This is a genomic window from Rhodococcus zopfii NBRC 100606 = JCM 9919 (assembly GCF_001895025.1).
In the GTDB taxonomy this organism is placed as follows: domain Bacteria; phylum Actinomycetota; class Actinomycetes; order Mycobacteriales; family Mycobacteriaceae; genus Rhodococcus; species Rhodococcus zopfii.
Window position 1 is genome coordinate 114,051 of record NZ_BCXI01000007.1, and the last position, 115,343, is coordinate 229,393.

Annotated in this window: 94 protein-coding genes, 1 tRNA gene and 1 riboswitch (1 of these 96 only partly in view); of the genes, 60 read left to right on the top strand and 35 right to left on the bottom strand. The window is 69.7% G+C overall.

The features are described from left to right. The 6 genes in view from RZ1_RS04515 to RZ1_RS04540 are tightly spaced (each overlapping or abutting the next) and all read left to right on the top strand, a layout consistent with a single transcriptional unit that may run on beyond the window. Positions 1–387, top strand: the final stretch of a protein-coding gene (locus tag RZ1_RS04515; protein ID WP_072809611.1) for an MCE family protein. Its footprint begins 672 nt before the window's first position; the window shows 387 of its 1,059 coding nt (coding positions 673–1,059); its start codon lies beyond the left edge, outside the window; its stop codon occupies positions 385–387. Next, positions 384–1,709 carry an MCE family protein gene (locus tag RZ1_RS04520; RefSeq protein WP_072809613.1) on the top strand — a complete coding sequence of 442 codons (1,326 nt, stop codon included), beginning with the start codon at positions 384–386 and terminating at the stop codon, positions 1,707–1,709. Before RZ1_RS04515 ends, RZ1_RS04520 begins: the two co-directional genes overlap by 4 nt. After that, positions 1,706–2,965 carry an MCE family protein gene (locus tag RZ1_RS04525; RefSeq protein ID WP_083583518.1) on the top strand — a complete coding sequence of 420 codons (1,260 nt, stop codon included), beginning with the start codon at positions 1,706–1,708 and terminating at the stop codon, positions 2,963–2,965. Before RZ1_RS04520 ends, RZ1_RS04525 begins: the two co-directional genes overlap by 4 nt. Continuing rightward, positions 2,962–4,377, top strand: coding sequence for an MCE family protein (locus RZ1_RS04530; protein WP_072809615.1), 1,416 nt, complete (start codon positions 2,962–2,964; stop codon positions 4,375–4,377). The genes RZ1_RS04525 and RZ1_RS04530 overlap by 4 nt, the downstream gene beginning before the upstream one ends. Then, positions 4,377–4,901 carry an Rv1363c family protein gene (locus RZ1_RS04535; RefSeq protein WP_072809617.1) on the top strand — a complete coding sequence of 175 codons (525 nt, stop codon included), beginning with the start codon at positions 4,377–4,379 and terminating at the stop codon, positions 4,899–4,901. The genes RZ1_RS04530 and RZ1_RS04535 overlap by 1 nt, the downstream gene beginning before the upstream one ends. Continuing rightward, a complete protein-coding gene (locus tag RZ1_RS04540; RefSeq protein ID WP_083583519.1) occupies positions 4,898–5,548 on the top strand; it encodes an Rv1363c family protein in 651 nt (216 codons plus the stop codon). The genes RZ1_RS04535 and RZ1_RS04540 overlap by 4 nt, the downstream gene beginning before the upstream one ends. Before the next feature lie 137 nt (positions 5,549–5,685). Here RZ1_RS04540 and RZ1_RS04545 read toward each other — a convergent pair whose 3' ends face one another. Both RZ1_RS04545 and RZ1_RS30415 read right to left on the bottom strand, forming a co-directional pair. Then, on the bottom strand, positions 5,686–7,185 hold the full coding sequence (locus tag RZ1_RS04545; RefSeq protein ID WP_072809619.1) for an alpha,alpha-trehalose-phosphate synthase (UDP-forming): 1,500 nt from the start codon (positions 7,183–7,185) through the stop codon (positions 5,686–5,688). Between the two features lie 42 nt (positions 7,186–7,227). Further along, positions 7,228–7,401: a hypothetical protein gene (locus RZ1_RS30415; RefSeq protein ID WP_169917856.1), complete on the bottom strand. Its 174-nt coding sequence runs from the start codon at positions 7,399–7,401 to the stop codon at positions 7,228–7,230. Positions 7,402–7,679: 278 nt separating this feature from the next. Here RZ1_RS30415 and RZ1_RS04550 point away from each other — a divergent pair, with 278 nt between their 5' ends. The 3 genes from RZ1_RS04550 (at position 7,680) to RZ1_RS04560 (ending at position 10,330) form a co-directional block, all read left to right on the top strand. After that, positions 7,680–8,480: an alpha/beta fold hydrolase gene (locus RZ1_RS04550; protein ID WP_072809621.1), complete on the top strand. Its 801-nt coding sequence runs from the start codon at positions 7,680–7,682 to the stop codon at positions 8,478–8,480. Between the two features lie 222 nt (positions 8,481–8,702). Then, positions 8,703–10,094, top strand: coding sequence for a lysine N(6)-hydroxylase/L-ornithine N(5)-oxygenase family protein (locus tag RZ1_RS04555; protein WP_072809623.1), 1,392 nt, complete (start codon positions 8,703–8,705; stop codon positions 10,092–10,094). After that, a complete protein-coding gene (locus RZ1_RS04560; protein WP_068155287.1) occupies positions 10,091–10,330 on the top strand; it encodes an MbtH family protein in 240 nt (79 codons plus the stop codon). The genes RZ1_RS04555 and RZ1_RS04560 overlap by 4 nt, the downstream gene beginning before the upstream one ends. 19 nt (positions 10,331–10,349) lie before the next feature. Here RZ1_RS04560 and RZ1_RS04565 read toward each other — a convergent pair whose 3' ends face one another. Further along, on the bottom strand, positions 10,350–11,837 hold the full coding sequence (locus RZ1_RS04565; RefSeq protein WP_083583528.1) for a threonine/serine exporter family protein: 1,488 nt from the start codon (positions 11,835–11,837) through the stop codon (positions 10,350–10,352). A 131-nt stretch (positions 11,838–11,968) separates the two neighbouring features. Between RZ1_RS04565 and RZ1_RS04570 the strand changes: the two genes are divergently transcribed. After that, positions 11,969–12,043 (top strand) — tRNA-Thr (locus RZ1_RS04570). Positions 12,044–12,138: 95 nt separating this feature from the next. Here RZ1_RS04570 and RZ1_RS04575 read toward each other — a convergent pair. The 3 genes from RZ1_RS04575 to RZ1_RS04585 all read right to left on the bottom strand — a co-directional run bounded on the left by RZ1_RS04575 (position 12,139) and on the right by RZ1_RS04585 (position 13,667). Continuing rightward, positions 12,139–12,981, bottom strand: a complete 843-nt coding sequence (locus RZ1_RS04575; RefSeq protein ID WP_072809625.1) for an ABC transporter — start codon at positions 12,979–12,981, stop codon at positions 12,139–12,141. 58 nt (positions 12,982–13,039) lie between these two features. Continuing rightward, on the bottom strand, positions 13,040–13,354 hold the full coding sequence (locus RZ1_RS04580; RefSeq protein WP_072809627.1) for a DMT family transporter: 315 nt from the start codon (positions 13,352–13,354) through the stop codon (positions 13,040–13,042). A gap of 10 nt (positions 13,355–13,364) precedes the next feature. Further along, positions 13,365–13,425, bottom strand: a riboswitch (guanidine-III (ykkC-III) riboswitch). Between the two features lie 35 nt (positions 13,426–13,460). Beyond that, a complete protein-coding gene (locus tag RZ1_RS04585; protein ID WP_072809629.1) occupies positions 13,461–13,667 on the bottom strand; it encodes a hypothetical protein in 207 nt (68 codons plus the stop codon). Positions 13,668–13,785: 118 nt separating this feature from the next. Here RZ1_RS04585 and RZ1_RS04590 point away from each other — a divergent pair, with 118 nt between their 5' ends. The 3 genes from RZ1_RS04590 (at position 13,786) to RZ1_RS04600 (ending at position 17,090) form a co-directional block, all read left to right on the top strand. Further along, the gene (locus tag RZ1_RS04590) at positions 13,786–14,484 is read left to right on the top strand and encodes a response regulator transcription factor (RefSeq protein WP_072809631.1); all 699 of its coding nucleotides are present in this window, start codon (positions 13,786–13,788) and stop codon (positions 14,482–14,484) included. After that, positions 14,485–15,891 (top strand): sensor histidine kinase, encoded by a 1,407-nt coding sequence (locus tag RZ1_RS04595; protein WP_072809632.1) that lies wholly within the window; start codon positions 14,485–14,487, stop codon positions 15,889–15,891. 68 nt (positions 15,892–15,959) lie between these two features. Then, positions 15,960–17,090 (top strand): alpha/beta fold hydrolase, encoded by a 1,131-nt coding sequence (locus RZ1_RS04600; RefSeq protein WP_238071725.1) that lies wholly within the window; start codon positions 15,960–15,962, stop codon positions 17,088–17,090. Here RZ1_RS04600 and RZ1_RS04605 read toward each other — a convergent pair. Further along, entirely contained in the window at positions 17,066–17,491 is a 426-nt protein-coding gene (locus RZ1_RS04605) for an HIT family protein (RefSeq protein WP_072809634.1), read from the bottom strand. The two genes, RZ1_RS04600 and RZ1_RS04605, sit on opposite strands and share 25 nt — an antisense overlap. A 145-nt stretch (positions 17,492–17,636) precedes the next feature. On the opposite strand from RZ1_RS04605, the gene purD reads away from it, so the two are divergent. The 8 genes from purD to RZ1_RS04645 all read left to right on the top strand — a co-directional run bounded on the left by purD (position 17,637) and on the right by RZ1_RS04645 (position 25,327). Then, entirely contained in the window at positions 17,637–18,890 is a 1,254-nt protein-coding gene (gene purD, locus RZ1_RS04610; protein ID WP_072809635.1) for a phosphoribosylamine--glycine ligase, read from the top strand. Between the two features lie 42 nt (positions 18,891–18,932). After that, a complete protein-coding gene (locus tag RZ1_RS04615) occupies positions 18,933–20,111 on the top strand; it encodes a pyridoxal phosphate-dependent aminotransferase (protein ID WP_072809637.1) in 1,179 nt (392 codons plus the stop codon). An 82-nt stretch (positions 20,112–20,193) separates the two neighbouring features. Then, entirely contained in the window at positions 20,194–20,826 is a 633-nt protein-coding gene (locus RZ1_RS04620; protein WP_072809639.1) for a TetR/AcrR family transcriptional regulator, read from the top strand. A gap of 11 nt (positions 20,827–20,837) precedes the next feature. Then, positions 20,838–22,259: an adenylosuccinate lyase gene (gene purB, locus RZ1_RS04625; protein WP_072809640.1), complete on the top strand. Its 1,422-nt coding sequence runs from the start codon at positions 20,838–20,840 to the stop codon at positions 22,257–22,259. A gap of 68 nt (positions 22,260–22,327) precedes the next feature. Next, complete coding sequence (locus RZ1_RS04630) at positions 22,328–22,951, top strand: TetR/AcrR family transcriptional regulator (RefSeq protein ID WP_238071724.1); 624 nt, start codon at positions 22,328–22,330, stop codon at positions 22,949–22,951. Between the two features lie 43 nt (positions 22,952–22,994). Continuing rightward, complete coding sequence (locus tag RZ1_RS04635; protein ID WP_072809642.1) at positions 22,995–23,414, top strand: HIT family protein; 420 nt, start codon at positions 22,995–22,997, stop codon at positions 23,412–23,414. Between the two features lie 102 nt (positions 23,415–23,516). Next, positions 23,517–24,530 carry a Dyp-type peroxidase gene (locus tag RZ1_RS04640; protein ID WP_072809765.1) on the top strand — a complete coding sequence of 338 codons (1,014 nt, stop codon included), beginning with the start codon at positions 23,517–23,519 and terminating at the stop codon, positions 24,528–24,530. Further along, complete coding sequence (locus tag RZ1_RS04645; protein ID WP_072809644.1) at positions 24,527–25,327, top strand: family 1 encapsulin nanocompartment shell protein; 801 nt, start codon at positions 24,527–24,529, stop codon at positions 25,325–25,327. The genes RZ1_RS04640 and RZ1_RS04645 overlap by 4 nt, the downstream gene beginning before the upstream one ends. A gap of 94 nt (positions 25,328–25,421) precedes the next feature. Here RZ1_RS04645 and RZ1_RS04650 read toward each other — a convergent pair whose 3' ends face one another. From RZ1_RS04650 to RZ1_RS04665, 4 genes are all read right to left on the bottom strand, one after another. Continuing rightward, positions 25,422–25,910: a MarR family winged helix-turn-helix transcriptional regulator gene (locus RZ1_RS04650; RefSeq protein ID WP_072809646.1), complete on the bottom strand. Its 489-nt coding sequence runs from the start codon at positions 25,908–25,910 to the stop codon at positions 25,422–25,424. A gap of 60 nt (positions 25,911–25,970) precedes the next feature. After that, positions 25,971–26,723: a PE-PPE domain-containing protein gene (locus RZ1_RS04655; RefSeq protein WP_083583520.1), complete on the bottom strand. Its 753-nt coding sequence runs from the start codon at positions 26,721–26,723 to the stop codon at positions 25,971–25,973. A gap of 115 nt (positions 26,724–26,838) precedes the next feature. Beyond that, positions 26,839–27,522, bottom strand: coding sequence for an alpha-ketoglutarate-dependent dioxygenase AlkB family protein (locus RZ1_RS04660; protein ID WP_072809648.1), 684 nt, complete (start codon positions 27,520–27,522; stop codon positions 26,839–26,841). Beyond that, positions 27,519–27,965 (bottom strand): MarR family winged helix-turn-helix transcriptional regulator, encoded by a 447-nt coding sequence (locus tag RZ1_RS04665; protein ID WP_072809650.1) that lies wholly within the window; start codon positions 27,963–27,965, stop codon positions 27,519–27,521. Before RZ1_RS04665 ends, RZ1_RS04660 begins: the two co-directional genes overlap by 4 nt. A gap of 86 nt (positions 27,966–28,051) precedes the next feature. On the opposite strand from RZ1_RS04665, the gene RZ1_RS04670 reads away from it, so the two are divergent. Further along, entirely contained in the window at positions 28,052–29,881 is a 1,830-nt protein-coding gene (locus tag RZ1_RS04670) for an ABC transporter ATP-binding protein (RefSeq protein WP_083583529.1), read from the top strand. Positions 29,882–29,908: 27 nt separating this feature from the next. On the opposite strand, the gene RZ1_RS04675 is transcribed toward RZ1_RS04670, so the two are convergent. From RZ1_RS04675 to RZ1_RS04690, 4 genes are read right to left on the bottom strand one after another with little or no spacing between them, the layout of a single operon-like run. Continuing rightward, complete coding sequence (locus tag RZ1_RS04675; protein WP_072809651.1) at positions 29,909–30,577, bottom strand: isochorismatase family protein; 669 nt, start codon at positions 30,575–30,577, stop codon at positions 29,909–29,911. Positions 30,578–30,605: 28 nt separating this feature from the next. After that, positions 30,606–32,288 (bottom strand): (2,3-dihydroxybenzoyl)adenylate synthase, encoded by a 1,683-nt coding sequence (locus tag RZ1_RS04680; protein WP_072809653.1) that lies wholly within the window; start codon positions 32,286–32,288, stop codon positions 30,606–30,608. A 21-nt stretch (positions 32,289–32,309) separates the two neighbouring features. Beyond that, positions 32,310–33,080: an SDR family oxidoreductase gene (locus tag RZ1_RS04685; RefSeq protein ID WP_072809654.1), complete on the bottom strand. Its 771-nt coding sequence runs from the start codon at positions 33,078–33,080 to the stop codon at positions 32,310–32,312. Beyond that, positions 33,077–34,225 (bottom strand): isochorismate synthase, encoded by a 1,149-nt coding sequence (locus RZ1_RS04690; protein WP_072809770.1) that lies wholly within the window; start codon positions 34,223–34,225, stop codon positions 33,077–33,079. The genes RZ1_RS04685 and RZ1_RS04690 overlap by 4 nt, the downstream gene beginning before the upstream one ends. Before the next feature lie 176 nt (positions 34,226–34,401). Between RZ1_RS04690 and RZ1_RS04695 the strand changes: the two genes are divergently transcribed. The 6 genes from RZ1_RS04695 (at position 34,402) to RZ1_RS04730 (ending at position 60,476) form a co-directional block, all read left to right on the top strand. After that, on the top strand, positions 34,402–42,189 hold the full coding sequence (locus tag RZ1_RS04695) for a non-ribosomal peptide synthetase (RefSeq protein WP_072809656.1): 7,788 nt from the start codon (positions 34,402–34,404) through the stop codon (positions 42,187–42,189). Positions 42,190–42,285: 96 nt separating this feature from the next. Beyond that, the gene (locus tag RZ1_RS04700; protein ID WP_072809658.1) at positions 42,286–43,302 is read left to right on the top strand and encodes an ABC transporter substrate-binding protein; all 1,017 of its coding nucleotides are present in this window, start codon (positions 42,286–42,288) and stop codon (positions 43,300–43,302) included. 107 nt (positions 43,303–43,409) lie between these two features. Then, on the top strand, positions 43,410–57,230 hold the full coding sequence (locus RZ1_RS04715; RefSeq protein ID WP_083583521.1) for a non-ribosomal peptide synthetase: 13,821 nt from the start codon (positions 43,410–43,412) through the stop codon (positions 57,228–57,230). A gap of 15 nt (positions 57,231–57,245) precedes the next feature. Next, entirely contained in the window at positions 57,246–57,467 is a 222-nt protein-coding gene (locus RZ1_RS04720; RefSeq protein ID WP_072809660.1) for a phosphopantetheine-binding protein, read from the top strand. A gap of 10 nt (positions 57,468–57,477) precedes the next feature. Further along, complete coding sequence (gene entS, locus RZ1_RS04725; RefSeq protein ID WP_072809774.1) at positions 57,478–58,731, top strand: enterobactin transporter EntS; 1,254 nt, start codon at positions 57,478–57,480, stop codon at positions 58,729–58,731. A gap of 176 nt (positions 58,732–58,907) precedes the next feature. After that, positions 58,908–60,476 (top strand): alpha/beta hydrolase, encoded by a 1,569-nt coding sequence (locus RZ1_RS04730; protein WP_238072091.1) that lies wholly within the window; start codon positions 58,908–58,910, stop codon positions 60,474–60,476. Positions 60,477–60,555: 79 nt separating this feature from the next. Here the strand turns inward: RZ1_RS04730 and RZ1_RS04735 are convergent, their stop codons facing one another. Both RZ1_RS04735 and RZ1_RS04740 read right to left on the bottom strand, forming a co-directional pair. Further along, positions 60,556–61,392, bottom strand: coding sequence for a siderophore-interacting protein (locus tag RZ1_RS04735; RefSeq protein WP_072809778.1), 837 nt, complete (start codon positions 61,390–61,392; stop codon positions 60,556–60,558). A 54-nt stretch (positions 61,393–61,446) separates the two neighbouring features. Then, the gene (locus RZ1_RS04740; RefSeq protein ID WP_072809662.1) at positions 61,447–62,868 is read right to left on the bottom strand and encodes an MDR family MFS transporter; all 1,422 of its coding nucleotides are present in this window, start codon (positions 62,866–62,868) and stop codon (positions 61,447–61,449) included. Between the two features lie 113 nt (positions 62,869–62,981). On the opposite strand from RZ1_RS04740, the gene RZ1_RS04745 reads away from it, so the two are divergent. Beyond that, complete coding sequence (locus tag RZ1_RS04745) at positions 62,982–63,872, top strand: phosphoribosylaminoimidazolesuccinocarboxamide synthase (RefSeq protein WP_072809664.1); 891 nt, start codon at positions 62,982–62,984, stop codon at positions 63,870–63,872. Continuing rightward, positions 63,872–66,013, top strand: coding sequence for a S9 family peptidase (locus tag RZ1_RS04750; RefSeq protein WP_072809666.1), 2,142 nt, complete (start codon positions 63,872–63,874; stop codon positions 66,011–66,013). The genes RZ1_RS04745 and RZ1_RS04750 overlap by 1 nt, the downstream gene beginning before the upstream one ends. A 368-nt stretch (positions 66,014–66,381) precedes the next feature. Here RZ1_RS04750 and RZ1_RS04755 read toward each other — a convergent pair whose 3' ends face one another. Both RZ1_RS04755 and RZ1_RS04760 read right to left on the bottom strand, forming a co-directional pair. After that, positions 66,382–67,110 (bottom strand): response regulator, encoded by a 729-nt coding sequence (locus RZ1_RS04755; protein ID WP_072809668.1) that lies wholly within the window; start codon positions 67,108–67,110, stop codon positions 66,382–66,384. Then, positions 67,107–68,657, bottom strand: a complete 1,551-nt coding sequence (locus RZ1_RS04760; protein WP_072809669.1) for a sensor histidine kinase — start codon at positions 68,655–68,657, stop codon at positions 67,107–67,109. Before RZ1_RS04760 ends, RZ1_RS04755 begins: the two co-directional genes overlap by 4 nt. 231 nt (positions 68,658–68,888) lie before the next feature. On the opposite strand from RZ1_RS04760, the gene RZ1_RS04765 reads away from it, so the two are divergent. From RZ1_RS04765 to bluB, 3 genes are all read left to right on the top strand, one after another. After that, complete coding sequence (locus RZ1_RS04765) at positions 68,889–70,268, top strand: cation:dicarboxylate symporter family transporter (RefSeq protein WP_072809671.1); 1,380 nt, start codon at positions 68,889–68,891, stop codon at positions 70,266–70,268. Positions 70,269–70,523: 255 nt separating this feature from the next. After that, complete coding sequence (locus RZ1_RS04770; protein WP_072809672.1) at positions 70,524–71,018, top strand: glutathione peroxidase; 495 nt, start codon at positions 70,524–70,526, stop codon at positions 71,016–71,018. Positions 71,019–71,027: 9 nt separating this feature from the next. Then, positions 71,028–71,699 carry a 5,6-dimethylbenzimidazole synthase gene (bluB, locus tag RZ1_RS04775; protein WP_072809674.1) on the top strand — a complete coding sequence of 224 codons (672 nt, stop codon included), beginning with the start codon at positions 71,028–71,030 and terminating at the stop codon, positions 71,697–71,699. 12 nt (positions 71,700–71,711) lie between these two features. Here bluB and RZ1_RS04780 read toward each other — a convergent pair whose 3' ends face one another. Beyond that, positions 71,712–73,829 carry an oxidoreductase gene (locus tag RZ1_RS04780; RefSeq protein WP_072809676.1) on the bottom strand — a complete coding sequence of 706 codons (2,118 nt, stop codon included), beginning with the start codon at positions 73,827–73,829 and terminating at the stop codon, positions 71,712–71,714. Between the two features lie 162 nt (positions 73,830–73,991). Here RZ1_RS04780 and RZ1_RS04785 point away from each other — a divergent pair, with 162 nt between their 5' ends. Beyond that, on the top strand, positions 73,992–74,693 hold the full coding sequence (locus RZ1_RS04785) for a DUF2334 domain-containing protein (RefSeq protein ID WP_072809677.1): 702 nt from the start codon (positions 73,992–73,994) through the stop codon (positions 74,691–74,693). Between the two features lie 52 nt (positions 74,694–74,745). Continuing rightward, positions 74,746–76,389, top strand: a complete 1,644-nt coding sequence (locus RZ1_RS04790) for an FAD-binding dehydrogenase (protein WP_072809678.1) — start codon at positions 74,746–74,748, stop codon at positions 76,387–76,389. Between the two features lie 15 nt (positions 76,390–76,404). Here RZ1_RS04790 and RZ1_RS31805 read toward each other — a convergent pair whose 3' ends face one another. The 3 genes from RZ1_RS31805 to RZ1_RS04805 are packed head-to-tail and all read right to left on the bottom strand — an operon-like array spanning position 76,405 to position 79,437. Further along, positions 76,405–76,563, bottom strand: a complete 159-nt coding sequence (locus RZ1_RS31805; protein ID WP_373863691.1) for a helix-turn-helix domain-containing protein — start codon at positions 76,561–76,563, stop codon at positions 76,405–76,407. Continuing rightward, positions 76,524–77,168 carry an MBL fold metallo-hydrolase gene (locus RZ1_RS04800; protein ID WP_072809679.1) on the bottom strand — a complete coding sequence of 215 codons (645 nt, stop codon included), beginning with the start codon at positions 77,166–77,168 and terminating at the stop codon, positions 76,524–76,526. Before RZ1_RS04800 ends, RZ1_RS31805 begins: the two co-directional genes overlap by 40 nt. A 31-nt stretch (positions 77,169–77,199) precedes the next feature. Further along, positions 77,200–79,437 (bottom strand): heavy metal translocating P-type ATPase, encoded by a 2,238-nt coding sequence (locus RZ1_RS04805; protein ID WP_072809681.1) that lies wholly within the window; start codon positions 79,435–79,437, stop codon positions 77,200–77,202. Positions 79,438–79,595: 158 nt separating this feature from the next. Between RZ1_RS04805 and purS the strand changes: the two genes are divergently transcribed. The 5 genes from purS (at position 79,596) to RZ1_RS04830 (ending at position 83,071) form a co-directional block, all read left to right on the top strand. Beyond that, a complete protein-coding gene (purS, locus tag RZ1_RS04810) occupies positions 79,596–79,841 on the top strand; it encodes a phosphoribosylformylglycinamidine synthase subunit PurS (protein WP_072809682.1) in 246 nt (81 codons plus the stop codon). Then, positions 79,838–80,512, top strand: a complete 675-nt coding sequence (gene purQ / locus RZ1_RS04815; protein WP_072809684.1) for a phosphoribosylformylglycinamidine synthase subunit PurQ — start codon at positions 79,838–79,840, stop codon at positions 80,510–80,512. The genes purS and purQ overlap by 4 nt, the downstream gene beginning before the upstream one ends. An 86-nt stretch (positions 80,513–80,598) precedes the next feature. Then, positions 80,599–81,051, top strand: coding sequence for a nuclear transport factor 2 family protein (locus RZ1_RS04820; protein ID WP_238071737.1), 453 nt, complete (start codon positions 80,599–80,601; stop codon positions 81,049–81,051). Positions 81,052–81,318: 267 nt separating this feature from the next. Next, positions 81,319–81,669, top strand: a complete 351-nt coding sequence (locus RZ1_RS04825) for a VOC family protein (protein ID WP_072809686.1) — start codon at positions 81,319–81,321, stop codon at positions 81,667–81,669. A 91-nt stretch (positions 81,670–81,760) separates the two neighbouring features. Further along, positions 81,761–83,071 (top strand): M18 family aminopeptidase, encoded by a 1,311-nt coding sequence (locus RZ1_RS04830; RefSeq protein ID WP_072809688.1) that lies wholly within the window; start codon positions 81,761–81,763, stop codon positions 83,069–83,071. Positions 83,072–83,113: 42 nt separating this feature from the next. Here the strand turns inward: RZ1_RS04830 and RZ1_RS04835 are convergent, their stop codons facing one another. Next, positions 83,114–83,536 (bottom strand): hypothetical protein, encoded by a 423-nt coding sequence (locus tag RZ1_RS04835; protein ID WP_072809690.1) that lies wholly within the window; start codon positions 83,534–83,536, stop codon positions 83,114–83,116. Positions 83,537–83,632: 96 nt separating this feature from the next. Between RZ1_RS04835 and RZ1_RS04840 the strand changes: the two genes are divergently transcribed. The 8 genes from RZ1_RS04840 (at position 83,633) to purM (ending at position 93,068) form a co-directional block, all read left to right on the top strand. Next, positions 83,633–84,313, top strand: a complete 681-nt coding sequence (locus tag RZ1_RS04840) for a helix-turn-helix transcriptional regulator (protein WP_072809691.1) — start codon at positions 83,633–83,635, stop codon at positions 84,311–84,313. 74 nt (positions 84,314–84,387) lie between these two features. After that, positions 84,388–85,011: a Uma2 family endonuclease gene (locus RZ1_RS04845; protein WP_072809693.1), complete on the top strand. Its 624-nt coding sequence runs from the start codon at positions 84,388–84,390 to the stop codon at positions 85,009–85,011. Between the two features lie 64 nt (positions 85,012–85,075). Beyond that, entirely contained in the window at positions 85,076–87,355 is a 2,280-nt protein-coding gene (gene purL / locus RZ1_RS04850) for a phosphoribosylformylglycinamidine synthase subunit PurL (protein WP_072809695.1), read from the top strand. Between the two features lie 3 nt (positions 87,356–87,358). Then, positions 87,359–89,131: an alpha/beta hydrolase gene (locus RZ1_RS04855; protein WP_072809697.1), complete on the top strand. Its 1,773-nt coding sequence runs from the start codon at positions 87,359–87,361 to the stop codon at positions 89,129–89,131. Further along, the gene (locus RZ1_RS04860) at positions 89,128–89,772 is read left to right on the top strand and encodes a CPBP family intramembrane glutamic endopeptidase (RefSeq protein WP_072809699.1); all 645 of its coding nucleotides are present in this window, start codon (positions 89,128–89,130) and stop codon (positions 89,770–89,772) included. Before RZ1_RS04855 ends, RZ1_RS04860 begins: the two co-directional genes overlap by 4 nt. Before the next feature lie 11 nt (positions 89,773–89,783). Further along, positions 89,784–90,173 carry a sterol carrier family protein gene (locus tag RZ1_RS04865; RefSeq protein ID WP_072809701.1) on the top strand — a complete coding sequence of 130 codons (390 nt, stop codon included), beginning with the start codon at positions 89,784–89,786 and terminating at the stop codon, positions 90,171–90,173. Between the two features lie 80 nt (positions 90,174–90,253). After that, on the top strand, positions 90,254–91,843 hold the full coding sequence (gene purF, locus RZ1_RS04870; RefSeq protein WP_072809703.1) for an amidophosphoribosyltransferase: 1,590 nt from the start codon (positions 90,254–90,256) through the stop codon (positions 91,841–91,843). 151 nt (positions 91,844–91,994) lie between these two features. Further along, positions 91,995–93,068: a phosphoribosylformylglycinamidine cyclo-ligase gene (purM, locus tag RZ1_RS04875; RefSeq protein ID WP_072809704.1), complete on the top strand. Its 1,074-nt coding sequence runs from the start codon at positions 91,995–91,997 to the stop codon at positions 93,066–93,068. Between the two features lie 220 nt (positions 93,069–93,288). On the opposite strand, the gene RZ1_RS04880 is transcribed toward purM, so the two are convergent. The 4 genes from RZ1_RS04880 to ygfZ form a co-directional block, all read right to left on the bottom strand. Next, positions 93,289–93,480 carry a DUF3073 domain-containing protein gene (locus RZ1_RS04880; protein WP_068165323.1) on the bottom strand — a complete coding sequence of 64 codons (192 nt, stop codon included), beginning with the start codon at positions 93,478–93,480 and terminating at the stop codon, positions 93,289–93,291. Positions 93,481–93,673: 193 nt separating this feature from the next. Then, a complete protein-coding gene (locus RZ1_RS04885; protein ID WP_072809706.1) occupies positions 93,674–94,630 on the bottom strand; it encodes an asparaginase in 957 nt (318 codons plus the stop codon). Then, entirely contained in the window at positions 94,627–95,298 is a 672-nt protein-coding gene (locus RZ1_RS04890) for an MOSC domain-containing protein (protein WP_072809707.1), read from the bottom strand. The genes RZ1_RS04885 and RZ1_RS04890 overlap by 4 nt, the downstream gene beginning before the upstream one ends. Further along, a complete protein-coding gene (ygfZ, locus tag RZ1_RS04895) occupies positions 95,295–96,425 on the bottom strand; it encodes a CAF17-like 4Fe-4S cluster assembly/insertion protein YgfZ (RefSeq protein WP_072809709.1) in 1,131 nt (376 codons plus the stop codon). Before ygfZ ends, RZ1_RS04890 begins: the two co-directional genes overlap by 4 nt. Before the next feature lie 55 nt (positions 96,426–96,480). Here ygfZ and RZ1_RS04900 point away from each other — a divergent pair, with 55 nt between their 5' ends. The 5 genes from RZ1_RS04900 to cydC all read left to right on the top strand — a co-directional run bounded on the left by RZ1_RS04900 (position 96,481) and on the right by cydC (position 103,616). Continuing rightward, on the top strand, positions 96,481–97,335 hold the full coding sequence (locus RZ1_RS04900) for an aminodeoxychorismate lyase (protein ID WP_072809711.1): 855 nt from the start codon (positions 96,481–96,483) through the stop codon (positions 97,333–97,335). Positions 97,336–97,561: 226 nt separating this feature from the next. Beyond that, a complete protein-coding gene (locus tag RZ1_RS04905) occupies positions 97,562–99,052 on the top strand; it encodes a cytochrome ubiquinol oxidase subunit I (protein ID WP_072809713.1) in 1,491 nt (496 codons plus the stop codon). Positions 99,053–99,064: 12 nt separating this feature from the next. After that, positions 99,065–100,108: a cytochrome d ubiquinol oxidase subunit II gene (gene cydB, locus RZ1_RS04910; protein WP_072809715.1), complete on the top strand. Its 1,044-nt coding sequence runs from the start codon at positions 99,065–99,067 to the stop codon at positions 100,106–100,108. Positions 100,109–100,134: 26 nt separating this feature from the next. Then, positions 100,135–101,814, top strand: coding sequence for a thiol reductant ABC exporter subunit CydD (gene cydD / locus RZ1_RS04915; protein ID WP_072809784.1), 1,680 nt, complete (start codon positions 100,135–100,137; stop codon positions 101,812–101,814). A gap of 155 nt (positions 101,815–101,969) precedes the next feature. Then, on the top strand, positions 101,970–103,616 hold the full coding sequence (cydC, locus tag RZ1_RS04920; RefSeq protein ID WP_072809716.1) for a thiol reductant ABC exporter subunit CydC: 1,647 nt from the start codon (positions 101,970–101,972) through the stop codon (positions 103,614–103,616). Positions 103,617–103,935: 319 nt separating this feature from the next. On the opposite strand, the gene RZ1_RS04925 is transcribed toward cydC, so the two are convergent. Further along, entirely contained in the window at positions 103,936–104,607 is a 672-nt protein-coding gene (locus RZ1_RS04925; RefSeq protein ID WP_072809718.1) for a heme-binding beta-barrel domain-containing protein, read from the bottom strand. Between the two features lie 229 nt (positions 104,608–104,836). On the opposite strand from RZ1_RS04925, the gene RZ1_RS04930 reads away from it, so the two are divergent. Then, positions 104,837–106,087 carry a cutinase family protein gene (locus RZ1_RS04930; RefSeq protein ID WP_072809786.1) on the top strand — a complete coding sequence of 417 codons (1,251 nt, stop codon included), beginning with the start codon at positions 104,837–104,839 and terminating at the stop codon, positions 106,085–106,087. A gap of 100 nt (positions 106,088–106,187) precedes the next feature. On the opposite strand, the gene RZ1_RS04935 is transcribed toward RZ1_RS04930, so the two are convergent. The 6 genes from RZ1_RS04935 to RZ1_RS04955 all read right to left on the bottom strand — a co-directional run bounded on the left by RZ1_RS04935 (position 106,188) and on the right by RZ1_RS04955 (position 109,343). Next, entirely contained in the window at positions 106,188–106,493 is a 306-nt protein-coding gene (locus RZ1_RS04935; protein ID WP_072809719.1) for a DUF1416 domain-containing protein, read from the bottom strand. A gap of 5 nt (positions 106,494–106,498) precedes the next feature. Beyond that, positions 106,499–107,332 carry a sulfurtransferase gene (locus tag RZ1_RS04940; RefSeq protein ID WP_072809721.1) on the bottom strand — a complete coding sequence of 278 codons (834 nt, stop codon included), beginning with the start codon at positions 107,330–107,332 and terminating at the stop codon, positions 106,499–106,501. Positions 107,333–107,390: 58 nt separating this feature from the next. Beyond that, the gene (locus tag RZ1_RS04945; RefSeq protein ID WP_072809722.1) at positions 107,391–107,858 is read right to left on the bottom strand and encodes a DUF4395 domain-containing protein; all 468 of its coding nucleotides are present in this window, start codon (positions 107,856–107,858) and stop codon (positions 107,391–107,393) included. A 138-nt stretch (positions 107,859–107,996) separates the two neighbouring features. Beyond that, positions 107,997–108,080 carry a putative leader peptide gene (locus tag RZ1_RS31810; RefSeq protein ID WP_371306501.1) on the bottom strand — a complete coding sequence of 28 codons (84 nt, stop codon included), beginning with the start codon at positions 108,078–108,080 and terminating at the stop codon, positions 107,997–107,999. A 22-nt stretch (positions 108,081–108,102) separates the two neighbouring features. Next, complete coding sequence (locus tag RZ1_RS04950; RefSeq protein WP_072809724.1) at positions 108,103–108,567, bottom strand: thioredoxin family protein; 465 nt, start codon at positions 108,565–108,567, stop codon at positions 108,103–108,105. Continuing rightward, on the bottom strand, positions 108,564–109,343 hold the full coding sequence (locus tag RZ1_RS04955; RefSeq protein WP_083583530.1) for an LmeA family phospholipid-binding protein: 780 nt from the start codon (positions 109,341–109,343) through the stop codon (positions 108,564–108,566). The genes RZ1_RS04950 and RZ1_RS04955 overlap by 4 nt, the downstream gene beginning before the upstream one ends. A 133-nt stretch (positions 109,344–109,476) precedes the next feature. On the opposite strand from RZ1_RS04955, the gene RZ1_RS04960 reads away from it, so the two are divergent. The 6 genes from RZ1_RS04960 to pstB all read left to right on the top strand — a co-directional run bounded on the left by RZ1_RS04960 (position 109,477) and on the right by pstB (position 115,340). Further along, the gene (locus RZ1_RS04960) at positions 109,477–110,211 is read left to right on the top strand and encodes a winged helix-turn-helix transcriptional regulator (RefSeq protein ID WP_072809726.1); all 735 of its coding nucleotides are present in this window, start codon (positions 109,477–109,479) and stop codon (positions 110,209–110,211) included. Between the two features lie 10 nt (positions 110,212–110,221). Then, positions 110,222–111,145, top strand: coding sequence for a mycothiol synthase (mshD, locus tag RZ1_RS04965; RefSeq protein ID WP_072809727.1), 924 nt, complete (start codon positions 110,222–110,224; stop codon positions 111,143–111,145). A 221-nt stretch (positions 111,146–111,366) separates the two neighbouring features. Next, entirely contained in the window at positions 111,367–112,485 is a 1,119-nt protein-coding gene (gene pstS / locus RZ1_RS04970; protein WP_072809729.1) for a phosphate ABC transporter substrate-binding protein PstS, read from the top strand. A 61-nt stretch (positions 112,486–112,546) separates the two neighbouring features. Continuing rightward, the gene (pstC, locus tag RZ1_RS04975; protein WP_072809731.1) at positions 112,547–113,599 is read left to right on the top strand and encodes a phosphate ABC transporter permease subunit PstC; all 1,053 of its coding nucleotides are present in this window, start codon (positions 112,547–112,549) and stop codon (positions 113,597–113,599) included. Between the two features lie 3 nt (positions 113,600–113,602). Next, positions 113,603–114,514: a phosphate ABC transporter permease PstA gene (gene pstA, locus RZ1_RS04980; RefSeq protein ID WP_072809732.1), complete on the top strand. Its 912-nt coding sequence runs from the start codon at positions 113,603–113,605 to the stop codon at positions 114,512–114,514. Positions 114,515–114,563: 49 nt separating this feature from the next. After that, positions 114,564–115,340 carry a phosphate ABC transporter ATP-binding protein PstB gene (gene pstB / locus RZ1_RS04985; protein ID WP_072809734.1) on the top strand — a complete coding sequence of 259 codons (777 nt, stop codon included), beginning with the start codon at positions 114,564–114,566 and terminating at the stop codon, positions 115,338–115,340. Positions 115,341–115,343 lie beyond the last annotated feature (3 nt).

Below are 115,343 nucleotides of genomic sequence, written 5' to 3' on the forward strand. Positions count from 1 at the left end.
CTGTTCGGTGAACTGAGCCTGCGTCGCGACGCCATCACCGCGCTCATCACGAACGTCTCCTCGGTGTCGCAGCAACTGACCGGTCTCGTGCAGGACAACCAGGCGCAGATGGCACCGACGCTCGAGGTGCTCAACAGGGTCACCGCGAATCTGCAAGCGAACAAGGACAACATCGCCGAGGCCCTCGACGGGCTCGGTCCCTACATCAGTTCCCTCGGCGAATCCGTCGGGAGCGGACCGTTCTTCAACGCGTACGTCTCGAACATCCTGCCCGCCCCGTGGTGGAAGGCGGTCGTCGACGGCATCGTCGCTCCCGAACTCCTGCCGCAGGACCTGGAGGACGTGATTCCGGACAACCCGCCGTCGATCAAGAAGGATGGCGAATGAGCGACACGACCATCGAGAACGGGAAGAAGCCGGGCCGCCCGCAGTGGCTGGTACCGGCGATCGCGATCGCGGTCGCCGCGGTGCTGATCGCCGGTGTCGCCGCACTCGTACTGCCGGGCTGGGGCAAGCGCACGATCCACGCCGAATTCGTGTCCACCACCGGGCTGTACGAAGGCGACGACGTGCGGGTCCTCGGCGTGCCGGTCGGGCGCATCACCACCATCGAGCCGGGCAACGACATGTCCCGGGTCACGATGCAGGTCGACGACTCGGTCGACGTCCCTGCCGATGCCCAGGCCGTGATCATCGCGCAGAGCCTGGTCTCCGCACGGTTCATTCAGTTGACGCCGGTGTACTCCGGTGGTGAGACGATCGACGACGATGCCACGATTCCGTTGTCGCGCACGGCCTCTCCCGTCGAATGGGACGAGATCAAGACCGAGCTGATGCGCTTGACCGAGGCGCTGGGCCCGGAAGATCTCGACCCGCAGGGATCACTGGGCCGGTTCATCGACACCGCGGCCGAGAACCTGGAGGGCAACGGCATCACGGTGCGTGAGGCACTGCGGGAACTGTCCGACACCATGCGGACCCTCTCCGACGGCCGTACCGACCTGTTCTCCACCGTCCGAAACCTGCAGGCCTTCGTCTCCGTCCTGTCGAAGAGCAACGAGCAGATCGTGCAGTTCGGCGGCCGCCTCGCCTCGGTGTCCGACGTACTCGCCTCCAGTTCCGACCAGCTCGGTGCCTCGCTCACCGACCTGAACATTGCGGTCGGCGACGTGCAGCGGTTCGTCCAGGACAACCGCGACGGCCTGACCGAATCCGTCGAACGACTCGCGGACGCCACCGAAGTCCTCGCCCGCAAGCGCCCCGAGATCGAACGGGTGCTGCACTCCGGTCCCACGGCACTGTCGAACTTCTACAACATCTACAAGCCGGCGCAGGGCTCGCTCACCGGTGCGCTCTCGATCAGCAACGGCCGCAACCCGATCGAATGGATGTGCGGGTCCGTGGGCGCCGCGGCCAACGCCACCTCCGCGCGAAGCGAGGAACTGTGCCGACAGCAGCTCGGACCCGTTCTCGCGTCGCTGTCGAGCAACTACCTTCCGTACCTGATCAACCCGATCGCCGGCGTGCAGGCATTCCCGGACCAGATCCACTACACCGAGCCGTGGCTCGAAGAGGCCACGGCCGGACGCGGACTCGCGCCCGAGCAAGCGCCCGCACCGAGCCCGGCCGAAGGACTGCTGTCGGGGCTGCCGACCGCCGACGTGCCCGGCGACCTGGGATCGTTGCTGCAGCCGGGAGGAGGCCGATGACCACGCGCACCGGGCGGCCCGCCGCTTCATTCCAGAGGCGGCCAGCCGCTCCATCTCCGAGGCGGCTCGCCGCCGTCACCGTCCTGGCGGTCGCCGCCGCGACATTGTCCGGCTGCGAATGGAACGGGCTGAACTCGGTCCCGATGCCGGGTACTGCCGGGCACGGGGACGGCGCCTACCGGGTGCAGGTCGAGATGCCGAACGTGACGACGCTGTCCCAGAACTCGCCGGTGCGCGTCGACGACGTCACCGTCGGGAGCATCGCGAACATCGAGGTCGTCGACTGGCACGCGCTGGTGACCGTGGCGCTCGACCGGGACGTCGAACTGCCCGCGAACGCCACTGCCCGCATCGGGCAGACGAGCCTGCTCGGGTCGCAGCACCTGGAGCTGGCCGAGCCGACCGACGAGCCTCCGCAGGGCCGGCTCGAGGACGGCGATGTCATCCCGCTGGAACGGGCCGGTGCCTACCCGACGACAGAGCAGACGCTGTCGTCGCTGTCGGTGGTGCTCAACGGCGGCGGACTCGCCCAGATCAACGACATCACCACCGAACTGAACGCGGCGCTCGTCGGACGCGAGGATTCGCTGCGCGACCTGATGCCGCGCCTCGACGAACTCGTCGGTACCCTCGACCGGCAGCGCACCGACATCATCTCCGCGATGGAGGGCATGGACCGGCTGGCGTCGACGGTCAACGACCAGACCGACACCCTCGAACGTGCCCTCGACGAACTGCCGGAGGCGATCGGCGTGCTCTCGGATCAGCGTGTCAACCTGACCGCGGCGCTGAGCTCGCTCGGTGAGATGAGCTCCGTTGCAAGCAGACTCGTCGAGAACGCCGGTGACGATCTGGACACGAACCTGCGGGCGCTGACCCCGACCCTGCGGGCGCTCGCGGATTCGGGCAACTCGCTCACCCAGGTACTCGGTGTGCTGCTCACCTATCCGTTCCCGCAGGCCGGTATCAACAATGCCATCCGGGGTGACTACGCGAACCTCGCCATGACCATCGACCTGACGGTGGACCGACTCGACCTGAACTTCCTGACCGGAACCCCGCTCGCCGGCCGGCTCGCCGGCCCCGAAGGCATCCTCGGGCAGGACGCGGGACTCGCGGGCCAGGCCGTCGACCCGTTCCTGGCCCCGCTGCAGCCGCCGGCTCCGCGGACCGCGCCCGGCCCGGCGACCGTAACCGTCCCGGGACTCGGCGAGTTCACGATTCCCGAACTGCCGCTGGGGGTGCCCGCACCATGATGCTCTCGAAGTTCGTCCGGATCCAGTTGGTGATCTTCGCGATCCTCACGGTGATCGGTCTGGTCGTCATGTCGGCGCAGTACGTGCGACTGCCGCAGCTGTTCGGGGTCGGGCGGTACACGGTCACCGCCGAACTGCCGTCGACCGGTGGTCTGTACCGGCATTCCAATGTCACCTACCGCGGCACGAACGTCGGTGTGGTCGAGTCGGTTTCGCTCACCCCCGCCGGTGTCGAGGCAGAGATGGCGATCGACAGCGACTACAAGATCCCCGCAGACGTCGACGTCGCCGTGCGCAGCGTGTCCGCGGTCGGCGAGCAGTTCATCGATCTGGTTCCCCACGAGAATGCCTCCGGAGACACGCATCTCGCCGACGGGGACGTTGTCCCCGTCGATCGGGCGAGCGTGCCGCAGGAGGTCGGGGCACTGCTCGACCAGGCGGACGTGCTGCTCGCGAGCATCAGCGACACGCGCCTCCAGACCGTCGTGGACGAGGCGTTCGACGCGTTCAACGGGTCCGGTCCCGACCTGCAGCGACTGATCGACTCGACGCGGCTGTTCGTGCAGGAGGCCAACGCCAACAGCGCTCCCACGCAGCAACTGCTCGACGAACTCGGCCCGCTGCTCGACACCCAGGTCGTCACCAGCGACGCGATCCGTTCCTGGACACGGGACATGGTGACCTTCACCGACCGGCTCCGCACCAGCGACCCGGATCTGCGAGCGCTGATGGAGAAGGGGCCCGACGCGGCGACCGAGGCCGAGCAACTGCTGCAGGGCCTGAAGCCCACACTGCCGCTGCTGCTCGCGAACCTCGTCAGCGTCGGCGAGGTCGGTGTCGTCTACAACGCCGGTATCGAACAGATTCTGGTGCTGTACCCGCCGATGACCACGGCGCTGATGACCGCTGCGGGCAGCGGGCCGGCCGAGGACGGCGCGCTCGTCGACTTCCACCTCCAACTGCACGATCCGCCGCCGTGCCTGTCCGGCTTTCTTCCGGCCGACCAGTGGCGCAGCCCCTCCGACGAGTCGATGATCGACTCACCCGGCGACCTGTTCTGCAAACTGCCGCAATCGGATCCGAACACGGTGCGCGGTGCCCGCAACATTCCCTGCATGGAGTTCCCGGGTCGTCGCGCCCCGACACCGGAGCAGTGCCGGACCGGTTACCAGCCCGAATACAGCGACAATCCGTGGATCGGCCCCCCGACCCCGGTGGAATCCGCGGACGATGTCCCCCAGCCCGCGTCGTACTCCGACGGTTCCGGCGCCGCCGCACCCGCGGGCGTGACCGCACGCCGGATCGATCCGGCGACCGGCACGTACATTGGTCCCGACGGCACCGTCTACCACCACGCGGACACCGGGGGAGAAACGAGTTTGGAGACGTACATGAAGGCACAGCAGGGCTGATGGCGGACACGAACAAGGCACCCGAAGACGCCTCGGCGCGGCGGACCTGGACTCTGCCGGTCTCGATCGGCGCGGCGGTCCTCATCGTCCTGCTGATCGTGTCCGGAATATGGCTGCTGATCGACCGGCAGTCGATCCGCGACCGCGACGAACGACGCGAGGCGTACCTGCAGGCCGCGCGGCAGACGGTGCTGAATCTGACCACGATCCACAGCGACACCGCCGACGCCGATGTCCAGCGCCTGCTCGATGGAGCCACCGGTGACTTCAAGGCCGAGTTCGAAGGTCGCGAGGGTCCGTTCGTGGAGGTGGTGCAGAAGGCCGGGGTCGACACCACCGGGGAAGTGGTGGAGGCGGGCATCCAGACCGAGGACGGCCCGTGCACGTCGTCGCTGGTCGCCTCGCGCATGATGGTGTCCAACGCCGGCCAGCCCGACGCCTCGCCGCGTGACTTCCGGTTGCGGGTGACGATCTGCGACGAGGACGGACGGCTGTTGGCATCGAAGGTGGAGTTCGTACCGTGAGCGACGAGAACCGGACCGAGAAGAACGACGGCAAGGACGAGACCGTGGTCCTCGAGAAGAGCAGTGAGACCCTCGACGAGGGCAACGAGCTCGACACCGCGTCGGACACGTCCGCCGATGACGCCGTGCCCCCTGCCGATGATGCTGTGACCGCCACCGGAACGGGGGGTGTTCCACGGGCGCTGGCCGGTGCGCTCGTGGCCGTCGCCGTCGTGCTCGCCGCGGTCGTCGGCTGGCTGGCCTACGGCAAGAGCCAGGACAACGCCGCCGAGGCGGCACGCACCGACGCGGTGCAGGCCGCCGAGGAGCAGGCCGTCGCCGTGCTCGCGTACAGCTACGACAAGGTCGACGAGCAGGTCGCCGCCGCCGCGGAGGGACTGACCGGCGACTTCCGCGAGGAATACCTGAACCTGATGAACAACGTGATCGCGCCGGGCGCCAAGGAGAAGTCGATCAGCGTTCAGGCCGTCGTGCAATCGTCGTCGATCGTGTCGGCCGAGGCCGACCACGCCGTCACCATGTTGTTCGTCAACACGATCAGCACCAACTCGGAGTACCCGGAGGCTGTCAGCAGCGCCAGCCGGGTACGAGTCGAACTGGAGAACGAGAACGGTCGCTGGCTGGTGAGCCGGCTGGCGCCGATCTGAATCTCGCCACCGATGAGCGTGTTCCGGCTGCACTGAGCGCTGACCCGCCGACGCGGGAGACATCCGCGCGTTGCCGGACGCCCGCGGCTGTCCGACGGGCTAGAGCATGACCGCCCGAGCGTCGATCGCCGGGCCGCTCACCGCTCGGTGAGCTCCGGTTCGGGTGTCTCCTCGGGTGCGATCAGCGCGGGACCCGCGGCGCCGCCGTGCGCGAGCGCGTCGAGGAACGCGCGTGCCCAGCGGTCCACGTCGTGGGTGAGAACCTGCCGCCGCAGTGCCCGCATGTGCCGCCGTCCGTCCTCACGGGGCTGCGACAGCGCGGCCTCCATCTGGTCCTTCACGTTCTCCAGATCGTGCGGATTGCAGAGGAAAGCCTGTCGCAATTCTGCTGCAGCGCCTGTGAATTCGCTCAACACCAGGGCACCGCCCAGGTCGCTGCGGCACGCCACGTACTCCTTGGCGACGAGGTTCATCCCGTCGCGCAGGGGAGTCACCAGCATCACGTCGGCCGCGACGAAGAACGCGATGAGTTCGTCGCGGGGGACCGGGCGGTGGATGTAGTGCACCACCGGCCGGCCGACCTCGGCGTACTCGCCGTTGATGCGGCTGACCATCTTCTCGATCTCGCCGCGCATGTGGATGTAGGACTCGACCCGTTCACGGCTCGGAGTCGCGAGCTGCACCATCACCGTCTGCGACGGGTCGACGCGACCCTCGGCGATCAGCTCGTGCAGGGCGTCGAGCCGGACGTCGATGCCCTTGGTGTAGTCGAGCCGGTCGACGCCGAGCATGATGTGCTTCGGATTGCCGAGTTCCTTGCGGATCTGCTTGGCGCGGTCGCGAATCGACTTGCGCCGGGACTGTTCGTCGAGCTCGCCGGACGCGATGGAGATGGGGAACGCGCCGACTCGGACGGTGCGGAAGCCGACCTGCACGACACCGAGCTTCGACCGGACACCGACGTTGCCGCGGGAGGTCTGGTGCCCGGCCAGCCGCCGCGCGAGGTACAGGAAGTTCTGGGCTCCGCCGGGCAGGTGGAAGCCGATCAGATCGGCGCCGAGCAGGCCGTCGACGATCTCGGTGCGCCACGGCATCTGCATGAACAGCTCGACCGGCGGGAACGGAATGTGGAGGAAGAAGCCGATAGTCAGGTCCGGGCGCAGCATCCGCAGCATCTTCGGCACGAGCTGGAGCTGGTAGTCCTGGATCCACACGGTCGCGCCCTGCGCGGCGGCCTTCGCTGCCGCTTCCGCGAACCGGCGGTTCACCTCGACGTAGGCGTTCCACCATTCGCGGTGATACTCGGGACGGACGATGACGTCGTGGTACAGCGGCCACAACGTGGCGTTCGAGAAACCTTCGTAGTAGTCGGCGATCTCCTGGGCGCTGAGCGGCACCGGGTGCATCACCAGGTCGTCGTCGACGAGCGGATCGACGTCGGCGTCTGCGATCCCGGCCCAGCCGACCCACGCACCGCGGTGGGTGCGCAGGATCGGCTCGAGCGCGGTCACGAGACCGCCGGGGCTGCGCTTCCATCGGGTCGTGCCGTCCGGAAGGCGTTCGAGGTCGACAGGCAGCCGGTTGGCGACCACAACGAAGTCGGATTCGGTGAAGGTCGTCGGATCGGCTACGGGCACGTCGTGTCCTCTTCTCTGGCTGCGTGGCTTCGGAGCGGACGGTCAGTTCGACTTGTCGGCGGGTCCGATACCGAGCATCGACAGCAGCATGCGGCACTCGTCGGCGTCCTCGGCGTAGGCCGCGACGACGCGCTGCGCCTGCCGTGCGGTCTCGTCGGCTACGGGCTCGAGATCCTCGTCGGCGATGTCGGTATCGGTGGTCACGTCGGCGGCCATGGTGTTTCCTCCCGGGAGTGCTGCTCGGCTCGAGCAGGTCATTCGTAACTCGACTCTAGGAGAATCGAACAGCCGCACGCCACCCGCGACCCGGGGCACCGCGTGCCGGGTGGGGTCTGTATCGATAAGGGGCCGACGCGCTGCTGCCGGTCTGTCCTCCGCTTGCGCGGCGTTCTGCGGTCCGTTCGGTGTGACCCGGCCGCGCGGTACGGTGGACCCGGCCCGTGCGCTCGTGTCGACGAGGCCGTCCCGCAGCGACATTTTCGAGGAAGGTCTTCATGCCCATCGCGACGATCAACGGCATCCCGCTGAATTACCAGGTCAAAGGGGCCGGCGACCTCGTTGTACTCATCATGGGAACCGGGAGCCCCGGGCGGGTGTGGGACCTGCATCAGGTGCCCGCGCTGGTCAAGGCCGGCTACCGGGTGGCCACGTTCGACAACCGCGGTATCGCTCCGTCGGGTGAGGGTCTCGACGGAATCACGATCGAGGATCTCGTCGCCGACACCGCGGGCCTGATCGAACTGCTCGGCGGGCCGGCCTACGTCGTCGGGACGTCGATGGGTGCCCGCGTCGCGCAGGAACTGGCGCTCGCGCGGCCGGATCTGGTCCGCAAGGCCGTCTTCCTTGCCGGACACGCGCGAATGGACCAGTTCCAGCTCACGTTGACCGAGGGTGAACGCCAATTGTTCGACAGCGGCGTGGAACTTCCGGCCAAGTACCGGGCTGCGGTCACCGCGGTGATGAACCTGTCTCCGGCGTCGCTCGTGGATGCGAACGCCGCGCGCGACTGGCTCGACGTCTTCGAGTTCACCGGCGGCAAGACGTCGCCGGGTGTGCGGGCGCAGCTTTCGATGGATCGCGAGTTCGATCGACGCTCGGCCTATCGTGCTGTGAGGGTGCCCTGCCTCGCGGTCGGATTCGCCGACGACCGGATGATCCCGGCGTACCTCTCGAAGGAGGTGGCCGACGTGATCCCGAACGCCGTCTACGAGGAGATCCCGGACGCCGGCCACTACGGATACCTCGAGCGGCCGGAGGCAGTGAACAAAGTGATTGTGGACTTCTTCGCCGGCTGAGGCGCAGCTTCGCGACGAACGGGCGCGGTGGGATCGAACGATCCCACCGCGCTCAATTCTTTTCGGGACTTTTGTCAGGTGCGATCGGTGGCCGTCGGAGGGCGAGCGCCGGTTGGGGAGCTGTTGATAGGCTCACCAAACAAAGGATAGCCTGAGCTACCTTCGACCCGAGTCGATCGAAACCCGGCTGCGGCTGTGGCCCCCGAGCGCGAGAGATGAGCAATGACCGATCGATCCAGCACACCCCCCGAGGACTCGGGGATTCCGGACTTCCCGCCGGGGGACATCCTCGACATCGTCGGTATCGGATTCGGGCCTGCCAACCTGGCGTTGAGCATCGCGATCGAGGAACACAACGCCGCCGAGCCGGGTTCACCGGTCCGGGCGCGATTCTTCGAGAAGCAGCAGTCGTTCTCCTGGCACCCGGGGATGCTCCTCGAAGGCGCCACGATGCAGATCGCCTTCCCGAAGGACCTGGTCACCTTCCGGAATCCGACCAGCAGCTACAGCTTCTTCTCCTACCTGCACACGCGCGGACGGCTCGTCGACTTCGTCAATCACCAGACCTTCTTCCCCACCCGCCACGAATTCCAGGACTACCTCCGGTGGGCGGCGGAGCGCGTCGACGCCGACGTCCGTTACGGCACCGAGGTCATCGGCGTCGACGCCGTGCGTGTCGGCACGGGCAACGCGGACCTGTTCGCGGTCCGCGCCGCCGACGGCGACGTCGTGCACGCCCGCAACATCGTGCTGGGCATCGGACTGCGGGCCCGGATCCCCGAGTGGGCCACCGAATCCGCGCGCTGCTTCCACAACCACCAGTTCCTGTTCCACCTCGCCGAGATGCCGGCGCCGGTGCACCAGCGCTTCGTCGTCGTAGGTGCCGGGCAGTCCGCCGCCGAGGTCGTGCGGTACCTGCACGGCAACTACCCCGGCGCCGAGGTGCACAACGTGTTCGGCCGGTTCGGGTACAGCCCCGCCGACGACAGCCCCTACGCGAATCGCATCTTCGATCCCGCCACGGTCGACGAGCTCCACAGTGCTCCCCGCGAGGAACGCGAACGGCTGCTCGAACTGCACCGCAGCACCAACTACTCGGTTGTCGATCCCGACCTGATCGCCGAGATCTACGCCACCGAATACCGTGAGCGCATCTCGGGCAAGCGGCGCCTCTTCATGCGCCGGGTCTCGGAGGTCACCGGCATCGACGAGACCGCGACCGGTATCGAGGTGCAGGTCCGCAGTGGACTCGACGGACTCACCGACACCCTGGTCTGCGACGCCGTCGTCCTCGCGACCGGGTTCGCGCCGGCGCCGCTGGCCCCGCTGCTCGGGTCCCTTGCGCCCGCCGACATGCCGTTGCATCACGTCGCCCGCGACTACCGATTGCCCACACCCACCGACGTGGAGGGCGGGATCTATCTGCAGGGCGGCACCGAGAAGACCCACGGCATCACCGCGTCGCTGTTGTCGAACACGGCGATCCGCGCCGGCGAGATCCTCGGTGCGGTGCTGGAACGGCGCAGGGCGAACCTGCCGGGCGCCCGTGGGGAGCTGCCGCTCCTTGGTAGGATTCCCGACCAGCACACCTACGCAACAAGTGAGGCGAGATGAGCACGAATCCATTTGACGACGAAGACGGCCGCTTCTACGTCCTCGTGAACGACGAGGAGCAGTATTCGCTGTGGCCGACCTTCGCTGAGGTCCCGCAGGGGTGGCGGGTCGTGTTCGGCGAGGAATCGCGCGCTGCGTGCGTCGAATACGTCGAGCAGAACTGGACCGACATGCGTCCGAAGAGCCTGCGCGACGCCATGGAAGCCGACGAGAAGGCTCGTCAGGGCAACGCCTGACCTTCAGCCCGCCTGACCTTCAGCTCCTCCGAAAGTCACGCCGCAAGCGAGCGACGCGCGGCGTGACTTTCGTCGTTTCCGGGGTGGGCGATGCCGTCCTGGCCCGCCGTGGCCTGGCCCGGCGCAGCGCCGGCCGACGCAGTGTCCCGGCTCGACGCATGCTGCGCGGGTACCGCGCGGTCCGGGCCATCCACTCGCCGAGCGTGACCCCGGCCGCCAGTCCGCACCCGATGCCGAACGCGGCGAACAGGGCGGTCAATCCGACCAGCAGTTCCGTCTGCAGGATTGCGTACAGACCCCGGTACAGCGCGAGGCCGGGCAGCAGCGGCGTGATCCCCGCGACCGCGACGACCAGCGGCGGAGTGTAGGCGCGGCGGGCCATCAGGCCACCGGCGAAGCCGACCACCGTCGCGGCGGTTGCCGACGCGATGATCGGACCCACGCTCAGCCCCAGAGCCAGCTGATACACCAGCGCACCCACCGCGCCGCCCAGGGCCGCCGCCGTCAGGGCCCGCCGCTCGGCGTAACAGGCCAGTGCGAAGAACAGCGACGCGGCAGCGCCGGCCGCGACCTTCGACGGCAACTGGGTCAGACCGGTGGTCACGACATAGTTGATGACCGGCAGGTCCGAACCCAGCACCGCGGCGATCCGCAGCGTCGTCGCGACGCCCGCGATGATGCCGCCGGTCATCATGACCAGCTCGAAGAAGCGGGCCGACGCCGTGATGGGCGCACCCGTGATCGCGTCCTGTACCGAACCGACCAACGACAGGCCCGACAGCAGCACCGTCACGCCGGCCGCGATGATCAGCCCCGGCGACACCGATATCCCCAACTGTTCCCGGAACGCGTACAGCGTGATCGCCGGGGCGGTCGCGATGATGCCACCGACCAGGTGCTGGAAGAAGAAGGGCAGACCCAGCCCGTTGAGGTACCGGTTCACCCGGTCGATCACCAGCGTCGACGCGAACGCAACGGCCGCGACGAGCAGCCCACCGCCGAGCAGTACCGCGATCGACGCGGCCATCGCCGACCACGCGAGGGTTGCCACCCACCGGTGGTAGGGGTGCGGAGCCGACGTGATCGCGAGCAGTTCCTCGCGGGCCTGGGCCGGGGAGATCGCGTCCCGGCGGATCCGGCGGGTCAGCCGGTCCACCGCCGCGAGCCGGGTGAAGTCCATCGACCGGTAGTGCACGATCCGCATCGTGCTCGCCGGTGGCATCGTCGGACCCCGATGTGCCGACAGCACGATCGAGTTGTACGTCACGTCCACGTCGCATCGGGCCAGGCCGTACGTCGCGGCGACGAACTGCACCTGGTCCGACGTGTCGATCGCGCCGGTACCGGCGGCGAGCAGCACCTCACCGACCCGCACCGCGACGTCGAGGGCTTCGGCGACCGTCGCGTCGTCGGTCAGATCGATCGGCTGCAGCGGCGCCGGTGCCTCGGTGACCGCGTCGACGGTCGCCCGGCGATCCAGGACGAGTTTTCCGAGAACCGCGCTCAGCACGTTCACCGTCGCGTGCCCCCGGGGGAGGGAACCTGGGTCTGCACCGGGAAAACCATGCACCCCACCGTAACCAAACCGGCCGGTGGCGCGTGGCACCTGGGGATGCCATATGATGAGCGCGCTTCACTGCCTCCTTAGCTCAGTGGTAGAGCACTCGCCTTGTAAGCGAAAGGTCGTCGGTTCAATCCCGACAGGGGGCTCCACGATCCTTCCGCGTGCCTATCCGCGCGCCGAGAAGTCAGCCGCATCTGTTTGTCCGCGCGCGGATGTCCGTTCGGGATGCGGCCCACGTCGTGCATCAGTCGGGCGGGGATAGTTCGCCTTTCCCGGCAACCCCACCGCTGCGCAGCCAGCGGCCCGGCAGCTTGCCCGCGAGGTCGCCGAGCGGACCCACCGCGCCGCGCAGCAGTTCGACGGTTTCCTGCAGCAGGTCGATGCTCAGGTGCATCTGCTGGACGCCCGGCGTCAGTTGCGCGAGGGTCTCGGACAGCGACACGATCTGGTCGAGCGGGCCACCTTCGGCGAGCAGGCGTTCGAGCGCCCCGCGTTCGGACAGCAGGATGTCGAGGACACCGCCCTCCGCGAGCGCGCGTTCGACGACACCGCCCGGCTTGATCGCGGTGTCGACGATGCCGCCGGGTGCGGTGAGCCGCTCGACCGCGCCGTCGTGGGCGAGCAGGCGTTCGAGCGGGCCGTCGGGTGTGGTGAGCCGATCGAGCAGACCGCCCTCCGAGAGCAGCCGGTCGAGCGCACCGTCGTCGGCCAGGATCCGGTCGAGCGGGCCGCCGGGTGCGGTGATCCGGTCGAGGGCCCCACCCGGCTCGAGCAGTCGTTCGAGGGGGCCGCCGGGTGCGGTGAGCCGGTCGACGGCGCCGGACGGGGCGAGCAGCCGGTCGAGGGGCCCGCCCGGGCGCAGCGCGTGCCCCAACGGGCGGTTGTCGGCCGCGAGTTCCGACACCTGCTGCAACAGCCCCAGCGTCCCGCGGGTGTCGGGGAGTCCGACCGCGCCGAGGGCCGAATACGTGGCGGGGGACACGGCCACGCGGACCGTGCCGATGACGGACTCCGCGAGCCCGAGGGCGGTGTCCGCCGCGGACAGGCCGACTCGGAGCGGGAATGCGAGCGCGGACGCCAGATTCATGCGCTCACTGTAATCGCACGACACACGAAAGCGGTCGACCGCGAACGCTCCGGAGGTACTAGTGGAGAACCTTCAACCCGATGACGCACCCGACGATTCCGAGGATGAGCAGGACCTTGGCCACCGAGACCGACTCGCTGCCGGTGGCCATCGCGAACCCGACGGTCAGGGCCGCACCGATTCCCACCCAGATCGCGTACGACGTGCCGACCGGCAGCGTGCGCATCGCATAGGCGAGGCCGGCCATGCTGATCAGCAGGGCGACGGCGAAGAGGACGGACGGTCCGAGGCGGGTGAATCCGGCCGAGCGGCTCAGCGCGGTGGCCCACACCGCTTCGAGGACACCGGACACGACGAGAACGATCCATGCCATGACGAGCTCCAGTGCACCGTCTTGTCGCTGGCCGGGTACGGTGCGCTCGTCCGGGTGTCGATCGACGGTCTGTAGTCTAGCGAACTTTTCCAGGGCGGGCCGCAGGTCAGGACGCTCGAAGTGCCATCGCGGACACCCGCAGTTCGGTGCAGCCGCAGCCGCCGGACAGTTCCGGGCAGTCGATCAGCAGGCTGTGGCGGACCGACGCGAGGTCGGTGCAGTCCGGGTCGGTGCATTCGATCTCGACGGCGGCATGCACCACGAGCGTTCCGTGGCAGTGGTCCAGTTCGGCGAGGCAGGCGGAGCACGACATGCCCCCATTGTTAGCACCGGGGCCCGACAGCTGCGTGAGGCGCGCCCGTCACGGCACTGCCAGCGTTCTCACAGGAAACCGTCAGCGACCGGACAGCCGCGCCCGAGACAATGAGCCTGTGACCGTTCCCGAAGCGCGAATCCTCATCGTCGACGACGAACCGAGCATCGTCGAACTGCTGGCGGTGAGCCTGAAGTTCCAGGGATTCGAGGTCCAGACCGCTTCCACCGGCGCCGAAGGCCTCGACCGGGCTCGCGTCTTCCGCCCGGACGCGGTGATCCTCGACGTGATGATGCCCGGCATGGACGGGTTCGGGTTGCTGCGTCGTCTGCGGGCCGACGGCTCCGAGGCACCCGTGCTGTTCCTCACCGCCAAGGACACCGTCGAGGACAAGGTGTCGGGTCTGACACTCGGTGCGGACGACTACGTCACCAAACCGTTCAGCCTCGAGGAGGTCATCGCGCGGCTGCGTACGATTCTGCGCCGCGCCGGGAAGGTGTCCGAGGCGGAGCGTTCGTCCCGCATCACCTTCGCCGACATCGAACTCGACGACGAGACCCACGAGGTGTGGAAGGCGGGGAAACCGGTCGCGCTCTCGCCCACCGAGTTCACGCTGCTGCGCTACTTCCTGGTCAACGCCGGCACGGTGCTCAGCAAACCGCGCATCCTCGACCACGTGTGGAACTACGACTTCGGTGGCGAGGTGGGGGTCGTCGAGTCGTACGTGTCGTATCTCCGGCGCAAGATCGACACCGGTGACCGGCCGCTCATCCACACGCTGCGCGGCGTCGGATACGTGATGCGCGAGCCGAAATAGATGCGCCGGCCGCCCGCCCTGCCGCTGCGATTCACCCTCGTCGCCGCGCTGCTCGTGCTTTCGGGACTCGGGCTGCTGGCGTCCGGGGTCGCGGTGACGACCTTCCTGCAGGGTTCGCTGCTGAGCCGGATCGACCGAGACCTGCACGACGCCGCGCACGGCTGGGCCAAGCCGCTCGGAGCCCGGCCGGAGCTCCCGCCTCCGGCGATCGGGCAGGACCGGCCGCCGAGCCCGTTCTACGTGCGGGTCGCGAACCCGGACGGCACGGTGCGGGTCATGATCAACGACCGGTCGGCCTCGCCGGCGCTGCCGGATACCGCGGTGCGGGAGCCGGTGACCGTCGGATCCGCCGACGGATCCGGCACCCGGTGGCGGGTGCTGGCGACCGTCGATCCGGACGGCGGCACCACCGTCGTCGCGATGAGCCTGGAGGAGACCGACGAGACCGTCGGGCGGCTTGTGGCCCTGCAGCTCGGGATCGGCGCCGCCGTCCTGGTCGCGCTCGGTGTCGCCGGGTACTTCGTGGTCCGGCGCAGCCTGCGCCCGCTTCGCGAGGTGGAACGCACCGCGGTCGCGATCGCGGGTGGCGACCTGCACGAACGTGTGCCGGAACGGGACCCGCGCACCGAGGTGGGACGGTTGTCGGTGGCTCTGAACACGATGCTTGCCCAGATCCAGTCGGCGTTCGCGGCGACCGCCGCGTCCGAGGAGTCGGCGCGTCGCTCGGAGGAGCGGATGCGCCGCTTCGTCGCCGACGCCGGGCACGAGCTGCGGACCCCCCTCACCACGATCCGCGGCTTCTCCGAGCTGTACCGGCAGGGCGCCGGTCGCGACACGGACCTGCTGATGACCCGAATCGAGAACGAGTCGCGCCGCATGGGAATCCTCGTCGAAGATCTGCTCTTGCTGGCCCGGCTCGACGCCCAGCGGCCCCTCGAACAGAAGGCGGTGGATCTGCTCGCGCTCGCCTCCGATGCCGTGCACGGTGCCCGCGCCGTCGCCGCGGATCGCACGATCGGGCTCGAGATCATCGACGGTCCGGGCATCCCCGAGGTGCTCGGCGACGCGGTGCGCCTGCGGCAGGTCCTCGACAATCTCGTCACCAACGCGCTCACGCACACTCCGGCCGACGCGTCGGTCACCGTGCGGGTCGGCACCGTCGGCGACCGGGTCGTCCTCGAGGTCGCCGATGCCGGGCCGGGGCTGGCCGAACCGGACCGGGAGCGGGTGTTCGAACGTTTCTACCGGGCCGACAGCTCGCGGACCCGCGCGTCCGGCGGCAGCGGCCTGGGGCTGTCGATCGTCGCGGCGCTGGTCGCCGCGCACGGCGGCACCGTCGAGGTGGACAGCGAGGTCGGCCGGGGCGCGACGTTCCGGGTGCTGCTGCCGCGCCACCGGGTGGACTGACTCTCCGGTAAGTTCCTCGGTTACGGTGTCCGCGGTGCAGGTCGCGCAACGCTGGAGGCAAATCGAGTATGGGCATCACCGACATGGCAAGCAGTGCGACCGGCTTCGCGTTCGGTGCGGCCCGCAACGCGTGGTCGCTGTTCCTGTCCGACGGGATCGCGCCGCCGCACCGCACGCCGTCGGTGATCGTCGGCGACGGCCCGCACCGGACCCTGCGCCGATTCGGTCCGGAGCATGCCGGGGACCCGGTCCTGCTCGTCACCCCGCTCGCCGCGCCGTCGAGCTGCTACGACCTGATGCCCGACCAGAGCGTGGTGCAGTACCTCGTGGACCTCGGCCGCAGCGTCTATGTCCTCGACTACGGGCCGATGAGCTACGACGACCGCGACCTCGGGTTCGAGGTGTGGATCGACGACATCGTGCCCGAGGCGATCCACCGGGTGTCGGAACTGAGCGGCAACCGCGAGGTCGACCTCGTCGCGTGGAGCCTCGGTGGGACGGTCGGTTTGCTCACCGCCGCCGCGCACCCGGAGCTTCCGATCCGGTCGATCGCTGCGTTCGGCACCCCGATCGACTACGCGCAGATCCCGTTGGTTGCGCTCGCGCGGGTCGCGGGCCGGTACGTCGGCGCTCCCGTCCTGGCCGGGCTGTCACGCCTCCTCGGTGGTATCCCGGCCCCGATCGTGCAGCTCGGCTACCGCGCCACCGCGCTCGAACGGGAACTGATGCGGCCGTGGTTCATCGCCTGCAACATCACCGACGCCGACCGGTTGGCCCGCATGGAATCCGTCGACCGGTTCCAGGCCGGCATGTTCGGCTACCCGGGCCGGTTGTTCCACGAAATGGGTATGCGGCTGACGGTCGCCAACGACCTCGCATCCGGACAGGCCCGGTTCGCCGGCCGGACGATCGATCTCGCTGCGGTGACCGTCCCTGTGCTCGCACTCGCCGGTACCGAGGACGTCCTCGCGCCGATCCCGGCCGTCGCGGCGATCACCGAAGTCCTGCCGAACGCGGCGGTCCGGTTCACGACCGCGCCCGGCAGTCACCTCGGTCTGCTCACCGGACCCGCCGCACGCACCACGTCGTGGGTGCATCTGGCGCAGTTCCTCGACGACCCGCACGAAGCACCCCGGGACCCGGCGCGCGGCGACGAACCCGCGATCCGGGAATCTCAGTCCGGGACGTGGGCGCCGTAGCCCAGTTCCCGCAGCGCCGCGCGCACCTTGTCGCGGGCCTCGTCGAGCGCCTCCGGTGACGGGTCGCGCTCGGCCTTCGAGATGTCGAAGTCGCCCAGGTCGTAGGCGGGGAACACGTGCAGGTGCAGGTGCGGAACCTCGAGCCCGGCAATGAGCAGGCCCGAGCGGGGGGAGTCGTACGCCGCGCACACGGCCCGCCCCATGATGCGCGCGACGCCGTTGACCTTGGCCCAGAGTTCGTCGTCGACGTTCTGCCAGTGGTCCACCTCCTCGCGGGGGACGACGAGCACGTGACCCGGGTTGAGCGGGTTGATGGTGAGGAACGCGACGACGTCGTCGTCCTCCCACACGAAGCGGCCCGGCAGATCGCCGGCGATGATCATGCTGAACACGGAAGCCATATCGGGAGGATAGGCGGAGGCGTAGCCGCCCAGCAGATGGACACCCGCGTACGGAGAAACGTGCGCGGTCGTCTTCTCGGTGTGCCGATCCGGTGGCCCGGCCGGATGAAACGTCCGGACCGTGCAGTCCCGTAGTCTGTGCTGCGTGCGCGTACTCGTTATCGGCTCCGGTGCCCGTGAACATGCTCTCGTCCTGGCTCTGTCCCGCGACCCCGGGGTGACCGCGGTGCTCGCCGCACCCGGCAACGCCGGCATCGCGCAGATCGCCGAACAGTTCCCGGTCGACGCCGCCTCCGGCGAGCAGGTCGTCGCGCTCGCGAAGGAACAGAACGCCGACCTCGTGGTCATCGGACCCGAGGTGCCGCTGGTCCTCGGTGTCGCCGACGCGGTGCGTGCCGCGGGCATCGCATGCTTCGGCCCGTCCGCCGACGCCGCGCGTATCGAGGGATCGAAGGCGTTCGCCAAGGACGTCATGAACACCGCGGGTGTGCGGACCGCGCACAGCGAGGTCGTCGACTCGCCCGGCGTGCTCGACGAGGCCCTGGACCGCTTCGGCCCGACCTGGGTGGTCAAGGACGACGGCCTGGCCGCAGGCAAGGGCGTGGTCGTCACCACCGACCGGGCCGCCGCGCGCGATCATGCCGCCGAAATCCTCGAGAACGGGCACCCGGTCCTGCTCGAATCGTTCCTCGACGGACCCGAGGTGTCGCTGTTCTGCCTCGTCGACGGTGAAACCGTGGTGCCGCTGCTGCCGGCGCAGGACCACAAGCGGGTCGGCGACGGGGATACCGGTCCCAACACCGGTGGGATGGGCGCATACACACCGCTGCCGTGGCTGCCCGCCGAGACCGTCGACGTCATCGTCGAGGAGGTCGTCAAGCCGGTCGCCGCCGAACTCGTGAACCGGGGCTGCGGCTTCTCCGGTCTGCTGTACGCCGGTCTGGCCATCGGCAAGGACGGCCCGGCGGTCGTCGAGTTCAACTGCCGCTTCGGCGACCCCGAAACGCAGGCCGTCCTCGCGCTGCTCGAATCCCCGCTCGGTGAGGCGCTCAACGCGACCGCCACCGGCACGCTCGCGGACCTGCCGCCGCTGCGTTGGCGCGACGGCGCTGCCGTGACGGTCGTGCTGGCCGCCGAGTACTACCCGGCCAGCCCCCGCACGGGCGACGTCATCACCGGTGCCGACGCCGAGGGTGTGCTGCACGCCGGGACCAAACACGGCGATGCCGGCACGGTCGTCTCGGCCGGCGGTCGCGTGCTCAGCGTGGTCGGTGTCGGCGCCGACCTCAGCGCGGCCCGCGATCAGGCGTACGCGACGCTCGCCGGCATCAAGTTGCCCGGCGGGCATTTCCGCACCGATATCGGGCTCGCCGCGGTCGAGGGCCGCATCACCGTCTGACCGGATGCCCGTCGCCGGGCGCCGGGGACTACCGTCGGGTCCGTGCGTAACGAATCCAGGCGATCGAACATCGAGACCTTCCACGTCATGGATGTGTGGAAGGCTGCGGCCGAACGTCAGCGCACGCACGGGGACGTCCTGTCGCTGGCCGCCGGGCAGCCGTCGACGCCCGCGCCCGCACCGGTCCTGCGTGCGGCCCATCGTGGGATCGACGCCGAACTGCTCGGCTACACCGAGACCTTCGGGATCCTGCCGCTGCGCGAGGCGATCGCCGGCTATCACCGCGACCGCTACGGCATCGACGTCGACGCCGACGACGTCGTGGTCACCACCGGATCGTCGGGTGCGTTCACGCTGCTGTTCCTCGCTGCGTTCGACCCCGGCGACACCGTCGTCGTCGCGCGGCCCGGATACCCGGCGTACCGCAACACGCTCGCGGCGCTCGGCTGCAACGTGGTCGAGCTGGACTGCGGCCCGGACACCCGCTACCAGCCGACCGTCGAGATGCTCGACGCACTCGACACCCCGCCCGCGGGTCTGATCGTCGCGAGCCCCGCCAACCCGACCGGCACCATGATCGAGCCGGACGAGCTGGCCGCGCTGGCCCGGTGGTGCGACGACCACGGCGCGCTGCTGATCTCCGACGAGATCTATCACGGCATCGAGTTCGCCACCCCCGGATCCCCGGCGACGTCGACCGCGTGGTCGACCTCCCACGAATCGGTGGTCGTCGGATCGGTGTCGAAGTACTTCTCGATGACCGGCTGGCGGCTCGGCTGGATCCTGGTGCCGCAGTCGCTGCAGCGGCCGTTGCAGCGGCTCGCGTCGAACATGACGGTCTGTCCCCCGGCGATCTCCCAGTACGCGGCGCTCGAGGCATTCGGTGCCGAGGCACGCGCGGAGCTCGACGGGCACGTCGCGCGGTACGCAGCGAACCGGGATCTGCTGCTGCGGGGTCTGCCCGCGCTGGGCATCACGAAGCTCGCGCCCGCCGATGGCGCGTTCTACGTGTACGCGGACATCGCGCACCTGCTGCGGCCCGGCGAGACGTCCACCGCGTGGTGTTCGCGCCTGCTGCACGACACCGGGGTCGCCCTCGCCCCGGGTATTGACTTCGACACCGTCCGCGGCGACGAGACGGTCCGGTTGTCGTTCGCCGGCGCCACCGCCAATATCGAGGACGCCCTCGGGCGCCTGCGCGCCTGGTTGCACGCGTCCTGACGGCACGCAGTGCCGTGACGCGGCCCCCGTGCGTCCGGCCGTTTCCCCCTGGGGGAGCGGCCCGGACTGTCACGATGGCAGGGTGACCACAGCTGCCACACCGAAAGGCGAGCGGCGCCGGCAGGCGCTGGTCGAGTCGGCAGCCGAGCTCATCCTCGAGGGCGGAATCGACGCGGTCCGTCACCGCGCCGTCGCGAGCCGGGCGGGCCTGCCGCTCGCGTCGACGACCTACTATTTCGAATCCCTGGACGAGCTCGTGGCGTGCGCCTTCGAACACAACTCGTCCCGGGAGCTGGAGGCGATGCGTGCCCGCGTCGAGGAGGTGACGCCGTGTCGCCGCAGCCTCGAGTCGACCGCCGAGCTGATCGTCGACCTGCTGGTGGGGCCCCGGGGCGTCGGGGAGGTCGAGCGCGAACAACTGATCTCCCGATACGAGCGGTGCGTCGCGACCGCCCGCCACACCGAGCTGCGCGAGGTCCAGTTGCACGCCCGCCGGAAAGTCGACGAACTGCTCACCGACCTGCTGGAACGGTGCGGTCGCACCGTCGAGCCGACCCAGATCCGCAGGCTCGTCGCGGCCGTCGACGGGGCCGTCCTCGGCGCTCTCGGCGAGTTCGATCCCGATCCGCGCGTGCTGGCGCGCGGAATCCTGCTCGACGTCGTCGGGAGCGTCGCGCCGCCCGCCGAAACAGGATCCGTGAGATCGGACCCGTAAACTGTGGGGTTGTGAGCCTGATCCCGAATGTCCTTGCCACCCGATACGCCAGCCCCGAGCTCCGGGAACTGTGGTCGCCGGAGCACAAGATCGTGCTCGAACGGCAGTTGTGGCTGGCGGTGCTGAGGGCGCAGGCGGAGCTGGGGATCGACGTTCCGGCCGAGGCGCTGGCCGACTACGAGCGGGTCCTCGACAAGGTGGATCTCGACTCGATCGCTGCTCGCGAGCGCGTCACCCGCCACGACGTGAAGGCCCGCATCGAGGAATTCAATGCGCTCGCCGGGCACGAGCACGTGCACAAGGGCATGACCAGCCGCGACCTCACCGAGAACGTCGAGCAGCTGCAGGTGGTGCGGTCGCTCGAGCACGTGCACGCGCACGGTGTCGCGATCGCCGCGCGGCTCGCCGAGCGTGCCGCCGAGTACTCCGCCGTGGTCATGGCCGGGCGCTCCCACAACGTCGCGGCGCAGGCCACGACCCTCGGCAAGCGGTTCGCGTCCGCCGCCGACGAACTGCTCATCGCGCTGACGCGCCTGCGGGAGCTCATCGACCGCTACCCGCTGCGCGGCATCAAGGGCCCGATGGGCACCGCCCAGGACATGCTCGACCTCCTCGACGGCGACGCAGGCAAGCTCGCGCAGCTCGAGCAGAAGGTCGCCGAGCACCTCGGTTTCTCCCACGTGTTCACCAGCGTCGGCCAGGTTTACCCGCGGTCGCTGGACCACGACGTGCTCTCCGCGCTCGTGCAGGTCGGTGCCGGCCCGTCGTCGCTGGCACACACCATCCGCCTGATGGCCGGGCACGAGCTGGTCACCGAGGGCTTCCAGCCCGGTCAGGTCGGCTCGTCGGCGATGCCGCACAAGATGAACACGCGTTCGTGCGAGCGCGTCAACGGCCTGCAGGTGGTTTTGCGCGGGTACGCGTCGATGGGCGCCGAACTGGCCGGCGCCCAGTGGAACGAGGGCGACGTGTTCTGCTCGGTGGTGCGCCGCGTCGCGCTGCCCGACGCCTTCTTTGCGATCGACGGCCAGATGGAGACGTTCCTGACGGTGCTCGCCGAGTTCGGCGCGTACCCGGCGGTGATCGAGAAGGAACTGAACCGCTATCTGCCGTTCCTCGCCACCACCAAGGTGCTGATGGCGGCGGTGCGGGCCGGCGTCGGACGCGAGACCGCCCACGAAGTCATCAAGGAGCACGCGGTGGCGGTGGCGCTCGCGATGCGCGAGCAGGGCCGGGAACCAGATCTGCTGGATCGCCTCGCCGCCGACGAGCGCCTGCCGCTCGACCGCGCCGCGCTCGAGGCCGCGCTCGCCGACCGTTCCGCATTCGTCGGTGCCGCCGAAGCGCAGGTCGCGTCCGTGGTGGACGCCGTACACGACCTCGTCGCGCGGTATCCGGAGGCGGCGCAGTACACGCCGGCTCCGATTCTCTGAGCCAGGCGCATCGCACACCCGGGGGGGACGTTCGATCGGGTATCCGAATAAACAGGGGAGAGAAAAAATTGTCCGACAAACACGAGAACTCCGGACGCGTTCGGGACGCGGTGCGCACTCGCGCCGCATTGCTCGACGCCGCCCAGGAGATCTTCCTGCGGGACGGTTACGCCGCCGCCGCAACCGAGGAGATCGTGGTGCAGGCAGGGGTCACCCGCGGTGCGCTGTACCACCACTTCGCGAACAAACGGGAACTGTTCCGGGGCGTCATCGAGCGTATCCAGCTCGCGGCCGAGGAGACTCTCGGTACCTACAACCCCGAGATCACCCAGTGGGAGGGCCTGACCCGGGCGGTGCTGGCGACGTTGGACTCGGTGTACGACCAGGCGACCCGCCGCCTGCTGCTCATCGAGGCGCCGGCGGTGCTCGGCTGGACCGAGGTACGGGAAACGCACCGCAGCTCGACGATCAGCCGGATCGAGCGATCGCTGCGGGCGATCGCCCGGGAGAACGGTGAGTCCACGCAGGCCTCACCGGTGATGGCGCACCTGCTGCTCGCCGCGATCGAAGAAGCGATGCTCTACCTGGCACACAGCGACGACCCCGTGCGAGACCGTCCGGAGGTCGAAGCGCAGCTGATGCGCCTGCTCGACGTCCTCCGCCGTCCGGCGGCGGTGCGGGACATCGCGTGAGCGCGACCCGGCTGCCGCTCTCATCGACTGAGGCTTCGCCGCGGTGACCGACTGTGTCTTCTGCGCGATCGTCGCAGGCGACGCCCCGGCCAGCATCGTGCTCGACGAGCCGGACCTGATCGCGTTCATGGACATCCGGCCGTTCACCGCCGGGCACCTGCTCGTCGTTCCGAAGCGTCATGCCCCGGGACTGGACGCGCTCGACCCCGAGGACGGTTTTCGCATCTTCGACGCGGGCCGGCGCATCGCCACCGCGCTGCGCTCCGGTGCCCTGCCCGTGGACGGCGTGAACCTGTTCCTGGCCGACGGCGAGGCCGCGGGTCAGGAGGTCTTTCACGTCCACCTGCACGTGATCCCCCGCAGGCACGGTGACGGGTTCGGTCTGCGCGCGGTGCCCCGCAGCCCGAACCGGACGGTGCTCGACGGCACGGCCGCGGCCATCCGGAACGCGCTGGCACCGTAGTCTCCGCGGCGGGCGCGGAATACCGGTTCGGGGTGACGTCGCCGACTCCGCGGCCGGTGAGTTGGGGCGGATTTGTCCGGTCCTGTGCTCTACGGTGACCTTGTGGCCCGTGCGCAACCGATCCTGACGCCGCTGACCGAAGCGGCGATGTTCCTCGTCGCGACCGTCGGCGAGGGCGGAGAATCCGACGTCCGTGACCTGCTCGAAGACCTCGCCGGTCTGCGCCGCGCGGTGGGGTTCCGGATTCCCGACGGGGGTCTGTCCTGCGTCGTCGGCGTCGGCTCCCACCTGTGGGATCGAATCTTCGACGGCCCGCGCCCGGCCGAACTGCACGAGTTCGTCGAACTCGATGGCGGTGCGCACCACGCCCCGTCGACACCCGGCGACCTGCTCTTCCACATCCGGGCCTCCTCGCAGGACCTGTGCTTCGAACTCGCCGCCAAGATCGACGACAGGCTGCGCGCGGTCGCGACCTTCGTCGACGAAGTGCACGGATTCCGCTACTTCGACCGGCGCGACCTGCTCGGGTTCGTCGACGGCACCGAGAACCCCGAAGACGACGATGCGGTGGCGGCGGCACTCGTGAGCGACGAGGACGCCGAGTTCGCCGGCGGCAGCTACGTGATAGTGCAGAAGTACCTGCACGATCTCGAGTCCTGGAATGCGTTGACGGTCGAGGAACAGGAACGCGCGATCGGTCGGACGAAGCTCGACGACATCGAACTCGACGACGACGTCAAACCGCCGAACTCGCACGTCGCGCTCAACAACATCACGGACGCGGACGGCAACGAACGGCAGATCGTCCGCGCCAACATGGCGTTCGGGAGCATCGGCGGCGGCGAATTCGGCACGTATTTCATCGGATACGCAGCCTCGCCGGATGTCACCGAGCAGATGCTGCGCAACATGTTCCTCGGCAACCCGCCGGGCAACCACGATCGGATCCTCGACTTCTCCAGGGCGGTCACCGGCGGATTGTTCTTCTGCCCGTCCGTCGAGTTCCTGGAGGATCTTCCCGCACCGCCCCAGCCCGCCGGCACCGAATCGGGTCCGCAGCCCACCGTCGACGGATCACTCGGAATCGGCACCCTGAGAAGGAGTTCGACGCAATGAACAATCTTTACCGCGACCTCGCCCCGATCACCGATGCCGCGTGGGCGTCCATCGAGGAGGAGGCGATCCGCACCTTCAAGCGGCACGTCGCCGGCCGCACGGTCGTGGACTTCTCCGGCCCCCACGGCGCGGATTTCGCAGCCGTCGGTCTGGGTCGCACCGAGGCGATCGCCGCACCCGCCGACGGTGTGCAGTCGCGGCGCCACCGGGTCGCGCCGCTCGTCGAGCTGCGGGTGCCGTTCACACTGTCGCGGGAGGAAATCGACAACGTCGAGCGCGGCGCGCAGGATTCCGACTGGGACCCGGTGAAGGAGGCCGCGAAGAAGATCGCGTTCGCTGAGGACCGCGCGATCTTCGAGGGCTATGCGGCGGCCGGGATCGAGGGGATCCGGGCGAGTTCGTCGAACCCCGCGGTGCACCTGCCGGAGGATCCCCGCGACATCCCCGAGGCGATCAGCCAGGCATTGTCGGAGCTGCGTCTTGCCGGTGTCGGCGGCCCCTACTCGGTGCTGCTCGGCGCCGACGAGTTCACGAAGGTCAGCGAGACGGCCGATCACGGCTACCCGATCCGGGAGCAGATCCGACGGCTCATCGACGGCGACATCATCTGGGCACCCGCGATCGACGGCGCCTTCGTGCTCAGCACCCGCGGTGGCGACTTCGACCTGCAGATCGGTCAGGATCTGTCCATCGGATACCTGGCGCACGACAGCGAGACCGTCCGGTTGTACTTCCAGGAATCACTGACGTTCCTCGTCTACACCGGCGAGGCGTCCGTGGCGCTCCGGTCCGCCTGACGCGGGATTCGCCGAGCCGTCGGACAGCCGCGCGCAGCCGGATGCGTGTGGCTGTCCGTTCGGTGGGCGTACTCACCGGGGGCCGAGACTCGGATCACTTGTGTTGCAGCGCTCCGGCTTTCAGCGCGGCCACGTTGACGCGGCTCAGCACGGCATGCAGCTCCTCGAGTTCGGAGATGTCCACGCCGAGGGTGTCGACGACGGCACCGGGAACGGCCTCGGCGCGGTCCCGCAGCGCGCGGCCCTCGTCGGTGAGATCGACGACGAGCTGTCGTTCGTCGGCGGTGCTGCGGGTGCGGGTGAGCAGACCGAGCGCCTGCAGACGTTTGAGCAGAGGCGACAGTGTCGGCGAGTCGAGCTGCAGGACCCGGCCGATCTCCTTGACGGACAGCGGCGCCTGTTCCCACAGCACGAGCATCACCAGGTATTGGGGATGGGTCAGGCCCAGCGGCTCGAGGATCGGCCGGTAGACCGCGAGCACGGCACGATTGGCGACGGCGAGCGCGAAACACACCTGACGGTCGAGCGCCAGGGGATCGTCCGCGCGGGTCGGTACGTACGGAACGGCAGCGTCGGAGCTCACCTCGTCGACGATACCGACAGTTAGTGCGCGAACCGGTGGCGGGCTAACGAAATGTCGGAATCACTCCGTGTAGTCCGGATAGTCGGTGTGGAGGAGCAGATAGCCGGCGAGATCCTCGACGAACCAGTCCCGTCCGTCCGCCGGAGTCTGGGCGTCGCACACCGCGTCGCCCGCGAGGCAGATGCGGTCCACCCGGATGGCACCGAAATCGTGGCGGCCGCCCGTGAGCGTGATGCCCGGAGCCACCTGTCCGGGGAACTGCGACTCGACACCCTTCTCGTCGCGCGGATCCGCGTAGAGCACGCCCCGGATCCGGTCCGGAGGAACCGAGCTGTCGTGTGCGATCTCCGCCAGGACATCGCCCGCGACCGCGGCCCCCTGCGAATACCCGAGCACGACGAGCTCCGAACTCGGGCACGCCGCGTGCTCCCGTGCGATTGCCTCGCGCAGCCGGGTCTTGCCGATGGCCTTCGACTCGTCGTAGGCGATGCCGTCCGATCCCTTGCTCGAACCGCTGTCCGGCACCGGCACGACCACCGCCGGATACCGGATGTGCTCGACGATCGTGCCCGGCCGGCGGTAGCGCTCGGAGATCTGCGCCAGCGGTGATTCCGGATCCAGGGAGTCGGCGGAGTTCACGTTCTTCGTGCCGTCGACGGCGAGCACGAACCGCTCGGGGCACGAGACCGGTCCGGGCTGCGCCGGAGTCGCGGCCGCCACGGACGGTGTCAGGAGAGCGGACGCCGCGCCGACCGTGAGTACGGCCGTCAGCAGTCCGAAGTTTCGGAGCGCCGAACCGTCTGAGCCTGCCATACCCGGACCTCCTCGAACCCCGCGACGTCAATCCCCATGACATCGAACAGTCGCAGCGTACCGGGGTTTATGACTCCGTCCTGTCGTCCGAGTGGACCAATGCGGTGTGTCGCCGTCACGACCCGCCCGGCGCGTCGAGTCCGGTGGTTCGCATCGTCAGGTTGAGGCGACCGCCCGGCAACCCGGTTCGCCTGTCGCCGGTACTCGGAAAGACTCTCGGCACACCGTGATACGCGAAGCGGGACGGGCCGCCGAAGACGAACAGGTCGCCCGACTCGAGCCGCACGTCGGTGTAGGGCCGGCCCCGGTTCCGGGGATTGCCGAAACGGAACGTGCAGGCGTCGCCGACGCTGAGCGAGACGATCGGCGCGTCCGTGCGTTCGTCCTTGTCCTGGTGCATGCCCATCCGGGCATCGCCGGTGTAGAAGTTGATCAGCACGGTGTCCGGGTCGTAGCCGTCGGCGGCGCCCGGATCGGGGTACGCCGCGGCGACCGCGCGGCGACCCAGATCGGCGAGCCATGCCGGTACCGGTGCCACGGGCGCATCGTTCACGTCGACCGCCGTGCGGGTGTACCGGTAGGGGCTCCAATGCCATCCGAGGCAGACCGTCGAGACGGACATGCGCCCGCCGCCGGGCAGTTCGGTGCGCCGCATCGGGACCGGGCCTCGCGCCCAACCGCGGCACGCGACGACGAGCCGACGCTGGGCGTCGAGATCGAGCCAGCCGGGGACGTGGACCGCGCCGGGCGCGACCTCGCGTCGTGGCCGCGGAATGGGGAGGGGGAGCGGATCGGTCACGGTCCGACGAGCTTGCGCAGGATCCGCGCGAGATCGGCGCGGTCGCGGTCGTCGAGCAGGGCGAAGAACTCGCCGGCCTCGGCGTCGCGGGCCGCGTCGAGTTGCCGGGCGAGGTCGTGGCCCGCGTCGGTCAGCTGCACGCACACCGCGCGGCGGTCGGCGGGGTCGGGCAGGCGCTCGGTGAGCCCGCGGGCCTCGAGCCGATCGATCACCTCGGTGGCCGAGCGCGGCACGATCCGCAGCGCCTTGGCGATCTCGCCCAGGCGGAGGGGACCGCGGGCATCTCCGCATTCCCGGGTGCGGCCGGCGTCACCGAGGACGCGCAGTGCGCGGTGCTCGTGAGGTGACAATTGCCACGGCTCGAGGGTCTGGTGCCAGCGTCGTCGCAGCGTGCGGGTGGTGGCGATCAGCAGATCGCGCAGCGCGGCGGGGGAATCGGCCATGCACGAAGCGTACCGCACTTGACGGTTACCTCTTAGTGAGGCAACCTCAATACATTCCATCGATTCAGAAGGAGGTGGTGTTCGTGATGCACCTCCCCCCGGGCGGCGGTCCCGGCCCCGGACGACGGGGCAAGGTCGATCCCCTCGATCGGCGGCAGCTTCAGGACTCACCCGTCAGCCTGCGCCGCATCGGCGCCCTCTTCGCCCCCTACCGCTGGCAGATCGGCGTCGTGGTGGCGCTCATCGTCACCTCGTCCGTGATCTCCCTCGCCAGCCCGTTCCTCGTCCGCGCGGCCATCGACCACGCCATTCCCGAGCAGAACGTCTCACTGTTGCTGTGGGTCGTCGCGGGCATGCTCGCGGTGACCGTCACCGGCTCGGTGCTCGGCGTCGCCCAGACCTGGATCTCCACCACCGTGGGCCAGCGCATCATGCACGGCCTGCGCACCCGTGTCTTCACCCACCTGCAGCGTCAGTCGCTGGGCTTCTTCACCCGCACCCGCGGCGGCGAGATCCAGTCCCGGCTGACCAACGACATCGGCGGAATGCAGAACGTCGTGACCTCCACAGCCACGTCGATCGCCGCCAACATCACCACCGTCGTCGGCACCGCCGTCGCGATGGCCGTGCTGAGCTGGCGCCTGTCCCTGCTCTCCCTCGTGGTGCTGCCGCCTGCGATCTGGTTGACCCGCAAGGTCGCCCTCATGCGCCGCGCGGTCACCGCCCGTCAACAACGTCGCCTGGCCGACATGCAGACCCAGATCGAAGAGGGCCTGTCCATCAGCGGTGTGCTCCTGTCCAAGACCCTCGGGACCGGACCGTCGATGTCCGGGCGCTTCGCGGACACGTCCGCCGAACTCGCCGACCTCGAGGTCCGCGCCCAGCTGTCGGGCCGGTGGCGCATGGCCACCATGAACATCGTGTTCGCGGCGATCCCCGCGGTCCTGTACCTCGTCGCCGGTCTGCCCGCGACCTCGGGCGGCATGACCATCGGCACCCTCGTCGCGTTCACCGGCCTGCAGGCCGCGCTGTTCCGTCCGCTCATGAGCCTGCTCGACGTGGGCGTGTCCGTCACCGCCTCGCTGGCCCTGTTCAGCCGCATCTTCGAATACCTGGACCTGATCGTGGAGATCGACGAACCGGCCGAGCCGGTCCGCCTCGACCTCGACCGGGTCGCCGGCGCGGTGCGCTTCGAGAACGTGAGCCTGCGCTACCCGGGCGCCGACCGGAACGCCCTCGACCACATCGACCTCGACGTGCCGGCCGGCGCACAGGTCGCCCTGGTCGGCGAGACCGGTTCCGGCAAAACCACACTCGGCGCGCTCGTCGCGCGACTCCACGACCCGACGACCGGCCGCGTCACGATCGACGGTGTCGATCTGCGCGACCTTCCGCTCTCGGACGTCGCCGCGCTCGTCGGTGTCGTCTCGCAGGAGACCTACCTGCTGCACGCGACAGTGCGCGAAAACCTGCGCTATGCCAAGCCCGACGCGACCGACGCCGAGATCGAGGATGCCGCGCGCGCCGCGCAGATCCACGACCTGATCGTGTCGCTGCCCGACGGCTACCACACGCTCGTCGGCGCCCGCGGACACCGCTTCTCCGGGGGCGAGAAACAGCGCCTCGCGATCGCCCGGACGTTGCTGCGCGACCCGCGCATCCTCGTGCTCGACGAGGCGACCAGCGCCCTCGACAACGAAACCGAACGGGCCGTGCAGCAGGCGCTCGATGCCGCGCGCCGCGGCCGCACCACGATCACCATCGCCCACCGCCTCTCGACGGTGCGTGCGGCCGACGAGATCGCGGTGCTCGACCGCGGCCGGGTCGTCGAACGGGGCAGCCACGACGCCCTGCTCGAACGCGGCGGCCGGTACGCCGATCTCGCGATGCGCCGCGACGAGCGCGTCGCTGTATAGGCAAGCCGGGTGCCGCGTCCGCGTGGATCAGGCCCCCGCCACGGCCAGGTCCCCGGCGACCTTCGCCGACGCCAGCGCGTCGACGACGTCACCGGTGGGCAGCACCACCGCGCACCGCGAGGCCAGGTAGTTCAGCGCGTCGACGTGCTCGCGCCGTGAGAAGTCGGCGGTGCCGTCGGAGACGAAGAAGACCTGGACATCGTTCATGAATCCGTCGAGTGCGGTGGTCAGGCAGCCGATGTGCGCGTAGACGCCCGTGACGATCAACTGATCGCGGCCCCACGCGCGCATCCGCTCGAGCAGATCGGTGCGGATGAACGCGCTGTAGCGCCACTTGGTGAGCAGAACATCGTCCTCGTGCGGCGCCAGGTCGGCGATGATTGCGGTCTCGGCCGGATCTGCCGTCAGGCCGGGGCCCCAGAAGTCGAGCAGCAGAGCGCGATCGGCGGGGTTCTGGTTGCCGGGCTGCGCGGTGTAGACGACCGGGGCACCGGCCGAACGCGCGGCACCGCGGATCCCGTCGATGTTCGGCACGACCGTCGCGAGCGGGTCGGCGGAGCGGTCGAACGCGCGCACGAAGTACTCCTGCATGTCGTGCACCAGCAGCACCGCACGATCCGGATCGATCGTCCACGGCACCACGTTCGCCGGCTGTTCGTCGGGCAGCGGATAGGACACGGATTTCGGAAGGGCCATGATCGTCGCTTTCTCGGGTTGGGGCGGTTCAGTTCTCGAAGGTCGCGGCCAGCGCACGTCGCAGTTCGTTCCGGCTGATCTTGCCGACGCCGGTCACGGGGAACGCGTCGACGAAGCGCACCTTGTCCGGGATCTTGTATCCGGCCAAGCCTCGATCGCGCAGGAAAACCTTGAGCGCAAGCGCCTTCGGGGCTTCACCCTCGGTCACGACGAACGCGCACGTGCGTTCACCGAGGTACCGATCGGGCATCGCGACGACGGCGGCGTCGAGCACCGCGGGATGGGCGATCAGGTGGTTCTCGACCTCCTCGGCGGCGATCTTCTCGCCGCCGCGGTTGATCTGGTCCTTGGCGCGGCCCTCGACGACGAGGCAGCCGTGCTCGGCGAGGCGGACGATGTCGCCGGTGCGGTAGAAGCCGTCGGGGGTGAAGGACGTCGAATTGTGTTCGGGTGCATTGTAGTAGCCGCGGATCGTGTAGGGGCCGCGGGTGAGCAGATGGCCGGTGCCGCCGGACGGCACCGGAGCGCCGTCGTCGTCGAGGACACGGATCTCGTCGTGCGCGCTGATCGGCCGGCCCTGGGTGGTGACGATCGTGTCCTCGTCGTCGTCGAGGCGCGTGTAGTTCACCAGGCCCTCCGCCATTCCGAACACCTGCTGCAGGGTGCAGCCGAGTTCGGGACGCACCCGCCTGGCGGCCTCGGCAGGGAACTTCGCACCGCCGACCTGCAGCACTTGCAGGGACGACAGATCGCGCTCGCTGCGGGCCCGTGCCGACAGCCACGCCATCGCCAGAGGCGGTACCAGCGAGGCCATCGTGATCGCCTCACGCTCGATCAGCGCGAACGCGGTGTCGGGACTGGGATCCGGGGCGAGAACCACCGTGCCGCCGCTGTGCAGTACGCCCAGGATGCCGGGGGAGCTCATCGGGAAGTTGTGGGCGGCCGGCAGCACCACCAGCATGCGGGTGTCGGCGCCGACCCCACAGATGCGGGCCGATTCGCGTACCGAGTACAGGTAGTCGGAATGGGTGCGCGGGATCAGCTTCGGGGTCCCCGTCGTACCGCCGGAGAGCTGAAGGAAGGCAACCGATTCGGGGTCGAGTTCGGCGGGCGGAAACGCCTCGCGCGTGCGCAGCGCATCGAGTGAGACGGACGAGCGCGGCGACGGGGATGATGCGGTGACCTCCACGTCGTCGTCGCCGGCGACGACGACCGCGGGCGGCGTGTCCAGGTCGGCGCACACGTCGCGGGCGAGGTTCCGGTAGTCGAATCCGCCGCTCTCCGCTGCCACGACATACGCGGCGGCGTCGGTGAACCGGCAGAAGTAGCCGATCTCGGCGGCGCGGTGCGCTGGCAGCGCGAACACCGGCAGTGCCCCGAGACGGAAGACCGCGAACAGCACCTCGGTGTACTCGACGATATTCGGCAGCTGCACGACCACGCGGTCGCCGGCGTGCACGCCGAGTTCCGCGAGCCCCGCAGCGATCCGGGCCGCCGACTCGTCCAGCGCGCGGTAGGTCAGGCGCCGCTGCTCGCCGCGCGCGTCGAGCCCGACGACGGCGACCCGGTCGCCGAACTCGGCGGCCCGCGCCGGCAGGAACCGCGCGAAGGTCTCGGGGGTCCAGTACCCCGCCCCGCGGTACAGCTCCGCGAACTCCTCGGGATAGCGGGCGGTTTCGGCGAGCGCGGTGCGCCGGAGGCCGGATGTCACGAAACGATCCTTTCGGGAAGGTCAGGCGCGCAGGGTCGCGCCACCGTCGACGTACAGGGCTTGCATGGTGATGTGCCGGGCGCGATCGGAGAGCAGGAACTCGATCGCATCGGCGATGTCCGCGGGCTCGGCGATCCGGCCGAGCGGGATGCCGACCTTGAACTGGGCGGGGTCGCCGGCGATCGCGCCGAGCGCACCCGCGTCGTCGCCCGGATCGGCCCACAGCGACCGCTGCATCGCGGTGTCGGTGGATCCGGGCGCGACGACGTTGGCGCGGATCCCGAACCCGGCGAGTTCGAGTCCGAGAACGCGCACGACCATCGAGGCCGCGGCCTTCGACGATCCGTAGGCTCCCATGCCGATTCGGGGCACGCCCGCGGAGTTCGATCCGACCACGACGATCGACCCGTCTCGGCGTTCGCGCATCCTCCGGCCGACGGCACGCAGCACCGATACCAGGCCGGTGACGTTCACGTCGTAGATGCGCCGCCACTCGTCGGGGTCGCCGTCGAGGATCGAGGCGGTGGAGAACACCCCGGCGACGTGTGCGAGTCTTGCGATGGGGCCGTGCTCGGATTCGATACTGCCGACGGTGAAGTCGACGGCGTCGGCGTCGCGGATATCGACCGGGAAGGTAGGCACGGGCGTCGCCAGCAGCGCCGCGGTCTTGCGGAGACCCTCGGGATCGCGGTCGGCGAGCACGACGCGATGACCTGCCCCGGCCAGCGTGAGTGCGGTCGCGCGGCCGATGCCCTGGGCGGCGCCGACGACGAGGGTGACGGGCGTGCTCATCGGTGCACCGCCAGCGCGTCCAGGACGGTTCCGAACTTCGTTGTGGTCTCGGCGAGTTCGTCGTCCGGATCGGATTCGGCGACGATTCCGCCTCCTGCGTGTGCGGTGATGGTGCGGCCGTCGGCGTCGAGCACGGCGCAGCGGATCGCGACCATCCACTCGCCGTCGCCGGCGGCGTCGCACCAGCCGATCGCGCCGGCGTAGAAGCCGCGGTCGCCCTCGAGTTCGCGGATCAGTTCCCGGGCCGCGGCGGTGGGGGTGCCGCAGACGGCGGGCGTGGGGTGCACTGCGACCGCGAGGTCGAGCGCGGTGACGGACGGGTCGCGCAGGCGACCGGAGACGGGGGTGCCCAGATGCCACAGCTGGCGGGTGCTTGTCAGCGTCGGCCGGTCCGGGATGTCGAGTTCGATGCACAGCGGTTCGAGGCTCGCGCGCAGGTCCGCGACGACGTGTGCGTGCTCGGTGAGGTTCTTGGTGGAAGCGGCGAGTTCCGCACCGGTTCTGCGGTCGATCTCGGGGTCGGTGTGGCGTGGCGCGGACCCCGCGAGGGGATGCGCGGTGACGCGGTCGCCGTGGCGGCGGACGAGGACTTCGGGGCTCGCGCCGACCAGGTAGCGTCCGTGCGAGCTTCCGCCCGCGGGGCTCAGGTCGACGGCGAAAGCGTTGCCGTGCGGGTCGTTTCCGGCCAGGCGGTGCAGCAGCTGCCCGGCGGTGACCGGCCGGTCGGCACGAAGGACGAGGGTGCGGGCGAGGACGACCTTGACGAGGTCGTCGTCCGAGCGCAGACGTATCAGCGCGGTCGTGATGCGGTCGACGTGTTCGCGTTCGGACGGCAACGCGGCGTCGATCCCGATCCGGGGGAGCGCGATGCCGGTGTCGGTGATCGGGGCGGCCGCGTGCGTCAGGGCATGGGGTGCCGTCAGTGCCGCGGGATGGTCCGGGTCGAAGGGCAGGGCGCCGACGACGGCTCGGACCGTTCCGGCGCGCAGGGCCGCGGCGGCGTCGCCGACGCAGGACCAGCGGTCGGCGACGCCGTCGCCGACGACCGTGCCGTGGGGTCGGGACAGCACGAACGGTGCCGTGCCGGTCGGCGCGACGACGGTACCTGGGTCGGTGCCGTGCGCGGCGAGGGTCGGTGCCTGCATTGCGCACACCTCTCGGTAGCGGTGACGGGGACGGTCGAGTGCGGGGTACTCGACCACGAGAGAACATATACGGTTAGGCTAACCTTTGGTACAGTTCGGACCCACACGGCGTCCCTGCGACGCCGTGTGATCCGGTCCGGCCCAAAGGAAATCGATCAGAGAAGAAGGGGATCCACGTGCCCGCACGCCCGGCGACTCCGGCTCTGCCGCTCACACGAGCCCAGTCGGGCGTATGGTTCGCGCAGCAGCTGGCCCCCGACAACCCGATCTTCAACACGTCCGAATGCATCGAGCTGCGCGGCGACATCGACCTCGCCGCCGCAGTGCAGGCCGTCCGCCGCGCCGCCGACGAATCCGAAGTACTCGTGGCCGGTTTCGGGACGCCGGCCGACGGTACGGTCGTCCAGTATCCGGGCGCCCGCACCCTCGCCGAGCCGCCGATCGTGGACCTGCGCGCCGAGACGGACCCCTGGCGGGTCGCCCAGGACTGGATGAACCGCGACCTCGCGCGTGTCATCGACCCCGTCGCCGATCTGTGCGTGCGCGCGGCCGTGCTGCACCTGGCCGACGACCGTGTCGTGCTGTACCTGTGCGGTCACCACCTCGTGCTCGACGCCTACGGTTTCGGATTGTTCAACCGGCGCATCGCCGAGCACTACACCGCGCTGGTCACCGGCGCGGAGGCACCCACCGTGCGCTTCACGCCCGTCGAACCGGTGGTCCGCGAGGAACAGGACTACCGCGACACCGTGGCGTTCGCCTCCGACCGCGACTTCTGGGCCGGGTATCTCGCCGGGATCGAGGAGGCGGTGAGCCTGCGGCCGGGCCCCGGGGGCATCGCCCGCCGCTCGCGCGCGGTGCGCTTCACCCTCGACGCCGAGCAGCAGCGCGCGCTCGCCGCGCTCGGCGGGACGGTCCGGGGCACGTGGGGCGACGCGGTAACCGCGCTCGTCGCCGCTTACCTGCGCGGCGCCACCGGGCACGAGGACCTCACCGTCGGCTTCCCGGTGATGAACCGGCTCGGAAGCGCGGCACTCAACGTGCCGATGTCCGCGGTCAACGTCGTCCCGCTACGCCTGCATCCCACCGCGGCGGACACACTGTCCACGCTCGTCGGCCAGGTTCGCGACTCGATCGCGTTGTGCCGCAGTCACTACCGCTACCGCGGTGAGGACATTCAGCGAGACCTGCGTCTGCCCACCGGTTCGCGTGGTGTCATCGGCCCATCCGTCAACGTCAAGCCGTTCGGGGACGTGTTGCGCTTCGGGCAGATCCGCGGCGCCGTGCACTCGATCGCCCGCGGACCGCTCCAGGACTTCATGATCACGGTCCGGCCGCTGGACGAGAGCGCAGGCCTCGAGGTGTTCGTCGACGGCGACGCCGACGTCTACACCGACGACGATCTGCGGCTCCACGCCTCGCGCCTCGAGCGGTTGTTCGCAACCGTCGCAGATGTCGGGTACGACACCCCGCTCGCGCGCGTGCAGGTTCTCGCCGACGACGAGCGGGACCGGATCCTGCGTGAGTGGGCCGGTCCGGCGCGGACCGCCGTCGACCCGCAGCTGACGATCCTCGACCTGCTGCACCGGCAGGTGGCCGCAACCCCCGACCGGCCCGCCGTCGCCGACGCCGGCACCACTCTGACCTTCGCGCAGTTCTCGTCGCGCGTGAACAGTCTCGCCCGGCGGCTGATCGCACACCGCGGCATCGACGGAACCGAACGGCGGATCGCGATCGCGGTGCCCCGCACGGTCGACGCGCTCGTCGCGATCTTCGCGGTCCTCGAATCCGGCGCGGCCTACGTGCCGCTCGACGTCGACCAACCCCTCGAACGGCTGTCCCGCGTGCTCGCCGACGCCGCACCCACCCGCGTGCTGACCACCGCCGGCACCGACGAACGAATCGCCTCGATTCCGAATGCGCCCGAACGGATCCGGCTGGACGACCCGGACAGGGCGGAGCTACCCGACGCGCCGCTCACCGACGCCGAGCGCGGGGTGCGGATGACCCTCGACTCCATCGCGTACGTCATCCACACCTCCGGATCCACCGGACGGCCCAAGGGTGTGCTGGTGCCGCACCGTGGCCTGGTCAACCTGTTCCACAGTCACCGTGACCAGGTGTACTCGCGCGCCGCACGCGAATCCGGCCGCGAGCACCTGCACGTCGGCCACGCCTGGTCGTTCGCGTTCGACGCCTCCTGGCAACCGCAGCTGTGGATGCTCGCCGGCCACACCGTGCACATCGCCGACGAGATCGCCCAGCGCGACGCGGGTCTGCTCGCCGCGCGTGCCCGGCGCGAGGACTGGGACTTCGTCGAACTCTCGCCGGCGCAGCTCGAGCAGATCGTCGACGACGAGCTGTTCCCGGCCGGCACCGTCCCGACCGTCGGATTCGGCGGCGACGCGGTGACCGAACGGCTGTGGCAGGGACTGCGGGCCCGGTCCGGCGCCGCGTTCAACTTCTACGGGCCGACCGAATGCACCGTCGACTCGCTCGTCGCGGACGTCCACGACACCGACGGACCCGTCGTGGGGCGACCGGTCGCGAACCTGCGCGCCCACCTCCTCGACAGCGGTCTCGCGCCGGTTCCGCCGGGTGTCGAGGGCGAGCTGTTCCTGTCCGGTCCCGGCGTGGTCCGCGGATATCTGGACGCCCCGGCCGCCACCGCGACGCGCTTCGTCGCGAATCCGTTCGCGGGCTCGGACCCGGCCCACACGCGGCTGTACCGCACCGGTGACCGCGGCCTGTGGACCGAGGACGGGCGCATCGTGTACCGCGGCCGCGGCGACAACCAGGTCAAGGTTCGCGGATTCCGCGTCGAGCTCGGCGAGGTCGACGCCGCACTGCTGCGCCTGCCCGGTGTCGCGCGGGCCGCGACGGTCGTGCGCACCGACAAGTCCGGAATCGCGCAGCTCGTCGCGTATCTCGTCGGCGACGGTGTGCCGGAACCGGCCGACGCGCGCACCCGGCTCACCGAGTGGCTGCCCGGCTACATGGTGCCGGCCGCGGTCGTCGTCCTCGACGAGATGCCGCTGACCTCCAACGGCAAGCTCGATCGCCGGGCACTGCCCGAACCCGATTTCGCGGCGCTCGTGTCGTCGCGAGCCCCGGAAACCGAACTCGAACGCGCGCTGTGCGACATCTATGCCGGGATTCTCGGACTCGACACCGTCGGCGCCGACGACGACTTCTTCGCGCTCGGAGGGCATTCCCTGTCCGCCGCGAAACTGCTCGCCCGGATCCGCAACGAGCTCGGCGTGGAACTGACCATCCGTACCGTCTTCGATCACCCCGTGGTCGCGGACCTGGCGTCCGAGTGCGCCGCCGCCGCCGACGGCACCGGCAACCGGCCGCCGCTCGTCCCGCAGCGCCGCGACGGCCTCGCGCCGCTGTCCCACGCGCAGCAGCGACTCTGGTTCCTGTTCCGCCTGGAAGGGCCGAGCCCCACCTACAACGTGCCGGTGACGGTCCGGCTGCACGGGCACCTCGACCACGATGCGCTGCGCCGGGCCGTCGGCGACGTGCTGACCCGGCACGAGAGCCTGCGCACCGTCCTCGTCGAACACGACGGCGTCGGCATGCAGCGGGTGCTCGGCGCCCCCGGTGCGCCGGGCGGCTCGGAGGTGCCTTTCGCGGTCGTGCCGGTCGCCCCGGACGCCCTCGACGACGAGCTGCTGGCGCAGGCCCGGCACGCGTTCGACCTCGAACATGAAGTGCCGCTGCGTATCCGGCTGCTGACGATCGGCCCGGATCACAGCGTGCTGCTGCTGCTCGCCCACCACATCGCAAGTGACGAGCTGTCGACGCCGCTTCTCATGCGCGACCTCGGAGGGTTCTACGCCGAGCGCACCGGCGGCGCGTCGTACGCGCCGGAACCGCTGCCCGTGCAGTACGCGGACTTCGCGATGTGGCAGCGCGATCTGCTCGGCGACCCCGGCGACGAGAACAGCCGCGCGGCACGGCAGCTGGAGTTCTGGCGCAACGAACTCGCGGGCCTGCCCACGGAACTCGACCTCCCCACCGACCGGCCGCGGCCGGCGGTCGCGTCGTACGCCGGCGGCAGCGTCGAGTACCCGGTTCCCGCGCACGTGGCCGACGCGGTGCGCGCGGCCGGCCGCGACACCGGCACCACGATGTTCATGATGGTCCATGCCGCGGTCGCACTCGCGTTGTCGCACAGCGGCGCCGGTGAGGACGTTCCGCTGGGGTCACCGACGGCGGGCCGGCCCGCGCCCGAACTCGACGACCTCGTCGGATTCTTCGTCAACATGGTGGTCCTGCGCACCGACCTGTCCGGGGATCCCACCGTGCGGGAACTGCTCACCCGCATCAGGAACACCGATGTCACCGCGTACGCGCATCAGGACGTGTCGTTCGATCGGGTGGTCGAGGCGGTCAACCCCGAACGCAGCGCCGCCCGGCATCCGTTGTTCCAGGTGATGGTCCAGTACCAGACCCCGCCCAGGCTCACCGCCTTCGCCGACCTCGCGCCGGCGGTGTCGTTCGTCGCCAACGACACCGCGATGTTCGACCTGACCTTCGACGTCATCGATGCGCCCGACGGAAGCCTGCGTGTGCGTGTCGAATACGCGGGGGAGCTGTTCGACGCCTCGACCGCCGCCGCGTTCGCCGCGCGCGTCGGGCGGGCGTTCGCCGCGCTCACCGGCGATCCGGACCGTCGGCTGTCCCGGCTCGATCTGCTCGCCGACGACGAACGCGCCTGGCTGCGCGCGGGTCGTCCCGGCGTGGCCGCCGCACGGCCTGCCGGCGTCCCGGACACGCTCCACGGCCTGTTCGCGCGGTCGCTCGCGGCCACACCCCACGAGCTCGCGCTGGTGTCCCCGTCCGTGTCGGCGACCTTCGCCGAGCTCGACACGTGGTCCAACCGCATCGCGCGGTACCTCACCGGTCGGGGTGTCGGAGCCGAATCCGTCGTGGCCCTGCAGCTTCCGCGCGACGGAGTAATGGTCGCCGCGATCATCGGGGTCTGGAAGGCCGGCGGTGCGTACCTCGCCGTCGACCCGAACTATCCGGCCGAGCGGATCGAGTACATGCTGCGCGACGCGGCGGTGACCGTCGTCCTCGACCCGGCCGCGATCGCGGACGCCGAGCGGTACGCGGGGGATCCGCTCATCGACGCGGACCTGCGGTCGCCGGCACGCACCGGCAACGCCGCCTACGTGGTGTACACCTCCGGCTCGACCGGTGCTCCCAAGGGTGTGGTGGTGCCGCATCGCGGCGCGGTGAACCTGTGGGAGACCGTGCGCACCCGCACCTTCGGTGATCCCGCCGTCACCCGACGGTCGGTGCTGCTGAGCTACACCTTCACCTTCGACTCGTCGATCGACCCGCTGCTGGCGATGCTCGGCGGCCACACCGTCCACGTCCTCGCCGAGGAGCTGCTCGCCGACGCCGAAGCGATCGTCGCGTATGTGCGCGACCACCGCATCGACGGGCTCGACTGCGGACCGGTGCTCATGACGCAGCTCGTCGCGCACGGACTGCTCGATCCCGCTGCGGCGCACCGCCCGGCGGTCGTCGCCCTGGGCGGCGAGGCGGTCCCGGCGGAACTGTGGACGCAGCTGGCGACCGCGCCGGATCTCCACGCGGTCAACATGTACGGGCCCACCGAATGCACCGTCGACTCCGCCGGATCCGTCGTGACCACCGCGACCGGCCCGCACATCGGCGTTCCCATCGACGGCGGGCGCGCCCACGTCCTCGACCGCTACCTGCGCCCGGTACCGCCCGGTGTGCCCGGTGAACTGTACGTCGGCGGCCCGCACGTCACCCGCGGGTACCTGGGCCGGCCCGGCATGAGCGCGGGCAGGTTCGTCGCCGACCCGTTCGGGGAGCCGGGCGGGCGGCTGTACCGCACCGGCGACGTGGTGCGCTGGGCGGGAACCGATCCGGTGCTCGAATATCTCGGTCGCAGCGACGATCAAGTGAAGATCCGGGGATTCCGCGTCGAACTCGGTGAGATCGAGTCCGTGCTCGCCGCGTACCCGGCGGTGGCAACGGCCGCGGTGATCGCCCGCGAGGACGATCCCGGTCGCAGACGACTCGTGGGTTACGTGGTTGCGCAGGCCGATACCGGCGACCCCGGCGCGTCCCTCGATATCGAGGCGCTGCGTGCGCACGTCGCCGAGCGGTTGCCCGAGCACATGGTGCCCGCCGCGATCGTCGTGCTCGAGGCGTTCCCTGTCACCGCCAACGGCAAGGTCGATCGCAAGGCGCTGCCGGCGCCGGTGTTCGTCGTGACCGCGGCCGGACGGCAGCCCGCGGACGACATCGAACTCCGGTTGTGCGCGGTGATCGCCGGGGTGCTCGGCCTCGACACGGTCGGTCCCGACGACGATTTCTTCGCGCTCGGGGGCGACTCGATCGTCTCGATCCAGTTGGTGTCCAAGGCCCGTGCGGCCGGGTTGCGATTCACGGCCCGGCACGTGTTCGAGCACCGGACTGCGGCGGGACTGCGGCGGGTCGCCGCCGTCGACGCCGCAACCGGTGACGTGGACGCCGCGGCGGCGCTCGGTACGGTGCCTGCCACCCCGATCGTGCACGACATGCTCGACCGCGGCGGCCCGTACAAGCGGTACGCGCAGTCCCGGTTGCTGCGGACCCCGGCGGGCCTGACGGCCGAGGCGCTCACCGGTGCCGTGCAGGCGCTGCTCGATGTGCACGACGCGCTGCGGTCGGTGTTCGACGCGCACGCCCGCACGCTCGAGGTGCTGCCGGTCGGTGCGGTCCGCGCCGGCGAGGTGGTCTCCCGTATCGACATCGCCGGCGTGGACGACCCGTCGGCGCTGATCGTCGCCGCGACGCAGGAGGCGTATGCGGGTCTCGACCCGGAATCCGGTGTGCTCGTGCGGGTGGTGCTCTTCGACGCGGGACCGGGCACGGAGGGACGTGTCCTGATCGCCGTGCACCATCTCGTCGTCGACGGTGTGTCCTGGCGGATCCTGGTGCCCGACCTTGCCGGCGCGGCCGCCGGTACGGCACCCGCCCGGTCCGGGACACCGCTGCGTGTCTGGGCGGCAAGGCTTCTCGACGCGGTCTCCGGGCGGCGGGCCGAGGCGCCGCTGTGGCGGCGGATGACCGCGGCCCACGGCCGGGTCCGCGTGGCCTCGCGCGCGATCGATCCGGGCCGGGACACGATGTCGGGCACCGCCGTGGTGCACGTCGAGGTTCCGTCGACGATCACCGAGGCGTTGCTCACCACCGTTCCGGATCGGTTCCACGCCCGGATCGACGACGTGCTGCTCACCGCCCTCGCGCTGGCGACCGCCCGGTCCCGCGGGGCGGGAGCGCTCGTCGTCGACCTGGAAGGGCACGGACGCGAGGAGCAGGTGGTCGCCGGCGCCGATCTGTCGCGCACGGTCGGCTGGTTCACGTCGCTGTATCCGGTGCGCCTGGACGTGACCGGACTCGACGTCGCCCGGGCCTTCTCCGGTGCCGGCGAGGCCGGCGAGGCGCTCAAGCGGGTCAAGGAACAGCTTCGCGAGATTCCCGACAACGGAATCGGATTCGGCATGCTTCGGCACCTCGACGCAGAAGGGGGGTCCGAATTCGCGGCCGCGGTGCCGTCGGAGGTCGGGTTCAACTACCTGGGCCGGTTCACGCTGGGCGAGACCGAGGGCGGGCCGTGGTCCGGTGCGCCGGAGTCGTCGGCGCTGGGCGGTGCCGTCGAGGTCGACATGCCGGTCTCGCATGCCGTCGAGATCGGGGTGCTCACCGAGGACACGCCCGGTGGGCCGGTCCTGCGCGGCACCTTCGGATACAGCCCGGGGCTCGTGCCGGAGCAGGTCGTCGCGGAGCTGGCCGAGAACTGGATCGGAGCGCTCGGTGCGCTCGCCGGTCACGCGTCGGCCGACGACGCGGGGGGTTTCACCCCGTCCGATTTGACTTTGGGCGACCTGGATCAGTCCGAGATCGACGAGTTCTCACTCGAATTCGGGTGAATCACGCGCTTGACTGTGCAGAAGTTTCGGTTAGCCTAACCAAACATGCGTGGGCGGAGGTCGCCCCGCGAACGAGACGATTGTGGGAGAAACGTGATGCGGTTCCTTGAACGCCGCGCGGCGCGGGGTGCTCTGGTCCTCGGTGCGGCCGCCGTGCTGACCGCCGGACTGGCGGCATGCGGCAGCGGCAGCGGCGACAGCACCGGCACCGAGGTCGCCCTGCGCAGCTTCGAGGCGCAGAACGGCACCGTCGAGATCCCGGTCGATCCGCAGCGCATCGTCGCGTGCGGCTACGCGGCCTTCCCGCTGATCCAGGCCGGCGCCGACCTCGCCGCGGTGTGCGAGTGGAACCGCGAGCTCGAGAACATGGACGCCGAAACCCTCGCCGCCTACGAGGCGCTGCCGAAGGTCGCGCCGGACGGCGCGGTCTCCGAACTCGACTACGAGGCCATCACGGCAGCCCAGCCGGACCTGATCATCATGGGTGTCCCGGCGCGGGTTCAGGAAGAAATCGACATGGCCACGCTCGAGGCGCTCGCGCCGGTCGTGTTCCTCGGCCCCAGCAATCCCGGCCAGTGGCGTGAACTCGGCGAGCAGTACGCCGACGCCGCCGGCGTCACCGACAGCTACGGCGAATTCAAGGGCGACTACGAGGCGCGTGCCGCCGAGATCGCCCAGAAGTACGCCGGTACCCTCGGTGGCCTGAAGTTCGCGGGCCTGTGCAGCGTGTGCGGCACCGAGCCCGGCGAGTTCTTCCGCGAGTACGCGTCGTCGTACACCACCAACCTGTTCGACGACCTCGGCTTCACCTTCCCCGGTGAGCCCGCCGATCCCGAAGACGTCCACGGCGAATACCTGTCGCTCGAACAGCTGCCCCAGAACCTCGCGGACGCCGACGTGATCGTCTACGGCCTCGAACCCGACGGTTCGATCACCCCCGAACTGCAGTCCGTGCTCGACTCGCCGCTGTGGCAGAACCTGCCGGCGGTCAAGGCAGGCAACATCGTCGGCATCCAGCACGGCAACGCCGCGACCTACGAGACGGCGCTGCTCGCGCTCGACTCGATCGACGCCGGCCTCGAGAAACTTCCGGCGAACCGGCCGCCGCAGTGATTCGAACCGACCGGCGGTAACTCCACGACGGGCACGGCCCCCGAGCTACTCGACTCGAGGGCCGTGCCCGTTGCGTTCGAAACGTTCCTCCGTCCACGAAAGCAGCCATGACCCGCCCCACCGCGCTCGAAGACATCGTTCCGCTCTCGCCGCTGCAGCAGGGCCTGCTCTACCTGAGCACGGTCGCGTCCCCGGACCAGGCCACCCGCGAGGCCGGCCCCGCTGAGCCCGATGCCTATACCGTGCAGTCGGTGCTGCGGCTGACCGGCCGTGTGGACGAGAACCGGATGCGGGCGTCGGCGCAGGCGCTGCTGGACCGGCACACGGCTCTGCGCACCTGCTTCCGGCCGCGCAAGGACGGCCGGACAGCCGGGCTCGTCATCAAGGGACTCGAAGTGCTTTGGCGCAGTATCGATCTGAGTGTGCGCCCTGGTCTGGACGCCGAGCGAGCGCTGCAGGAACTGCTGGACACCGATCTGCGGGACTGGTTCGATCTCACACAGCCGCCGCTGGTGCGCTGGCTGTTCGTCCGTGTCGGCGGTGACGACGTACGCCTCGTGCTCACCGCCCACCACATCGTCGTCGACGGCTGGTCCACACCGATTCTGGTCCGCGAGCTGCTGGAGATCTACGCGGCCGGTGGAACGGCTACGACGTTGAGGGCGGTGCGCCCGTACCGGGACTACCTGGCCTGGCTGGACCGGCAGGACCGCGATGCCGCACGGACCCTCTGGCGCGAGAGCCTGGCCGGCGTGACCGAACCGTGCCTGGTCGCACCCCCGGGATCCACCCGCGCCGGGCAGCCGTGCGACGTCCTCGACGTCGCTGTGCCCACCGGCCTTCTCGGCCGGCTCACCACCCTGACCCGGCACGCCGGGGTCACCCTCAACACGGTGCTGCAGACGGCCTGGGCGCTGCTGCTGTCGGGTCTGACCGGCCGCGACGACCTCGTGTTCGGGGCAGTCGTTTCCGGGCGCCCGCCGGAACTCGCCGGCGTCGAATCGATGGTCGGCCTGTTCGTCAACACGGTGCCGGTCCGGGTCGCCCTCGACCCGAACGCCACCGTCGCCGAACTGCTGCGCACCGTCCAATTCGAGCAGTCGCGCACGGTCGACCACCAGTATCTGGGTCTTTCGGATATGCAGCGCGACAGCGGAATCGGCGAACTTTTCGACACCCTCACCGTGTTCGAGAGCTACCCGGTCGACCGTGATGCCCTCGACCGCGCGCAGCGCGACGGCGGCATCCGCATCGCCGAGGTCGGCGGCCGCGACGCGACGAACTATCCGCTCGTGCTCACCGCCGGCGTCTCGGACACCCTCGTCGTCAAGCTCGACTATCGTCCCGCGCTGTTCACCGCCGCGGACGCGGAGGCGCTCGGAACGCGTCTCGTCACGATCCTCGCGGCGCTGGCGGCGGCCCCGCAGACGCGGGTCGCCGCGCTCGCGGCGCTGCCCGCAGCCGAGCGCGACCGTGTCCTCGGGCCGTGGTCCGGGGCGGCCCCTGCCCGGGCGACGGCCGGCACCGTCGCCGACGTGCTCGCCGGCCGGTTCCACGCGCGCGCCGACGAAATCGCGGTGGTGTGTACCGACGAACGCGTGAGCTTCGCGCGCCTGGGCTCCGCGTCCGCGCAGCTGGCCCGGCTGCTCGTCGCGCACGGTGTCGGGCCCGACGACCGGGTCGGGCTCGCCCTGCCGCGTACCGCGTCGATGATCGAGGCGATCAGCGCGGTGCTCTGTGCCGGCGGAGCCTACCTTCCGCTCGACCCGTCCTATCCCGCGGATCGTCTGCGGCACATGATCGCCGACGCCGCGCCTCGGGTCGTGATGACCACCGCCGCCGTGGCCGCCGCGCTGGGCGAGGTCCTCGACGGCGTCGATGTGCTGGTGCTCGACGACCCTGCGGTGCAGTCTGCCCGCGACGCGCTCGCGGCCGGCCCGCTCACCGACGCGGACCGGCTCGCCCCGCTGCGGCCCGGTCACGCCGCCTACGTCATCTACACCTCCGGTTCGACCGGAACCCCCAAGGGGGTCGTCGTCTCGCACGCGAACCTCGCCGATCTACATGCCGCGCAACGCGAATCGATGATGACCGGCGGAATCCGCGACCCGCGTGACGGGCAGTGGCAGGTGCTGTTGACCTATCCGTTCGCATTCGACTCCGCCGTCGCCGCGCTGACCTGGCTGTTCGAGGGGCACACCCTGCACGTGCTCGGCGACGAGTACCGCACCGATGTGCAGTTCATCGTCGACTACGTGCGCGGGCACCGCATCGACTACGTCGACGCCGTGCCCGTGCTGATGAACCGCCTGCTCGATGCGGGACTGCTCGACGAGCACGCCCACCGGCCCGCCAAGGTCACGGTCGGCGGCGAAGCGGTCGCCACCGCGCTGTGGCAGCGGCTCGCCCGTTCCGGCATCGAGGCGTTCAACTGCTACGGGCCCACCGAATGCACCGTCGACGCCACGTACGCGCGCATCTCGGGCGAAACCGTCACGATCGGCAGGCCCACCCCCGGCACCCGGCTGTACGTCCTCGACAGCTGGCTGCGGCCCACTCCGCCCGGCGTCGCGGGCGAACTCCACATCGCCGGAAACGGAGTCACGCGAGGCTATCTCGGCCGAGCCGCGCTCACCGCAGAACGGTTCGTCGCCGACCCCTTCGGCCCGGCCGGTGGACGCATGTACCGCACCGGCGACATCGTCCGGTTCCGGTCGGACGGCGATCTCGAGTACGTCGGCCGCGACGACCACCAGATCAAGATCCGTGGCTTCCGCGTCGAACTCGGCGAGATCGAAGCAGCGCTCGACGCACTGCCGGGGGTGCGTGCGTCCATCGTCGTCGCCCACACCGACGGCGGCGGGATCACCCGGCTCGTCGGCTATGTCACCGGAACCGGAATCGACAACGCCTCCGCCCGCGCCGGGCTCGCGCGGTTGCTGCCCGACTACATGGTGCCCGCGCTCGTCGTCGCCCTCGACGTGCTTCCGTTGACGGCGAACGGCAAGGTGGACCGGAAGGCGCTGCCGGAACCAGACTTCGGTGACCTGGCCGGCTCCGATGCGGCACGCACCGGGACCGAGCAGGCGCTGTGCACGGCGATCGCCGACGTACTCGGGCTCGACCGTGTCGGCGTCGACGACGACTTCTTCACCCTCGGTGGTGATTCCATCGTCTCCATCCAGCTCGTCGCGCGGTTGCGTGCCGAGGGACTGCAGGTTGGTGCGCGGCAGGTGTTCGAGTTGCGGACGCCCGCGGCCATCGCCGCCGCGTGCGATGCGCCGGACCCCGCGCCGACCCGCGAGACCGCCGCGGCCATCGGGGACGTGCCGCTCACGCCGATCGTGCGTGAGACCCTTGCCCACTCCGGATCCGCACTGCGGAGATTCTCCCAGTCGCGGCTGCTCATCGCCCCGGTCGGACTGGACGAGGCGCACCTCGTCGCCGGAGTCGGTGAGCTGCTCGCCGCCCACCACATGCTGCGGTCGCGCTTCACGGTCACCGACGGCACCGCCTCCTGGACGGTCCCCGAAACGGCACCGGACCCGGCGGCACTGGTACGGCGCATCGACGCGGCCGGTCTCGACGACGACCGGTGGCGCGCGGTGTTCGAACAGGCCCGCGACCGCGCCCTCGACGCGCTCGACCCCGCCGCCGGAGTGATGGTGCAGGTCGTGTTCTTCGACCGCGGCCCGGCCGTCGCCGGACGGGTCTTCGTGGTCGTGCACCATCTCGTCGTCGACGGGGTGTCCTGGCGCATCATCGGCCCCGACCTCGCCGCGGCCGTCGGGCGGGCCCGCCGCGGCGAGCCCGCCGCGGTGGAGCCCGCGGTCACCTCGTTCCGCGACTGGGCGACGGGACTGGCCGCGGCGGCCGGTTCGGAACGGGTCGAGGCGTCGTGGCCCGCCTGGCAGCGCGCGATCGACGCCGGTGCGGGCGGCGACGAAGCCGTGCTCGGCAGCCGACCGCTCGACCCGGCCCGGGACACCGTCGCGACGTCGGCGCCGGTCGAGGTGCGGGTGCCCGCCGACGTGACCGACCGCATCCTGACCACCGTTCCCGCCGCGCTGCGCGCCGGAGTCCCGGACGTGCTGCTCACCGCCCTCGCGGTCGCGGTGACGTCCGTGCGCGGCGGCTCGTCCCTGCGGGTGCACCTCGAGGGCCACGGGCGGGAGGAACAGATCGTCCCGGGCGTGGACCTGTCGCGGACGGTGGGCTGGTTCACCTCGCTCTACCCGGTGGTGCTCGACCTGGGCGGCGACGGCCGCGGCGTGAGGGCCGGTGCCCCGCTCCTCCGGGCGCTGGCGCACGTCAGGGAATCACTGCGCACGGTGGCCGACAACGGAATCGGATTCGGTATCCTGCGTCACCTCGCGCCGGACACCGCGGACCGGTTCGCCGGATACCGCGCGCCCGAGGTGATGTTCAACTATCTGGGACGCCTGACCCTGGGTGAGTCGCCGTCCGAATCCTGGTCCGGTGCACCCGAAGTCGGATCGCTCGGCGGATCGGTGGACGAATCCGCGCCACTCGACCACGTGCTGTACGTCGACGCGGTCACCGACGACGGCCCGGACGGAGCGGTCCTGAGCGCCGAATTCCGTTTCGCGACAGGACTGCTCGACGAATCGACGGTCCGGCTCGTCGCCGGCCGATGGATCGAGATCCTCGAGACGATCGCTGCGGCCGGGCCGGAGACGGTCGCTCCGATCCCGTCGGAGGTGACCGCAACCGGAATCGGTGTCGACGAGCTGCTCGTCCTCGACACCGAGGTGTCCGGCGGCATCGTGGACGTGGTACCGCTGACACCGCTGCAGCGCGGCATGTTCTTCCTGTCCGGACTCGACACCGACGGCGTCGACGTCTACACGATGCAGTCGGTGCTCGATCTCGACGGGAACCTCGACCTCGAGGTGCTGCGCCGCAGCATCGAACGGCTCGTCGCACGGCATGCCGTGCTGCGCACCGGCTTCCGGGTATCGTCGTCGGGAACACCGATCGGTGTCGTGGCGCGTGCCGTGCCGTGCCCGTTCGAGGTGGTCGACCTGTCCACCACCACGGATCCGGCCGCCCGCGCCCGGGAACTCGCCGACGAGGACCGGGTCCGGCGGTTCGACACCGGTGCGGCGCCGCTCGTGCGGTTCACCGCGGCGATCGTCTCGCCGACCCGCACCCGACTGGTGTTCACCGCGCACCACCTGCTGCTCGACGGCTGGTCGACACCGCTGCTGGTGCAGGAACTGCTGCAGATCTACGCCGCCGGTGGCGACACGTCGACTCTCCCGCCGGTCGTGCCGTTCACGGACTACCTCAGGTGGCTGGACCGCCGGGACACCGAGGACGGACTGCGGGCATGGATCGACGCGCTCGGCGGCGTCACCGAACCGACACTCGTCGCGCCCGCCGGCACCTCCCTGCAGGCCGAACTGCCCGCCGAGGTCCCGGTGCCGGTCCCCGCCGGTCTGACCGACCGCATCCGCGTCCGCGGCCGCGAACTGGGCGTCACCACCAACACGATCGTCCAGACCGCGTGGGGTCTGCTGCTCGGCTCGATCCTCGGCCGCGACGATGTCGTGTTCGGTGCCGTCGTCTCCGGTCGAGTCCCCGAGGTCGCGGGCGCCGAATCGATGATCGGACCGTTCATCAACACCGTGCCCGTGCGTGTGCGGACCGACCCCCGCGAGGCCGTACCGGCCCTGCTGCAGCGCGTGCAGACCGAACAGAACCGGCTCATGGACCGCCAGTACGTCGGTCTCTCCGACATCCAGCGCGCCGTCGGCATCGGCGAACTGTTCGACACCCTCATGGTGTTCGAGAACTACCCCGTCGACCGGGATGCGCTGGAACGCGCCCAGAACGACGGCGGGATCCGGGTCGCCGCCATCGCGGGAACGGACGCGACCAACTACCCGCTCGCGCTGACCGCGGCCCTGACCGACCGCCTCGTGCTGGCCCTCGACCACCAGCGCGCCGTGTTCGACCACCGGCAGGTCGAGGCACTGGGTGATCGTCTCGTCCGGATCCTCGACGCCCTCGCGACCGGTACCGGCACGGTCGCGTCCGTGCCGGTGCTGTCCGCCGAGGACCGCACTCGTCTGCTCGGCGAGTGGGCCGAAGCGGCCCCGGCGCCGCGGACCGGAGCGGAGACCGTCGCGGACCTGCTCGCCGCGCAGATCGACCGCACACCCGACGCCGTCGCGGTCGTCTCCGGCGACACGACGCTGACGTTCGCCGAACTGGGGGAGCGGTCGGCGCGGCTGGCCCGGCTGCTCGTCGCGTCCGGTGTCGGACCGGAATGCGTCGTGGGGCTCGCGCTGCCACGGTCGGAACAGATGATCGTGGCGATCGTGGCGGTGCTCCGCGCGGGTGGCGCCTACGTGCCGATGGACCCGACCTATCCGGCGGACCGGCTCGCGCACATGGTGTCCGATTCCCGGCCCGCGGTGATCGTCTCGGCCACCGGGGTGGCGGCGCCGTGCGTGAGCCTCGCGCTCGACGATCCCGCGGTGCGTGATGCGCTCGCCGCGCTGCCGTCCACTCCGGTCACCGACAGCGATCGGATCGCTCCGCTACGGTCCGGCAACACCGCCTACGTCATCTACACCTCCGGTTCGACCGGACTGCCCAAGGGCGTCGCGGTCACGCACGCGAACTTGCTGGACTTGCATGCGGCGCAACGTGACACCGTGATGCGGGGGGAGTCGGACCGGCCGTGGCGGGTGCTGCTGACCTACCCCTTCGCGTTCGACTCGTCGATCGCGGCACTGACGTGGATGTTCGAAGGCCACGCCGTCCACATTCTCGACGACGAGCAGCGCACCGATCCGGCGGCCGTCGTCGACTACGTGCGCCGGCACGGCATCGACCATGTCGACACCGTGCCGGTGCTCATGACCCGGCTGCTCGACGCGGGCCTGCTCGACGGCGAGTCGGCACCGTCGAAGATCACCGTCGGTGGCGAGGCCGTCGCTCCGGCGTTGTGGCGGCGGCTCGCCGCGTCCGGTGCGGAGGCGTACAACTTCTACGGCCCGACCGAGAACACCGTGGACGCCGCGTTCGCGCGCATCGCGGGGGACTCGGTGCGGATCGGCGGTCCGACCCCGGGATCGTCGCTGTACGTGCTCGACGGTTGGCTGCGGCCCGTCGCGCCCGGTGTCGCCGGGGAACTGTACGTCGCCGGTGAGGGCGTGACCCGGGGGTACCTGCGGCGTCCCGGCCTGACTTCCGGTCGTTTCGTTCCGAACCCGTTCACGGGCAACGGTACCCGGATGTACCGCACCGGCGACGTGGTGCGCTGGACCGACGCGGGTGCGCTCGAGTACGTCGGCCGCGACGACGATCAGGTCAAGATCCGCGGCTACCGGGTCGAGCTCGGCGAGGTCGAGGCGGCGCTCGCCGCCGCGACGGGAGGTCGCGATGCCGTGCTCGTCGCCCACACCGATGCCCGTGCGGTGACCCGCCTCGTCGGGTACGTCGCGGGCGACGACATCGACGGCGTCGTGGTGCGCGCGACCCTGGCCGATCGCCTGCCCGACTACATGGTGCCCGCCGCGTTGCTGTCCCTGCCGGTGCTGCCGTCGACGCCGAACGGCAAGATCGACCGGAAGGCGCTGCCGGAGCCCGACTTCGCGGCGCTCGTCGGCGCGGGCGAACCGCGCACCGAGACCGAGACGACGATGACCGCGGCGTTCGCCGAGGCGCTCGGACTCGACCGGGTCGGCATCGAGGACGACTTCTTCGCGCTCGGCGGCGACTCGATCGTCTCGATCCAGCTCGTGACGCGGCTGCGTGCGTCCGGCATCCGGGTCACCGCGCGGCAGGTGTTCGAACATCGCACCGCCGAACGGCTCGCCGCGCTCGTCGACGCGGCGCCGGAACCGGTCGCCGACCCGGACACGGTCGTCGTGCCCGCGCACGGGGACGTTCCCGTCACGCCGATCGTCGCGCAGACCCTCGCCGACGGCGGCGATTTGGACAGCTTCACCCAGGCGCGGCTGCTGGTCGCGCCGGCCGGCCTGACCGTCGACGTTCTGGATCGGGCGGTCGCCGCGATCGTGCGGGCCCATCCGGTCCTCGCATCGCGGTTCGAGGTCGACGGCGACGAGATCCGCTGGCACGTACCGGAGAGCCCCGTTTCCGTCCCGGTGCGCCGGGTCGACGCGATCGGGGTGGGCGGCCAGGACTGGCACCGGCTGTTCGCCGTCGAACGGGCCGCTGCGGTGGACCGGATCGATCCGGCGGCCGGCACCATGATGCAGACGGTGTTCTTCGACGCGGGTCCCGATGCCCCCGGCCGGGTGCTGCTCATGATCAATCACCTGGCCGTCGACGGGGTCTCGTGGCGCATCCTCGTTCCGGAACTCGCCGACGCGGTCGCACGGGTGCGGGCCGGATCCGATCCGGAGGTGCCGGCCGAGGAGACATCCTTCCGCGGCTGGGCGACCGGCCTGTCGGAAGTGGCTGCGGCGGAATCGATCACCGCGTCCTGGCCGGCCTGGGAAGCGGCACGCGCAGCGCGCGAGCCGAATCTCGGTGCACGGCCGCTGGACCCCGCTCTCGACACCGTGTCCACGTCACGATCGGTGCAGGTGCGCGTCCCGTCGCCGGTCACGGAGATCGTGCTGACCCGGCTGCCCGCAGTCTTCGGCGCCGGTGTCACCGACGTCCTGCTCACGGCACTGGTCCTCGCCGTGGCCTCGGTGCGCGGCGGCGAGACCGTGCGCGTCGACCTGGAAGGGCACGGGCGCGAGGAGCATCTCGTTCCCGGCGCCGACCTGACGCGCACCGTGGGATGGTTCACCTCGCTGTACCCGCTGGCCGTGGATCTGACGGGTATCGACATCGACACGGCCCTCGACGGCGGCGCGGCTGCCGGGCACGCCCTGCGCGCCGTCAAGCAGACGGCGCGGGCGGTCCGCGACAACGGCCTCGGGTTCGGGGTGCTGCGCTGGATGAACCCCGCGGCCACCGAGCGATTCGACGGCTACACCGCACCCGAGGTGATGTTCAACTACCTCGGACGCATGACCCTGGGCGACACCGCCGCCGGCGCGTGGTCGGCGGCACCGGAAGCAGGCGCGCTCGGCGGCACGGTCGATCCGTCGTCCCCGCTCGACCACGTCCTCGACGTCAACGCGGTCACGGAGGACACCGAGCGCGGACCCGAACTCGAAGGCACCTTCGACGCGGCCGCCGGCATCGTCGACGCCGCCACGCTCGAGACGATCGCGCACCGCTGGGTGCGGGTCCTCACCGCCCTGGCCGGACTTGCGGACCCGACCGCGAACGGGCTGGTGCCGGCCGACCTCACGAAGCGGGACCTGCCGCTGCAGGACCTGATCGGCCTCGAGGCCACCGCGACCGGACCGGTCGAGGACGTCGTACCGCTCACCCCGTTGCAGCGCGGGATGTTCTACCTGTCGGGTCTCGACGACGACGGCGTCGACGTCTACACGATGCAGACCGTGCTCGACCTCGACGGCGAACTCGACACCGCGACGCTGCGCCGTTCGGCGCGGGCACTGGTCGACCGGCACGCGGTGCTGCGCACGGGATACCGGACCGCGGGCTCCGGCGAACCCGTCGGTGTCGTGCTGCGCCACGCCGACCCCGAGTGGATCGAGCTGGACCTGGCCGGGAACCCGGATCCGGCCGGACATGCAGTCGAAATCGTTGCACGCGAACGTGATCGACGATTCGATACGGCGGTGGCGCCGCTGGTGCGATTCGCGGCGGTGAAGCTCGCGCCGACTCGGATCCGGCTGGTCGTCACGATGCACCATCTCGTGGCGGACGGCTGGTCGATGCCGCTGCTCATGCAGGAACTGCTGCAGATCTACGCGGCCGGTGGCGACGCCGCGGCGCTGCCCCCGGTCACGCCGTTCACCGACTACCTCGAATGGCTCGCCGGTCGGGACGCCGACGCCGGCATGCGGGTGTGGTGCAGCGCCCTCGACGGTTTCGACGAGCCCACCCGCATCGCCCCGGCCGGGTCGTCGCTGCGGGCCGAGTTGCCGGGCGAGATCACGGTGCCGGTGTCCGGCGAGCTGACCGCGCGGATCCGCGCGGCCGGCCGCGCCTGGGGCGTCACCGTCAACACCGTGGTGCAGACCGCCTGGGGTGTGCTGCTCGGGGCATTGACCGGCCGCACCGACGTCGTCTTCGGTGCCGTCGTCTCCGGCCGGGCCCCCGACGTGCCCGGTGTCGAGACGATGGTCGGCCTGTTCATCAACACCGTCCCGGTCCGGGTGCGTCTGGACGCCGCCGAAACCACCGCGGAGCTGCTCTCGCGCATCCAGGCCGAACAGAACCGGGTGATGGACCACCAGCACGTCGGACTGCCCGACGTGCAGCGGGCGGTGGGCCTCGGCGAACTGTTCGACACGCTGCTCGTGTTCGAGAACTATCCCGTCGACCGGGACGCGCTCGAGCAGGCCCAGCGCGACGGCGACGTGCGCGTGGCGTCGGTCGACGGCACCGACGCGACCAACTACCCGCTCGTGCTCGTCGCGGGCCTGCAGGACACCCTCCACCTGGGCCTCGAATATCAGCGCGCCGTGTTCGGCGACCGCGACGCCGAGGTGCTGGGCGAGCGGCTCGTGCGCATCCTCGACCGGCTCGTCGCGCAACGACCCGGCCCGGTCGCGCAACTCGACGTGCTCACCGACAGCGAACGTGCCGGGCTGCTCGACGAGCGGTCGCTGACCTCCCCGGCGCCGTCCACCGGCGCCAGCACCGTCGCGGACCTGCTGGACACGCAGATCGAGCGCACCCCCGACCGGCCGGCGGTCGTGTCCGGAGACGTCACGCTCACCTTCGCGGAACTGGGACAGCGGTCGACGCGGCTGGCCCGGCTGCTCATCGCCTCGGGGGTCGGACCGGAGACGGTCGTCGGACTGGCGCTGCCACGCTCGGAGCAGATGATCGTGGCGATCGCCGCGGTGATCCGCGCGGGCGGTGTGTACGTGCCGATGGACCCGTCGTACCCGGCAGATCGACTGGCGCACATGGTCACCGATGCTCGGCCGCGGGTGATCGTGACCGTCTCGTCGGTCGTCGGCACGATCACCGGGGTCGCTGCGGGCACCGAACGGGTCGTGCTCGACGATGCCGCGACGGGGGACCGCATCGCATCCCTCCCCGCCACGCCGGTCACCGACGCCGACCGGCTCGCGCCGCTGCGCCCGGGCAACGGGGCGTACGTGATCTACACCTCCGGATCCACCGGGCTGCCGAAGGGCGTGGCCGTCACGCATTCGAACCTGCTCAACCTGTTCGACAGCCACCGGGCCGACCTGTACCGGCCGACCGTCACCGCCGCGGGCACCGATTTCGTCGGCGTCGGACATGCGTGGTCGTTCGGGTTCGACGCGTCCTGGCAACCGACGCTGTGGCTGCTCGACGGGCACACCGTGCACGTGTTCGACGACGACACGATGCGCGACCCCGAACGGATGGTCGCATACACCCTCGAGCATCGGCTCGACTTCCTCGAGGTCACCCCGTCGTTCCTGGACCGCATGCTCGCCGCCGGCCTGTACGACGGCGAACACCGCCCGGCCAGTGTCGGTTTCGGTGGTGAGGCCGTGAATCCCGCGTCGTGGCGGCGACTGCGCGAGCTCGCCGACGGTCGCGCGTTCAACCTGTACGGGCCCACCGAATGCACCGTCGATTCCCTCGTCGGTTCGGTCACCGACGCCGACACCCCGTGCCTCGGTCGCGCGGTGCACGGTGCCGGGGCCTACGTGCTCGACCCCCTGTTGCGGCCGGTTCCGCTCGGCGTGGCGGGGGAGTTGTACATCTCCGGGGACGGCGTCGCCCGGGGCTACCTCGGGCACCCCGACCTCACGTGCGGTCGGTTCCTGGCGAACCCGTTCTCCAGCAACGGAACCCGGATGTACCGCACCGGCGACCTGGTCCGGCGGGTGCCGGGCACCGGCGGCGACACCGTGCTCGAATTCCTCGGCCGCGGCGACGACCAGATCAAGATCCGCGGCTACCGTGTCGAACTCGGCGAGGTCGAGGCCGCACTGACGGCTGCGGCCGGGGTCCGGGATGCCGTCGTCGTCGCGCACACCGACGGTCGCGGTGTCACCCGCCTCGTCGGCTACGTGATACCCGACGGCGATGTGGACCCGGCGGCCGTGCGCACGGCCGCCGCGGCGCGCCTACCCGACTACATGGTGCCGGCCGCGGTGACGGTGCTCGCCGGGTTCCCCGTCACCGCCAACGGCAAGGTCGACAAGAAAGCATTGCCCGCACCGGATTTCGCGGCGCTCGTCGGCTCCGCGGAACCGAGCACCCCGACCGAGGCCGCACTCGCGGTCGTCGTCGCCGAGGTGCTCGGACTCGACCGGGTCGGTGTCGACGACGACTTCTTCGCGCTCGGCGGAGATTCCATCGTCTCCATCCAGCTGGTGTCGAAGGCGCGGGCCGCGGGCCTGTGGGTCACCACGCGGCAGGTCATCGAGCTGCGCACCGTCGCGGACCTCGCCGCCGCGGTCGACTCCGCCGACCCTGCCGCGATTCCCGTGGTCGCTGAGGGCGACGCCACCGGCGACGTGCCCGTCACCCCGATCGTGTGGGACACCCTCGAACAGGGCACCGGCCTGCGCCGGTTCTCGCAGGCCCGTCTGCTCGTCGCGCCGGTGGGCCTCACCCTGGACGTGCTGCGCACCGCCGTCGCGGCACTGCTCGGCACACACCACATGCTGCGGTCCAGGCTGGTCGTCGAGGCCGATGGGGCCCCACGGTGGACGGTGCCGCTCTCGGAGACCTCCGTCGGCACTCCCGTCCGCCGCGTCGACGCGAGCGCACGGGACGGAGAGAACTGGCTCGAGCTGTTCGCCTCGGAACGCGAGAATGCTTACACTGCACTCGATCCGGAGAACGGGGTGATGATGCAGGTGGTCTGGTTCGACTTCGGGCCGGACCGCCCCGGTCGCGTGTTCGTGGCGGTGCACCACCTTGCGGTCGACGGCGTCTCGTGGCGGATCCTCGTGCCGGACCTCGCCGACGCCGTCGAGCAGGCCGCGCGCGGCGAGACCGTCGCGCTCACCTCCGCCGGCACACCGTTCCGGGTGTGGGCGGCCGGACTGGGTGCCGCCGCCCGGTCCGAACGGATCACCGCGTCGTGGTCGGCGTGGCAGCCGGCAATCACCGCGGACGAGCCGCAACTGGGGGCGCGCCCGCTGGATCCGGCTCGGGACACCGTCTTCGACACCCGCACGGAACAGGTGCGTCTGCCCGTCGACGTCACCGAACGCATCCTCGCCACGGGTTCGGTCGAGAACATCCTGCTCGCGGCGCTGACCACGGCCGTGGTGGCCGTGCGCGGAGGTGACGTCGTGCGCATCGACCTCGAAGGGCACGGACGCGAGGAGCAGGTCGTGCCGGGGGCCGACCTGTCGAGGACCGTCGGCTGGTTCACCTCGCTCTACCCGATCGCGGTGGACCTGTCGGCCGTCGACGCCGGCACGGCGCCGGCGGACGGTGCGGCGGCCGTGCTGCGTGCCGTGACCGATGCGACAACGGCGCTGCCCGACAACGGGATCGGCTTCGGGGTGCTGCGCCGTCTGCACCCCGAGGGTGCGCAGCGGTTCGCCGGGTACCGCCGTCCCGCGGTCGTCTTCAACTATCTCGGACGCCTGACCCTCGGCGACGACGCCGGTGCTCCCTGGTCCGCCGCGCCGGAGGTGGCATCGATCGGCGGCTCCGTCGATCCGTCCACCCCGCTCGACCATGTCCTCCAGGTCGATGCGATCACCGAGGACACACCGGACGGCCCGGTGCTGGAGTGCGAGTTCGCCGCTGCCGCGGGAGTCGTCGACGGCGAGACCCTCGGCGCGCTGGCACGGCACTGGGAACGCGCCGTATCGGATCTCGCGGGTGCGTCACCCCACGCCCTCGAACCACCGACACGGCTGTAGCAGAAGGAGAAACACATGTTGGATCGCACTACCGTCCTGGCCGACACCGCCCGGATCCTCGAGGTCGAACTCGACGAACTGGACCCGTCGGTGAGCCTGGTCGACCAGGGCCTCGATTCGGTGCGCCTGATGGCGCTCGTCGAACAGTGGCGCGGCGCCGGCGCGGACATCGATTTCGTGTCGCTGGCCTCCGAACCCGACCTGGAGCAGTGGTGTGCCCTGCTCGCCGGGCGGTGAGCGGAGCACCGTGACGCTCTTCGAAAAGCTGATCATCGACGTCGATCCGCTGCGGACCGGTCGCGAGTTCCGATACCTGTTCCTCGCGCGTGTGGTGTCGCTGCTCGGGCTCGGCTTTCTCGTCGTCGCGGTCCCGGTGCAGGTGTATCAGGTCACCGGGTCGACCGCTCACGTCGCTGCCGTCTCGACGGTGCTCGGTATCGCCACCTTCGCCGCGACGTTCGCCGGCGGGGTGCTCGCGGACCGTTTCGACCGCCGCACGGTGATCGCCCTGGCCCGCGGCACCGCGGGCGTCGCATTCGCTGTGCTCGCCGTGAACGCGTTCCTGCCCGACCCGCAACTGTGGGTGATCTACGCGGTGTCGGTGGCCGACGGCATCGCCGGAGGGATCTCCGCGACCGCGCTGATGGCGGTCACGCCCAGCCTCGTTCCGCGCGACAAACTCGCCGCGGCCGGGGCACTCATGGCGCTGACCGCGGATCTCGGCGCGATGATCGGGCCCGCACTCGGCGGTGTGGTCATCGCGGCCGGTGGGGTCGGGTCCGCGTACGTGTTCGCGGCCGCGGCGACCGCGGTGACGACGTTCTGCATCACGCGGTTGCCGTCGTTGCCACCCACGGGCGCCGTCGAAGAATCACCGCTCGAATCGGTCGTGAGCGGATTCCGGTTCGCGGTCCACAACCGGATCGTCGGCGGGGTTCTCGTCGCCGGGTTCGTCGCGATGTTGCTGTCCGGATGGGCGGTCCTGATTCCCGCGTTCGCCGACGAAGTGCTCGGGGTGGGCCCGTCGGTGGTCGGACTGCTGTACACGGCACCGGCCGTCGGTGCGGTGCTCGGGTCGGTGACCAGCGGGTGGACCGGTTCGGTCCGGTGGTCGGGCCGAGTCGTCTTCGTGCTCATGGCGATCTCGGCCGCCGGCCTCATCGGTGCGGGGGCTACGGGCATGCTCGTCGTCGCGCTGCTCGGCCTCGCGGCACACGGATTCGGTGACTCGCTCTCCGACATCGTCCGGTACGCGACGGTGCAGATGCACACCCCGGACGACTATCGGGGTCGTATCGCCGCGGTGTGGTCGGCGCAGGTCACCGCCGGTGCGTCGGTCGGTGCGGTCGCGGCGGCCGCGGTCGCGTCGGTGGTGCCGATGTCCGCAGCCCTCGTCGCGTACGGCATTGCGGGACTCGTGGTCACCGCGATCCTCGCCGCCGCGCTGAAGAGCCTGCGACGCCTGGACGAGCAGGACCATACCCACCTCGCTCGTGCGTGATTTCGGTAGCGCACGCTGCCGAAACCACGCACGAGTAACGCGGGGGGTGGCCGAAACCGACACCCCGGGTCGGTGTTCCGCACCGCATGTCGCCGTGACGCTCGTAGTGCCCGGAGAAGTCGGCTCCGGGCCTTCGGGCGGCCCCGCCCGGAGAACCACGAGGGCAGGCGAATCACATGGCGTATCCACAACATTCCGAGTCGGGCTCGATGCGGCGGACCGCCGCGGTGGTGACCCTGGCGCTGACGACGGTCCTGGCTGCCGGTTTCGCTTCGGCCGGTGAGGCTTTCGCAGCGGATCCGGAAGCGGCAGCGGACGCGGGGGAGATCCCGGCCGGCCTCGAAATCTTCTACGGTCAGCAGATCGAGTGGGGTTCGTGCGACGGTTACAGCACCGACGGATCGGACCTGAGTGCCCTCGAGTGCGCGAAGGTGAACGTGCCCGTCGACTACGAGGACCCGGCGGGGCAGACCGCGCAGATCGCGCTGTCCCGGATGCCCGCGGCGGGGGAGAAGATCGGATCGCTGCTCGTCAATCCGGGTGGGCCCGGGGCGTCCGGGCTCGGGATGGCCGTCGCCGGCACCGGCACCCCGCTCGCCGAGCACTTCGACGTCGTCGGGTTCGACCCGCGCGGTATCGGAGCGTCGACGCCGCAGATCGTGTGCCTGACCGCCGAGGAGAAGGACGAACAGCGGTCCGAAACCGGCGACCAGAGCCCCGACACCGTTGCCGAGGCGGAGCAGGAGGCGCAGGAGTTCGCGGCGCAGTGCGCCGAACGGACCGGGACGGACCTGCTCGCGAACGTCGGCACCAGGGATGTCGCGAGGGACATGGACGTCATCCGCGCGGTGCTCGGAGACCGGCAGCTCACCTATCTCGGCTACTCGTACGGCACCCGGCTCGGCACGGTCTACGCGGAACAGTTCCCGCAGAACGTGCGCGCGATGGTGCTCGACGGCGCGCTCGATCCTCAGCAGGATTTCGCCGAGCAGATGCTCGAGCAGATGACCGGCTTCCAGCAGGCGTTCGACAGTTTCGCCGAGCGCTGCACGACCCTCACGGGCTGCCCCCTCGGCGCCGATCCGGCGGCGTCGGTGCAGCGGTTCCGCGAACTCGTCGCACCTCTCCTCGACAGCCCGGCCACCACCGCGGACGGGCGCGGCCTGAGCTACGGGGATGCGATGACCGGGGTGATCGCGGCCCTGTACTCGCCAGCCGGCTGGGAGCCGTTGATGGCGGGACTCGACGAGCTGACGGCGGGCAACGGCGACACGCTGCAGATGTTCGCGGACCTGTACCAGGGCCGGTCCGCCGACGGCACCTACTCGAACTCGGCCGAGGCACTGACGGCTGTGCGGTGCGTCGACGATCCGGTCACGACGGACCGGACGGCACTCGGTGAGCTCGACACGCAGATACGCGAGGCCGCGCCGTTCCTCGACGACGGCCACGGCACGGGTGAAGCACCGCTCGACCCGTGCGCGTTCTGGCCGGTGCCGACGACGAGCAGCCCGCACACCGTCGACGCGCCGGGCCTGGCTCCGGTGCTGGTGGTGTCCACCACCGAGGACCCGGCCACGCCCTATCAGGCGGGTGTCGACCTGGCGGATCAGCTCGACGGTGTCCTGGTCACCTACCGTGGCACCCAGCACGGAGTCGTCCTGAGCGGGCAGTGGTGTGTCGACAAGCCGGTCGTGTCCTATCTCGTCGACCTGACCGTGCCGGAGGGCGATCTCACCTGCTGATCGGTGCTCCCATTCGATGCAGACCGCCGGTCGCCCGTGGCAGCGGGCGACCGGCGGTCGTGGATGCGACGGTGAGTTTTCAGTGCTCGTCGTCGTGCTCGCCGTCGACACGGTCGTGGTCGGCGGCCTTGCCGTAGCCGGTCTCGGACATGCCGATCCGCCAGTACCCGATGACCAAGGTCGCCTTCCGGTCGAAACGAGCCTCGGCGCGCAGCCACTTGCGCATTGCCTGCACGGTCTTGGATTCGGCGGACACCCAGGCGAAACGTTTGACGTCGCCCTCGGGGAGGGCCACCGCGGTCGCGGCGTCGAGCAGGTGGGTGGTGGTGCCCGCGGGGGCTCCGTTGCGGTGGACCCAGCGGATCTCGATGTCCGCGGGAGACGGCAGGTCCTGCTGCTCGTGTTCGTCGGCCACCTCGATCACGGCGACCCCGCGCGCGCCTTCGGGCAGGCGCTCGAGCATCCGGCCGATCGCCGGGAGAGCCGTCTCGTCGCCGACGATCAGGTACCAGTCCGCGACCGGCGCCACGACCCCGCCGCCCCCGGCGGCGCCGATCCGGTCGCCGGGCTGTGCGTGTTCGGCCCAGCCGCTGGCCAGGCCTTCGTCGCCGTGCTTGACGAAGTCGATGTCCATCTCGCCTGCGGCGGGATCGAGGCGCCGCACCGTGTAGGTGCGGATCATCTGCTTGACCGTCGGATCCGGCCAGAGCAGCCGGCCGGTGCCGTCGTTCCCGGGCAGGTCCAGGTCGCCGTTCTCCCGTGGGAAGACGAGTTTGATGTTGGGGACACGGGTGGGGTCCTTCGCGTAGACCTCGACGCCACGCCCGGCAAAGGTGATGCGGCGCATGTGCGGGGTGATGTCCACGACCCGTGCGACTTCGATGACAGCGGGCAACAGCCCGTCTTCGTTCGACATGCCCATCACCTTAGGGCAGCCTGACCAAATAAATGGGGGTGAGGCGGCGGGGGATCAACCTGCCGAGGCCGGACGGCGGGGGATCGTCGACGCCGCGACGGCGAGCGTGAGCGTCGCGACCAGCACCGCGGTGAACACCGGGTCGATCGACGCCGCGACCTGCCCCGCATCCGGGGCGCCCGTGCCCCCGGCCGCCGCGTTGGCCAACGCCCCGAACACCGCGACCCCGACGGCGCTGCCCAGCCCGCGGGCGAACGCGTTCGCGCCGGTCGCGACGCCTCGTTCGGACCAGCCGACGCTCGCTTGCGCCGCGATCAGCGACGGGCTGGCGATCAGCCCCATCCCGAGGCCGATGAGCAGACAGCAGGCCGCGACGTGCCAGATCTGCGAGTGCACGTCGAGTCGCGTCAGCAGGACCGTGCCGGAGATCGCCGGTACCGCGCCGATCAGCGCGGTCGCCCGGAATCCCAACCGCAGATACAGCCGCCCCGACTGCGACGCCGCGACCGGCCAGCCGAGGGTCAGTGTCGCCAGGGTGAACCCGGCGACCAGCGCCGTCGTGCCGAGTGCTCCCTGCACGAACGCAGGAACGTACGACGTCAGACCCATCACCACCGCACCGACCAACGTGGCGACCGCGCTCGTCGACAACAGCACCCGCCGGGTGAACACCCACATCGGCAGGATCGGATCCGCGGCACGCCGCTCCACCAGGCCGAACACCGCGAACAACACGAGCGCCGACGTGAAGATCGCCACGCTCGGCACCGACACCCACGACCACGCCTGGCCGCCTTCGAGCAGGCCGAGGATCAGCAGACCGGCCGCCAGCGCCAGTGCCGTCGCCCCCGCCCAGTCGATCCGCGAGCGTTCCGGCCGGTCCTCGGCCTGCGTCTCGTCGAAACTGCGGATCAGCACCCACGCCGCGAGCGCGCACAGCGGAAGGTTCACCCAGAAGATCCAGCGCCAGGACACGAAGTCGGAGAAGATCCCGCCGATCGCGGGGCCGACGACCGAGGACATTCCCCACACGCTGGCGATATAGCCCTGCGCCTTGGCGCGCTCGGCAACGGTGTAGATGTCGCCGGCGATGGTTTGTGCCATCGGCAGCACAGCACCGGCGCCGATACCCTGCACCGCCCGGAACGCGATCAGCGCGGGCATGCTCCACGCCAGCGCGCACAGCAACGACCCGAGGGCGAACACCGCGATCCCGAACAGCAGGACCGGTTTGCGGCCGAACACGTCGGACAGCTTGCCGTACACCGGCACGAGTACCGCCTGCGTCAGCAGATAGCTCGAGAACAGCCACGGGAACTGCGTGAATCCGCCGAGCTCCGCAACGATCGTGGGGACGGCGGTCGCAAGGATGGTGCTCTCGAGCGCCACCAGCGCCGTCGCGAGCATCAGGGACAGCAGGATCGGACCGCGTTCCGACCGGAGCCCGACGTTCCCGTGTGCCGTTCCCGATGCCATCGTGCTCCCGTCGCCGATCGGATCGCGTCCGAAGTGATCTCCGACATTGTGGTGGATGGGAGATATGCCACCGGCTTACCGTGTATGTCGCCTTCGAGCACTAGGGTGGCACCGTGCGTCCTTCACTCGAGTCCTACTCCCACCTCGCCGGCGGCAAGGTCCGCGACCTGTATGTCATCGACGACGAGCACCTGCTGCTCGTGGCCAGCGACCGGATCTCGGCCTACGACCACGTGCTCGCCACCCCGATCCCCGACAAGGGCCGGGTCCTCACCGCGATGAGCGTGTTCTTCTTCAACCTGCTCGACGCGAACAACCATCTCGCCGGTGAACCCGACGACGAACGCATCCCCGAAGACCTCCTCGGTCGTGCACTGGTCGTCAAGCGGCTGCAGATGGTGCCCGTCGAATGCGTTGCCCGTGGCTACCTCACCGGATCCGGTCTGCTCGATTACCAGGCCACCGGCTCCGTGTGCGGGGTGAAGCTGCCCGATGGCCTCGTCGAGGCGAGCCGCCTGCCGGAACCGATCTTCACCCCGGCCACGAAGGCCGACCTGGGCGACCACGACGAGAACATCAGCTTCGAGGCAGTGGCCGAGAAGGTCGGCCTCAATCTCGCGATGAAGCTGCGCCAGGACACCCTCGACATCTACGACCGCGCCTCGATGTACGCATCCGAGCGCGGCATCCTCCTCGCCGACACCAAGTTCGAGTTCGGGCTCGACAAGGCCGGCAACCTGGTGCTCGCGGACGAGGTGCTCACCCCGGATTCGTCCCGCTATTGGCCGGCCGAGGAGTACACGGAAGGCAAGGTGCAGGCGAGCTTCGACAAGCAGATCGTCCGCAACTGGCTGACCGGACCGGAATCCGGCTGGGACCGCAAGTCCGATACCCCGCCGCCGGCGCTTCCGCAGCACGTCGTCGACAAGACCCGTGCACGCTACATCGAGGCGTACGAGCGGATCTCCGGGCTGTCGTTCGACGACTGGATCGGGGGACAGTGATGCCGGAGTCGGCACCCCTGTCGGCGCCCCCGGTCGCCAAGACGGTTCCGTTCGAGCGCACCCACCACGGGCACACCTTCGTCGACGAGTACGAATGGTTGCGCGACAAGGAGAGTCCCGAGGTCGTCGCGTATCTCGAGGCCGAGAACGCGTGGACCGACCAGCAGACCGCCGATCTGGCGCCGTTGCGCGGGAAGATCTTCGACGAGATCAAGTCGCGCACGCAGGAAACCGACATGTCGGTGCCGACCCGACTCGGCGACTGGTGGTACTACGCCCGCACCGCCGAGGGCAAGCAGTACGGGATCCAGTGCCGCTGCCCGATCTCCGGGCCCGACGACTGGACGCCGCCGGAACCGGCTCCGGGTGTCGAACTGCCCGGCGAGCAGATCCTGCTCGACGGCAACGCCGAAGCCGAGGGACACGAGTTCTTCTCCGTCGGCGCGTTCTCGATCAGCCACGACGGCACGTTGCTCGCCTACTCCACCGACGTCGTCGGCGACGAGCGATACACGCTGCGGTTCAAGAACCTCCTCACCGGTGAACTCCTGCCCGACGAGATTCCCGGCACCGCACCGGGCGCGACGTGGGCGATCGACCACAGTCACGTCTTCTATCTCACCGTCGACGAATCGTGGCGGCCGGACACGGTGTGGCGGCACCGCCTCGGCACCGACCGCACCGAGGACGTGAAGGTCTTCCACGAACCCGACGAGCGGTACTGGGTGTCGGTGGGTTCGACCCGCAGCGAAAAGTACCTGATGATCTGGGTCGGGTCGAAGATCACCACCGAGGGCTGGGTTCTCGAATCCGGCAACCCGACAGGCGAATTCCGGGTGCTGCTGCCCCGGCGCGAGGGTGTCGAGTACGGCGCCGAGCACGCGGTCGTCGCGGGCGAGGACCGATTCCTGGTGCTGCACAACGACGTCGACCCCGAATCGGGGGTGAAGGCGGAGAACTTCGTGCTCGCCGAGGCGCCCGTCGCCGACCCGTCTGCGCTGCGCACCCTCATCGCGCACCGCGACGACGTGCGACTCGAGGACGTCGACGCGTTCGCCGGCCATCTCGTGCTCGGCTACCGTCGTGAGGCGCTGACCCGGCTCGCGGTGTGGCCGCTGACCGCCGACGGCTACGGCCAACTCACCGAACTCGAATTCGACGAGGAACTGTTCTCCGTCGGCCCCGGCGCGAACCCCGAATGGCATCAGCCGACGTTGCGACTCGGATTCACGTCGTTCATCACCCCGAGCCGCGTCTACGACCGCGTCGTCGCGACCGGCGAGATGCTGCTGCGCAAGGCGCAGCCGGTGCTCGGCGAGTTCGATCCGACCGCCTACGAGCAACACCGCGATTGGGCGGTCGCGCAGGACGGCACCAGAATCCCGCTGTCGATCGTGCGGCGCAAGGATCTTCCGGACGGTCCCGCGCCGACGCTGCTCTACGGCTACGGCTCGTACGAGGCGAGCATCGACCCCGGTTTCTCGGTGGCGCGGCTGTCGCTGCTCGACCGCGGCATGGTGTTCGCCGTCGCGCACGTGCGCGGCGGCGGCGAGATGGGCCGCCACTGGTACGAGAACGGCAAGACCCTCGCGAAGAAGAACACCTTCACCGACTTCGTCGCGTGCGCGCAGCACCTGATCGACACGGGGGTGACCGCCGCGGATCGTCTCGTCGCGGACGGCGGCAGCGCCGGCGGTCTGCTCATGGGTGCGGTCGCGAACCTCGCACCGGAGTTGTTCACCGGCATCCTGGCGAACGTGCCGTTCGTCGATCCGCTCACCTCGATCCTCGATCCGTCGCTGCCGCTGACGGTGATCGAGTGGGACGAGTGGGGCAACCCCCTCGACAACCCCGAGGTGTACGAGTACATGCGCTCGTACAGCCCGTACGAGAATGTCGAGGCCAAGGATTATCCCGCGATCCTTGCGATCACCAGCATCAACGACACCCGGGTGCTGTACGTCGAACCGGCCAAGTGGGTCGCCAAGCTGCGTGCCACCAAGACCGGCGACGCACCGCTGCTCCTCAAGACGGAGATGAGCGCCGGGCACGGCGGCGTCTCCGGTCGCTACGAGAAGTGGCGTGAGGTGGCGTTCGAGTTCGCGTGGGTGCTCGCCACGTCGGGGGCGTATCGCCCCTGACGTTTCGTTCGGCACATCGGCCGTCGTCGCGACTTCGCGACGACGGCCGTCGGCATTTCTGCCCTGCGGTCGGCCGCGCGCCGGCGCTTCGGGTCCGGCCCGCACACCGTCTAGGTATCCCACCTACCGGAGACCCATCCTTGCGCGCACCGGCTCCGAATCTCCGACAGACGCTCACAAGAGCGTTTGCGCGTCGGCCCCTGCCGACGCGGCGAGAACGAGTAAGGAGAAGTCTTCATGCGTGCCCTGATCGAAGCCGCTTTCGTCGCCGTCCACACCCCCCTCGTCGAGGCCTACACCTGGCTCCTCTCGGTAGTTCCGATGTAAGCGCGAGCCCACGCTTCCGGGTGATGGGAACCTTCGACCGGTCAGACCGAATATCGTTTCCCATCACCCGAGTTGGGACGGGGGTTGCGGGCGTAGCGGACCTGGGGGCGGCCGGCCCGGCCGTACTCGGTGATGCGGACGAGCAGACCGTCGTCGGCAAGGCGTTCGAGGTACCGCCACGCCGTCACCCGCGACACCCCGACCGCGCTTCCGACCTCCGCGGCGGTGCGGGGGCCGTCGGTCTCGCGCAGGAATCCGGCGATCCGGTCGAGGGTCGCGGGGGAAATGCCTTTCGGGGCCGACGCCTTCGTGTTCGACGTGCGCAGCGCGGCCATCGCCCGGTCGATATCATGTTGCGCGACCGCGGTTTCCGCCGAACCCAGCGCGGTGCGGTAGGCGACGTAGTGCTCGAGCTTGTCGCGCAGGGCCGCGAATGTGAACGGTTTGAGCAGATACAGCACGATGCCGCGGGACACGGCGGTGCGCACCACCTCGAGGTCGCGGGCCGAGGTCACGGCGATGATGTCCGGGCTCGGCCGCAATCCACCCAGTGACGACGCCACGTCGAGGCCGCTCATGTCGGGCAGGCCGATGTCGAGCAACACCAGGTCGACCGGTGCACCGCTGCGTGCCGCCGCCGTCGCCGACCGCAGTGCGGCAGCGCCGGTGTGCACCGCATCGATCACCTCGAATCCCGCTATCCGCCGGAGGTATTCGCGATGCGCCTGGGCGATGAGCGGTTCGTCCTCGACGATGAGCACGCGGATCACGAGCGACCCCCGAGCGGAATCTCCGCGACGATCATCGCGCCCAGCGACGGCTCGGTGCGCAGGACCCCGCGGTGGCGGGCGACGACCTGCGCGACGAGTGCGAGCCCGAGTCCGCGCTGCGCCGATTTCGTCGAGTAGCCGCGCTGCATCGCCTGCGTCAGAGTGTCCGGCGACATGCCGGGCCCACTGTCCGCGACCTCGACGATCAACGTCGACTTCTCCTGACGAACAGTCACTTCCACCCAGGGATCGTCGGCGGTGCGGGCCGCGTCGATCGCGTTGTCGATCAGGTTCCCGACGAGCGTGACGAGATCGCGGGACGGGACCGGCACCGGGCCGAGCGCGGTGTCCTCGGTGACGGTCAGCTCGACGCCGCGCTCTGCGGCTTCGTCGACCTTGCCGAGCAGCAGTGCCGCGAGCGCCGGTTCGGCGATGTCGCCGGTCAGCCGGTCGATGAGGTTCTGGGACACCGCCAGCTCGCGCGTCGCGAACGCCACGGCCTCCTCGGCCCGACCCAGCTCGACCATGGTGATGATCGTGTGCAATCGGTTCGCCGACTCGTGGGCCTGGGCCCGCAGCGACTCGGCGAACCCGCGCACCGAATCCAGCTCCCCGAGCACGCCCCGCAGCTCGGTGTGATCGCGCAGCGTGACGACCGTGCCGATCCGCCGGTCCTCCCACCGCACCGCGTCGCTGCCCACCACCAGCACCCGATCCCGGGTCAGGTGCACCTCGTCGCGCACCTCCTGACCGGCCGCGAGCGTCCGCAGGGTCTCCGGCAGCGACTCGAACGGCACCGGTCCGGGCTCGAGCCCGAGCAGCCGGCGGGCCTCGTCGTTGACGACGTCGACGCGCGGCGACCCGCCGCCCGAGGTGCCGAACACGAGCAGACCCTCGCCGATCGCGCGCAGCACCGCATCGTGATGCTCGTACATGCGCAGCAACTGGTCCGGATTCAGTCCCAGCGTCTGCCGCCGCAGCCGCCGGGAGATGAGGACGGCGCCGGCCGCGGTGACCGCCAGCCCTGCCGCGACGACCCCGACGATCCCGGGCAGGCCGCGCACGAAGGCGTCGGCGATGCGCTGCCGGGTCACCCCGACCGACACGAACCCGGCGAGCGTTCCGTCGTCGGCATATACCGGGGCGATCGTCCGGATCGACGATCCGAGGCTGCCGGTGTACGTCTCGCTGTACGGCTGCCCGGACCGGGCCTGCTCGATGTGGCCGGTGTAGGGCCGCCCGATCTGCTCGGGCACGGGATGGGTCACCCGGATCCCGTCCGGGTCGACGACCACGACGAAGTCGACGCCGGTGGAAGTGCGGATCTGCTCGGCGAGGGGCTGCAGCGCCGCGGTCGGATCGGGGGACCGCAGTCCCTCGGCGACCGCGGGAACCTGAGCGGTGGTCACGGCGATGTCCGTCACGGCCAGGCGGGTCGTGGCGTCGGCGTCGCGGCGTTCGTCGGCGACGAACAGTGCCGCGGCGGCGATCGCGACCACGGTGAACACCACGAGCTGCAGGATCAGCAGCTGTCCTGCCACGCTCATCGGCCGACGTGTGCCGCGACGGTTCACCGGCGACCTCCCGTGAACTCTATGCACGCAATCTTCTCCGTGCGCCGACCCACCATCACCATTCTGATAGGTGGAAGTGATACCGGTCACCACCCGGGCGCGGAGCATCCCTACCAGGGTCCCGCAGCAGCCGGCCGCACCACGGTCGAATCCCGAGTACTGGCGGTTGCCACCGAATCCGTATCCGTGATCGAAGGGCAACCCATGAGTACCACCACAGTGTCCGTGCGCAAGGACCGGACGTCCCGGCGCAAGGACCGGACCCACTGGCTGTACATCGGCGTCGTGGTCGCCGTGGTCGCCGGTGTGCTGGTCGGCTGGCAGGCGCCGGACGTCGGCAAGTCGCTCGGCATCCTCGGCACCACTTTCGTCGACCTCATCAAGATGATGATCAGCCCGGTCATCTTCTGCACCATCGTGTTGGGGATCGGCTCGGTGCGCGCGGCCGCCAGCGTCGGCCGGATCGGTGGTCTCGCCCTGATCTACTTCGTCGGCATGTCGACGGTCGCGCTCGGCATCGGCCTGTTCGTCGGCAACCTGCTCGACCCCGGTAGCGGCCTGACCCTCGACGCGTCGACCGCTGGGTCCGGTGCCGCGCTCGCCGAGAAGGCCCACGCGGCCGGCGGCACCGCCGAGTTCATCTCCGGGATCATCCCCACGTCGATGCTGTCCGCGCTCACGTCCGGCAGCGTGCTGCAGACCCTGTTCGTCGCGCTGCTCGTGGGCTTCGCGATCCAGGGCATCGGCAAGTCCGGCGAGCCGATCCTGCGCGGTGTCGCGCACGTGCAGAAGCTCGTGTTCAAGATCCTGACGATGATCCTGTGGCTGGCCCCGATCGGCGCGTTCGGTGCGATCGCCAACGTGGTCGGCCAGACCGGCCTGAGCGCGGTCGTCCAGCTCGGCGCGCTGATGCTCGCCTTCTACCTGACGTGCCTGGTGTTCGTGTTCGGCGTCCTCGGGACGCTGCTGCGGGCGGTCGCCGGGGTGTCGGTGTTCAAGCTGGTCCGGTACCTGGCCCGCGAATACCTGCTCATCTTCGCGACGTCGTCGTCCGAGTCGGCGCTGCCGCGCCTGATCGCCAAGATGGAGCACCTGGGCGTGCAGCGCACCACCGTCGGTGTCGTCGTGCCCACGGGCTACTCGTTCAACCTGGACGGCACCGCGATCTACTTGACGATGGCTGCGCTGTTCGTCGCCGACGCGATGGGCCGGCCGCTGGCACTGGCCGAACAGCTGTCGCTGTTGCTGTTCATGATCATCGCCTCGAAGGGTGCGGCCGGGGTGACCGGCGCCGGGCTCGCGACGCTGGCGGGTGGGCTGCAGAGCCACCGCCCGGACCTCGTCGACGGCGTGGGCCTGATCGTCGGCGTCGACCGGTTCATGTCCGAGGCGCGTGCCGTCACCAATTTCTCCGGCAACGCCATCGCGACCCTGCTGATCGGAACGTGGACCCGGACCGTGGACCGCGCCCGCGTCGACGAGGTGCTGGCCGGCCGGCTGCCGTTCGACGAATCGATGCTCGGCGACGACGACGGGCATCCGGTTCCGGAGAAGGAACCGCAGCTCGAGAAGGTCGGCGTGTAGTCGCCTGATCGCATACAGCGGCCCGGACTCCCCACGGAGTCCGGGCCGCACTGCGTGATCCGGGCTCGGTCACCGTGACCGGTCACCAGCGCAGGGGCTTGACCGGTGAGTACAGAAGAGACGGGTCGGAGCGCCAGTCGAGTCTGGAACGTCGATGTGCAACAGCGGCGACCGGAAACGTCGGTGTAGAGCACGTAAGGATCCGTGCCCGGACCGGGACTCCGGTCTCGCGGTGAGCCGACTACGTTGGAGCGCATGACCACAACTCTGCAGGACATCGCGATCAACACCCTCGCCGGTGATCCCACGTCCCTCGCCGCATTCGACGGCCACGCGCTCCTCGTCGTCAACGTCGCCTCCAAGTGCGGCCTGACCCCGCAGTACACGGCGCTCGAGCAGCTCGCGAAGGACTACGCGGACCGCGGTCTGATCGTCGTCGGTGTGCCTTGCAACCAGTTCAGGGGTCAGGAGCCGGGCACCGCCGAGGAGATCCAGGAATTCTGCTCCACCACCTACGGCGTCACCTTCCCGCTGCTCGAGAAGATCGACGTCAACGGCGAGAACCGGCATCCCCTGTACATGGAGCTCACCCAGCACCCGGACGCCGAAGGCGAGGCCGGCGATATCCAGTGGAACTTCGAGAAGTTCGTCGTCGCCCCGGACGGCACCGTCGTCGATCGTTTCCGTCCGCGCACCGAGCCGGACGCACCCGAGGTGATCGCTGCCATCGAGGCCGTGCTGCCGGTCTGAGCTGAATCCATGTTCTCCAACGAAGCGCGTAACGCGCTCTACGACATCATCCGCATGCGCCGCGACGTGCGCGCCGAGTTCGCCGGTGACACCGTCGCCGAGGATGTGCTGTGGCGCATCCTCGCCGCGGCGCACCACGCGCCGAGCGTCGGCAACACCCAGCCCTGGGACTTCGTCGTCGTCCAGGACGAGCAGCGACTCGAAGCGTTCGCCGAACACGTCGCCGGATGCCGTCAGGCCTTCGCCGATTCGCTCCCGGAGGACCGCCGCCACACCTTCGACCCCATCAAGGTCGAGGGGATCGTCGAATCCCGCACCGGCATCGTCGTCACCTACGACCCGGAGCGCGGCGGCAAGCACATCCTGGGCCGGCACACCATCGACGACTCCGGACTGTTCTCCGCGGTGCTCGCGATCCAGAACCTGTGGCTCGCCGCGACCGCGGAAGGGCTCGGCGTCGGATGGGTGTCGTTCTACGACGAACCGTTCCTCACCGAGTTCATCGGGGCCGAAGGTGCGGTGCGGCCGATCGCGTGGCTGTGCGTCGGGCCGGTCACCCGACTGCAGGAGGTGCCGGACCTGGAACGGTTCGGCTGGCGTCGCGGCCGTCCGTTGACGGACGCCGTCCACCGCGACCGCTTCGGCGATGCGTACGAGCAGCAGGACACCGCCGAAGCCTGAGCCGGGCCGCATCTACAGCGCGACCGCGACCTTCCACGCCGAGTGGATCGCGCCCTCGATGTATCCGACGTCGCCCGCATCGCCGACGACCCGCACGTCCGTTCCGGATCCGGCGAGTTCGTCGGCGAGCGGCGCCGCCGCCGACACCCCCGACGCCATCACGACCAGATCGGCGGGGGCGGTGTGGGTTTCGGTGCCGGCCCAGAACTCGACCGTGTCCGGGGTGATGCGCTGGACGGTCGCGTGCCGGTGGACGGTCACCCCGACCTCACCGGCATGCCGGACCGCGGTCCAGCGGCGCGGCATCGCCATGGGAACACCGAGCTGCTGACCCTCCTCCAGCAGCGTCACCTTCCGGCCCCGCTCGGCCAGGAACTCGGCGAGTTCGAGGCCGACCAGCGAACCGCCGATGACCACGACGTTCCGCCCGACGGGCAGGAACCTGCGGGTCACCGAGCGAACTGCGCCGGGCCTCTTGGTGATTCCCGACAGTGCGCCGAGCTTGCCCGCCGTCCGCAGGAACCACGGCTGACCCGAGACGTCACCGTTGCCGGTCATCAGCGCCCGCAGGGTGTCGCCGGTGTGCACGTGCGGCAGGTCGCCGCCGGGCACACCCGGACGCTCACGCACCGCACCGGTCGCGACCACCACGACATCCGGCGCGAGCGACCGGATCGACGCGGCGGTGGCCTCCGTCTTCAACCGGACGTCGATGCCGAGCCGCTCGACCTCACCGGTCAGCCAGTTCAGCAGGCGCTCGTTGTCGGGGGTGGTCAGGGTCGAGAACCACAGAGTGCCGCCGAGCCGGTCGGCCTTGTCGAGCACGGTGACGCGGTGGCCACGTTCGGTTGCGACCCGTGCGACCTCGAGACCCGCGGGTCCGGCACCGACGACGACGATCCGCTTCGCGGCCGCGGTACGCACGAACGGCACCAGTGCCTCGTTGCCGAGCGCCGGGTTCACCGCGCAGACGGGGGTGCCGTCCCAGAAGTTCTCCTGAACGCACACATAGCAATTGATGCAGGGACGAACCTGCCCCGGGGTGCCGGCCTTCAGTTTGCCGACGAGGCCGGGATCGGCCAGCAGCTGGCGGCCCATCGCGACGAAATCCGCCTTGCCGTCGGCAATGGCCTGCTCACCCACGTCGGGAAGCACCCGCCCCACCGTGATCACCGGGATCTGCACGGCCCGCTTCACCGCCGCGGCCAGTTCGGTGTAGGCGCCGACCGTGTTCGGAAGCGGACCGTCGGTGAAGTTGGAGAACGGATTCCGGCCCCAGCCGGTGACGTGGATGCCGTCCGCCCCAGCGGCTTCGAACAACGCCGACGCCTGCGCGGCCTCGGCGGTCGTCAGCCCGTCGTCCTCGCCGAACTCGCGTCCGGCGACCCGCACGAGCACCGCCAGCGAGTCGCCCACCTCGTCCTTGACGGCCCGGATCACCTCGCACGCCAGCCGCGCCCGGTTCTCGAGGGAGCCGCCGTACTCGTCGGTGCGCCGGTTGTCGGCGCGGGACAGGAACGCACCGAGCACATAGCCGTGCGCGCAATGGATTTCGACCGCGTCACCGCCGGCGGCCTTCACCCGCGCCGCCGCGTCGGCGAAACAGCGCACCAGCCAAGGGATGTCGTCGGCGTCGGCCTCGTGATAGGTGGCCTGCTTGCCTTGTGTCACCGCCCCCATCTTCTGCAGTTCCTCACCGGTGTTGTCGGCGAGGGCGCGCAGATCGAGACTGCCCTGCGGAGTCGAGGGCACGAGCAGCGGACGGTCCTGGACGGTGTCGATCCGGGCGACCTTGCCGTGGTGGGTCATCTGCACGCACAACTTGCTGCCGGCCGCGTGCACCGCATCGGCCAGCGCCTTCAGCCCGGGGATGAACCGGTCCTCGGACAGGCCCGGTTCCTTGGTGCTCGCGCACCCGATCGGGTACGCGACCGCGCAGCATCCGGTGATGATCAGCCCTGTGCCGCCCGCGGCGCGCGCCACGAAATGATCGATGTCGCCCTGCTCGATCTCACCGTCCTCGCACAGGTTCATGTCCATCGCGGGCAACACGACCCGGTTGGTCAATTCGATGGGGCCGATGGTGCCGGGGGAGAGCAGGTGCGGGTACGTCTTCTTGCGGGTCGTCACGATTCGACGCTAGACCGCGCCGCCACCGGGCCCGCGCGATGTCCTGGTGAACGGGACCTCGCCGCGCGGTGAGGCATCGGGTTCAGTGGCGCGCATCTCCCGTCGCGCAGGGTTCAACCGGGCGACGATCCCCGTTCACCCGCGCGGGGCATCGTGGTGGTCATGAGCACGGAACTTGTCGTGTCGGTATCGGGAATCCGGGATGTCACCCGCGAGGCGGTCGACAGCTTCGCCCGCGAGATGGATGCGCGTGGAGTGCCGCTGTCGCTGTTCGTGGCGCCGCGGCTCAAGGACCACTACCGGCTGGTGCGCGACCCGGCGACACAGGAATGGCTCCTCGAACGCCGGGAAGGCGGCGACGCGATCGTGCTGCACGGCTACGACCAGGCTGCGACGAAGAGTCGCCGCGCCGAATTCTCGGCCCTGCGCGAACACGAGGCGCGGTTGCGGCTGCTCGCCGCCGATCGGGTGCTCGAGGAGACGGGCCTGCGCACCCGGCTGTTCGCGCCGCCCCGCTGGGTCGCCTCGTCCGGCGCCGTCGCCGCTCTCCCGGAGACCGGATTCCGGCTCATGGCCGACGCCGCCGGTGTGCACGACCTGGACCGGGGATCCCTCGCACGGTCGCGCGTGTTCGGGATCGGTGACGGCGCCCGGTCCGAACCGTGGTGGTGCCGCGCCATGGTCATCGGCGCCGCGCGGGTTGCGCGGCGCGGAGAACTGCTGCGCCTGGCGATCTCCGGACCGCAGCTGTTCAAACCCGGACCGCGGCAGGCGATCGTCGACGCGGTCGACATCGCCCTGCACCACGACGCGCAGCCGACCGTGTACCGCTGGCAGCCGCGGACTCTCGGCCGCGTCGCCTGATGCCGTTCGGCCCCTCCCGTCGTGCGGGTACCGGCCGGTAGTGTCTCCGGGCATGGACGCAGACGTGATCGTGGTGGGGGCGGGTCTCGCAGGGCTGGTGGCGACCGGTGAGCTGATCGACGCCGGGCGCAAGGTGATCCTGGTGGATCAAGAGAATTCGAACAACATTGGCGGGCAAGCATTCTGGTCGTTCGGAGGGCTCTTCTTCGTCGACAGTCCCGAACAGCGTCGCATGGGCATCAAGGACTCCTACGACCTCGCGCTGCAGGACTGGATGGGTACCGCCGGTTTCGACCGCGACATCGAGGACCGCTGGCCGCGCCGCTGGGCGCAGGCGTACGTCGAGTTCGCGGCGGGGGAGAAGCACGCCTGGCTTGCACAGCGTGGTTTGAAGATCTTCCCGATGGTCAACTGGGCCGAACGCGGCGGCTACGACGCCGGCGGGCACGGCAACTCGGTACCGCGATTCCACATCACGTGGGGCACCGGCCCCGGACTCGTCGAGATCTTCGCCCGCAAGGTGCTCGCCGCCGCCGAACGCGGGGTCGTCACCCTCCGATACCGGCACCAGGTCGACGAGCTGATCGTCACCGGCGGCGCGGTCACCGGGGTACGCGGCACCGTCCTCGAACCGACCGATGCCGCGCGCGGCGTGAAGTCGTCCCGCACCGCCGTCGGCGACTTCGAATTCACCGCGGGCGCCGTGATCATCACGTCCGGTGGCATCGGCGGCAACTACGACCTGGTGAAGAAGAACTGGCCGGCACGGCTCGGCGCCCCGCCGAAGCACATGCTCACCGGCGTGCCGGCCCACGTCGACGGCCGCATGCTGGAAATCACCGAGAACGCCGGCGGCAACATCGTCAACCGAGACCGCATGTGGCACTACACCGAAGGCATCACCAACTACGACCCGGTGTGGCCGAACCACGGCATTCGGATCCTGCCCGGGCCGTCGTCGCTGTGGCTCGACGCCACCGGCAAGCGCCTGCCCGTCCCGCTGTTCCCCGGATTCGACACGCTCGGCACCCTCGAACACATCGTCGCCACCGGCTACGACCACACCTGGTTCGTGCTCGACCAGAAGATCATCGAGAAGGAATTCGGCCTGTCCGGATCCGAACAGAACCCGGACCTGACCGGTCGCGACATCAAACTGCTGCTGCAGCGCGTCAGATCCGGTGCTCCCGGCCCGGTCGAGGCGTTCAAACAGCGCGGCGTCGACTTCGTCGTGCGCGACAATCTCGCCGACCTCGTCGCCGGCATGAACGAACTGACCCCGGAAGCCCCGCTCGACTACGCGACGGTCCGGTCGGTGGTCGAGGCCCGCGACCGCGAGATCGCCAACAAGTACACCAAGGACCTGCAGGTCGCGGCGATGCGCGCGGCACGCGCCTATCTTCCCGACAGGATCGCGCGGATCGCGTCGCCGCACCGCATCCTCGATCCGAAGGCCGGGCCGCTCATCGCGGTGAAACTGCACCTGCTCACCCGCAAGACCCTCGGCGGTCTCGAAACCGACCTGTCGTCGCGGGTGCTGCGATCCGACGGCACGGTGTTCGACGGCCTGTTCGCCGCCGGGGAGGTCGCGGGGTTCGGCGGCGGGGGTGTCCACGGCTACCGCTCGCTCGAAGGCACCTTCCTCGGCGGCTGCATCTTCTCCGGCCGCGCCGCGGGACGGGCCGCGGCCCGCTGACACGAGTCGGAGCCGTCACCCGGAGCGGCGTACCGATCCGGGTGACTCCCCGGTGACCCGTTTGAACGCCCGCGCGAATCCGGCCTCCGACTCGTACCCGGATCTCGACGCCAGTTCCGCGACCGGCGCCCGACTCAGACCTCGGTGTCGGATTCCTGGGCCAGAACACGGAATTCCGTTCCGTCCGGTGCCATCTCGCTGTAGCGCCCGTAGAAGATGCCGTTGGCCTGCTCGGCGATGATGGCCTGGTGGATCGGGACCGCGACCCGCGGGTTCACCGCACGCAGGTAGTCCACCGCCTCCCAGATCTTCAGCCACGGCGCCGCGGACGGGAGCGCGAGCACGTCGATGCGCTCGTGCGGGATGTACAGAGAATCGCCGGGATGCAGAAGCCGGGACGGGTTCTCGTCGTCGCCGAGCAGGAACGCGGTGTTGTCGATGACCGGCAGATCCGGGTGGATGACGGCGTGCCGGCCGCCGGTGCCGCGCACCGTCAGCTCGCCGATCTCGAACGTGTCGCCCGGGCGCACCGCGGTCCAGTCGCCGGCGAGCAGGTCCGCGGACTGCGGATCGGAGAACAGCTTCGCGTCGGGGTTCGCGTCGAGCAGGGCGGGCAGGCGCGCAGCGTCGGCGTGGTCGGGATGCTGATGCGTGACCAGGATCGCGTCGAGTCCGGTGATGCCCTCGAAGCCGTGCGAGAAGTTGCCCGGGTCGAACAGGATCTTTGCGCCGCGATGTTCGACGAGCAGGCAGGAGTGTCCGAAGTGGGTCAGTCGCATGGCCCCAGTATCTCCCACCTGCCCGCCGAATCTAGCGCGGTGAGAAGCGGCGCAACCGCAGGCTGTTGCTCACCACGAACACCGAACTGAACGCCATCGCCGCGCCCGCGATCAGCGGATTGAGCAGCCCGAGCGCGGCCAGCGGCAATGCCGCGACGTTGTAGGCGAACGCCCAGAACAGGTTTCCCTTGATGGTGCCCAGGGTGGCGCGGGCCAGCCGGATCGCGTCGGGTGCCGATGTCAGGTCGCCGCGTACCAAGGTCAGATCGGATGCTTCGATCGCGACATCGGTGCCGGTGCCCATCGCCAGTCCCAGATCCGCCTGTGCGAGTGCCGCGGCGTCGTTGACCCCGTCGCCGACCATCGCGACGACCCGGCCGTCCCGCTGCAGCCGCTCGATCGCCGCGACCTTGTCGCCGGGCAGCACCTCCGCGATCACGTCGTCGATGCCGACCTGCGCGGCGACCGACTCGGCGGCGCGACGGTTGTCGCCGGTGAGCAGCACCGGGTGCAGGCCGAGTTCGCGCAGTTCGGCGACCGCGTCCGCGGAGGTGTCCTTGATCGTGTCGGAGACGACCACGACGGCACGGATCGTCCCGTCCCACGCGACCCACACCGGCGTGCGGCCCGCAGCCTCGGCATCGTCCACGGCCCGGCGCAGCGACTCGGGTGCCGTCAGCGACCAGTCGTCGCGCAGCCAGGACAGTCGCCCGGTCAGCACGGCATGACCGTCGACGATCCCGGAAACCCCGCGACCCCCGTGGTTCTCGAAGCTCTCGACGTCGGACAGGGCGCCGGCACGCTCGGCGACGGCCCGCGCGATCGGATGCTCGGAGGCGTGCTCGAGCGATCCGGCCAGATGCAGTGCCACGGTTGCGGATTCGCCGTCGGCCACGTGTACGGATTCGACGCTCATGCGCCCGGTCGTGACGGTTCCGGTCTTGTCGAGCACGATCGTGTCGACGCGCCGCGTCGATTCGAGGATCTGCGGTCCCTTGATGAGGATGCCGAGCTGGGCGCCGCGTCCGGTGCCGACGAGCAGCGCGGTCGGCGTCGCAAGGCCGAGCGCGCACGGGCACGCGATGATCAACACGGCGACGGCTGCGGTAAAGGCCGAGGCGACGGGATCGTCGGTGAACAACAACCAGCCGGCGAGGGTGAGCAGGGACAGGCCGATCACGATCGGTACGAACACCGCCGATACCCGGTCGGCGAGACGCTGCACCTCGGCCTTGCCGTTCTGCGCGTCGGTGACGAGCCGCGCCATCTGCGCGAGCTGGGTGTCCGCACCGACCCGGGTCGCGCGGACCTCGAGCCGCCCACCGGCGTTGACGGTCGCGCCGACGACACTGTCGCCGGGGGCGACCTCCACCGGGACGGATTCGCCCGTGAGCATCGATGCGTCGACCGCCGAGGTGCCGGACGTGACGACACCGTCGGTCGCGATCTTCTCGCCGGGCCGCACCACGAACACGTCGCCGACCGCGAGCTGCCCGATCGGAATGCGGGTCTCGGTACCGTTCCGCAGCACGGCGACGTCCTTGGCGCCCATGTCCAGCAGGGCCCGCAGCGCCGCGCCGGACTGCCGCTTGGCGCGGGCCTCGAAGTAGCGTCCGGCGAGGATGAACGTCGTGACCGCCGCCGCGACCTCCAGATAGATGTGCGTCCCGCCGTCGCCGGACGGGAACAGGTCGAAGGCCATGCGCATGCCGGGCATGCCGGCATGGGTGAACAGCAGCGCCCACAGCGACCACAGGTAGGCGGCGACGACACCGACCGAGATGAGGGTGTCCATCGTGGCCGCGCCGTGACGGAGGTTGGTCCACGCGGCGCGGTGGAACGGCAACGCACCCCACACCACGACCGGGGAGGCGAGCGTCAGGGCGATCCATTGCCAGTTGTCGAACTGCAGCGCCGGAATCATCGACAGCAGCACGACCGGGACGGTGAGCGTCGTGGACACGATCAGCCGCTGCCGCCACGCCGCCGCCTCGTCGGGTTCGGCGCTCTCGGCTGCCTGCTCGGTCCCGGCGGGTGTCGGCGGTGGAGGCAGTGTGGCGCTGTATCCGGTGGCCTCCACGGTCGCGACGAGGTCCTCCGGCGCGACCTCTGCGGTGTAGCTGACCTTCGCGGTTTCGGTCGCGTAGTTGACGGTCGCGGTGACGCCGTCCATCCGGTTGAGCTTCTTCTCGATGCGGGCCGCGCAGGACGCGCAGGTCATGCCGCCGATCGAAAGTTCGACGTCGTGCAGGGTGTCGCCGGTGGTCATCTGGATGCTCCTAGGTGTGGACACCCCTCCTTTATACCCCCTAGGGGTATAACTGTGAAGTCCGTCGACCGGTGCCCGGTGTTTGCGGCTCTCCCGGTAAACTGCTGTTCGTCCGGTGTCCGTCCCCGGACGCCAGCACTACTACCGAGGAGCAGCACGTGGCTCGTGTCGTCGTCGAAGTCATGCCCAAGGCCGAGATTCTCGATCCCCAGGGCCAGGCCATTGTCGGGGCGCTGTCGCGGCTGGGTTTCCCGGGCGTGTCCGACGTCCGCCAGGGGAAGCGCTTCGAGCTCGAGATCGACGGCAGTGTCGACGACGCCGAGCTCGAGAAGATCGCGGAGGGCCTGCTCGCCAACACCGTGATCGAGGACTGGACGGTGCGCCGGATCGACGGTGAAGCATGAGCCGCATCGGAGTCATCACCTTCCCGGGCACGCTCGACGACGTCGACGCGGCCCGCGCGGTCAAGCTCGCCGGCGGTGAGGCCGTGAGCCTGTGGCACGGCGACGCCGACCTCAAGGGCGTCGACGCGGTCATCGTGCCCGGCGGCTTCTCCTATGGCGACTACCTGCGGTGCGGCGCCATCGCGCGCTTCGCGCCCGTGATGGGCAAGGTCGTCGAGGCAGCCAAGGGCGGCATGCCGGTCCTCGGTATCTGCAACGGCTTCCAGGTGCTCTGCGAGGCGGGCCTGCTACCCGGCGCGCTCACCCGCAACGAGGGCCTGCACTTCATCTGCCGTGACCAGTGGCTGAAGGTCGAGTCGAACTCGACGGCGTGGACCTCCCGTTACGAGACCGGCGCCGAGATCCTCGTTCCCCTCAAGTCCGGGGAAGGTCGCTATCAGGCGTCGCAGGAGGTTCTCGACGAGCTCGAGGGCGAGGGTCGCGTCGTGTTCCGCTACGCCGGCGAGAACCCGAACGGTTCGCAGCGTGGCATCGCCGGCATCGCGTCGGCGAACGGTCGGGTCGTCGGCCTGATGCCGCACCCCGAGCACGCCACCGAGCCGCTCACCGGCCCGAGCGACGACGGTCTCGGCATGTTCTACAGCGTTCTGGACGCGGTCGTCTCGGCCTGACCGACCCCGCGTCCCTCGGGTGATGGGTGCCTTCTCCGGCCCGGCCGGAGAAGGTTCCCATCATCGTTCGAGAATCGTATTCTCGCATGATGGATGTGCAAGCTGTTCACGACAAGCTCGAAGCTGTTCACGACAAGCTCGAGATCGGGGAGTTGCTCTACCGATACGCGCGGTCCGTCGACACGAAGGACTGGGAGGCACTCGCCTCGGTCTTCACCGACGACGCGCACCTCGACTACAGCTCCGTCGGATATCCGCCGGGCTCGCGCGACGAGGTCGTCGCGATCCTGTCCCGCGCGGTCGACGCGGTGCCCATGACGCAGCACTTCATCAGCAATATCCAGATCCGGCTCGACGGCGACCGGGCCGACGTGACCGCGATGTTCTACAACCCCATGCAGTTGCCCGGCATGGACGCGCTGTCGTTCTGTGGCGGCAACTACCACCATCGGGTCGTGCGTACCGCCGACGGGTGGAAGAGCGAGCACCTGGTCGAGGAGAATCTCTGGTTCGTCAATCCGCCGGCCCGCCGGAAGTAGACCCCCGACGCGAACGAAGGGCGTCGCCGCGGTCCCGAACAGCGGCGACGCCCCTCGTCCTGCAATGTCCGGGGATCGACCCCCCGATCGGGCCCCGGACAGATACCGGAATCCTCCCCATGGCGCGGTACCGATGAATATTCTGCCCGGGTTACCCCGCTGATTTCGTGAGTAGGACTACGCATCTTTCCCAGGTGTTTCTCTCCTGACCGCCCAGGGACCCAAGACGCGCAGGAAGGTGTCGGTGGGCTCCGTTAGCGTCACCCTATGGCACTGAGTATCGGCATGATCACATTCGACAGCGCGAATCCCGGACCGCTCGCCACCTGGTGGGCCGAGCTGACGGGCGGTCGCATCGAGCAGGACAACGGCGGATACTTCTACATCGTCGCTCTGCCCGACTCGGCGCAGAAGCTCGGCTTCCAGGCCGTATCCGACCCCACGCCGGGCAAGAACCGCGTCCACCTCGACCTCAATACCGAACACCTCGACAGCGAGGTGAAACGGCTCGTCGCCGCCGGAGCGACCGAGGTGCATCGGCAGGAACTCGACGACTTCAGCTGGGTCACCCTGGCAGATCCCGACGGAAACCTGTTCTGTGTGGCATCCGGTCACTGACGCTGCATCCGGTCACTGACCCGGCGGTATGCGGCGGGTTGCACCCGGTGCGTGTGGTGTGGATTCACAGTGGTGGTGCGAGGATGCAGGAATGGCTTCTCTCACCCGCGCCGACGCCCAGGGGCTGTGCAACTTCGTCGACCTGTCACCGTCACCGTTCCACGTGTGCGCGACCGTCGCGGCCATGCTCGCCGACGCCGAGTTCGACGAACTGGTCGAGACGCAGCCCTGGCCGACCGAGCCCGGCCGGTACTACGTGATCCGCGGCGGCTCGCTCATCGCGTGGAGCACCGAGGGCGAGGGCACGGCGGACGCGTCCGGCACCGCCCGGCCGTTCCGGATCGTCGGCGGGCACACCGACAGCCCCAACCTCCGGGTCAAGCAGCACCCGGACCTGGTATCGGCCGGCTGGCGGACCGTCGGCCTCGAACCGTACGGCGGGGTGTTGCTGAACTCGTGGCTGGATCGCGACCTCGGCGTCTCCGGCCGGTTGACGGTGCGCAGCGGCGCGACCGCCGAGGACGTGCTCGTGCACGTCGACAGCCCGATCCTGCGGGTTCCGCAGCTTGCGATCCACCTGTCGGAGGACCGCAAGGGCGTGCAGCTCGATCCGCAGCGTCACGTCAACGCCGTCTGGGGAGTGGGCACCGAACCGCGGTCGTTCATCGGCTATCTCGCCGACCAGGCCGGGGTGGCCGCAGATGCGGTGCTCGGCTGGGAGCTCATGACCCACGATCTGGCGCCGAGTTCGCTGATCGGGGTGGACGGCGACCTGGTCAGCGCGCCGCGCCTCGACAATCAGGGCACCTGCTACGCGGGGGTGCACGCGTTGCTCGCCGCGACCGAGCAGGTCGCAGCGAATCCGGGCCCGGCGCCGATGCTCGTGCTGTTCGACCACGAGGAGGTCGGCAGCATGTCGGACCGCGGGGCGTTCTCCGACCTGCTGAACACGGTGCTCGAGCGGATCGTGCTCGCGCGCGGCGGCGGACGCGAGGAATTCCTGCGCACCCTGGCCGGTTCGATCGTCGCGTCCGGCGACATGGCGCACGCGACGCACCCGAACTACCCGGAGCGACACGAGCCCGCGCACCGGATCGAGGTGAACGGCGGACCCGTGCTCAAGGTCAACCAGAACCTGCGGTACGCGACGGATGCGGCCGGTGCCGCGGCGTTCGCCCTGGCGTGTGATCAGGCCGGGGTGCGGCTGCAGCGTTACGTGCACCGCGCCGATCTGCCGTGCGGGTCGACGATCGGCCCGATCACCGCGTCCCGCACGGGCCTCACCACGGTCGACGTGGGCGCCCCGCAGCTCGCGATGCACTCGGCTCGCGAGCTGATGGGCGCCGCCGATGTGGTGTCCTACGCGGATGCGCTGGCGGCGTTCCTGACACCGGCGGCCTAGCGTCTCTCGGACCGATCGATCCGGTCGATCGGTCCGGGGTCGTCACATTCGGCGGTGGTACGCGACCGCGAGCCGGGCGAGTGCCCCGGCCGCGACCAGCAGCCCGAAGTCGCGCAACGCGACGTCGTAGTAGCCGGAGTAGGTCAGCAGATTGACGATGATCCCGGCGAGCCACGCGACGACGATCCAGGCTCCGATCCGGGGTGCGACGGCGACGACGATGCCGGCGGCGATCTCGATGACGCCGACGAGGTACATGGCCTGTTGCGCGATACCGGGCAGGATGCCGTCGATCCACGGGGCCAGGTAGCCGGGCCAGTCGGTCATCAGGTTGGTGAACTTGTCGAGTCCGAACAGGATCGGCGCGACGGTGAACACCGTGCGCAGTGCGAGGAACGCCTGGTAGCCGGGGTCGTGCAGATCTCCGCGTGCGGTGGTGGCGATGGGGGATGAGGTGGTGGACATGGTGGGTCTCCTCTGTCCGATTCTAAAAACTACTATTACTGATTTTAGAATCCGCGGCGAAATTTAGTCAACGGAAATCGGTTTTACAATCGAGGAATGGATCGCGCGCAGCAATCCGGGATCGCCGCCCTCGCGGCACTCGGCGAACCCGCTCGGAGCCGGCTCTACGAGTACGTCGTGAACCGTCGCGAATCGGTGGGACGCGACGAGGTCGCCGCTGCCCTCGGCATCGCCCGCACCACCGCGGCATTCCACCTCGACCGGCTGGTCGAGGAGGGACTGCTCGACGTCGAGTTCGCCCGCCGGAGCGGGCGCGTCGGACCGGGCGCAGGACGCCCCGCGAAGCTGTACCGCCGGGCCGCCCGGCAGATCGACGTGACCCTGCCGGCCCGGCGATACGAACTCGCGGGCCGGCTGCTCGCGGACGCGGTCGACGAGTCCGACCGCACCGGCGAATCGCCGCGGGTGGTGCTGTCCCGTCGCGCGGCGGAACTGGGCCGGCGCATCGGTGAGGACTCCGCGGGTGAGCAGACGGTCGAGGTTCTCGCGGACCACGGATTCGAGCCGATCGACGACGGGTCGACCATCCGCCTCGGCAACTGCCCGTTCCATGCACTCGTCGACGGGCACACCGACCTGGTGTGCGGCATGAATCTCGATCTGCTCACGGCGCTGCTCGAAGGCATGGGCGACCGCACCCGGCGGGCGTGCCTCGACCCCGCTCCGGGCTTCTGCTGCGTCCGGTTGGTGCCTTCCGACCGAATCGACCCCGCGTAAGGCCGGACGCGAACCGGTGTGCGGTGCGAGACTGGGTGCACCCTCCCGCCGCGGACGAACGGTGGTGATCGAAGATGAGCGGTCCGTCGTTCCCCGACCATCTGCTGACGCTCGACGAGTGGGCGGCACTGCCCGAGTACGAGCGGTACCGCGTCGAAATGTGTGAAGGCGTGCTCGTCGTGTCCCCGCATCCCGGGTATCTGCACCAGCACGTCACGTTCACGCTGGTCGATGTCCTGGCCGGGCAGCTCCCCGACGGGTTGTGCGTGCTCGGCGACGTCGAGGTACTGCTCCCCGGTGAACCGCCCACGGTCCGCTGCCCGGACGTCATCGTCGTCGACCGGGCCCTCGTCGAGGCCGATCCCGACCGTGCGACCGCCGCCGATGTGCGGCTTGTGGTCGAGGTCACGAGCGGCGGCAGCGGACGGACCGACCGCGTCACGAAGTTCTCCGAATACGCGGAAGGCGGAATCCCGCAGTACTGGATCGTCGATCTCACCGAACCGGCCGTTCTGGCAGCATTCATCCTCGAGAACGGGTGGTACCGGTTCGACGGGGAGCACGGGGGAACTGTGACGCTGACCGCGGCCGGTCACGATGTCACCGTCGACCTGGAGGAGCTCACCGTCGCGCGGGCGAGCGCCCGGAGCGCGTCCGGCGACGCACCGGTGACACCGGACGACGCACGGCCCCGATAGACTGGCCGCGGCAGTGCGCGCCCGGCCTGCCGTTTCGATCCCAGAGTGAAGGGACCCGAGCCCAGTGTCACCGCAGGTGGATACCGTCACCCAAGCCTCCGAGACGTCCGATCTTCCTCAGCCGTACGTCGAGCTGGGTCTGAAGGACGACGAGTACGCCCGCATCAAGGAGATCCTGGGCCGCCGTCCCACGGACGCCGAACTGGCGATGTACTCCGTGATGTGGTCCGAGCATTGCTCCTACAAGTCGTCGAAGGTCCACCTGCGCTACTTCGGGGAGACCACCACCGACGAGATGCGGTCGTCGATGCTCGCCGGTATCGGCGAGAACGCCGGCGTCGTCGACATCGGTGACGGCTGGGCGGTGACCTTCAAGGTCGAGTCGCACAACCACCCGTCGTACATCGAGCCCTATCAGGGTGCGGCCACCGGCGTCGGCGGCATCGTCCGCGACATCATGGCGATGGGTGCGCGCCCGATCGCGGTCATGGATCAGCTGCGCTTCGGTGCCGCGGACCATCCCGACACCCGCCGCGTCGTCGACGGCGTGGTGCGCGGAGTCGGCGGCTACGGCAACTCTCTCGGCCTGCCCAATGTCGGCGGCGAAACCGTGTTCGACCCCTCCTACCAGGGCAATCCGCTCGTCAACGCCCTGTGTGCGGGCGCGATGCGCGTCGAGGACCTGCACCTGGCGTTCGCGTCCGGAACCGGCAACCGGATCATCCTGTTCGGCGCTCGCACCGGTCTCGACGGCATCGGCGGCGTGTCCGTCCTCGCGTCGGAGACGTTCGACGACAGCGACGGCGGCCGTCCGAAGAAGCTGCCGAGTGTCCAGGTCGGCGACCCGTTCACCGAGAAGGTGCTCATCGAGTGCTGCCTCGACCTGTACCGCGAGAAACTGGTCGTCGGCATCCAGGACCTGGGCGGTGCCGGACTGTCCTGCGCGACGTCCGAGCTCGCCGCCGCCGGCGACGGCGGCATGCACATCTACCTCGACCGGGTCCCGACCCGCGCGACGGGCATGACCCCCGCCGAGGTGCTGTCCTCGGAGTCGCAGGAACGCATGTGCGCGGTCGTCGCGCCCGAGAACGTCGACGCGTTCATGGCGGTGTGCAAGAAGTGGGACGTCCTGGCCACCGACATCGGTGAGGTCACCGATGGTGAGCGTCTGGTCATCACGTGGCACGGCGAGACCGTCGTGGACGTGCCGCCGCGCACCGTCGCGCTCGAGGGTCCGGTCTACGAACGGCCTGTGCAGCGTCCCGACTCGCAGGACGCGCTGGTCGCCGACACCACCGCCGGCCTGAAGCGCCCGGAGACGGACGACGAACTGAAGGCCACGCTGCTGAAGCTGCTCGCGTCGCCGGCGCTGTGCAGCCGCAAATGGATCACCGAACAGTACGACCGTTACGTGCGCGGCAACACCGTCCTGGCCGAGAACGCCGACTCCGGTGTCATCCGCGTCGACGAGGAGTCCGGTCGCGGCATCGCCCTGGCAACCGACGCGTCGGGCCGTTTCACCCAGCTCGACCCGTACACCGGCGCGCAGCTCGCGCTCGCGGAGGCATACCGCAACGTCGCCACCACCGGCGCGACCCCCAAGGCCGTGTCCAACTGCCTCAACTTCGGTTCGCCGGAGGACCCGGCCGTGATGTGGCAGTTCCAGCAGGCGGTGCGCGGCCTCGCCGACGGATGCGCCCAGCTCGGCATCCCGGTGACCGGCGGCAACGTCAGCTTCTACAACCAGACCGGATCGACCGCGATCCTGCCGACGCCGGTCGTCGCGGTGCTCGGCGTCATCGACGACGTGCACCGTCGTATCCCCACCGGTCTCGGCCTCGAGCCCGGCGAGACGCTCATCCTGCTCGGTGAGACCCGCGACGAGTTCGACGGATCGATCTGGGCGCAGGTCGAGCACGATCACCTCGGTGGCGTGCCCCCGAAGGTCGACCTCGAGCGAGAGCGGCTCATCGCGGAGATCCTCGTCGCCGGTTCGCGCGACGGGCTGATCTCGGCCGCCCACGACCTGTCGGAGGGTGGTCTCGCGCAGGCTGTCGTCGAGGCGGCGCTCGCCGGTGAGACCGGCTGCCGGATCCTGCTTCCCGAGGACGCGGACCCGTTCGTGACGCTGTTCTCCGAATCCGCCGGCCGAGTGCTGGTCGCGGTGCCGCGCACCGAGGAGTCCCGCTTCACCGGGATGTGCTCGGCGCGCGACCTGCCGTGGGTGCGGATCGGTGTCGTCGACGAGGGATCCGATTCCGTCGAGGTGCAGGGCAAGTTCGCGGTGACCCTGACCGAGCTGCGAGAGGTCTACGAGGGCACCCTCCCCGCCTTGTTCGGGTAGCCCATGGCCAGCACCCAGGTCGATCGGCTGGCGTTGATAGAGGCCCGGCAAGGTCAGGTCATCGCCGTGGTCACCGATTTCGGTGACCGCCACCCCCTCACCGCGCGGGTGTGGGGGTGGCTGAGCCTGGATTTCACCGGCATCGCCTTCGCGGCGTTGTTCTTCTGCTGGTCGCTGTCGCCGTCGCTGCTGCCGCGCGACTGGCTGTTCCAGGGGATCATCGGCGGTCTCAACGCGGCGATCGGCTACGGCGTCGGTTGTGTCGTGGGCTGGGTCGTCGCCCGGTTCGTGTTGTCGCGGGCGCTGTGGTGGCCGCCGCCGATCCCCGTGCTGCGGGCGATCAAGGTCGCGGTGCCGGTCGCCGCGATCGTCGCGTCGGTGGTGGCACTGGTGCTCGCCGCGATCCAGCAGCGTCAGCTCGCGGCGCTGATGGACGCCGAAGGCACGACGACCAGTGGCTACCTGCGCACGCTGGCGTTGGCTCTCGCGGTTTCCGGGCTGCTCGTCTCCGCGTGGCGCGGTCTGCGCGACATCGGCAGATGGATTGCGCGGCAATTGATCCGGCGACACCTTCCGGCCGGTCTCGCCCGGACCCTCGGGGTGCTGGTGGTCGTGCTGATGACGTTCATGCTCATCGACGGAGTCCTGATCCGGGGATCCTACGCGATCGTCAACTCCGCGTTCAGCATCCAGGACGGCGAGACTCGAGCCGGTGCGATACAGCCGACCCGCCCCGAGAAGTCCGGCAGTCCCGAATCGCTCGCGCCGTGGGACACGCTCGGCTTCGAGGGCCGCAACTTCGTTTCTCGCGGCCTCGATGCCGCCGAACTCGAAGCCATCAACGGCACGCCCGCGAAGGAACCGATCCGCGTGTACGTCGGTCTCGGCACCGCCGACACCGCCGAGACGCGTGCGGATCTGGTGATCGACGAACTCGAACGCACCGGGGCGTTCGAGCGCAAGGTGCTGGTGATCATCCCCACCACGGGCACGGGCTGGGTGAACCCCACCGCCGCGCAGGCCATGGAACTGGTCCACAACGGTGACGTCGCGATGGTCGCGTGGCAGTACTCGTTCCTGCCGAGTTGGATCTCGTTCCTCGCGGACCGCGACAAGGCCGCCGAAGCCGGCCGGATCCTCGTCGACCGCATCCACGAACGCTGGCTCGCCCAGCCGCCGGCCCGCAGACCCGAGCTGTACGTCTACGGCGAGAGCCTCGGAACCCAGTCGGGGGAAGGGGCTTTCGACACCCTCGCCGATATCCGCGAAACCGTGAACGGAGTGCTGTGGGTGGGACCGCCCAACGCCAACCGGCTGTGGCGTCAGCTCGTCGATCGTCGCGACCCCGGCACCCCCGAGGTGCAGCCGGTATACGCCGACGGCCTGGTCGTGCGGTTCACCGACGACGTCGCCGACATCGGTGAACCGCCGAGCCCGTGGCTGGATCCGCGCGTGCTGTACATCCAGCACGCGTCGGACCCGGTGGTGTGGTGGTCGACCGATCTGCTGTTCAATCGCCCCGACTGGCTGTCCGAACCGCCCGGGCCCGATCGGCTCCCGCAGATGCGCTGGTTCCCGATCGTCACGTTCTGGCAGGTCTCGGCGGATCTGATGAACGCGGCCGGCGTGCCCGACGGACACGGCCACAACTACGGTACCGAGGTCCTCGACGGCTGGATTGCGGTGACCCAGCCGGAGGGCTGGACCACCGCCGACACCGCACGGGTGCGGTTGGCGCTCGAGGCGCTCGCCGACAGCCAGGGACCGGAGAAGTGACCGTCGCGCGGTTCGGCTTCGCAGGTCCGGCCGTCGCGGCCGCGGCTGTCCTGTGGAGCGCGACGCTGCCGTCGGCGCCGCTCGGCACGCACGGGCGGACGTGGGCGTCGGCAGGTCTGGGTGTGTGCGCGATCGCTGCGGCCCGTGCGTCGGGTATGAACCGCACCGAGCTGGGGCTCGACCCCACCCGCGTCCCGTCCGGGTTGCGCTGGGGCGGTGCGGTTGCCGCAGCGGTGCTCGGTGGCTACGCGATCGCGCTGTCCGCGCCCGCTGTGCGCGGCCGGATCGCGGACTCGGCCGGAGCCGGTCGCGACGACTTCTGGACCTGGATCACACTGCACATCCCGGTGGGGACGGTGCTCGCGGAGGAACTGCTGTTCCGCGGGGTACTGACACCGCTGGTGAGCCCCGCGGTACACGCCACCGTGTTCGGGTTGTGGCACGTGCGTCCGGCCATGATCGCGGGTGACAGCATCGCCGGGACGGTCGCGGCGACCGGTCTGTCCGCGCTCGGTTTCGACTGGCTGCGACGGCGCAGTGGCAGTGTCCTCGCGCCCGCCCTCGCGCACCTGGCGATCAACGCCGGGGGAGCGGCCGCGGTGCGCCTCGTGGCGACCCGGCGCGGTGCCCGCATGTCCTAGGCTGCCTACCCGTGGCACCGCGCAAACCCGTCGACCCCGCCGAACTCCGAGACGTCCTGCTGCGGGTCGCGCCCTGGCTGTGCGGCGACGTCGACGACCGGCCGGCCCGGGCGGATCTCGCCGCGGCGGTCCGGCTCAGCGCGCGCACCCTCGAACAGGTGGCGCCGGGCGCGAGCGTCGAGGTCCGGGTACCGCCGTTCGTCGCGGTGCAGTGCATCGAGGGGCTGCGGCACACCCGCGGAACACCCCCGAACGTCGTCGAAACCGAGCCCCGCACGTGGCTGCTGCTCGCGACGGGCCTGCTGGAATACGACGACGCGGTCGCGTCGGGGAAGCTCGATGCGTCCGGCAGCCGGGCCGCGGAGATCGCGCGTTGGCTGCCGCTGATGCGGGTCGTGTGACGAGTCCCCGATAGGGGTTGCCGGAACCGGCTCGTAGAATGGGTGTGCCCCGCCCTTGTCCAGCCCCAGGGAGCACCCCGGTGACCAGTGCCGATCTGTCGGTTCACACTCGTAATCTTCTCGCCTCCGACGAACCCGAAAACGACCCTCGGGAGGAGTGCGGCGTCTTCGGAGTCTGGGCTCCCGGCGAGGACGTGGCGAAGCTCACGTATTACGGCCTCTACGCGCTGCAGCACCGCGGCCAGGAAGCGGCCGGCATCGCCGTCACGGATGGCTCGCAGGTGCTCGTGTTCAAGGATCTCGGCCTGGTGAGCCAGGTGTTCGACGAGCAGACGCTCGCCGCGATGCCCGGTCACATCGCGGTCGGTCACTGCCGCTACTCGACGACCGGGTCGACCACCTGGGAGAACGCGCAGCCGATCTTCCGGAGCACCGCTGCCGGTACCGGCGTCGCGCTCGGCCACAACGGCAACCTCGTCAACACCGCGGAACTCGCCGCACGGGGCCGTGAACTGGGCATCATCGACCCGGCCCGGCCCGGTGCCGCGACCTCGGATTCCGACATCATCGGCGCGCTGCTCGCGCACGCCGTCGCCGACGGCACTCTCGAGCAGGCCGCGATGAAGTTGTTCCCCAAGCTGCGCGGCGCATTCTGCCTGACGTTCATGGACGAGCACACCCTGTACGCGGCGCGCGACCCGTGGGGCATCCGGCCGCTGTGCCTGGGCCGCCTCGACCGAGGGTGGGTCGTCGCCAGCGAGACCGCGGCCCTCGATATCGTCGGCGCGTCCTTCGTTCGCGACATCGAGCCCGGTGAGCTGCTCGCGATCGACGCCGACGGCGTCCGATCGTCGCGGTTCGCGAATCCGGAGCCCAAGGGCTGCGTCTTCGAGTACGTCTACCTCGCCCGCCCCGACTCCACGATCGCCGGGCGGTCGGTGCATGCGACCCGCGTCGAGATCGGCCGTCGCCTCGCGAAGGAACACCCGATCGACGCGGACCTGGTGATCCCGGTGCCCGAGTCGGGGACGCCCGCCGCGGTCGGCTACGCGCAGGGCTCCGGTCTGCCCTACGGGCAGGGCCTGATGAAGAACGCCTACGTGGGCCGCACCTTCATCCAGCCCAGTCAGACGATCCGTCAGCTCGGTATCCGGCTCAAGCTCAACCCGCTGCGCGAGGTGATCCGCGGCAAGCGTCTGGTGGTCGTCGACGACTCGATCGTGCGTGGTAACACCCAGCGTGCCCTGATCCGGATGCTGCGCGAGGCCGGGGCTCTCGAGATCCACGTGCGGATCGCGTCCCCGCCGGTCAAGTGGCCGTGCTTCTACGGCATCGACTTCGCCTCCCCGGCGGAGCTGATCGCCAACGGCAGCGGCACCCGTGACGACGCCACGCACGGTTCCGAGCACGACTTCGACGAGATGGTCGAGATGGTGCGCCGCTCGATCGGTGCCGACTCCCTCGGCTACATCTCCATCGACGGCATGATCGGCGCGACCGAGCAGCCGGCGTCGCGGCTGTGCGCGGCCTGCTTCGACGGCCACTACCCGATCGGGCTGCCGAAGGATCAGGTCGTCGGCAAGGACGTCCTCGAGGGCGTCGTCGACGTCGACTCGACGACCCCGACTGTCCTGGACAACGACAACGCGGACGCGTTGAGTCGTCCCTGACGACCGGACTTTTCTCTCCTCGCGCGCCGACGGTCCCGGCCGGTCCGGTACCGTAGGTGCGCGGCCGGCTGCTTTCGGCGTACACACGCGCGTCCGGATGACGGTGCCGGCACACCTGTTCACCACAACTCGAGGCTGGAGCCGACAACCCATGACCGAGGACACAACCCCCGGAGCTTCCTACGCAGCGGCGGGCGTGGACATCGAGGCAGGCGACCGAGCCGTCGAACTGTTCGCGCCGCTCGCGAAGAAGGCGACCCGACCGGAGGTGCTCGGCGGCCTCGGTGGATTCGCGGGACTGTTCGCGCTCAAGGGTGAGTACAAGGAGCCGCTGCTCGCCGCCTCCACCGACGGCGTCGGCACGAAGCTCGCGATCGCGCAGGCGCTCGACAAGCACGACACCGTCGGTCTCGACCTCGTCGCGATGGTCGTCGACGACCTGGTCGTGTGCGGCGCGGAGCCGCTCTTCCTCCAGGACTACATCGCCGTGGGCCGGGTCGTTCCCGAGCGGGTCGCGGAGATCGTCGGCGGCATCGCGGAAGGCTGCATCCAGGCCGGTTGCGCGCTCCTCGGCGGCGAGACGGCCGAGCACCCCGGTGTGATGGCGGACGGTGACTACGACCTGTCCGCGACCGGTGTCGGCGTCGTCGAGGCCGACAAGCTGCTCGGACCCGACCGGGTCCGCCCCGGCGACGTGGTCATCGCCATGGGCGCCTCGGGCCTGCATTCGAACGGCTACTCGCTCGCCCGCAAGGTGCTGCTCGAGATCGGCAAGATGAGCCTGACGGCGCATGTCGACGAGTTCAGCCGCACCCTCGGTGAGGAGCTGCTCGAGCCGACCCGCATCTACGCCAAGGACTGTCTGGCGCTCGCCGCCGAGACCGAGGTCCGCACGTTCTGCCACGTCACCGGCGGTGGCCTGGCCGCGAATCTTGCGCGCGTCATGCCGAAGGGCCTCGTCGCCGAGCTGGATCGCACGACGTGGAGCCCCGCGCCGGTGTTCGGTCTGATCGCTCAGCGCGGTCGCGTCGAGCGTGCCGAGATGGAGAAGACGTTCAACATGGGCGTCGGCATGGTCGCGATCGTGGCGCCCGAGGACGTCGACCGGGCCCTGGCCGTGCTCACCGCACGCCACATCGACTGCTGGACGCTCGGCACGGTCCGCAAGGCGCAGGACCAGGACGACACCCGGGCCGTGCTGCTCGGCGACCACCCGCGGTTCTAGTTCGATCCGGATCACGCACGAAGCACTGTGCCCGGGCCACCTCGGTGGCCCGGGCACAGTGCTTCGTGCTGGGGTGCGTGCTGAGATCCCGGGGCCGGGGGAGCATCCGCGCGTCGGGGCGCGGAATCCCGGAGAACGCACCCCTGCAGGGTGCGTTCTGCGCCAGTAAGGGGAGCCGGTGTTGCCGGCTCCCCCAATCCGCGCGTGGGATTACTCTGGGTCAGCGACGCCAGTCGTCGTCCGAGTCGTCGTCCCAACCGGAGCGTTGGTCTGCGAAGACTTCGTCCCGGTGCGAGATGGGTTCACCACCAGACAACTCTCGCTGGAGGCTCTCGAAGTCGGTGGACGGCGAGCTGTACTTGAGTTGCCGTGCAACCTTGGTCTGCTTTGCCTTAGCCCGGCCGCGGCCCATGGCTAACCCCCTCGCGCTTTGACGGGGCGGCCTGGGGAATTTGGCGGCCCCGGTGATGTGAGTATTTTCCTGCGGTCCACTCTAGCGTGGAAAACTTCGTTCCGCCTCCACACACCCTTCCGGGACCGTGTCCGTTGCGTCTCATCCGGGCACGACCTGGGCCGATGGTGGGTGCTCGTCGAAGAATGGCGGCTCAGAACACTCCCGGGATCGCGCGAACCGTGCCGACCCGCATGCCTCCGCCGAGCACCGGTGGCGATGCGAGGGTCGCGAGTTCCTCCGACCAGCCGCCGCCGAGCCGGTGCAGCAGCGCCGCGGTCAGCGGCAACCGGGCACGTTCGTGACCGTCATCGATCTTGAACGCGAACGCGGTGCCGTCCGGCAGGGCGCCGGCGTGGATGCCGTCGGCCCCGGCCTTGCACATCAAGCCCGGTACCGCGGTCATCAGCCGGACGTCGTCCTTGCCGGTCCCGGAGATCAGGAACGGGTGGGCGCGCAGCGCGTCGGCGACCGCCCGCTCCGGGGTATCGGGAGCGGCGGTGACGAGCCGCGCGTACGCGGTCGCCAGATTGAACAACGGCAGCGGCACGATGGGCAGACCGCAGCCGTCGATACCGAGCTCGGTGTCCTCGACATCGCCTGCCAGGTCCAGGACGGTGTCGACGACGGCCTCTTGCAGCGGATGTGCCGGGTCGAGGTAGCTGCGCGGATCCCAGTCGCTCGCGGCGCACGCGGCCAGCATCGCGGCGTGCTTGCCGGAGCAGTTCATGTACACCGTCCGCGGCGGCCGCCCGGACGCAAGGACCTCGGCGCGGGCCAGTTCGTTGCCCGGCAGATCCGGCGGGCACTGCAGATCGGTCTCGTCGAAGCCGTACTCGTCGAGCAGGTCCTCGACGAGCTCGACGTGCTCGGATTCGCCCTCGTGCGACGCGGTTGCGATGGCCAGCTCGGCCGTGGTGCGCGGGACGAAGCCCTGCCGCAGCAGCGCCGTCGCCTGCAACGGTTTGTTCGACGACCGCGGATAGATCGGCGTGTGGACCTCACCGAGCGAGATCAGCACCTCGCCGTGCGGGTCGAGAACGATCAGGGAGCCGCGGTGCACGCATTCGCGGAACCCGGACCGCACGACCTCCACCAGTTCGACGCTCACGTGACCCCCTGCACCTGTCGGGCGATCCGGTTACGAGCCTTCTCGATGATCCGGGGCGACAGGTCGTCCTGCTGCTCGAGCATCACCGCGAGCCGCTCCGGGTCGCGCCCGGTGAACATATCCCGCACGGTGACCCCGTGCTCGGGAACCGACACCACTTCGATCGTGTCGCCCGCGGCGACCGGGCCCTCGGTGACGACCTTCAGATATGCGCCGGTGTCGCCGCGCCGGGTGAACCGCGCGACCCAGCGGGGCTCGGCCGCCCACACCCCGAACGTGGCGCACGGGGTGCGCGGTCCGGTCACCTCGAGCAGCAGACCGCCGGTGCCGACCCGCCACCGTTCGCCGATCACCGCGTCGCTCGTCGGGATCCCGCTCGACCGCAGGTTCTCGCCGAACCAGCCGACGGGCAGGTCGCGGCCGAGTTCGGACGCCCAGCGCTGCGCCTCGTCCTCGTCGTAGGCGTACACGGCCTTGAACCGGCCCCCGTGGTGCTCGGTGTCGCACTGCCGGTCGCCGGTGAGTCCGAGTGTGCCCACGTGCACCGGCTCGGCCACCGGACGCTTGTCGATACCGGTGACCGGGACGCGGCGCGTGCCGCTGTCCCGGATCGAGTGCACCACGCAGACCGCGTCTACCCGGCCGAGCCGGATATCTGCTGCGTTCACCGCCCGCGCAGCCGTTCGACGGCCAGACGGCCCGCCTGGACGCCGGTGTCGTCCGGAACCGAGTCGGCGTCGATCGCCGCGGCGCAGGGACCGGCGACCAAGGCCGTTCCGGCAGGAACGGTGCGTTTGACCAGGGCGAGCGCGATGGGGCCGAGTTCGTGGTGGTCGACGACGGTGCCCAGGCGGCCTACGGTCCGGCCGTCCGCGGTCACCGGATCGCCGGGTTCGGGACGGCCGTCGGCGGAACCGTCGAGGTGCAGCAGCACCAGGTGTCGTGGCGGCTTGCCGAGGTTCTCCACCCGAGCGACCGTCTCCTGGCCGCGATAGCAGCCCTTGTCGAGATGCACGGCACCGAACCGGTCGGGGGCGCCGACCCAGCGTGCCTCGTGCGGGATGGTGCGCTCGTCGGTGTCGAGCCCGATGCGCGGGCGCACGGCCTCGACGCGCAGGGCCTCGAACGCCCACGTGCCGGCGGCGCGGGCACCGGCGGCGGTGAGCGCCCCGAACACTTCGACGAGCCGTTCCCGAGGCACCAGCAGGTCGTACGAGTGGTCGGTCGGCCACGGCATGCGCCGTACGAAACCGCCCCCGGGGAGCGCGACCGCGGCGTACGGCCGATCCGGCAGCGCCTCGAGGTCGAGGGCGGCGAGGACGCGCGGGTCGCCGGACTGCGGTCCGAGCAGGCTCAGCACCGCCAGTTCGTTTCCGTCGCGCGGTTCGGCCTTGGCCCAGAAGACCATCTTGGTGAGGAACGCGAGCAGATCCGGACCGCGCCCGGGTTCGGTGTCGATCCAGGTGACGCCGTCCAGGTCGGTCTGTACGAAGTGGTGTTCGATGCGGCCGTTGGCGTCCAGACTCAGGTTCTCGGCCGAGGTGCCGTCGGGCAGCGCCGCGACATGCTGGCTCGAGATCGTGTGCAGCCACGAGAGTCGTTCCTCCCCGGAGATCGCGATGACGAACCGCGTCGACCGGTCGATCACCGCGACACCGAGCGTGGCGGCGCGTTGTTCACCGAGAGGATCGCCGTGATGCCAGGGAAGTCCCGCGTCGGGTGTGCCGGGGGGCGCGGCGACAGCGTCGGGGAGCGCGAGGAGTGGGCTTTCGGTCACGATCGGAAACTCGGCCACGACACCAGTCTATGGGGAACCGGGTCGTGCACCACCAATGGATAGGCTGGGCCTCATGGCTGATCGGGTGCTGGTGACGCTGGACGGCGAGGTGCGGGACGCGGATGCGCCGCTGCTCCATGCCGACGATTTCGGGGTGTTGCGCGGGGACGGCGTCTTCGAGACGTTGCTGGTGCGGGAGGGGCGGGCACGGACCGTCGAGCTGCACCTGGCCCGCATGGCCGCGTCCGCGGAGGCCGCGGGCCTGCCCGAACCGGATCGCGACGAGTGGCGGCTGGCGATCGAGCTGGCCGTCGAACAATGGGGCAAGGACCGCGAGGGTGCGCTGCGGCTGGTGTACACGCGGGGTCGCGAGACCGGTGGTGATCCGACCGCGTTCCTGTTGGTGACCCCGGTCGCGGAGCGTGTCGGCGCGGCGCGACGCGACGGCGTGTCGGTGGTGAGCCTCGAGCGTGGATTTTCGGTGGATCTGGCGTCGAAGGCGCCGTGGCAGCTTCTCGGCGCGAAGACGCTGTCGTATGCGACGAACATGGCCGCGTTGCGACACGCGGAGTCGCTCGGCGCCGACGACGTGATCTTCGTCAGCAGCGAGGGGTGCGTACTCGAGGGCCCGCGTTCGACAGTTGTGATCGCGCGGGGCCGGACATTGCTGACACCGCCTCCGGCGCAGGGGATTCTGCCCGGCACCACGCAGCAGGCGCTGTTCGAGGTCGCGGATCAGCACGACTTCACGGCCCGGTACGAGACGTTGCGCCCGGCCGATCTCGTCGTCGCGGACGGAGTGTGGCTGGTGTCGAGTGTTGCGCTCGCGGTGCGGGTGCACACTCTCGACGGGCATCCGCTCGATCGGAGGGCCTTGGTCGGCGAGGTCGAGGAGCTGGTCGATCTGGCGGTCGACACGGTCGACTAGGTGCAGAGGCCTGCGCAGACCCGCGGGGTGAGCTGGCAGTCGCGCGGCACCGACTGTGTTTGTGAACACCGCGTTCGTATCTGCACCCCATTTGCTACTACATTCGGTAGTAACACCGGATTCGGCCTCGTGCACGTTGCGCGGTCGATACGTTGTGCACAGAATTCGGGTGCGCGCCCACAGCCCGGATTCGGCGACTGTTCCTGGGCGTCACCACGGAGTTGCCATGGATGTGTTGGACCTGTCCCGGTGGCAGTTCGGCATTACTACCGTCTATCACTTCATCCTCGTCCCGCTGACCATCGGCCTGGCGCCGATGATCGCGATCATGCAGACGATGTGGGTGGTCACGAAGAAGGACCACTGGTATCGGCTGACGAAGTTCTTCGGGAAGCTGTTCCTGATCAACTTCGCGCTCGGTGTCGCCACCGGCATCGTGCAGGAATTCCAGTTCGGCATGAACTGGAGCGAGTACTCCCGATTCGTCGGTGACGTCTTCGGTGCGCCGCTGGCCCTCGAGGGCCTCGTCGCATTCTTCCTCGAATCCACGTTCCTCGGCCTGTGGATCTTCGGATGGAGCCGGTTGCCGAAACTGCTTCACCTCGCGACGATCTGGCTGGTCGCGATCGGTGTGAACGCGTCGGCGTTCTTCATCATCGCCGCGAACTCGTTCATGCAGCACCCCGTCGGCGCGATCTACAACCCGGACACCGGGCGCGCCGAGCTCACCAGCATCTGGACCCTGCTGACCAACAACACCGCCCTGGCCGCGTTCCCGCACACCGTCGCCGGTGCCTTCCTCACCGCGGGTACCTTCGTCGCCGGCATCGGTGGCTGGTGGATGGTTCGCAACATGCGGCGTGCGAAGCAGGCGACGGATGTCGCCGAGGCCGAGCGCCTCGAAGGCGAAGCTCGCACCATGTTCCGGCCCGGCACCCGTCTGGGCCTGCTCGTGATGATGATCGCCGGGGTTGCGGTGATCTTCACCGGCGATGTCCAGGCCAAGCTCATGTTCCAGCAGCAGCCGATGAAGATGGCCTCCGCGGAATCGTTGTGCGACACCCAGGTCGACCCGAACTTCTCGATCCTGACCATCGGCACGCACAACGACTGCGAGGGCGTGACTCACCTCATCGAGGTCCCCTTCGTCCTGCCGTACCTCGCCGAGGGCCAGTTCACCGGCGTCGAACTCCAGGGTGTGCAGGATCTGCAGCTTCAGTACGAGGAGCAGTTCGGCCCCGGAAACTACCGGCCCAACCTGTTCGTGACGTACTGGTCGTTCCGCGCCATGATCGGCCTCGGCGTGGGCTCGCTGGCCCTGGCGCTGGCCGGACTGTGGGTCACCCGCGGCGGCCGCCTGCCCGACCAGAAGTGGTTCGGATGGCTCAGTATCGCCGCGATCCCGACCCCGTTCCTGGCCAACAGCGCCGGCTGGATCTTCACCGAGATGGGCCGCCAGCCCTGGGTCGTCCACCCCAACCCGACCGGCGTCGACATGATCCGGCTGACCGTCGACCAGGGCGTCTCCGACCACGCGCCCGCCACGGTGATCGCCTCCCTGGTCGCCTTCACCCTCGTGTACGCCGCGCTCGGCGTGGTGTGGTTCTGGCTGATCCGTCGTTACACGATCGAAGGACCGTTGCCGCACGACGTGCATCCGCCCGGGCACGACGAGCCCGACGACGGCCGGCCCAAACAACTGTCCTTCGCGTACTAGGAGAGCACGATCATGGGACTTCAAGAACTCTGGTTCGTTCTCATCGCGGTGCTGTTCACCGGGTACTTCGTGCTCGAGGGCTTCGACTTCGGTGTCGGCATGCTCATGCCGGTGCTCGGGCGAGGCAAGGACGCAGTCGCCGACACCCGGCGTCGGGTGCTGCTCAACACGATCGGGCCGGTGTGGGACGGCAACGAGGTGTGGTTGCTCACCGCCGGCGGCGCGTTGTTCGCGGCGTTCCCCGAGTGGTACGCGACGCTGTTCTCCGGGTTCTACCTGCCGCTGCTGCTGATCCTGCTCGCCCTCATCGTCCGGGTCTGCGCGATCGAGTACCGCGGCAAGATCGACGACCCGACGTGGCGCCGCCGCTGGGACCTCGGGATCATGGTCGGTTCCTGGGTGCCCGCCGTCCTGTGGGGTGTGGCGTTCGCCAACATCGTCCGCGGCGTCGCGATCGACGAGGACAAGCAGTACGTCGGTGGGTTCTTCGCACTGCTCAACCCGTACGCCCTGCTCGGCGGGGCCACCACGGCACTCGTGTTCGCGTTGCACGGCGCGGTGTTCCTCGCGCTCAAGACCGGTGACGAGGTCCGCGCCGACGCGGTGAAACTCGCCCATCGCCTGTCGATCCCGACGGTCGTCGTCGCGGGCGTGTTCGTGCTGTGGACACAGCTGGCCTACGGCAAGGGCTGGACGGCGATCCTCGTCGCAGTCGCTGCGGTCGCGCTCGTCGCGGTCGTCGCGCTGACCCGGCTCGAACGGGAGGGCTGGGCGTTTGTGTTCACCACCGTGGCGATCGCCGCGACGATCGTGCTCCTGTTCGGATCGCTCTTCCCGAACGTCATGCCGTCGACGCTGAACGACGCATGGTCGTTGACGATCGAGAACGCGTCGTCGAGCCCGTACACCCTGAAGGTCATGACATGGGCCGCCGCGATCGTGACCCCCGTGGTCCTGATCTACCAGGGATGGACGTACTGGGTCTTCCGCCAGCGCATCTCGACCCACCACATCCCGAACTCGATCGGGCTGACGGTCGGAGCGGAGCGGTCGTGACCGTTCCCGACGTCACCCCCGCGCGCTTGCTCGATTCCACGGAATCCGGCGGGGCGCGGGGGCGCCGTCGCCCGATCGATCCGCGGCTGTGGCGGTACTCGGCGTCCGTGCGCGGATATCTCGTCCTGTCCGTCGTTGCCGCGCTGGTCGATGTCGCGGCGATCGTGGTGTCCGCGTTGATGATCGGCCGGATCCTGGCCGGGGTCATCACCACCGACGCCCGCGCTCTCGGGGACTGGCGCACCGACCTGGTCGTGCTCGCCGCGGCGATCACGGTGCGCGTCACCACGTCCTGGGTACGCAGCCGCTACGCGCACCGTTCCGCGAGCCGCGTCGTCGCCGAGCTCGAACACGAGGTGCTCGCGGCGGCCGCGGCGGCGCCGCCCCGCGACCTGGACCCGCGCCGCGACGAGATCGCCACGGTGCTCACCCGCGGACTCGGCGGCCTGACCGAATACCTCACCGGCTACGTGCCGGCACTACTGCTCGCGGTCGTGTCCACCCCGATCGTGCTCGTCGCCATCGCGACCCAGGACCTCACCTCGGCGATCATCGTCGCCGTGACACTGCCGCTGATCCCGGTGTTCATGATCCTCATCGGCCTGCTCACCAAGGGCCGTGCCGACCGCACCCTGCGCACGATGACCACCCTGTCCGCGCAACTGTTGGACCTGCTCGCGGGCCTGCCGACCCTGCGCGCACTCGGGCGCGAGAAGGGACCTGCGGGCCGCGTACGCGAACTCGGGGACGACCATCGCCGCGCCACCATGTCGGCGCTGCGGGTCGCGTTCCTGTCCGGGTCGGTGCTCGAGTTCCTCGCGACCCTGTCGGTGGCGCTCGTGGCCGTCGGCATCGGCCTGCGTCTTGTCGTCGGCGGGATGCCCCTCGAGGCCGGGGTCGTCGCGTTGATCCTCGCACCCGAGGCGTATCTGCCGCTGCGTACCGTCGGCGCCAAATTCCACGCAGCCGAGGATGGAATGGCTGCGGCGGAAAGGGCTTTCGCGATCCTCGACACCGCACATCCGGCCACGGCGGCGCAGGCGGACGCCGGCACGATCGACGCCCGCGGCCGCGATCTGGTGCTCGACGGCGTGTCCGTCGCCGGTCGCGACGGCTTCGCCCCGCACGACCTCGACGCGGTGTGCCGTCCCGGCGCGATCACCGTGCTGACCGGCGCGAACGGCGCCGGCAAGTCCACCGCGCTGCTCGCGATCCTCGGCCTCGCCGAACCCTCGACCGGGCGCGTCCTCATCGGCACCGACGGGGTGCGCGGCACCGACGCCTGGTGGTCGCAGGTCGCGTGGCTGCCACAGCGGCCGGTCCTGCTGCCCGGGACCCTCGCCGACAATCTCGCGCTCACCGGAGTGGACGCCGCCGCACCGGATCTTGTAAGTACTTGCTCCGCAACAGGTTTCGACGAGGTGCTGGACGAACTCCCGCACGGATGGAGCACGGAGGTCGGGGCCGGTGGAACCGGCCTGTCGCTCGGCCAGCGGCAGCGTCTCGCGTTGACCCGCACCCTCGCGTCCCCCCGCCCGGTGCTGCTGCTCGACGAACCGACCGCGCACCTCGACACCGCGACCGAAGCGACCGTCCTGGCCGCACTGCGCGAACGCGCGGACCGCGGAGCGACCGTCGTGATCGTCGCGCACCGGCCCACCCTGCTGGCCGCCGCCGATACCGTCGTCGAGGTGACCGCACGATGACCGAACAACGCCGAGGTCCTCGCGCCGGAGGCGATCGGCTCGGAGTTTCGGAGCGAATGTACCGTTCGTCTCCTTCAACCGAGGGAACGATACATTCGCTCAGAAAAAGGGGGGGTGGCCCACGCGCCCGGCGCACGAGCGATCTGCGCCGCGCCATGACCCTGCTCGAACTCGAACCCCGCCGCGTTCTCGTCGCCGTCGCAGCCGGAGTCGCGACCCTCGGTGCCGCGCTGCTGCTGTCGGGGCTCTCGGCCTGGCTCATCATCCGCGCCTGGCAGATGCCCCCGGTCCTCGACCTCACGGTCGCGGTCGTGGCCGTGCGCGCCCTCGGCATTTCGCGAGGCCTGTTCCGATACTGCGAACGCCTGGCCACCCACGACGTCGGGCTGCGCGGCACCACCGCCGCCCGCGCCGGGCTCTACCGGCGGCTCGCCGGGGGCGACCCCGCCGCATCCGCCGGCCTACGTCGCGGTGACCTGCTCGCCCGCACCGGGGCCGACGTCGACGCGCTCGGCGACGTGGTGGTGCGCGCACTCGTGCCCATCGCCGTCGCGATCGTGCTGTCCGCCGCCGCCGTCGTCGCGCTCGCCCTGATCTCCCCTCCCACAGCGGCGATCCTCGCGGTCGCGCTGCTGGTCGCGGGGGTGCTTGCCCCGTGGCTGTCCGCGCGAGCCGCCGCCCGCGCGGAGGCCGACGGGGCGGACGCCCGCGCCCGGTTCGCGCAGGACGCCGTCACCGTCCTCGACCACGCCGCCGAACTGAGGGTCGCGGGCCGGCTCGACGCCACGGTCGGCCGGGCCGACGCGGAGAACGACACGGTGATCGCCGCGACCGATCGGGCCGCGGCGCCCGCCGCGTTCGCCGAGGCCGCGACACCGCTCGCGGTCGGTGCCGCCGTGCTCGGATCACTGCTCGTCGGCATCACCGCCTTCGCGTCCGATCCGACGATGAGCCCGATGTCGCTGGGCATTCTCGTGCTGCTGCCGCTCGCCGCATTCGAAGCGGCCGGGGCGTTGCCCGCCGCGGCGCTGACACTGACCCGCGCCCGGATCGCGGCCGGTCGGATCACCGACCTGCTCGACCGTGCCGACCGGCCCGTCCCGCACGGAGCAACTCCGGTCGACGGTCCCGGACACCTGCGCGCCACCGGGCTGCGCAGCGGATGGCCGGGCGGTCGCGCGTCGTCCGCCCTCGACCTGGACCTGCCACCCGGCGCGCGCGTCGCGATCGTGGGGGCCAGCGGCAGCGGCAAGACCAGCACGGTCATGACTCTCGCCGGTCTGCTGCCCGCGGCCGCGGGGACCGTGACCCTCGACGGCGTTGCGCTCGACGAGCTCGACCGGACCCAACTGCCGCGTCACGTCGGGTTCTTCGCCGAGGACGCCCACATCTTCGAGACGTCGGTGCTCGAGAACCTGCGCGTGGCGCGCGGCGACGTCGACGAGACCGACGCGACGGCCGCGCTCGACGCCGTGGGGCTGGGGGAGTGGGTGTCCGGTCTGCCGGAAGGGCTCGACACGACCCTCGCGGGCGGTGCCCGCGCGCTGTCGGGTGGTCAGCGCCGACGGCTCCTGCTGGCCCGGGCACTGCTGTCACCGGCGCAGGTGCTGCTGCTCGACGAACCGACCGAGCATCTCGATGCCGACGACGGCGCGCACCTGCAGCGTCTGCTGCTGGATCGGGACGCCGGGCTGGTCGCCGCGGACCGCACGGTCGTCGTCGTCACCCATCAGCTGCCCGCCGGCACGGCCGCGGATCGGGTCGTCGAGGTCGCCGAGAATAATCCGTTGCCGGCCCGCTGAGCCCGGCGTACCTTCGTCCGTACGCGAGGAAGGAGGTGGTCTGGACAATGAGTGAAAGTCGGACACGTGAGGTGGCTGCCGGCTAGCCGCTGTCGCCGACGACGGTATTCACCGACCGCGCGCGCGGCTGGCGAATCCCAGGTAGTCACCCGGCCCCCGAGTCCCCGGTCAGTCCGGCCGGGACCCGTGAGGGAGTGGATGCGTCCGCCCTCGCCGGTACGGCTCGGGGGCCGCTCTCCGTCTACGGACGGGCGGGCTTACGGCAGGTGAGCCCACGGCGTTCAGCCGGATATGACCGGCGTTCAGCCGATATGACGCGTCAGCCGATATGACGCGACAGTCGCGCCGACAGGTGCGGCTTCAGATCGCCGTCCGCGGTGACGCGTTCCTCGACGTACGCGAGATCGCCGCCTTCGATGATGCCGTAGAGGCGCTTGGCGCCGCCGACGACCTCACCGGACTGACTGCGGATCACCACGTCCGTCGCGATCTCCCACGACGACTGGGTCAGGGCCGTTCCGTAGTAGAGCTCGACGACACCGGAACTGTGGCTGATCAGCAGCTCGAGTGTTTCGGGATCCTCGCTGCCGACGACGTCCTGGCCGGCGACCCGCCAGAAGCCGCTCTCGCGACGATCCGGAGCGGTGTACTCGCCGTCCTCGTCGAGCCTCCAGGACCGCGACTCCCACACGAGATAGTCGCCGCCGTCGTGCGAAACGACGATCTGCTGGCCGAAGTGATAATCGCCGGTCTTGGGATCGTTACCCTCACCCTCGCCGCGCCACACACCGACCATGGGCAGCAGCGCGAGCAACGCGGGATGCAGATCCGGCCCGAGCCGCAGGTTGGCGGTGTCGTCGGGCAGGGGCAACCCCGGCAGGACCGGAACGTTCCGGTCCGCGGTCGCCTTGGCGCGCTCGACGGCGTCGGCGACGGCCTTGTCCCCGCTGCCGCGAACGACACCGGGGTTGTCACCGGGTTCGGTCGTCACGACTCGTCGGTGACCAGACGGTAGATGGTGTACAGCGTGAACCACGTGATGAGCAGCGCTGCAAGGACGAGCAGGACCTCGAAGAAAATGACCACGGGCACATCTTAGACCGCACCCGCGGGCGGCGAAAATCGGCGGTCGGCATCAGCGCGCGCGGCCGACGAGTGCGGCGAATATGGTTCTTCCGATCCGGCAGCTCCGGCCGGACATCACATATTTCGGAGGTCGCGTGCGCCCGTTTCGCACTTCAGTTCTCGCCGCAGCGGCGCTCGCTGCTCTGTCCGTGTTCGCGCCGGGTGCTGCGGCGGCGCCGGGCAGCGGATCGAGCCTGCCCGGCTCGGGGCCGGTCGTCCATCCCGACAACGGGGCGCTCGACTGCCCGGACCTGCTGATCGTCGCAGTTTCGGGGGCCACCGATTCGAGTGCGGACCGGAATCCTGTCGAGGAGGAAACTCGCCGGTTGTGGTCGAACTGGGTCGGCAACGTGACCGTCCCCGCGGGCGAGGCCAACAGCGGAGATCCCGGTTCGGTGGGATGGATGTACGTGCCCTATCCGTCCACCTACGGCCTCGGCCTGTTCCGGGACGTGCCCACCTACCAGGACTCGGTGGCGGCGGGGGTCGCCTCGACGAACCGCATCCTCGACGAACAGAAGACCCGCTGCGGGGACCGCACGCGATTCGTGCTCGTCGGCTACAGCGTCGGCGGGGAAGTCGTCGAGCGCGTCACCCGGGAACTCGGGCACCGTCCGGCCGATGCCCACGTCAGCCCCGACGACATCGCCGGTGTCGTCCTCATCGGCGATCCCTACCGGCCCGCCGGGGTCGATTCGCTCGGTGCCCCCGGCCCGTCCGGTGGCGGCTTCATGTCGTCCGAACCCGCTGACTACGGTGCCCTCGCCGACCGCGTCCAGCACGCCTGCCGTCCCTACGACATCGCGTGTGACGCCCCCGAGGACATCGCGATCCTGGAACTGGCGCTCGGTGTCCTCGGCCAGATGCGATTCACCCTGGCGAACCCCCTCCAGACGATCACCGACGCCGAGCGGGTGATTTCCATCATGGCGGCGCGCGCGGCCGCGCACATCGTCTCCGACGACGACTGGTGGCAGTCCGACGAATCGCTGCTCGACGTCCTGCGCGCGGTCGCGGACAAGACACGTCCGGTGCCCGACGAGGACCTCGGTCCCGACCGGCTCCGGGAGATCCTCGACTGGGCTGTGGGCCCTGGGATGACCGGCGGTCCCGGAACACCCGTCGTGCTGGAGAAACTGCGCGCCGAGGGTGCCGGTTTCGTCGAGGACAACAGCGGCGTGGTCGAACTCGTGCTGAAGCCGTACATCTTCCTCGCGTTCATTCAGCACATCGCGTACTGGAACAACAATCCGCACGATCCGTGGTACTGGGAGAGCGAGAAGATCGTCGACTGGATCAGCGCGCTCGCGCGTGCCGAGCGTGACGGCGCTCCCGCCGGGAAGTGATCCCGACACGCCGGAGGCCCTGTTCCGTTGCGGGACAGGGCCTCCGGGCGTTGCCGTCACTTGGCGACGATCACGTCGTCACTCGGCGACGATCACGTCGTCACTTGGCGACGATCACGTCGATGTTGTGCACGCCGGCAGCACTCGGGCTGACGGTCGAGTCGCCGTTGCCGACGCTCGAGAGCGCACGGACCTTCCAGTCGCCGGGAGCGGCGAAGAAGCGGAAGTCGCCGGTCGCGGACGCGACGACCTCGGCGGTGAACTCATCGGTGCTGTCGAGCAGGCGCACGAAGGCGCCGCCGACAGGCCGGCCGTCGGCATCGAGGACCCGGCCGGTGATGACCGTTTCCTTCTCGACGTCGACGCCCGCAGGCAGGCTCTGGCTCTGAACGGGTGCTCCGCACATGTTTCTTATGCTCCCAACTCGATCGGTGCGCCGACCAGCGAGCCGTACTCGACCCAGCTGCCGTCGTAGTTCTTGACGTTCTGCTTACCGAGGATCTCCTGCAGCACGAACCAGGTGTGGCTCGAGCGTTCGCCGATGCGGCAGTAGGCGATGGTCTCCTGGGAGTCGTCGAAACCCTTGTCCGCGTACAGCTTTGCGAGGTCCTCGTCGGACTTGAAGGTGCCGTCCTCGTTGGCGGTGGTGCTCCACGGGATGTTGATGGCGCCGGGGACGTGGCCGCGCTGCTGCGCCTGCTCCTGCGGCAGGTGCGCCGGCGCGAGGATCTTGCCGGAGTACTCGTCGGGGGAACGCACGTCGACCAGGTTGGCCTTGCCGATCGCAGCGATCACGTCGTCGCGGAATGCGCGGATCGAGGTATCCGGCGTGGAGGCCTTGTACTCGGTGGCCGGGCGGGTGACGGTGTCCTTGGACAGCTCCCGGCCGTCGAGCTCCCACTTCTTGCGGCCGCCGTCGATCAGTTTGACGTCCTGGTGGCCGTACAGCTTGAAGTACCAATAGGCGTAGGCCGCGAACCAGTTGTTGTTGCCGCCGTACAGAACCACGGTGTCGTCGTTGGCGACGCCCTTGGCGGACAGCAGCTCCGAGAACTGCTCCTGGTTCAGGAAGTCGCGGCGGACGCCGTCCTGCAGGTCCTTGCGCCAGTCGAGCTTGATCGCGCCGGGGATGTGGCCACCGTCGTAGGCGGCGGTGTCCTCGTCGACCTCGACGAAGACGGTCTTCGGCGCATCGAGGTTCTGCTCGGCCCAGTCTGCAGAGACCAGGACGTCGGAGCGAGCCATGGATTTTCCTTTCGATGGTGACACTGAGGAAGTCGGTTGGGGAACAGTGGAAGAACGTTCAGAAGGACGCGGGGCGCAGACGCGCCACCAGCGGGTAGATCCGGCAGCCGAGGCACAGGCCGAATGCCGCGTTGAGCAGCGCGGCGAACAGCGCGAACCCGGCGGCGACGGACCCGAGCACGGCGGCACCCGCGAGGAATCCGACGGTGCCCACGGCGGCGAACACGAAGCCGACGAGCTGTGCGAAACGCAGCGGCGGCACGGGTTCGGTTTCGGTCGGCGCACCGACACGCGGTGCCACCAGCCTCGCGAAGAGGCGACCGTACGGGCTGCGGCGCGGCCCGAACACCGCACCGAGTGCGAACACCAGGGTCTGCACGGCGAGCAGGACACCCGCTGCCGGGGTGGAGAACGTCGCGACGATCAGCACGGCGACGAGGACGGCGGTGGTGACCCACGCGGCGAAGCGGGGACCGCGGACGTCGACCTGGTCGACGGTGCCGGAAGAGGAAACTGAAACGGACATCAGGGGTGCTCCTGCGGGAATCGAGGACGCGCACACGGCGTATCGAGGTGCCCGAAGCGATCGGCTGACCGCGGGGCGATCACATCGTTGTGTCTGAAGCGACGTACCGGAGGGTGGTGGACGTCTGAGACGAGATGATCAGCAGGAACAACAACAGCCACCGAGGCGGCACAGGTCGACTGCGCGGCGTCGGGTGAGCATCAGCTCTTGGCGGGAATGCACGTCACGGAGTGTAGCGAAGTTCTCAGGAAAGAAAATCCCCAGGGGCGCGCAGGGGCTCGAGCGCCGATGTCAGGTCCGCCGCGTTCGGAACCCCGGAAACACGGAACCGCTCCGTGCCGTTCGCGTCGAACAGGAACGTCGTCGGCAGTGAAAGCACCCCGAGTTTCCTTGCCAGTTCCGGGTTTTCGTCGAGATCGACCTCGACGTCCCGGGGGATCGGCAGGTCGTCGCGCGCGGCGGCGAAGTTGTCGATCACCTGCGTGACCACGCGGCGGACCGCGGCGCACGGGCCGCACCACGGAGCGGAGAAGTGCAGCACCGTCGGCTCCGGGCCGACACCGATACCGAGTGCGGACAGCAGCGGGTCGACGCCGGCGGCCTCCGGTTCGGCGGCGACCGCGCGCACTGCGCCGGACCGGGACCGCAGCACCGTGCCCACCACCAGGGCGGCGACGAGAACGACGAGGAGAACGATGATTCCGGTCACAGTCGCTGCACCCCGTCCAGATCGATGACGGTGTCGTGGGCCTCGCCCTCGATGACGATCTGGGAGCCGCGCGCCTCCACCGCCGTCGGATACACACCGAACGGCAGATCCTGCGGTTCGATCGTGGTGGTGAACAGACCCAGCACGATCGGCTTCAGCGGGTCGGGCACCGTGTAGTCGGCGTCGCCCTCGGGGCCGAAGTACAGATCGGACGCGACGATGCGGACGCGGTCGCCATCGAGCAGCAGATCGGCCTGGACGCTCACCTGGGCGGTGACCGGACCGACCGGGACCGTGCCGGTGAGCACCACTCCGCCGGCGGTCGTCGGGCCGGAACCTCCCGAGCCGCCCGTGCCGTCTGATTTGCTGGCCGGTGGTGCGGAAATCTGCAGGTCGGGGATGTTATAGAGCCGTCCCAGTTCGGTCGCGTCGATGCGGACACGCCCGTAGAGCAGGTCCACCGGCACCGACCGGATCGAGCCGTCGAGCAGTTCCGAGGCCTGGGCGTGCGCACCGATCAGGTTCGCCTCGATGGTGATGTCGCCGAGCATGTCGCTGTGGACGCCTTGAGCGCGGATCTCGACGTTCTCGTAGTGGCCGTTGCGGGCCTGCAGCAGGAACGGGAAGCCGTGGATGGTCACCGCGGGATCAGAGGTCAGGGCACCGCCCTCGCGCAGGGTTCGCGAGACCCGGTACTCGGACCACGCGGCAGCGCCGAAATCGACGAGCAGGGCGAGGCCGAGGAGGACGATGAGTCCGAGGATCAGTTTCCGCACGCCCACCATTGTGACCGACGCGGCGACGTGCACCGTTCGTGTGCTTACACGGTGGTAACAAAAGGGGCGTTAATCTGTAGCGCGTCGTTCATAAGTGAAAGAACGCCCTCGTGACACCAAGAATGGAGGCCCGGTGGAACTGCTCCTGCTGACCTCCGACCCCAACCCGGACGCGGTGTTGCCGTCCCTGGCGCTGCTGGCGCATTCCGTCCGGCCCGCGCCGACCGAAGTGTCGTCCTTGCTGGAGGCGGGCTCGGCGGACATCGCGATCGTCGACGCCCGCACCGACCTGGCCGCGGCGCGAGGACTGTGCCGGCTGCTCGGCAGCACCGGATCGGCGGTTCCCGTCGTCGCCGTGCTCACCGAAGGTGGGCTCGTCGCGGTCAACCCGGAATGGGGTCTCGACGACATCCTGCTCACCACCACGGGCCCCGCCGAACTCGATGCGCGGCTGCGGCTGCTCCTCGGTCGTTCCGGTGGCGCGGTCGCGCCCGAGAACACCGGCAAGATCACTCTCGGCGAGCTGACCATCGACGAGGGCACCTACACCGCGCGGCTGCGCGGTCGCCCGCTCGACCTGACCTACAAGGAATTCGAACTCCTCAAGTACCTCGCGCAGCACGCGGGCCGGGTGTTCACCCGGGCCCAGTTGCTGCAGGAGGTATGGGGTTACGACTTCTTCGGCGGTACCCGCACCGTCGACGTCCACGTCCGGCGCCTGCGCGCCAAGCTCGGACCCGAGTACGAGTCGCTGATCGGCACCGTCCGCAACGTCGGATACAAAGCGGTCCGGCCCACCGCCAAGTCCGGCAAGGGCGGGGTCGCCACCGTCGAATTCGACGACCCCGAAACTGAGTTCGCCGACTAACCTCGACGGGATGGAATTCGACACTCGTCCCACACCCGACGTCGCCGCCGCGGTGCGCGCGATCCTCGACCGCGCGACCAGCGCCGACGGCACCGCCCCCGTCTCGGAACAGGGCGTGCACTCGCTCGGCCGCGACGACGACGCCCGCCACCTCGTGGCGCGTGCCGACGGTGAGGTCGCCGGCTGGGCGGTCCTGGTTCCCGGCCACGGCGAGCACAGTGCGATGGCCGAGGTCGTCGTCGATCCCGGACACCGCGGTCGGGGTCTCGGCACGGAACTCGTCGAGGCTGCGCTGTCGGCCGGGGGCGACGACACGCGGGTATGGGCTCACGGCGACCTGCCGGCGGCCCGCGCGGTCGCGTCTCGGCTCGGACTCGCCGGAGTGCGCGAACTGCTGCAGATGCGCCGATCCCTCACCACCCCGGAACTGCCGGGTGCCGATGTTCCGGACGCACTGCTGGTCCGCACGTACCGCGGCCCCGAGGACGACGCGGAACTCTTGCGGGTCAATGCTGCCGCGTTCGCGTGGCATCCGGAACAGGGCCGCTGGACCGAGCCCGACGTCGCCGAACGACGCGCCGAGGCCTGGTTCGACCCGGCGGGATTGTTCCTGGCGTTCGACCGCAAGGACCCCGATCGGCTGCTGGGCTTCCACTGGACGAAGGTGCATGCCGCAACCGACACGGAACCGGCCCTCGGCGAGGTGTATGTGGTGGGCATCGACCCGCAGGCACAGGGCCGCGGCCTGGGCCGGCTCCTCACGCTGGCGGGCCTGCACCATCTGCGCGACCGTGGCCTGGGTGCGGTGCTGCTGTACGTGGAGGGTGACAACACGGCCGCACTGAACACCTACGGCCGGCTCGGTTTCGACCGGTTCCACGTCGACGTCGCCTATGCGCGGGAGGCCGGCCCCGTGGCCGCGGAACCCGCGTGACCTGCCTCACCCCGTCGGTGAACGGACTGTGACGGATTCAATACAACCATCATGTATTCGGTGTCGGTTCACCTCCCGTTCACCGACGATCCCCTGATCGGCCACTGTCCGCCTCTACGTTCGCTACGGGTCGAGCCACTTCGACCCGGCACCAGGACCGACCGGTGCCTGTACCCGCCGCCCGACGGGCGTGCCGGTCGCGAATTTCCGGAGGAGAACAGGTGAACCTCAAGCGCAGTGGCGCCCTGCTCGGCGTGATGGCCGCAGGAGCTCTTACCCTGGCAGCATGCGGTAGCGACAACAACGCCGCCGACGTCGATGTGGACGCGTCCGCCTCGACCGCAACCTGCGAGGGCAAGGACACGCTGTCGGCCGCAGGATCGTCTGCGCAGAAGAACGCCATGGACGCCTTCGTGTCCACCTACATCGCCGTGTGCAACGACAAGGGCAAGAACGTCAACGTCGCGTACAACCCGTCGGGTTCCGGTGACGGACGTACGCAGTTCATCGCCAAGCAGATCGACTTCGCGGGCTCCGATTCCGCGATCAAGGGCGACCAGGCGGCGCAGGCCGCCGAGCGCTGCGCCGGCAACCCCGCCTGGAACCTGCCGCTCGTGTTCGGCCCGGTTGCGATCGCCTACAACCTCGAGGGTGTCGACAACCTGGTTCTCAACGGCGAGACCATCGCCAAGATCTTCAACGGTGGCATCACCAAGTGGAACGATCCGGCCATCGCGACGCTGAACAGCGGTGCGACGCTTCCTGATTCGCCCATCGCTCCGGTCGTCCGCTCGGATTCCTCGGGCACCACCGACAACGTCCAGAAGTACCTCGAGGCCGCCTCGCGCGGCGCGTGGACCACCGGCGCCGGCTCCGACTTCACCGGCGGCGTCGGCGAGGGCGCGAAGGGCTCCGCGGGTGTCGCGCAGGCCGTCGCGAGCACGCCGGGTGCCATCACCTACGTCGAGAGCTCCTTCGCGAAGCAGAGCAACCTCAGCGTCGCGCAGATCGACAACGGTTCCGGCCCGGTCGAACTCACCGAGGAGAGCGCCGGCAAGGCCATCGAGGGCGCCGCGTTCGCCAGCACCGGCGGCGGCGACCTCACCCTCGACCTTTCGTCGATCTACGGCAGCACGGAGGCCGGTGCGTACCCGCTGGTCCTCGCCACCTACGAGATCGTGTGCTCGGGCGGCTACGACGCCGACACGTCCGCGGCGGTCAAGTCGTTCCTCACGAGCGCGGCCAACGAAGGACAGACGGGCCTCTCGGAGCAGGGCTACGTCCCGCTGCCCGACTCGTTCAAGGCCAAGCTGACCGAATCGATCGACGCCATCGGCTGATCCGCCGCAGTGCGACGACCGCCCCGATCTATATTCATGCGTAGAAAGATTGCGAGCGCAGATGAGTGACGCGCCCACCACTTCGGCACCTCGCACCCCTGCCCCCGATCACGGGGGTTCAGGGGCGGGCGGTCCGCACGGCAGCACCCCGGAGGCCACGATTACAGATCTCGACGCCGGACGCCGCAAGCCGGTGAGCCGGCCCGGCGACAGGATTTTCGGCTCGCTGGCCACCGGGTCGGCCGTCCTCGTCTCGCTGATCATCGGCGCCATCGCCGTGTTCCTGGTGTGGCGGGCGGTCCCCGCGCTGCAGCGCAACACCGTCAACTTCCTGACCAGCCGTGAGTGGCTCACGCAGGACGTCGAGAAGATGGCCTTCGGGGTGCTCGACCTGTTCCAGGTCACGGTTCTGGTGTCGGTGTTCGCGCTGATCCTCGCGATGCCGGTGGCGCTGGGCATCGCCATCTTCCTCACCTCGTACTGCCCCGACCGGATCAGGAAGCCGCTCGCGTACGTCATCGACCTGCTGGCTGCGGTGCCGTCGATCGTGTACGGCCTGTGGGGCCTGCTGGTGCTCGCCCCGGCCATCCGCCCGTTCGCGCAGTGGCTCAACGACAGCCTCGGCTGGTTCCCGCTCTTCGCCGACGGTTCCGGGTCGATCATCGGTGGCGGCACCATCTTCACCGCCGGGATCGTTCTGGCCGTGATGATCCTGCCGACCATCGCCGCGGTCAGCCGCGAGGTATTCGTGCAGACCCCGGTCGCGCAGGTCGAGGCCGCGCTCGCGCTCGGCGCCACCCGGTGGGAGGTCGTCAGGACGACCGTGATCCCGTTCGGCAAGTCGGGCTACATCAGCGGTTCGATGCTCGGCCTCGGCCGCGCGCTCGGCGAGACGATGGCGCTGTACATGATCCTGCGCACCACGTCGCAGGCGTTCTCGTGGTCGCTGTTCGACGGCGGCGCCACCATCGCCTCGAAGATCGCGCTGGGCTACGCCGAGTTCAACAACGACATCCAGGCCGGCGCCTACATCGCCGCGGGTCTGGTCCTGTTCGTACTCACTTTCGTGGTCAACGCCGCGGCCCGCATGGTGGTCGCCGGAAAGAAGGACTGACCCATGTCGACGACCGTTCTCGACTCGCCCGTCAAGGCGCCGACTTTCCGGGGCGTGGGCGCGCGCCGGCGTCTGACCGACTACACCGCGACCGTGCTCGTCACCCTCTCGGTGCTGGTCGCGCTGGTTCCGCTCGCCTGGGTGCTGGCCACGGTGATCGCGAAGGGCCTGCCGGCCCTGTTCTCGTCGACCTGGTTCACCAATTCGTTCAGCGGCCTGTCCGCGTCGTCGATGGGCGGCGGCATCTACCACGCGCTCATCGGCACCCTCATGCAGGGCCTCGTCTGCGCGGTCATCTCCATCCCGCTCGGGGTGTTCGTCGCGATCTACCTTGTCGAGTACGCGGGCAACTCGAAGCTCGCCAGGATCACGACCTTCATGGTGGACATCCTCAGCGGTGTGCCCTCGATCGTCGCCGCGCTGTTCATCTACGCGCTGTGGATCGCCACCTTCGGGTTCCCGAAGTCCGCGTTCGCGGTGTCGCTGGCGTTGGTGCTGCTCATGGTGCCGGTCGTGGTGCGCAGCACCGAGGAGATGCTCCGGATCGTGCCGCAGGACCTGCGTGAGGCGTCGTACGCTCTCGGCGTCCCGAAGTGGAAGACGATCGCCCGCATCGTGCTGCCGACCGCGCTGCCCGGCATCATCACCGGCATCATGCTCGCGCTGGCCCGTGTCATGGGCGAGACCGCGCCGCTGCTGATCCTGGTCGGCTACGCGCCCTTCATCAACTTCAATCTGTTCGGCGGCGAGATGGGGTCGCTGCCCGGCGTCATGGTCGCCGAGATGAACAACCCCACCGACGCCGGTTCGATGCGCATCTGGGGCGCCGCCCTGACCCTCATTGTGGTCATCGCCGTGCTGAACATCGCCGCCAAGCTCGTCGGCCGCCTCTCGCAGGTCGGCAACTCGAAGTAGCCGACACGCCTCCACTCGTCGAGTTCGAAACACCATTAGGGAGCCGATAATGGCCAAGCGTCTGGATCTCAAGGACGTCAATATCTTCTACGGCAAGTTCCATGCCGTGTCCGACGTGACGCTGTCGGTGCCCCCGCGCAACGTCACCGCGTTCATCGGCCCGTCGGGCTGCGGCAAGTCGACGGTGCTGCGGTCGCTCAACCGCATGCACGAGGTCACCCCCGGAGCCCGCGTCGAAGGTTCGGTGCTGCTCGACGGTGAGGACATCTACGACTCGTCGGTTGATCCGGTCGGTGTGCGCAAGACCATCGGCATGGTGTTCCAGCGCCCGAACCCGTTCCCTACCATGTCGATTCGCGACAATGTCGTGGCCGGCCTGAAGCTGCAGGGAGTTCGGGACAAGAAGTCCCTCGACGAGATCGCCGAGCGGTCGTTGCGCGGTGCGAACCTGTGGAACGAGGTCAAGGACCGCCTCGACAAGCCTGGTGGCGGTCTGTCGGGTGGTCAGCAACAGCGTCTGTGCATCGCCCGGGCGATCGCGGTCTCCCCGGACGTGCTGCTCATGGACGAGCCGTGCTCGGCGCTCGACCCGATCTCCACCCTCGCCATCGAGGACCTGATCACCGAACTCAAGCAGGATTTCACGATCGTCATCGTCACCCACAACATGCAGCAGGCCGCCCGGGTGAGCGACCAGACGGCGTTCTTCAACCTCGAGGCCACCGGCAAGCCGGGCAGGCTCGTCGAGATCGATGACACCGAGAAGATCTTCTCGAACCCGACGCAGAAGGCCACCGAGGACTACATCTCGGGCCGCTTCGGATAGTCG

Coding starts and splice junctions, on each gene's coding strand:
- RZ1_RS04520 (WP_072809613.1), top strand. CDS start 384: ATGAGCGACACGACCATCGAGAACGGGAAGAAGCCGGGCCGCCCGCAG.
- RZ1_RS04525 (WP_083583518.1), top strand. CDS start 1,706: ATGACCACGCGCACCGGGCGGCCCGCCGCTTCATTCCAGAGGCGGCCA.
- RZ1_RS04530 (WP_072809615.1), top strand. CDS start 2,962: ATGATGCTCTCGAAGTTCGTCCGGATCCAGTTGGTGATCTTCGCGATC.
- RZ1_RS04535 (WP_072809617.1), top strand. CDS start 4,377: ATGGCGGACACGAACAAGGCACCCGAAGACGCCTCGGCGCGGCGGACC.
- RZ1_RS30415 (WP_169917856.1), bottom strand. CDS start 7,401: ATGGCCGCCGACGTGACCACCGATACCGACATCGCCGACGAGGATCTC.
- RZ1_RS04550 (WP_072809621.1), top strand. CDS start 7,680: ATGCCCATCGCGACGATCAACGGCATCCCGCTGAATTACCAGGTCAAA.
- RZ1_RS04555 (WP_072809623.1), top strand. CDS start 8,703: ATGACCGATCGATCCAGCACACCCCCCGAGGACTCGGGGATTCCGGAC.
- RZ1_RS04560 (WP_068155287.1), top strand. CDS start 10,091: ATGAGCACGAATCCATTTGACGACGAAGACGGCCGCTTCTACGTCCTC.
- RZ1_RS04575 (WP_072809625.1), bottom strand. CDS start 12,981: ATGAATCTGGCGTCCGCGCTCGCATTCCCGCTCCGAGTCGGCCTGTCC.
- RZ1_RS04580 (WP_072809627.1), bottom strand. CDS start 13,354: ATGGCATGGATCGTTCTCGTCGTGTCCGGTGTCCTCGAAGCGGTGTGG.
- RZ1_RS04585 (WP_072809629.1), bottom strand. CDS start 13,667: ATGTCGTGCTCCGCCTGCCTCGCCGAACTGGACCACTGCCACGGAACG.
- RZ1_RS04595 (WP_072809632.1), top strand. CDS start 14,485: ATGCGCCGGCCGCCCGCCCTGCCGCTGCGATTCACCCTCGTCGCCGCG.
- RZ1_RS04600 (WP_238071725.1), top strand. CDS start 15,960: ATGGGCATCACCGACATGGCAAGCAGTGCGACCGGCTTCGCGTTCGGT.
- RZ1_RS04605 (WP_072809634.1), bottom strand. CDS start 17,491: ATGGCTTCCGTGTTCAGCATGATCATCGCCGGCGATCTGCCGGGCCGC.
- RZ1_RS04645 (WP_072809644.1), top strand. CDS start 24,527: ATGAACAATCTTTACCGCGACCTCGCCCCGATCACCGATGCCGCGTGG.
- RZ1_RS04655 (WP_083583520.1), bottom strand. CDS start 26,723: ATGGCAGGCTCAGACGGTTCGGCGCTCCGAAACTTCGGACTGCTGACG.
- RZ1_RS04665 (WP_072809650.1), bottom strand. CDS start 27,965: ATGGCCGATTCCCCCGCCGCGCTGCGCGATCTGCTGATCGCCACCACC.
- RZ1_RS04670 (WP_083583529.1), top strand. CDS start 28,052: ATGCACCTCCCCCCGGGCGGCGGTCCCGGCCCCGGACGACGGGGCAAG.
- RZ1_RS04675 (WP_072809651.1), bottom strand. CDS start 30,577: ATGGCCCTTCCGAAATCCGTGTCCTATCCGCTGCCCGACGAACAGCCG.
- RZ1_RS04685 (WP_072809654.1), bottom strand. CDS start 33,080: ATGAGCACGCCCGTCACCCTCGTCGTCGGCGCCGCCCAGGGCATCGGC.
- RZ1_RS04690 (WP_072809770.1), bottom strand. CDS start 34,225: ATGCAGGCACCGACCCTCGCCGCGCACGGCACCGACCCAGGTACCGTC.
- RZ1_RS04700 (WP_072809658.1), top strand. CDS start 42,286: ATGCGGTTCCTTGAACGCCGCGCGGCGCGGGGTGCTCTGGTCCTCGGT.
- RZ1_RS04715 (WP_083583521.1), top strand. CDS start 43,410: ATGACCCGCCCCACCGCGCTCGAAGACATCGTTCCGCTCTCGCCGCTG.
- RZ1_RS04720 (WP_072809660.1), top strand. CDS start 57,246: ATGTTGGATCGCACTACCGTCCTGGCCGACACCGCCCGGATCCTCGAG.
- RZ1_RS04730 (WP_238072091.1), top strand. CDS start 58,908: ATGGCGTATCCACAACATTCCGAGTCGGGCTCGATGCGGCGGACCGCC.
- RZ1_RS04735 (WP_072809778.1), bottom strand. CDS start 61,392: ATGTCGAACGAAGACGGGCTGTTGCCCGCTGTCATCGAAGTCGCACGG.
- RZ1_RS04740 (WP_072809662.1), bottom strand. CDS start 62,868: ATGGCATCGGGAACGGCACACGGGAACGTCGGGCTCCGGTCGGAACGC.
- RZ1_RS04750 (WP_072809666.1), top strand. CDS start 63,872: ATGCCGGAGTCGGCACCCCTGTCGGCGCCCCCGGTCGCCAAGACGGTT.
- RZ1_RS04760 (WP_072809669.1), bottom strand. CDS start 68,657: ATGAGCGTGGCAGGACAGCTGCTGATCCTGCAGCTCGTGGTGTTCACC.
- RZ1_RS04765 (WP_072809671.1), top strand. CDS start 68,889: ATGAGTACCACCACAGTGTCCGTGCGCAAGGACCGGACGTCCCGGCGC.
- RZ1_RS04770 (WP_072809672.1), top strand. CDS start 70,524: ATGACCACAACTCTGCAGGACATCGCGATCAACACCCTCGCCGGTGAT.
- bluB (WP_072809674.1), top strand. CDS start 71,028: ATGTTCTCCAACGAAGCGCGTAACGCGCTCTACGACATCATCCGCATG.
- RZ1_RS04785 (WP_072809677.1), top strand. CDS start 73,992: ATGAGCACGGAACTTGTCGTGTCGGTATCGGGAATCCGGGATGTCACC.
- RZ1_RS04790 (WP_072809678.1), top strand. CDS start 74,746: ATGGACGCAGACGTGATCGTGGTGGGGGCGGGTCTCGCAGGGCTGGTG.
- RZ1_RS04800 (WP_072809679.1), bottom strand. CDS start 77,168: ATGCGACTGACCCACTTCGGACACTCCTGCCTGCTCGTCGAACATCGC.
- RZ1_RS04805 (WP_072809681.1), bottom strand. CDS start 79,437: ATGACCACCGGCGACACCCTGCACGACGTCGAACTTTCGATCGGCGGC.
- purQ (WP_072809684.1), top strand. CDS start 79,838: ATGAGCCGCATCGGAGTCATCACCTTCCCGGGCACGCTCGACGACGTC.
- RZ1_RS04820 (WP_238071737.1), top strand. CDS start 80,599: ATGATGGATGTGCAAGCTGTTCACGACAAGCTCGAAGCTGTTCACGAC.
- RZ1_RS04825 (WP_072809686.1), top strand. CDS start 81,319: ATGGCACTGAGTATCGGCATGATCACATTCGACAGCGCGAATCCCGGA.
- RZ1_RS04830 (WP_072809688.1), top strand. CDS start 81,761: ATGGCTTCTCTCACCCGCGCCGACGCCCAGGGGCTGTGCAACTTCGTC.
- RZ1_RS04835 (WP_072809690.1), bottom strand. CDS start 83,536: ATGTCCACCACCTCATCCCCCATCGCCACCACCGCACGCGGAGATCTG.
- RZ1_RS04840 (WP_072809691.1), top strand. CDS start 83,633: ATGGATCGCGCGCAGCAATCCGGGATCGCCGCCCTCGCGGCACTCGGC.
- RZ1_RS04845 (WP_072809693.1), top strand. CDS start 84,388: ATGAGCGGTCCGTCGTTCCCCGACCATCTGCTGACGCTCGACGAGTGG.
- RZ1_RS04855 (WP_072809697.1), top strand. CDS start 87,359: ATGGCCAGCACCCAGGTCGATCGGCTGGCGTTGATAGAGGCCCGGCAA.
- purM (WP_072809704.1), top strand. CDS start 91,995: ATGACCGAGGACACAACCCCCGGAGCTTCCTACGCAGCGGCGGGCGTG.
- RZ1_RS04880 (WP_068165323.1), bottom strand. CDS start 93,480: ATGGGCCGCGGCCGGGCTAAGGCAAAGCAGACCAAGGTTGCACGGCAA.
- RZ1_RS04900 (WP_072809711.1), top strand. CDS start 96,481: ATGGCTGATCGGGTGCTGGTGACGCTGGACGGCGAGGTGCGGGACGCG.
- RZ1_RS04905 (WP_072809713.1), top strand. CDS start 97,562: ATGGATGTGTTGGACCTGTCCCGGTGGCAGTTCGGCATTACTACCGTC.
- cydB (WP_072809715.1), top strand. CDS start 99,065: ATGGGACTTCAAGAACTCTGGTTCGTTCTCATCGCGGTGCTGTTCACC.
- cydC (WP_072809716.1), top strand. CDS start 101,970: ATGACCCTGCTCGAACTCGAACCCCGCCGCGTTCTCGTCGCCGTCGCA.
- RZ1_RS04935 (WP_072809719.1), bottom strand. CDS start 106,493: ATGTGCGGAGCACCCGTTCAGAGCCAGAGCCTGCCTGCGGGCGTCGAC.
- RZ1_RS04940 (WP_072809721.1), bottom strand. CDS start 107,332: ATGGCTCGCTCCGACGTCCTGGTCTCTGCAGACTGGGCCGAGCAGAAC.
- RZ1_RS04945 (WP_072809722.1), bottom strand. CDS start 107,858: ATGTCCGTTTCAGTTTCCTCTTCCGGCACCGTCGACCAGGTCGACGTC.
- mshD (WP_072809727.1), top strand. CDS start 110,222: ATGGAATTCGACACTCGTCCCACACCCGACGTCGCCGCCGCGGTGCGC.
- pstC (WP_072809731.1), top strand. CDS start 112,547: ATGAGTGACGCGCCCACCACTTCGGCACCTCGCACCCCTGCCCCCGAT.
- pstA (WP_072809732.1), top strand. CDS start 113,603: ATGTCGACGACCGTTCTCGACTCGCCCGTCAAGGCGCCGACTTTCCGG.
- pstB (WP_072809734.1), top strand. CDS start 114,564: ATGGCCAAGCGTCTGGATCTCAAGGACGTCAATATCTTCTACGGCAAG.